This window comes from Micromonospora sp. NPDC005299 (assembly GCF_042872345.1).
In the GTDB taxonomy this organism is placed as follows: Bacteria; Actinomycetota; Actinomycetes; order Mycobacteriales; family Micromonosporaceae; genus Micromonospora.
This window is the reverse complement of the sequence record NZ_JBIAKG010000008.1, coordinates 222,753-333,483: the sequence shown is the minus strand read 5'-3', so window position 1 is coordinate 333,483 and position 110,731 is coordinate 222,753. Positions and strand designations below refer to the sequence as shown.

Genomic DNA, 110,731 nt, shown 5'->3' with positions numbered 1-110,731 from the left:
GTCAAGCAGGTCCCCGGCTCGCTGCCCGCCGTCCTCGACGCCCTCGAAGCCGACCACGACTACCTGCTCGACGGCGGCGTGTTCACCCCCGACCTGATCTCGACCTGGGTGTCCTGGAAACGGGCCAACGAGGTCGACCCGGTCCGCCTGCGCCCCACCCCGCACGAGTTCGCCATGTACTTCGACTGCTGAGCTGACAACCCTCTGACCAGGGATTGTGCGCCCTGCGCGCCCCCTGGGTACAACCTGGGTACATTCGACGGGCCGTCGATCGCCGCCGCGTAGGAGCGATCGATGGCCCGTCGTGCTCGGTCCGCCGCCGAGGGCATCAGGTGCGTGTACGTCCGCAGCGTGAATCCGGGCCTTCAGCCAGTGGTTTTGGCGATGATGCCATCCATCTCCTCTCGACCGAAGGCCCGCAGGGTCGTGGTACGGACGTTGCCCGCCCCGCCGAGCTGCAGGAGCGCCGCCGCGGCGGTTTCCTCGTCGGGCGCCTCGACGACGGCCACGAGGTCGTACGGACCGACGGTCCAGTAAATGTTCAGGAGATTCGCCCCGACATTCTGGGTCGCTGCGGCGAAGGCCTCGGCGCGCTTCGCGGTTTCCTTGTAGCCTCGGATCCCCTGATCGGTCCAGTTCAGCAACGCGACATACGTCGGCATGGCCCTTCACCTCCATAAAGAGACCTCATCGTAAGGTTAATTCGGGCATAGTGGCCGGAATTGGCATCAACTGTGCACCGGCCGACGCAGAGCTTTCCTTCGGGGAATTCAGCGGGCGCGGCGGGCCCGCACGGCAGCCACCACGACCGCCACCACCAGCGCGGTCATCACGATCGCGCCCGGCGCCTTGGTGAACCGGGCCAGGTTGGTGCCGTCGGGCAGGGCGAGCAGCGAGGCCACCGCGCAGGGCGCCACGAACCACACCGTCCGGGCCACGGCGGCCGTCGCCACCGCGAGCAGCGCCAACGGCCAGGTCGCGTACCAGGGGTGGAAGACCGGGGCGAGCAGCACGGTGGCGGCCAGCGCCAGGCCGGCTCCGGCCAGGGCCACCCGGGGCCGAGCGGCGGCCAGCCGGGCCTCCGGCTGCCGGACGTCGCCCAGCCGGCGCAGCGCCGTCCAGGCCCGCCACCAGAGCACCACCAGCAGCACGGCGAGCACGGCGAGCGCGACCGTCCGCACCACCGGCACGGCCCGCGGGTCCCGGCCGGCCAGGGCGCCCGCGTAGTCGACCACCAGGCCGACCGCGGTCGGTGGGGACGTCCACTGCTCGGAGTCGCCGCTGTGGGCCAGGCCGCGTACCCAGCCCAGGCCCAGGCCGGCGGCCAGGCTGGTGATCACCAGCGTGGTCAGCACTCCCCCGGCCAGCCAACCGCCGTCGCGCAGCAGCACGCGCCACGTGTAGCGGCCCAGCACGGCGGCCAGCGCCGCGAACGGCAGCACCACCACGGCGACCGCCTTCACCGCCACCGCCAGCCCGAGTAGCACCCCGGCGACGACCAGCGCCCGCGGCCGGCCGGGCCGGCGGACCAGTACCAGCAGGCCGAACAGCAGCAGCCCGAGGCCCACCGCGTCGTTGTGCGCGCCGGCCACCAGGTGCACCCCGACCAGCGGGCAGGCCAGCGCCAGCCAGGCCGCCCGCCGGGTCGGCACCCCGACGGCCCGGGCCAGCCCGGGCAGGCAGAGCGCCGCCAGCAGCACCCCGGCCAGGGCCACCACGCGCAGCACCACGATCGCGCCGACCAGGCCGCCCCCGAGCAGCACGGCCAGGCCGGCGAGCAGCACGAAGAACGGCCCGTACGGGGCCGGGGTGTCCCGCCAGATCGGCGACACGCTCTCCGCCCACGGGCAGCCGGCGGCCACCACTCCCACCCGGTACGGATCGACGCCGTGCGTCCAGGACCAGCCCTGGCAGGCGTACGAGTAGACGTCCCGGCTGCCCAGCGGCGGCGCGGCCAGCAGCGGGAGCAGCCAGAGCCCGGCGGTCAGGTACGCCCACCGGCCCGACGGTGCGCCCCAGCGCAGCGACCACCAGCCCCCGACCAGCAGCACCGTGCCGACCAGCCAGCAGCCGAGCACCGCCGGCCCGTGCGGGGCGCGCCAGACGTCGCCGAGGCTGCTCACGGCGGGGGCGTCGGGCAGCGCGCCGCCGAGCCAGCCGGCGAGGGTCAGCAGCACCGCACCGGCGAGTCCGGCGTACCGGGCGATCGCCGCGGCCACCGGCCGGACCGGTCCGTCGGGCAGCGGGCCGGGCTCGCTCACCGGCACCTCTCTCAGTCGGCTCCTCGGTCGGCGGGGACCGGCCGGCGGGCCGCCCGAGCCGAACGTACCAACCGCACCACCACCACGATCACCAACAGCGTCATCAGGGGCGCGCCCGGCATCTTGGTCCACCGGGGCAGGCCGGTGCCGTCGGCCAGGACCAGGAACGCCGACACCAGCGCCACCAGCGAGAACCAGCCGGTCCGGCGGGCGGTGGCGGCGAGCACGGCGAGCGGCCACATCCAGTACCAGGGGTGGAACAGCGGCGAGAGCGCGACCGTCGCGGTCAGCGCCAGGCCGGCGTGCCAGAACGGATCCCCGCGGCGCAGCGCCCGGAACCAGAGCCACACGAGCACCGCCACCAGGGCCACCACGGCGATCCCCCGGGTGACCGGGAGGGCGTCGATGTGCGCGCCGAAGATCGCCGCGACGTACCCGGCGGTCTGCCCGACCGCGGTGGGCGGCGAGGTCCAGGCCACCACCAGCCCGCCCTGTTCCAGCCCGCTGATGAAGCCGAAGTCGAGGCCCGCGGCGAGGGTCACGGCCACCACGGTGGCCACGGCCGCGCCGACCACCCACGCGCCGTCGCGGACCAGCGCCCGGATCCGGTACGGCCCGACGATCGCGGCCAGCGCGGCGAACGGCACCACGACCAGCGCGGTGACCTTGACGGCGGCGGCCAGGCCGAGCAGCAGCCCACCGGCGAGCAGCGGCAGCGGCCGGCCCGGCCGGGCCGCCACCACGGCCAGCCCGGCGATGAGCAGGCCCACCATGAGCGCGTCGTTGTGCGCCCCGGAGACCAGGTGCACGGGGACCAGGGGGCAGGCCAGCGCCAGCCAGAGCGCCCGCTGCGGCGGCACCCCGCAGCGGCGGGCCAGCACCGGCAGGGCCCAGGCGGTCAGTCCCACCCCGGCGACCGCGAGCAGCCGGAACAGCGCCACGCTGCCGGCCAGCGACCCGGCCACCGACACCACGGCCCCGGAGAGCACCACGAAGAGCGGCCCGTACGGGGCCGGGGTGTCCCGCCAGATGTAGGAGATGGTGTCCAGCCAGGGGCAGGGCAGCGCCGAAACGCCCTGCTCGTACGGGTTGATCCCGGCCGAGTAGCTGGCACCCTGGCAGGCGTAGGCGTACGCGTCCCGGCTGCCCAGCGGTGGGGTGAACAGCATCGGCAGCAGCCAGAGGGCGACCGTGACGAGCACCCAGCGGGTCGACGGCGCCCGGTCGCGCAGCGACCACCAGGCCCCGGCCAGCAGGGCGGTGCCGACCAGCCAGAGACCGATGATCAGTGGCCCGTTCGGGCCCTGCCAGATGCTGACCGGGGTGGGGCGCAGATCTCCGTGCGGCAGCGCGCCGCCGAGGTAGGCGGCCACGGCGAGCAGCACCGAGCCCGCCAGGCCGATCCAGCGCGAGAGGTGGTGAGGCACGCCGGACATGCTGCCAGTACGGTGGGTCGCGATCAGGAGGTGGGCATGCGGGGCGGTCGTGTGGTGGCGGTGTCCGCCGCGTCCGCGCTGGTCCTCGCCGTGCTGTATCTCACCCTGCCGGCCACCGGCTCGGACCTGTCCGCCCAGGTGGCCCGGGCCGGCTTCTTCGCCGCACACGGGCCCGCCCTGGTCGACCTGCGCTGGTACGCCGGGGTCCACCCGTGGGGCTACAGCCTGATCTCGCCGCCGCTGATGGCCCTGCTCGGGGTCCGTTTCACCGGCGCGCTCACCCTGCTCGCCTCGGCCACGGCGTTCGCCGCCCTGCTGGTCCGGACCCGGGTGCCCCGGCCGCTCCTGGGCAGCCTCGTCGGGGTGCTCACCATCGCCGGCAACCTGGTCTCCGGCCGGGTCACGTACGCCCTCGGGGTCGCCTTCGGCCTGGCCGCGCTGCTCGCCCTGACCCTGCCCGCCGGGGGCGCCGGCCGCGCCCGGTGGTGGCGCGCCGTGCTGGCCGGCCTGGCCGCCCTGCTCGCCTCGGCGGCCAGCCCGGTGGCCGGGCTCTTCGTGGGCCTGGCCGGGGTCGCGCTGCTGCTCACCCGCCGGTACGCCGACGGCCTGCTGCTCGCCGTGCCCGCCGGCGTGCCTCTCGCCGTGACCGGGCTGCTCTTCGGCGAGGGCGGCTGGATGAACATCAGCCACACGGACACCCGGCACGCCGTGGTGACCAGCCTGCTGGTGGCGGCGCTGGTGTCTTACCGGCCGGTGCGGATCGGGGCGCTGCTGTCGGCGGCCGGGGTGCTGGCTGCGGCGCTGCTGCACACCCCGGTCGGGCTGAACGCCACTCGCCTGGTGGTGATGTTCGCGCTGCCCGTGCTCGCCGCCGCCGCAACGCTCCCCCGCCGCCTGACCGACCGGCGGACCGGACGCGAGCCCGCCGGCCCGGCGGGCGAGCCGAGGCCGCACGACCCGGCGAGGACGGCTGGACGCGCGGCTCCGGCGGCCCCGGCACGGCGACGGCGGACGGCAGCGGCGGTGGCGCTGGCCGCGCTGCTGGCGGCGGTCTGCGCGTGGCAGCCGCCGGTGGTCGTCGCCGACCTGGCCAGCAAGGACGACCCCACGGCCGACCCGGCGTACTTCGCGCCGCTGCGGGCGGAGCTGGACCGGCGCGGACTCACCGGGCGGGTGGAGGTGCCGCCGACCCGCAACTACTGGGAGGCCGCCCACCTCGGCGAGGTGCCGCTGGCGCGGGGCTGGCTGCGCCAGGCCGACATCGCCCGCAACCCGCTCTTCTTCACCACCGTTCCCGGCGCGCCCGGCACCGGGGTCCCGCTGACCACGGACACCTACCGCGCCTGGCTGGCCGAGAACGCGGTGCAGTACGTCGCCGTGCCCGACGTCGAGCTGTCCTGGGTGGGGCGGCCCGAGGCCGACCTGGTCCGGGCCGGCCTGCCGTACCTCACCGAGGTGTGGTCGGACCCGCACTGGCGGCTCTACGCGGTGGCCGACCCGACCCCGCTGGTCGGCGCGCCCGGCGAGCTGGTCCGCCAGGACGCCGCCACGGTGACCTTCCGCGCCCCCGGCCCCGGCCCGGTGCCCCTGCGGGTACGCCACGACCGCTGGCTGTCCGTCTCCGGCGGGGCCACTCTCGCCCCCTCCGGCGAGTGGACGACCGTGACGGTCCCGCACGCCGGCACGTACACCCTCGGCGGCTGACCGGGCGGGGGCCCTGAGCGCTACGACGGTGATGACGTGGACGACCGGGACCGTGCCCCGCGCCGGCACGCACACCCTCGGCGGAACCGGGCTGGGGGGTGTGAGCCGCTACGAACTTGATGACGTGGACGACTCAGTGCCGCCCGGCACCCGGCGGAGCGAGTGATCCACCTGCGTCATCAAGTTTGTAGGCGTCGGCGAGGAAGCGGGCGACCCGGCCGGGCACCGGAGAGCGCCTTTCGAGCTGATGTCGCCGCCGACTCACGGCTGCCGGAGCCTCAGAGCCTGCGGGCGATCCCGGGTGACGGCCGGTTGAGTCGTTCGCGGCATCAGCTCGGTAGGCCCGCGGGACCACCCAACTCACCCCTCCCGGCCCGGCCGCGCCGGCCGACGCGCAGCGGCCGAGAAGCGGCGGCAGCACCCCTCGCGGGCCGGGGCCGGTGGGTCAGGCCGGGGCGTCGAGCACGCGTTCCATGGCGGTCCGGGCGCGGCGGCCGGTGCGCAGGTATTCGTCGAGGAACTCGCCCGGGTCGTCCCCGCCGAGCAGCCGCACCACGCCCGCCAGCTCCACCCCGTGCCGGGGCAGCTGGTCACCGGCCCGGCCGCGGACCAGCATCAGCGCGTTGCGGACCTGGGCGGCGAGCGTCCAGCCGGCCGCCATCTCGGCCGCGTCCTCGGGATCGACCAGGCCGGCGTCCCGGGCCGCGGTGAGCGCGGCGAGGGTGCTCGTGCCGCGCAGCGCGGGCAGGCGGCCGGCGTGCCGGAGCTGGAGCAGCTGCACCGCCCACTCCACATCGGCGAGCCCGCCCCGCCCCAGCTTGGTGTGGGTGGCCGGGTCGGCACCCCGGGGCAGGCGCTCGGCCTCCACCCTGGCCTTGATCCGGCGGATCTCCACCACCTGCTCGCGGGTCAGGCCCTCGGCCGGGTAGCGCACCGGGTCGACCATCGCCTCGAACTGGGCGCCCAGGTCGGCGTCGCCGCAGACGAACCGGGCCCGCAGCAGCGCCTGGGCCTCCCACACCTTGGACCAGCGGGCGTAGTACTGGGCGTACGCGGCGAGGCTGCGCACCAGCGGGCCCTGCCGGCCCTCCGGGCGCAGGTCGGCGTCGACCCCGAGGGGCGGGTCGGGGGCGGGCGCGGAGAGCAGCCGGCGCAGCTCCTCGGCGACGGCGTGGGCGGCGGCAGCCGCGGCGCGCTCGTCCCCGCCCGGCGGCGGGTCGTACACGAAGAGCACGTCGGCGTCGGAGAGGTAGTTCGACTCGCGCCCGCCGAGCCGGCCCATGCCGATCACGGCGAAGCGCAGGCCGGGCGGCCCCGGCTGGGCGGCCCGGGCGGTGCGCAGCGCGGCGGCCAGGGTGGCGTCGGCGACGTCGGAGAGGGCGGCCCCGACCGCGCTGACGTCCGCCAGGGTGGGCACCCGCCCGCCGCCGTCGGCCGACCGCGGGGTGAGCGGGGCGAGCGCACCGGCCCGGCTGAGCACGTCGGCGCAGGCAAGCCGGACCAGCTCGCGGCGGCGCAGCGCGCGGACGGCGCGGGTGGCCTCGACCGGGTCGTCGTGCCGCGCCGCGGCGGCGGTGAAGCCCTCGCCGAGCACCTCACGCGGGCGTGGGGTCAGCTCGGTGTCCTCGGCCAGCAGCCGCAGCGCCTCGGGCTCGCGGGCCAGCAGGTCGGCGGCGTACCGGGAGGAGGAGAGCACCCGGGCCAGCCGGCGGGCCACCGGGCCGGAGTCGCGCAGCAGCCGCAGGTACCAGGGGGTGCTGCCGAGCTTGTCGGAGACCTGCCGATAGTTGAGCAGCCCACGGTCCGGTTCGGGCGCGTCGGCGAACTCGCTGAGCAGCACCGGCAGCAGGGTGCGCTGGATGGCGGCGGTGCGGCTCACCCCGCCGGTGAGCGCCTGAAGGTGCCGCAGCGCTCCGGCCGGGTCGGCGAAGCCGAGGATCTCCAGCCGGTGCCGGGCCGCCTCCGGGGTGAGCCGCAGCCCCTCGGCCGGCACCCGGGCGACCGACTCCAGCAGCGGCCGGTAGAGCAGTTTGGCGTGCAGCCGGCGTACCTCGGTGGCGTGGGTGACCCACTCGGCGCGGAACTCCTCGACGGCGCTGCGGCCCGGGGTGGCGGCGTAGCCGAGCGCGGCGGCCAGCCAGCGCAGCGCGGCCGGCTCGGCCGGCACGGTGTGGGTGCGGCGCAGGTTCTGGAGCTGGAGGCGGTGCTCGACGCCGCGCAGGAAGCGGTAGCCGCGCAGCAGCGCCTCCCCGTCGGCGCGGCCCACGTAGCCGCCGGCGACCAGGGCGCGCAGCGCGGGGATGGTGCCCGGCGCCCGCAGCGACTCGTCGACCCGGCCGTGCACGAGCTGGAGCAGCTGGACGGCGAACTCGATGTCGCGCAGCCCGCCCGGGCCGCGCTTGATCTCGCGTTCCAGCTCCTTCGGCGGGATGTGGTCGATGATCTTCCGGCGCATCGCCCGGACGTCCTCGACGGCCTCCGGCCGCTCGGCGGCGGTCCAGACCAGCGGGGCGAGCGCGTCGATCCACTCGCGGGCCAGCGCCAGGTCGCCGGCCGCCGGCCGGGCCTTGAGCAGCGCCTGGAACTCCCAGGTGCGGGCCCAGCGGCGGTAGTAGGCCAGGTGGCTGGCGAGGGTGCGGACCAGCGGCCCCCGGTTGCCCTCGGGGCGCAGCGCGGCGTCGACCGGCCAGGCGACCAGCCCGCAGATGTGGATCAGCCGGGTGGCGACCAGGGTCGCGGCCCCCAGGTCGTCGTCGGTGGCGGCGACGAAGATGACGTCCACGTCGGAGACGTAGTTGAGCTCGTCGCCCCCGCACTTGCCCATCGCCACCACGGCCAGCCGGGGCCGGGACGTCCCCTCCGGCAGCTCGTCGACGGCGATGTCGTAGGCGGCGGCCAGGGTGGCGTCGGCGAGCCCGGAGAGCGCCGCCATGGTCTGTTCCAGGCCACGCCCGCCGGTCAGGTCGGCCGCCGCGATCCGCAGCAGCGCCAACCGGTACGCCTGCCGCAGCGCGGGGACCGGGCCGGTGGCGGCGGTCAGCCGGGCGGCGGCGGCCAGGTCGAGCCGGCCGTCGGCGGAAGGTGCCAGCCCGTCCGCCTCGGTGGCCAGCACGGGCCACTGGTCGGGGTTGGCCACCAGATGGTCGCCGAGCGCCGAGGAGGCGCCGAGGACCGCGACCAGGCGGCGGCGCAGCCCGGGGTCGGCGGCGAGCGCGTCCAGCACCGCCGGCTTCTCCCCGGTGCGCCGTTCCGCCTCGACGACGCGGTGCAGCTGGCGCAGCGCCAGGTCGGGGTCGGCGGCCTGGGACAGCGCGGCGAGCAGCTCGCCCGCCGCCTCGTCGGCCGGTTCCTGCTCCTCGACGCGCCACAACCCGAGGCCGTCCGGACCGAGCAGGTCGGCGGCGCGCGCCCCGCCGTCGCCCTCGGCGAAGCCGTAGCGGGCCAGGCGCCCCCGGGCCGGTCGGGTCATCTCAATGCCCGAGCAGCGGCAGGGTGGGACGGATGGTGACGTCGTCCAGCTCGCCCAGCGCGAGGGCGGCGAACCGGATGGCGAACGGCTGCCAGACCTCCTCCACGTCGGCCATCATCCGGTCGCAGGCGGCCACCACCAGCTCCGGGTCGTAGCCCAGCTCGGTCAGCAGCTCCGAGTCCCGCGCCCAGTCGGCGATCATCGCCGTGTCGCACTCGATGTGGAACTGGAGCCCCCAGGCCCGGTCGCCGAGGCGGAACGCCTGGTGCGGGTAGCGGGTCGAGGCGGCCAGCAGGGTGGCCCCGTGCGGCAGCTCGGTGATCTCGTCGGTGTGCCACTGGAGCACGTCCGGCATCAGCGGCACGTACCGGAAGAGCGGGTCGGTCTCGGCGGCGTCCCGCTTGCCCACCACCGCGGGCCCGACCTCGGGCCCGGACGGGCTGCGCTCGACCTGCCCCGCGTGGGCGGTGGCCAGCAGCTGCCCGCCGAGGCAGACCCCGAGGGTGGGGATCCGCTGCCGGACCGCCTTGCGCAGCAGCCCCTCCAGCGCCGGGAACCAGGGCGCGCCGGGACTCCCGTCGGCTGACGGATATGCCTGCTGCTCGCCGCCGAGCACCACCAGCGCGACGTAGCCGTCGAGGTCGGCGGGTAGCTCGTCACCGGCGTGCGGGCGCAGGACCCACAGGTCCAGGCCCCCCTCGGTGAGCCACTCCCCCAGGCGGCGGAGGTCGTCGGTCGGGTCGTTCTCGATCACCAGCGCGGTCGCCACGACGTCGAGGCTATCCGGTACGCCCGACGACGGCCGGTCCGGCTCGGCCGCACTAGGCTCCCGTCGTGCCCACCGACGACTGCGTGCGCCCTCCGGTCCTGCGCCCCGGCGACCACGTGATGCTGGTCTCGCCCTCCGGCCCGACCCGCCCGGAGCGGGTGGCCCGCGGCATCGAGCTGCTCACCGGCTGGGGGCTGCGCCCCGTGCCCGCGCCGCACGCGTACGCCCGCCAGGGCTACCTGGCCGGCGCCGACGAGCTGCGGGCCGCCGACCTGAACGCCGCCTTCGCCGACCCGGAGATCCGCGGGGTGATCTGCACCCGGGGCGGCTACGGCGCACAGCGGGTCGCGGACCTGATCGACATGGCGGCGGTCCGCCGCGACCCGAAGGTGGTGGCAGGCTTCTCCGACATCACGGCGCTGCAGTTCGCGCTCTGGCGGGGCGCCCGGCTGGCCGGGGTGCACGGCCCCGGCGCGGCGTGGCGGGACGACCGCACCCCGCTCCGCTCGGCCGAGTCGCTGCACGCCGCGCTGATGACCACCGAACCGGTGACGATCGAGGCGGTCAAGGAGGAGGAGACGTACGCGGTCCGGGTGCCCGGGCGGGCGGAGGGGCGGCTGCTCGGCGGCAACCTGTGCCTGATCACCGCGTCGATCGGCACCCCCGACATGCCCGACCTGACCGGGGCGGTGCTGCTGGTCGAGGAGGTGCAGGAGCCGCCGTACAAGGTCGACCGGATGCTCACCCACCTGCGCCGCTGCGGTGCCCTGGACGGGATCGCCGGGGTGGCGGTGGGCCAGTTCACCGAGTGCGCCGACGGCTGGGACACCACGATCACGGACGTGCTCACCGAGCGCCTCGGCGACCTCGGCGTCCCCGTCCTCGGCGGCCTCCCCATCGGCCACGGCCCCGACCAGTTGACGGTCCCGGTCGGCACCCCCACGGTCCTCGACGCCACCACCGGCACCCTGGCGGTCACCTCCGCCGTCCACTGACCGCCGGCAGCTTCCCGCGTCAGGGGGTCAGGAGGTGAGGTGGGCGACGGCGCCGGTTTCCAGGGCGATCCAGACCGTGCCGTCGGGGGTCACCGTCAGGCCGTGGGGTTCCGAGGACGGGGTGGGGAGGTCGTGCGCGGTGATGCGGCCGGCCTTGTCGATGTGGCCGATCCGGTTCGCGGCCCACTCGGTGAACCAGCAGCCGCCGGCCGGGTCGGCCACGATGGCGTGCGGGCGGGCGGCGCGGTCGGGCAGCGGGAACTCGTCGATCCGGCCGTCCGGGGTGATCCGGCCGAGCTGGCCGGCGGCGATCTCGACGAACCAGAGCGCGCCGTCGCCGCCCAGGGTGATGCCGACCGGTCCGGCGGCCTCCGTGGGCAGGGCGTGCAGGGTCACCTGACCGTCCAGGGCGACCCGGGCGATCGCGTTCGCCTGGTTGAGGGTGAGCCAGAGCGCGCCGTCCGGCCCGGCGGCCAGCATCGACGGGAAGCCCTTCGCGACCGGCAGCGGGAACGTGGTGACCGCCCCGTCGACGGTGACCCGGCCGACGGTGTCGTCGCCCATCCCGGCGTACCAGAGGGCGCCGTCCGGGCCGACGGCCAGGCCGCACGGCGCGGTCCCCGGCGGGAGCGCGACGGAGCTGGTCTTCCCGGCGACGGTGATCCGGCCCAGCCGGTGGTCGCCGGAGCGGGTGTACCAGAGCGCGCCGTCCGGGCCGGTGGTGATGATCAGCGGGCGGCTCTCCGCCGGGTCCGCGAGGTACGTCCGCACCTCACCGTCGGGCCCTACCCGGGCGACGCCGCCCGTCCCGGCCAGCGTCAGCCAGAGCGCGCCGTCCGGGCCGGCGGTGATCCCGTACGGTCCCGAGCCTGGTTCCGCGAGCGCGATCTCCCGGATGGAGGGGTTCGTCATGCGGCCTCGCCTTCCCTCGGTGACCGGCCCACCCTCCCGGCGGGCGCAGCCCGTCGCAACTGGTTTGTCCCCGTTCGCCGGGGCGATTGCCAGCGCGCTGACAGGTTCGCCACGGGTTGCACCCAGCTCCGCCGGTCACTGTCGGTGACGTCATCGCACCACCACCGAACAGGAGAATCGCATGATCCGCAGGATGTCGAGGAAACACCTGCTGGCCGGCCTGGCCGCCGCCGGCGTGCTCGGCGTCGGGATCGCCGCCCCGACGGTGGCGCTCGCCGACGACAAGAGCCCGAGCCCGAGCGCCAGCACGAGCACCGACCAGCAGCAGCAGCGGACCGATCGGCAGGCCGACTTCGCCGAGGCGCTCGCCAAGGAACTGGGCGTCCCGACCGACAAGGTCACCGCGGCGCTGGAGAAGCTGCGCGAGCAGCGCCAGGCCGACCGGCCCGAGCGGCCGTCGACCGAGGACCGGCAGGCCGCGCTGAAGGACCGGCTGGACCAGGCCGTCAAGGACGGCAAGCTCACCCAGGAGCAGGCCGACGCGATGCTGAAGGCCGCCGAGGCCGGCGTCTTCCCGGGCCCGGGCGGTCACGGCCACCGCGGCGGGGACGGCCGCTGGGGCAGGTGACCCGGGTGGCCCCGCCGTCTCCGCACCGGCCGCACCTCCCTCCGCAGCCGGAACCCGCTCCGCGGCGGGGCCACCGGGCCGACCGTCCTGGATTCGGGTGCGTCTGGTGTCGCTCCGGCGGCATCAGACGCACCCGGAGCGCTCACCCCTCGGCGGGCGGGGTGAAGACGCCGACGCGGTTGCCCGACGGGTCGAGCAGCTGGGCGAGGCTCAGGCCGCTCGGCGTGGTCCGCGGCGGCACCAGCACCTTGCCGCCGGCCGCCTCGGCCCGCCGGCAGGTCTCCGCCACGTCGGCGACCTCGGCATAGAAGATCGCGTAGTTCGGCGAGTCGCCGTCGACGGCCCGGATGGCGCCCCCGATCCCGTGCTCGCCGCCGGCGGTCGTCTGCCGGTACGACGCACCCGGGCCGCCCTGCTCCTCGAACGTCCAGCCGAACAGGTCGGCGTAGAAGCGCTCGGCCTCCTCCGGACGGTCGGAGCCGATCTCGAACCAGGTCACGGGCGTGCTGGACATGTTTCCTCCTGCTCCGCGCCGGCACGGTCGGCCGGCGTCACGAAGCAAGCCTCGCCCCCGTCCGCGACACCGTCCTGTCGGTGTTTCCGGATCACCCCACCCAGTCGGCGTCCGCGAGCGGTCGCAGACGTTCGACCAGGTCGGGTCGGCGGCGACCACACCGCTGCCGGAAGCTCTCCGCCTCCGCGGCCGAAATCGGTTCACGACGGAGCTCGAGCTCATGCAGGCGCACCAGCACCTCGGCGCTGGCCTCGTCCAGCCAGTCGGCGGGGCGGCCACGGCCCGCGGCGGCCCCACGGGCGGCCAGCACCAGGTCGGCGGCGAACGAGACGAACCGAAGGTCCGCCTGATCGTCCCGGCCGAGGAACCCGAGCAGGCAGCGGGAGGCGGGAGCGCGGGATTCCCCGGTCAGCGACAACCCCTCCAGGTGACGGAGCGCGTCGGCCACGAAGCCCGGCGCCAGGCCGCCGTCGACGGCCATGCGCTCCAGCACGAAGGCGGCCACCGCCCGTTCGGCAGGGTTCTCCTCGAGGCCGAACGTGGCGAGCAGCCGTTCGTAGATCCCCTCACGCTCGCTGGCGGTGACCGTCGACAGCGGCAGGAGGGCCACGTCGAGCAGCAGGCGGGCCTCCGAGCGGTCCCCGTCCGGGAAGGCGTAGAACCCGTCCACCATGTCGGGCCGGAGTGTGGTCCGGACGGGCGCCCGGTCGGAGGAGCGGAGGCCGAGCGGTTCCAGCGCGTGCAGCACCGCCTCGACGTTCGGATCGCACTCGAAGTAGGCGGTGCGTTGCAGCAGTTCCACATCCGTGTCGGTCGTCCCGTACCAGGAACCGGCATCGGCCACGGAGGGTTCGTCGATGCTTCCGCCGAACTGCCAGCGAGGGTCGCCGGGCACCTCGTCCGGCTCGTCGTCGCGCCGGATCGACAGCAGCAACTCCGGGCTTCCCTCGGCCCACGTCCGCATCGGCCGCACCACCGCCAGCAGGCTCAGGTACTCCCCCTCCGGGAGCTGCGCACGCCACTGCAGCGCCTGCCGTCGCCAGCGGTACGTCGCCGCCGCGCCGTCCACGTACAGGGCGGCACACCGCAGGTCGGTTACGCACAGAGCCAGCACCAGCAGGTTCGCCGAGTACACCGCGCATCGCGCCGGTACGGTCTTCGGCCGTGGCTGGTAGGACTGGTGGCGTCCCGTCGGGCGCGGGTCCGACGCGCTCCGGAACAGGCGCAACAGAATGCTCACGACGGCGGAGCGGCGGTCCGGCGTCCACGCTGCCAGCCGTTCGGCCACGAAGGTGACGACCGGCGCCCGACTGGTCAGCACCGCGAAGGACAGCAAGGCGTGCAGTCGGTCGTCATCGACGGACGCCTCGCCCAGCAGGCTCGCTGCCTCGCGTTCCACCAGTTCCTGAAGCACCAGCGTGACTGTCCGGGCGATCAGGAACTCTCCGAAGGTCGCGTGGAGGAACTCGTAGCTTCGTGCCAGCCCTCTGCCAAGCACCGCCTCCGACCGGTGCACGAAGAAGAAGCGGCCCAGCACGATCTCGGAAGGACGCAGCGCCCCCCGCATGCCCCCGCCCTCCGGTGCCGCCGGTGGTGGCCGGTGCCCCAGGAACGGCAGGGCGTGCAGATCGGCCTCAAGATCGTCCTCGGTCAACCACTGGGCACCACGGTTGAACATGCCGAAGGCGACCACCGACAGCCGGCGGAGTTCGTCCTCCGTCGCCCTGGCAACCTCGCCCTCCGGCAGCCACGAGTCCTGTTTGGCGACCTCCCGCCGGGCAAAGCTCGTCAGCAGTTTCTCGTACAGGTCGCCTCGTCCCAGCCCACCGACATTCCGTAGGTCGTGCCCGTCTGCGGCGTAGAGCGCGAGCATCAGCAGCAACAGTGGTTGTTCCGCGAGATCCCGGTGTGCCCGGACGGCGTGGGAGTTCAACGGGCTCACGCCGAGCGTGTCGAAAGAGAAGCTGTTGGTCCGGTTCCAGGTGTCGACCCAGGTGTCAATGCGCGTCTCGTCGAACGGTTCCAGCCGTAGGACGACCGTGCCGGGTGGCGGCAGGGCACGGTCGGCAACGCTGGACCGGGTGGTGACCAGCACCGCGACGGAGCGCCCCTGATCCGCCTCGCGGCGCTGGAAAGCGGCCACCCGTCGCAGGTAGTCGCTCTGGCTGGTGCCGGTGGCCTGAAGCAGTTCGTCGAAGCCGTCGAGCAGCACGACCGGCATCGCATCGCCGGCCGAGCGCACCAATTCGGGCCAGGTGAGCCCTTCTCCGGTGGCGTTACGCACGGCCTGTTCGATTTGATCCTGAAGGTCACTCGCGGCGTGCACGGCGCGCAGCTCGACTCGGATCACCAGGAAGTCGGCGGCCGGCAACTGGGCGGCGAGGACGCGGGTCAGCACGGACTTGCCCGATCCTGGTTGGCCGAACACGAGAAGCGGCGCCGTCAACGCTTCCGCCGACGTCAGGTGCACCACCAGCGATTGCCACAGGTCGTCCCGGAGCGGGTACCGACTCCACCAGGTCTCGTCGGTCGGCCGTGCGGAGGGCGACAGCTTCACGATCCGGCACAGCGGTGGCACGTACGCCTCACCCAGGGTCGGAACCTGCAACCCCGCCGGCACCTCCCCGGACGGGAGGATCGGTCGCCGCAGCTCGGCGGCGTGCGCGGCGGCGAGTCCCGCCCGCCGCTGGTCGGGCGAGTGACCCGTGGAGATGCCGCTCAGCACCTGGCGCATCTCCGCCAACCCGACCGAGAGCGACCGGACCTCCTGCCGGGTCGCCTCGTGCTCCTGCAGCCCCAGCCAGAAGCCGACCTCCGGAAAGTCCTGAGCCAGCTGCGTGAGCAGCTCCCGGTGCCGGACGACAGCCACCGGGGAGACGACCAGCAGCGCCGACTCGGCCGTGTCCCGTCGGTGCTGGTCCGCCTTCTCCCAGACCGCGAGCCCCTCGAAGAACCGGAGCAGCCGGTTGGCCAGGTCGTCGTAGTACGTGCTGAGGGCAGCGGACAGGTCCGAGTAGGGCAGGTGCGCGCCCGGCAACGGCGCGGCGGTGCGGAAAAACGCCTCGGTCAACGTCGTCCCGGTCACCGGCCCGGCTCCGGCGAGTGCGAGCTGCTCCCCCTTGTCGACGGCGATTTCCGCGACCGTGAACGGTAGGTCGACCTGAGCGAGCGCCTCGAAGAACGCGGTGACGGCAATGACGGCATGCGCCGCCTGGAGGCGCTGTGTCCGCCCGTACCGGGACAGCCCGGACCTCTGCTCGGACACCGTGCGCACCAGTTCGTGCCCCAGCCGGACGAATCCCTTGGCGTCGAAGATGCCGAGCAGAGGAGGCACCGGCACTGCCGACGTCAGTTGGTCGAACCAGTCGACGAACCTGCTCTTCTCCCCGCCGAGCAGGCGTACGGCGTCGGCGTAGCTGAGCGTATCCGGCACGCGGTCCTCCCCCCGGAGACAGCTGACCCGCCAGCATGCCCCGGCGGCACGCCGCGCACTGTCGTCTATCAGACAAGACTGAGCGGGCGAACGACCCGCTCCGGAATGTCCAGGTCGTCGGGGCGCAGCTCCCGGGTCACCGGCTCGGCCAGCGGGCGCACCGCGACGATCCGGTCGGTGCGGAAGCAGCGCAGCCCGTCGCGCAGCCGGCACCAGGCCACCAGGTACCAGTGCGTCGGGTTGCCCAGGTAGGCCAGCGGCTCCACGTCCCGTGCCGAGGTCGCGCCGGCGCGGTCCGCGTACGTCAGGCGGAGCACGCGGCGGGCGGTGACCGCGTCGGCGACGGCGGCCGGGACGGGCGCGGCCGGCCCGCCGCCGATCAGGTGCACCCGGCCGGCGAGGCGGTGCGCCTCGGCGGCGTCGGCGGGTGGCATCACCGCGACCAGCTTGCGCAGCGCGGCGCCGGCGGCCGGGGCGAACGGCGTGCCGCCCAGCCGGTGCAGCGCGACGGCCATCGCCACGGCCTCGCCCGGGGTCAGGTTGACCGGGGGCAGGGTGCGCGCGCGGTCGACCACGTAGCCCCCGGTGCGGCCCGGCTCGGCCCAGATCGGCACCCCGGCGCCCTGCAACGCGGTGATGTCCCGCTCGATGGTGCGGGTGCTGACCTCGAAGCGCCCGGCCAGCCACCGGGCGCTTCGCGGCCGCGGTGACACCGCCCGCAGCTCCTCCACCAGGGCGTAGAGACGGTCGGTGCGGTTCACGCCCCGAGGCTATGCCCCCGGTACGACACGCTCAGGCGATGCAGGCGCAGACGATCAGCGCGGCGCCGAAGTGGGTGGCGGCGCTGACCCGGGCCGCCGGGTGCGGCTCGTCGGCGCAGATGATCTCGCCGAGCCGGCCGGGGGTGAGCAGGTCGAGCACGAAGAACGCCAGCGCCATCACGAGCAGGCCGACCAGGCCGAAGACCACCGTGGAGGCCAGCCCCTTGCCGAAGGAGCTGTAGCTCGTGAGGACCGCGGTGAAGACGATGCCGGCGATGCCGAGCTGGTTGGCGGCGAGCAGCAGCGCCGCGTTGCCGTTGCGGCGCACCCAGATCAGCTCCCGCAGCTTCCCCGGGGTGAGCAGGTCGACCAGCAGGAAGCCGGCGGCCATCAGCGCCACCCCGACGACCCCGAACACGATGCTCTGCCAGGCCCCGCTGAGCAGCTCCTCCAGCACCGAACGCCTCCCCGGGCTCCGCGCCGCCCGGCGCCGTGCCGGGGGCGGTGCCGCAGACGATAGCGGCACCGCACCACCGTGATCTAGAGCGACAGGTAACGCTGCCGCTCGTAGGGGGTGACCTCGCGGCGGTACTGCTCCCACTCGGCCCGCTTGTTGCGCAGGAAGAAGTCGAAGACGTGCTCGCCGAGCACCTCGGCGACCAGCTCGGAGCCGGCCATCACGTCGATCGCCTCGGCCAGGTTCTCCGGCAGCGCCTGGTAGCCCATGGCGCGACGCTCGGCGGTGCTCAGCGACCAGACGTCGTCCTCGGCGCCCGGCGGCAGCTCGTAGCCCTCCTCGATGCCCTTGAGGCCGGCGCCGAGCATGACCGCGAAGGCCAGGTAGGGGTTGGTCGCCGAGTCCAGCGAGCGGACCTCGACCCGGGCCGAGTTCGGCTTGCCGTAGGCGGGCACCCGGACCAGCGCGGACCGGTTCAGGTGACCCCAGCAGACGTACGCCGGGCTCTCGGTGATCCGGTCCGGCAGCGCCTGCGGGAAGAGCCGCTTGTAGGAGTTGACCCACTGGTTGGTGACGGCGGTGTATTCCCGGGCGTGGGTGAGCAGCCCGGCGATGAACGACTTGGCCACCTTGGAGAGCTTCATCGGGTCGCCGGCGTCGTGGAACGCGTTGCGCTCCCCCTCGAACAGCGACAGGTGGGTGTGCATGCCGCTGCCCGGCTGGTCGGTGAAGGGCTTCGGCATGAAGCTGGCCTGCACCCCGGTGGAGAGGGCGACCTCCTTCACCACGTGCCGGAAGGTCATGATGTTGTCGGCGGTGGTGAGCGCGTCGGCGTAGCGCAGGTCGATCTCCTGCTGGCCGGGGGCCACCTCGTGGTGGCTGAACTCCACCGAGATGCCGATCCGCTCCAGCGCCAGCACCGCCTGGCGGCGGAAGTCGCGGGCCACCGCGTGGGTGGTGTGCTCGAAGTAGCCGCCGGTGTCCACCGGGATCGGCAGCGAGCCGTCCTGCGGGCCGTTCTCCAGCAGGAAGAACTCGATCTCCGGGTGGGTGTAGAAGGTGAAGCCCTTCTCGGCCGCCCGGGAGAGCGCCCGGCGCAGCACGTGCCGCGGGTCGGCCCAGGACGGGCTGCCGTCGGGGAGCAGGATGTCGCAGAACATCCGGGCGCTCTCGCCGCTGACGCCACCCTCGAAGGGGAAGACCTGGAAGGTGGTCGGATCGGGCATCGCCACCATGTCCGACTCGAAGACGCGGGCGAAGCCCTCGATGGCCGAGCCGTCGAAGCCGATGCCCTCCTCGAAGGCCGCCTCCAGCTCCGCGGGGGCCACCGACACGCTCTTGAGCGTGCCGAGCACGTCGGTGAACCACAGCCGGACGAACCGGATGTCCCGCTCTTCCAGCGTACGGAGGACGAACTCCTGCTGACGGTCCACTTCCACCCCTCGTGACACGTACGTCCGCACCGGTCGGGCCGGCCGGGCCTGACCGCCCAGTCTCCACCGGGCTCGTTACGCCGACGTTACGCCCCCGCCGTCTCCCGCGTCCGGTCGGATTCGGGCCCTCCGGCTGGGGCAAGATGAGGTCATGCCCACCCTGCGTCTCGCCCTGTGCCAGGTCGACCCGACGGTCGGCGACATCGCCGGCAACGCCGACATGGTCCGTGCCTGGGCCCGCAAGGCCGCCGACGCCGGTGCCCAGCTCGCCCTCTTCCCGGAGCTGATGCTGACCGGCTACCCGGTCGAGGACCTGGTCTTCCGCCGGTCCTTCGTCGCCGCCTCGCGGGCCGCGCTGCACCGGCTCGCCGCCGACCTGGCCGCCGACGGCCTCGGTGACCTGCCGGTCCTGGTCGGCTACCTGGACGCGGACGGCCCGCCGCAGGTCAGCGCCGACGCCGAGCCCGGCAAGGGAGCCCGCAACGCGGCCGCGCTGCTGCACGGCGGGGCGGTGGCGGCCACCTACTTCAAGCACCACCTGCCCAACTACGGCGTGTTCGACGAGGACCGCTACTTCGTCTCCGGCGACGCGCTGACCGTGGTCCGGATCGGCGGCGTGGACGTCGCGCTGACCATCTGCGAGGACCTCTGGCAGGCCGGCGGCCCGTTCGCGGTGGCCCGGCACGCGGGCGTCGGGCTGGTGCTCAACATCAACGGCTCGCCCTACGAGCTGAACAAGGACGACATCCGGCTGCCGCTGGTCCGCCGCCGGGCGGCCGAGGCGGGCGCCACCATCGCGTACGTGAACATGGTCGGCGGCCAGGACGAGCTGGTCTACGACGGTGACTCGATGATCGTCGACGCGAACGGCACGCTGCTCGCCCGGGCGCCCCAGTTCGTCGAGCACCTGCTGGTGCACGACGTGGAGCTGCCTACGGCCAGGGAGCCGGTCAACGGCGAGGAGCTCGCCGACGGCATGCGGATCGTCCGCGCCAAGGTCAGCGACACGCTCCCGCCGCCGCCCCTGGGCGAGGTCGCGGTCGGCGGGATCTTCGCGCCGGTCGCCGACGAGGCGGAGGTCTGGCAGGCGCTGGTGCTGGGCCTGCGCGACTACGTCAACAAGAACCGGTTCCCCTCGGTGGTGCTCGGCCTGTCCGGCGGCATCGACTCGGCGCTGGCGGCGGCGCTGGCCGTCGACGCGCTCGGCGCGAAGCGGGTGGTCGGGGTGTCGCTGCCCAGCCAGCACTCCTCCGAGCACTCGCGGGCCGACGCAGAGGAGCTGGCCAAGCGCACCGGCCTCGACTTCCGGATCGAGCCGATCCAGCCCATGGTGGACACCTTCCTGGCCAACATGTCGCTCTCCGGCGTGGCCGTGGAGAACCTCCAGGCCCGGGTCCGCGGCGTGATCCTCATGGCGCTGTCGAACCAGGAGGGCCATCTGGTCCTCACCACCGGCAACAAGAGCGAGCTGGCGGTGGGCTACTCCACCCTGTACGGCGACTCGGTGGGCGGCTACAACCCGATCAAGGACGTCTGGAAGACGCTGATCTGGCGGCTGGCCAAGTGGCGCAACGCCGATGCCGAGCGGCGCGGCGAGACGCCGCCGATCCCGGAGAACTCGATCGGCAAGCCGCCGTCGGCCGAGCTGAGCCCCGGCCAGCTCGACAGCGACAGCCTGCCGGAATACGACGTGCTCGACCCGATCCTGATCGGCTACGTCGACGGCGACCTGGGTCGGGAGGGCCTGGTCGCATCCGGCCACGACCCGGCGGTCGTCGACCGGGTGCTGCGGATGGTGGATACCGCCGAGTACAAGCGCCGGCAGTCCGCCCCCGGCACCAAGATCTCCATGAAGGCGTTCGGCCGGGACCGGCGGCTGCCGGTCACCAACCGCTGGCGCGAGGACGGCTGACCCCGCGGGCGGCGCCGCGGCCGCCGGGAGTGAAATCCTCCACTCCGCCCTGCCCCCGGCCGGTGCCCCGGTGCGACGATCGCGGCGGAACCCGGGGACCGCGAACGCGGCCTCGAGGAAGGAGAGAGTCATGGTGGAGTCCACCCCGACCGAGGTGACCGCCCTCTACGGCGGGCCGGCCACCCGACGGGTCCGCACCCGCGACCTGATCGCCGCCAAGGAGCGCGGCGAGCGCTGGGCGATGCTCACCTCGTACGACCAGTACACCGCCTCGATCTTCGACCAGGCGGGGATCCCGGTGCTGCTGGTCGGCGACTCGGCGGCGAACAACGTCTTCGGTTACGAGACCACCCTGCCGGTGACCGCCGAGGAGCTGCTTCCCCTGGTCCGCGCGGTGGTGCGGGCGACCCGGCAGTCGCTGATCGTCGGTGACCTGCCCTTCGGCTCCTACGAGGAGGGGCCGACGCAGGCGCTGCGGACCGCGGTGCGGTTCATGAAGGAGGGCGGCTGCCACGCGGTGAAGCTGGAGGGCGGCCGGCGCTGCGCCGCCCAGATCGAGGCGATCGTCGGGGCCGGCATCCCGGTGATGGCGCACATCGGCTTCACCCCGCAGAGCGAGCACACGCTGGGCGGCTACCGGGTGCAGGGCCGCGGCGACACCGCCGAGGAGGTGATCGCCGACGCCCGTGCGGTGGCCGAGGCGGGCGCCTTCGCCGTGGTGCTGGAGATGGTGCCGGGCGAGGTGGCGAAGCGGATCACCGCCGAGCTGCCCATCCCCACGGTGGGCATCGGCGCCGGCCCGGACACCGACGGGCAGGTGCTGGTCTGGCAGGACATGGCCGGGCTGCGCACCGGCAAGGCGCCGCGCTTCGTGAAGCGCTACGCCGACCTGGCCGGCGCGCTGACCGACGCCACCCGCCGCTACGCCGAGGAGGTGCGCGGCGGCCAGTTCCCCGCCGCCGAGCACACCTTCTGACCGCACGCCGGGCGGCGCGGCTCCCGGGCCGCGCCGCCCGCACGGGTCAGACCACGCAGAACTCGTTGCCCTCGGGGTCGGCCAGCTGCATCGAGTAGTAGCCGTCGTCGGGGTCGTTCATCCCCCCGAGCACGCGGGCGCCCAGGGCGGTCAGCCGGGCCACCTCGGCATCGACGCGGGAGCGCCGCTCGGCCAGCGGCACCGCACGCCCGCCACCGACCTTCAGGTCGATGTGCAGCCGGTTCTTGACCACCTTCGACTCGGGGACCGGCTGGAACCAGATCCGCGGGCCGGCGCCGGTCGGATCCTCCAGCCGGTCGAGGCAGTCGCCGTCGCCGAGTTCCTCGGCCGGGATGCCGACCGAGAGATACCAGTCCCGCCAGGTCGGCTGCCCGTCGGGCGGCGGCTGCGGGCGGTAGCGCAGCGCCTCCGCCCAGAACGCGACGAGCCGCGACGGCTCCCGACAGTCGATCACCAGTTGCCACTCCATGCGGCGATGGTGCCGCACGGGTACGACGTCACAGGTCGGTGACGCGGATGCCGGCGTGCGCCTTGTAGCGCTTGTTGATCGCGATCAGGTTGGCGGTGAACGCCTCGACCTGGTGCGCGTTGCGCAGCCGGCCGGCGTAGATGCCCCGCATCCCGGGGATCCGGGCGGCGAGCGCGGCGACCACGCCGACCAGGTCCCGGTCCTCGGTGCAGATCAGCACGTCCAGGTCGATCCGGTCGACCTCCGGGTCCGCCAGCAGCGGGGCGCTCACGTGGTTGAAGGCGGCGCAGACGCGGGAGTCGGGCAGCAGCCCGGCGGCCTGCTGCACGGCGCTGCCCTCGGCCACGGTCAACGCGTACGGGCCCTGCTTGTCGAAGCCGAGCGGGTTGACGCAGTCGATGACGATCTTGCCGGCGAGCGGGGCGGCCAGCGCACCGACCACGGCGGCGTGCCCGTCCCACGGCACCGCGATGATCACCACGTCGCTGCGGCGGGCGACCTCGTCGTTGTCCGCGCCGGAGACGGTGGCGCCGGCCGGCACGCCGGGCAGGGCGGCGATCTCGGCGGCGGCCTGGGCGGCCCGGTCGGCGGCACGGGAGCCGATCAGCACGGTCTGCCCGGCCCGGGCGAACCGGTAGGCGAGACCCCGCCCCTGGTCGCCGGTGCCACCGATGATGCCGACGGTCAGCCCGGAGACGTCGGGCAGCGTGGTCGCGTCGTAAGCCATACGGGTCATCCTCGCAAAGGTCACCGCACGGCGGCGCGGCCGGGCGCTGTGACAAACCCCGCGCTCCGCCGCCTCACGCCTTCTCGAAGACGACCTTGCGCTGCACCGGGTCGGCGACGGTCAGGCGGACCCGGACGCGCTCGCCGAGCGGCAGGTCGCCGGTGCAGCGGGCGCGCACCGGCGGCTCGTCCAGGGCGACGGTGCCGCCCGGCGGGCGCCCCGCACGGCCGTTGCCCGCCGACCGCGGCTCGTCGACGTCCAGCACCGCCGCCTCGAAGGTCTCCCCGACCCGGTGCGCCAGCAGCACCGCCTCGGCCAGCTCCACCGCGCCCCGGGTGGCCGCGGACGCGGTCCGGTCGGTGGTCGCCATCACCTCGGGCAGCTTCGGCAGCGCGGCGCGGACATGCTCGGGCACCTCCCGGCCCTCGTGCAGGGCCAGGCAGACCTCGGTGGCGTACCGGTCCGCGAGCCGGCGCAGCGGCGCGGTCACGTGGGCGTACGCGGCGGCCACCCCGCCGTGCTCCGGCTGCTCGGGCACCTGCCCGTCGAACGCCGTGTACGCCGCACCGCGCATCAGCTCGGCGGCCTGGTCGACGAAGGCCGCCGCCCGGGGCTGCGAGGCGTCCAGCCCGGCGAGCACCGCGCCGACCGTGGCGCCGGCCGGCCAGGGCACGCCGAGCGGCCCGGCGGCCAGCCGCAACCGGTCGACCGCCTCCGGACGGGGCGGCGGCATCGTGCGCAGCAGGCCGACCCGGCCGGCCAGCATGAGGTCGGCGGCGGCCATCCCGGTCAGCAGGGAGATCTGCGCGTTGTGCTCCTCCATGGGGCCGGGCCCGCGGAGCACCAGCCGCCAGCCGTCACCGTCCGGCTCGACGTCCTGCTCGGGCAGCGGCAGGTTGATCGCCCCCCGGCGCAGCCCGCGGGCGGTGAGCAGGGCGCCGATCTCCGGCAGCAGGGCGATCGGCTCGGGCAGCCGGCCGGCGTCGGCGTCGCGCTGCACCCCGGAGTAGTCGAGCTTGGCCCGGCTGCGCACCAGGGCCCGTTCCAGGGTGACGGCGACCGTGCCGCCGTCGGCGTCGAGGTCGATGGTCCACAGCACCGCCGCCCGGTCGGCGTCGGGCAGCAGGCTCGCCGCCCCCTCGCTGAGCGTATGCGGGTGCAGCGGCACGTTGCCGTCGGGCAGGTAGACGGTCTGCCCCCGGCGCCAGGTCTCCGCCTCGAGCGCCCCGCCGGGTCGGACGTGGGTGAACACGTCGGCGATCGCGTACCGGACGCGGAACCCGCCACCGGGACGGCGGGCGAGGTGCATGGCCTGGTCGAGGTCGCGCGAGGTCGCCGGGTCGACGGTGACGAACGGGACGTCGGTCCGGTCGGCGACGGCCGGCAGCGGCGCGGCGGCGGCCGCGTCGGCCTCGCGCTGCGCCGCGGCTGGAAAGTCTTCGGGAAGTCCCAGCTCGCGGCGCAGCGCGCCGAAGTCGATGCGGGGCGCCAGTACGCGTCGGATCACCACGGGGTCAATCCTGACAGCGCCCCGCGTGATCCGCTCACCCGGCGCCGGCTCCGGACCGCGGCGTGGCGTCGTACGCGCCGAACTGCCGGTCAGCGGCCGGCGCCCGCCGTCAGGCGGTGGCCTTGCGGGCCGGCGCCTTGCGCGCGGTGGTCTTCCTGGCGGCCGTCGTCTTCTTGGCCGGCGCCTTCTTCGCCGCGGTGGTCTTCTTCGCGGTGGTGGCCTTCTTGGCAGGCGCCTTCTTCGCCGCCGTCTTGCGTGCCGTGGGACGCGTCGAGGCGGTGGTCTTCTTGGCCGGCGCCTTCTTGGCGGCGGTGGTCTTCTTCGCGGCCGGGGCCTTCTTGGCCGGGGCCTTCGTCGCCACCGTGGTCCGCTTCGCCGCGGTCGTCGTCGTTCGCTTCGCCGCGGTCGTCGTCTTCCTCGCCGCGGTGGTCTTCTTCGCCGCCGTCGTCGTCTTCTTGGCCGGGGCCTTCTTCGCCGCGGTGGTCTTCGTCGCGGTGGTCTTCTTCGCGGTGGCCTTCTTGGCCGGCGCCTTCTTGGCGGTGGTCTTCGTGGCCGGCGCCTTCTTCGCGGGCGCCTTCCGTGCCGCCGACACGGCCTTCCGGGCGGTCGCCTTCTTCGCGGCGGCCTTCTTCGCCGGCACCCGGCCGGCGCCGGCGCCGGAGGCGTTCGGGGACGCCTTGGTGGCCGTCGTCGTCCTGCCCGCGGTGGTCCTCTTCGCGGTCGTCCGTTTCGCGGCCGGGCGGGTGGCCTGCTGTGCTTCGGCCATCTCGGTTCCCTTTCCTGGGGACGTGCTCTCGCCCTCGCGGAGCACGGATCACCTCGACGCGGGCCGTCCCGCGCCGTCTACCTGTCCTCCCCGGCCCAACGGGCGTCCTCGGCTTCCCACGCGTCGTTGCGCTCCCGCACCTGCTGCAGGGCGTTCTCCGCGTCGGCGGCTGAGGCGTACGGTCCGAGAACGTGCTTCGCGGGACACACGTCGGCATCGGTCTCGACCCGGTGGTGGCGGGTGCACCAGTAGTAGTGCCCGCCACCACGTCCGTCGTCGCTCATGCGATCACTGTGCACCGCGAACCGCCCGGACGCCACCGGAACGCCGTAAATAGTCGCCGATGTCCTCCACAATAGACCTGGTCAGGGCGGTCCCGGGCCGAGACGGCGAAAGACGGGGCAGCCGGCGGCCGGGTCGAGGGCGCACAATCCCGGGGTGCGGTTCGGGGGAGGACGGTCGGCACGCCGGCGACGCGGGCTGCTGGCCGGCACGGCGCTGGCGGGGCTCGTGGCGGTCGGGCTGACGCTGGGGGTCCCGCTGCTGCGCGACCGGTCCCAGCAACGGCTGGAACGCCGGGCCGACCGGGAGGTGACGGCCACCGCCCAACGCACCCGGACGGTCCTGCTGGCCGAGCCGGCGGCGCGGGAGGCCGACCTGCGGCTCGCCGCCGACACCGTGGACGGCGTCGAGGTCCTCACCGCGGCGGCGGGCGCCGCCGAGGTCCGGCTGGTCTTCCGGGTACGCGTGGCGAAGACCGCCGCGTCCGTGTTCGGCTGGCAGCGGGCCGAGGCCGCCGCCTGTTTCGCCCAGTCGGTGCGCCCCGGGGCCGCCCCCGCCCCGCTGGAACGGCTGCCCTGCCCCCGCTGACCGGCGCTGGCCGCGGGGGCCGACCGGCTGCCGCTGGTGCGCCAGCTCTCCGTCCGGGAGGAGATGTCGCTGTTCGCCACCCATCCCCCGGCCGGCCTGCGCCACCGGGTGCTCACCGCGCGGTCCTGGCAGGACCCCGCCGTGGTGCTCACCGAGGCCCGGGCCGAGCGGATCGACGCGGAGCTGGCCCGGCACTACGAGCGGGCCGGCCGGATCGTGGCCTGGGCGGGCTGACCCCGCCCCGCGCCGGCCCGTCGCACGGCGGGCCGGCCGGCGGCGTCAGGTGGGTGTCGACACGGGCTCCGGCACGGGTTCGGCGGCCGGCGCCGGCCGGGCGGCGGCGACGGTGTAGGCCACCGCGTACGGGGTGCAGGCCAGGTAGAAGACGGGCTCGACGAGCACCAGGTCGGTGATGAGGAACCGTTCCCAGGCGGTGGGGCGGGGCAGCCCGAACGACGAGTCGGTCCAGCAGGTGAGCAGCCACAGCGGGGCGGAGATCCGGTCCACCGTGTCCGGGGGCAGGCCCTCGGCGACCGGCGCGACGGGGGTCGCCGGGATGGTGGAGACCACCGCCAGGACGACCGCGGCGTCGGCCGCGACCAGCGCGCCGAGCAGCCCGACGACCCAGGCCAGCCGGGTCCGCCCCCGGCGGGCGAGGATCCCCGCACCCCAGAGGACCGGCACCAGCACGGCGAGCCAGAGCAGGAACCCCGGTACGGTCACCGGCAGGCCCTGCTCGCTCCGGCCGGCGAACGCGGCGAGCAGCACCGTCACGGTCAGCGCGATCGGCAGCACGACGCCGAGCGCGGTGGCCAGCGGCCCGGTGCGTACGGTCCGCCGCGCGGCCCGGGTGACGGCGAGGGCGAGCAGCGCGCCCGTCCCGGCGGTGAGGCCGGACCAGAGCGGCAACTGCACCGCGGTCGCCCAGGCGACGCGGAAGTCGAGCGCCGCGTACGCCAGGTTCATCACCACGGCCGCGACCACGACGACCGCGACGCACGCCGGCGGGGCGAGCAGCAGCACCCCGGCGGTGCGCCGCAGCCGCCGGTGCAGCACGGTGCGGTCGACCACCGGCGCGCCGGCCCGGCTGGCGGCGAGGCTGGCCGCGAAGCGCAGCATCCGCCACCGCTCCCCGCGCCCGGCCAGGACGTGCAGCTCGGCGTCCCACTCCCGGATCAGCTCGGCGCGCAGCTCCGTCGGCCAGCGCCGCGCCGCCGCGCGCAGCAGCACGCCGGCCAGTCGCCGGTTCACCACGCCGGGGCTCCGGTCGGCTCGGCGCCGCCGCGGGACGTCCCGCCCTCCGGGGCGAGGGCGCGCAGTTCGGCCAGCGCCAGCCGGGCGGCACGCACCCCCTCGCCGGTGAGCCGGTAGTAGCGGCGGGCGGGCCGGCCGGCGGCGGCCGCGTCGACCGCCTCCCAGTCGGCGGCGAGCCAGCCGGCCGCCCGGAGCCGGTGCAGGACGGGATAGAGGGTGCCGCTGGGCAGGCCGGTGAGCTTCATCAGGTCGAGCCCGTAGCGCGGGGCCTCGGGATCGGCGAGGAGCGCGGACAGCACCTTCGCCACCGGGATCGTCAACCGCATGACAGCACTATATCGCTACTCTACATAGGGTGCGGCATCGAGCCGGCTCGACCGCGCAGTCGCCTCTCCAGCCGCCGGCCCCCCAGGGCCTATGCGAGGACCTGCTGGAGGAAGGCGGCCAGGTTGGCGGTGGTCCGGTCGATCTTCTCGGCCAGCGTGATGGACTCGTCGAGGCGCCGGCCGGCGTTCTTCTTCCCTCGCAGGTAGAGGGAGCAGGCCAGGTCGGCGCAGAGGTAGCTGCCGACCGAGTTTCCGGCCCGGCCGGCCGGGCCGGCCTTCCGGGCGGTCATCAGCGAGACACCGTCCCCGATGTGCGTGGTCAGGCAGAGCGAGCACATGCTGCGCCGCGCCCGCCCGGCCTGGGACGCCACCCGCAGGGCCACCCCGAGCAGCCCGGCGCCGGACTCGGCCACCAGGTAGGCACGCTCCGCCCCGGCGGGGTCGCGCCAGCCCAGGAAGTCGAGGTCCGCCCAGGAGCGCTCGGCAAGGTCCCGGGGCAGGGCGAGGCGCGTCGCCTCGCCCTTGGTGCAATTGACGAAGGAGGCCCGGATGGCGGGCTCGGACAGGGGTGTCATAGGCGCTAGTCTAGACCTCCTAGGTAATAGGCTAGAGAATCTAGACGTGGGGTGGGACACATGGCCCGTACGGGGTTGACGGTCGAACGCCTGACCCTCGCGGCGGCGGAGATGGCCGACGAGGTCGGCTTCGAGAACGTCACCGTCTCGGCGCTCGCCCGCCGGTTCGGGGTGAAGGACGCGAGCCTCTACTTCCACCTCAGGAACGCCCAGGAGCTGCGGGTCCGGGTGGCGATGCTGGCTCTGGCGGAGATGGCCGACCGGGCCGCCGACGCGCTCGCCGGCCGGGCGGGCAAGGACGCGCTGGTCGCCTTCGCCGACGCCTACCGCGACTACGCCCTCCAGCATCCCGGCCGGTACGCCGCGGCGCAGCTGCAACTCGACCGGGAGACGGCCGAGGCGAGCGCGGCACGGCGGCACGCCGAGATGACCCGGGCGATCCTGCGCGGTTACCGGCTCGCCGAGCCCGACCAGACCGACGCGGTACGCCTGCTGCACAGCACCTTCCACGGCTACGTGTCGCTGGAGCGGGCCGGCGGCTTCCGCCACACGCCGCGTACGACCGATGCCACCTGGTCCCGGACGCTTGATGCGCTCGACGCCCTGCTGCGGAACTGGCCGGCGGGCTGACGCGGGGCTACCGGGGCAGGCGGCGGACGGCCAGCAGGGCGATGTCGTCGGCGGGATGCTCGGTGTCCAGGGTGGCCATGACGGTGGCGGTCACGATGTCGACGGGAGCCAGCGGGACGGCCGCGGTCAGCCGGGCCACGCCCGCGTCGAACAGCTCCCCCCGACGCTCGACGAGCCCGTCGGTGTAGGCGACCAGGACCGAGCCGGGCGGGAAATCGACGGTCGTCGTGCGCCGCGCCCGATTCCCGCGGCCGGCGCCGAGCGGCGGATCGATGTGCGCGTCGAGCAGGGTGTTCGGATGGCCGGGCCCGGCCAGCACCGGAAGCGGATGGCCGGCCACGGAGACGCGCAGGGTCGCCCGGTCGGGGGAGATCATCACGTACAGCGCGGTGGTCAGGCTGCCGGCCTCGAAGTGGACCACCTTCCGGTCGAGCAGGGTGAGCGCCTCCGCCGGGTCGTCGGTGACCAGCGCGTAGGCGCGCAGCGCACTGCGGACCCGGCCCATCACCACGGCGGACTGGAGCCCGTGCCCGGCGACGTCGCCGACGACCACGCCCAGCCAGCCGGACGGCAGGGTGAAGACGTCGTACCAGTCGCCGCCGACGCCGGAGGCGTGGCCCGGGACGTACCGGCCGGCCAGTTCCAGGTGGGGCAGGCGGGGCAGTTCGGCGGGGATCAGGCTCCGTTGCAGGGCCAGGGCGGCGGCCTGGTCGAGGGTGTTCGCCCGGGCGTTGCCGGCCAGGCTGACCCGGTCGGCGACCAGTTCGAGCAGGTGGACGTCGTCGAGAGTGAACTGTCGGGGCGACAGCGTGCCCACGTGCAGCACGCCGACGAGGTCGCCCCGGGACATGATCGGCACGCCCAGGAGGGACCGCACCCCGGTTTTTAGCAGCACCGGGTTGACGACGTTGTCGGAGGTGACGGTCGGGATGATCACCGGCTGCCGGGTGAGCGCGATCTGCCCGGCGAAGCCGCGGCCGACGGAGACCCGGAAGCCCTGCCGGACCTCCTCCTCCAGCCCCCGCGCGGCGGTGGCCACCAGTTGCTGGGCGCGGACGTCGAGCAGGAGGATCGCGGCCGTGTCGACCCGCAGCAGCTCACGCACCCGGTCGAGCAGCTCGTCGAAGAGGTCGGCGACGTCGAGTCGGGACAGCGTCGCGTCGGTCACCGCCTCGATGCGGCGCAACCACTGCTCGTCGTCCCGCATGACCTCCGCCCGAACCACCCCACGATCCTAGTTGCGCCCCGGCAAGTTCCGCTTCCGGCGGCGCATGAGACGACCGTCCCACGTGCTGCTTGGAACCGGACATCCGGCGCCGTAGGGCGACGGACGAGTCGACCTGTACGCCGGATTCTGTCACCGACACGCCCCGAAGGGCGGCCGGCGGCGGCCATCCATCTCGGCCTACCGTCGCCGGCAGGCTCCAGCGGCCTACCCGCAGACATCGGGCGGGCCGCCCTCAAGCGTCTGCGCGGACCGTCATCTTGCGGTGACGACCCTTTCTTGGCCTTGCTCCGGGTGGGGTTTACCGAGCCATCCCGGTCACCCGGGATGCTGGTGGGCTCTTACCCCACCGTTTCACCCTTACCGTCCCGTGTCGGGCCGGCGGTCTGTTTTCTGTGGCACTGTCCCGCGGGTCACCCCGGGTTGCCGTTAGCAACCACCCTGCCCTGTGGAGTCCGGACGTTCCTCGGCGACGGGCCGCAGCCCGCCGACGCGACCGCCCGGTCGACTCGTCCGTCGCGCCCTCATCCTAACGACGGCGCCGCCCCACCCATTTCCACCCCACCACCCCGGCGCCGCGGGTCGGGGCCGCGGTGAGGCCGGTCCTGCGCGGGCGTGTCGGGCGGGCTAGCCTGCGGGATCATGGACCTCTCCGACGTCGCGCTGCTGGTCGCCGCCGGCCTCGCCGCGGGCACGGTGAACGCGGTGGCCGGGGGCGGCTCCCTGATCACCTTCCCGGCCCTGATCGCGATCGGCCTGCCCCCGGTGCCCGCCAACGTCACCAATTCGGTGTCGGTCTTCCCCGGCTACGTGGCCAGCGTGGCGGGCAGCCGGGCGGACCTGCCCGGCAGGCGGGCAATCTGGCCGCTGCTGCCCACGGCCGCGGCGGGCACGGTCGTCGGTTGCGTGCTGCTGCTGGCCACCCCGGCGCGCGCGTTCGAACTGGTGGTGCCGTTCCTGGTGCTGGGCGCCACCGCCGTGCTGGCCTTCCAGGACCCGCTGCGCCGGCTGGTCGGCCATCCGGCCGACCTCAGCCCGCGCCGACGCACCGTCACCGTGCAGGCCATGGTCGCGCTGGGCACGGTGTACGGCGGCTACTTCGGCGCGGCGCTCGGGGTGATGCTGGTGGCGGGCCTGGCCCTGGTGCTGGACGCCACGCTGGCCCGGGTGTCGGCCATCAAGAACCTGCTCTCGGCTGTGGTGGGGCTGACCACGCTGGTGGTGTTCGCGCTCTTCGGCCCGGTCGACTGGGCCGCGGTCGCGGTGGTCGCGCCGGCCACACTGGTCGGCGGGTACGTGGGCGCCCGGCTGGTCCGCCGGCTCCCGCCGGTGGTCCTGCGGACCCTCATCGTGGTCTTCGGCACGGTGATCGGCCTCTACCTGCTCTACCGCGCCCTGGGCTGACCGACCGAGGGGGAGGGGCCCCTTTCCCGTACCCCAGGAGTCAGCAAGGGGCCCCACCTCACGTCAGTACGCCTCGCCGACCGGCTCCTCCGGGGCGTGCTCGTTGCGCCGGGCGGCGGAGTTCCACCGGGACCAGAGCACCCGCTCGCCGTAGCCGGCGGCCATCACGTGCGCGAAGGCGAGGTAGACCAGCACGCCGACGGCGAGGACGCCGAACCCGACCCAGAACGGCAGGGCGAGCCCGTGCTCGGCGAGCTTGCCGGAGATGATCGGGGCCGGTGCGGCGGCGCCCCAGCGGACCAGGTTGAACGCGCCGGTGGCGACCCGCCGGTCGCTGGAGCCGAGGCCCAGGGCGAGGTCGGTGAGGTTGGCGTTGGCCAGGCCCATGAACAGGCCGGCGAGGACCAGGACCACCAGCGACATGGCGGTGCCGGTGGAGATGGCGAAGAGGACCATGCAGACCAGCAGGCCGGCGATGGCGACGCCGACGGTCTGCACCGCGCCGATCCGGTGCGCCAGCCGGTGGCCGACGAGCAGGATGCCGGCGGCCAGGCCGAGACCCCAGCCGGTGAAGGCCAGGCCCAGCGGGATGACGTCGAGGTGCAGGTAGAGCGGCGTGTAGCCGAGCACCACGAAGAAGACGAAGTTGTAGGCGGCGGTGACCACGCAGAGGGTGACGAACGCCGGCTTGCGGTAGGTGGAGAAGATCGCGCCGAGGCGTACCGGGGCCTGCTTGTTGGCCGGTTCGCGGAGCTTCCGCGAGGCGACGGCCAGCGCCAGCACCATGAACACGCCGCAGACGAAGAAGGGCAGCCGCCAGGACACCTCGCCGAGCAGGCCGCCGATCAGCGGGCCGACGGCGAAGCCGAGACCGAGCGCGGTCTCGAAGAGACCGACCACCCACTCCCGGTCGTTGGCGAGGTTGACCAGCACCACCATGGCGGTGGCGAAGAACATCGCGTTGCCCAGGCCCCAGACGCCGCGCAGCACGGAGAGCTGCACGATGTCGTTGCTGAACGACGCGAGGATGGCGGCCAGGCCGACCACCGAGACGCCGGTGATCAGCACCGGCTTGAAGCCGAACTTCCCGCTGGCCAGGGTCGCCGGGATCATGCCGACCGCCATCACCGCGATGTACGCGGTGAAGAGCAGCTCGACCTGCCAGGCGGTGACCCCGATCGCCTCGCCGATGGCGGGCAGGATCGGGTCCACCACGGCGATGCCGGCGATGGCGAGGAAGGCCACCAGCGTGGTGGCGTAGATGGCACTGCGGTTGGGTTCGGATCGCCGATCCACTCCGCGCCTCCAGACAGATAGCTGTATCTTACAGGTAAATCGGTTGTATCATACAGCTATGAGGGACGACGCCCACGCGGAAGATGTCACACTCGGCCGGATCGAGACCGAGGTCGCGCTGCTCATGCGACTCGGGGAGGCGACCCGCCGGGCCAGCGGCACGGCCGAGCACCGGGTGCTGGACCGGGCGGCCTACGTGATCCTGCGGCACCTGGCCGGCGCCGGCCCGCAGAACGTCTCCGCGCTGGCCAGCAAGCTGAACCTGGACGGCTCCACGGTCACCCGCCAGGTCTCGGCGATGCAGCGGGACGGGCTGATCGCACGTACCCCGGATCCGGCCGACGGGCGCGGCACGGTGATCTCCCCCACCCCGGCCGGCCTCCAGCGGATGGCCGCGGTGCGGGCGGCCCGCACCCGGCTCTACGGCGACATCCTGGCCGCCTGGTCCCCCGACGACCGGGAGAGCCTCGCGGACCTGCTGCACCGACTCAACGAGGCCCTCGAAACGCGCACCCGCCGCCGCTGAGCGCACGGCGAGGCCCCGGCCGCCGTCGTGGCGACCGGGGCCTCCGGACGGCTCAGGCCACGGGCTCCCGGGCGGCGTCCGCGTCGCGCTCCGGGCCGGGGGTGACCCGCGGGTCGCCCTCGTCGGCGAAGTAGTCGTCCGGGGTGGTGCCGTCCACCCCGTCGGCCACCTTCGCGGCCCGCAGCACCAGGGTGACCAGCGCGGCCACCGCCAGGTTGACCAGCACCGCCACGATGCCCACGTAGATCGTCTTCGTGGTGTCGAAGCCGAACTCGGAGAGCGGGAAGGCCGAGCCGGCGAAGTGCTTCTTCCCGGTCGCCGGGTTCCCGATCTGGTAGAGCATCCACATGCCGAGCCCCATGCCGGCCACCCAGCCGGCGATCAGCGCGCCGCGGTGGAACCAGCGGGTGTAGAGGCCCAGCGCCACCGCCGGCAGCGTCTGGAGGATGATCACGCCGCCGATGAGCTGGAGGTCGATGGAGAACTGCGGGTCGAGGAAGATGATGAACGCCAGCGCGCCCACCTTGACCAGCAGCGAGGTCACCTTCGAGACCTGCGCCTCCTGCGCCGGGCTGGCGTCCCGCTTCAGGTACTCCTTGTAGATGTTGCGGGTGAACAGGTTCGCCGCCGCGATCGACATGATCGCCGCCGGCACCAGCGCGCCGATGCCGATCGCCGCGTACGCGACGCCCGCGAACCAGTTCGGGAACTGCTGGTCGAACAGCAGCGGCACCACGGTGTTGCTGTCCACGCTGCCCGCCTTGGCGCCCGGCAGCGGCTTCACCCCGGCCGCAATGGCCATGTAGCCGAGCAGCGCGATCAGCCCGAGCAGCAGGCTGTACGCCGGCAGCGCGGACATGTTCCGCTTGATCACGTCCCGGTTCCGGCTGGCCAGCACGCCGGTGATGTTGTGCGGGTAGAGGAAGAGCGCCAGCGCCGAGCCGAACGCCAGGGTGACGTACTGGAGCTGGTTGTTGGCGTTGAGCAGGATCCCGTCCCCGGGAGCGGGTGACGCCTTGAACTTGGCGTCGGCCGCGTTGAAGATCTCGCCCCAACCGCCCAGCTTGTACGGCAGGTAGATGACCGCCACCAGGATCACGATGTAGATCAGCGAGTCCTTGACGAAGGCGATCAGCGCCGGCGCGCGCAACCCGGACTGGTAGGTGTAGGCCGCCAGGATCGCGAACGCGATGATGATCGGCAGGTGCCGCGCGAGGGCGTTGTCACCGGTCACCCCCATCGTCTTGAGTACCGACTCGATGCCGACCAGCTGCAGCGCGATGTACGGCATGGTGGCGACGATGCCGGTGATGGCGACCAGCAGCGCCAGGATCGGCGAGTCGAACCGGTTGCGGACGAAGTCGGCCGGGGTGACGTAGCCGTGCCGGTGCGACACCGACCACAGCCGGCAGAGCACCAGGAAGACCATCGGGTAGATGACGATCGTGTACGGCACGGCGAAGAAGCCCATCGCCCCCGCGCCGAACACCAGCGCCGGCACCGCCACGAAGGTGTACGCGGTGTAGAGGTCACCGCCGAGCAGGAACCAGGTGATCCAGCCGCCAAAGTTGCGGCCGCCCAGCCCCCACTCGTCAAGGTGGGCCATGTCTCGCGGCGCCCGCCAGCGGGACGCCACGAAGCCCATCGCGCTGACCAGCAGGAAGAGGAACGTGAAGACGATGATCTCGGTCAGGTGGTCGCGCATCACCGGTCACCCCGCTTCTTGGTCATCTGGTAGACCAGCGTGGTGGTGGCCACGCCGAGGATGATCCAGGCCAGTTGCAGCCAGTAGAAACGCGGAAAGCCGAACAGCCGGGGCGAGTCGGCGTTGAAGAAGGCCGGGATCAGCGGCACCACGATCGGTATGAAGAGCAACCAGTTCCAGGGGCTGTGGTCCTTCGCCCTGGATCGCGCCGTTGTCGGCGCCTCCGGCTCTGGTGCTGCCATGGGACACACCTCCGGGAAGTCGTAACTTGCCATGTGACGGCCGGAGGCTACGACCCTGTGAGCGCGGTCACGTTCTACCGGAGGACGGCGATGCGCCGAGCGGCCGCCCGCGTGCGCCGAACGGCCGGCGGCTCCAGGTCGCGGCGCGGCGTTAGACGCGCCGAGCGGGAGCTGCCGTTCGACTCAGAGGTCGGCCAGGTGGGCGGTGTCGTTGACCGAGCGGACCGCGACGCCGCCGTCCGGGTAGAGGTCGAGCACCGAGACGCCCGCGGTGTCCAGGTAGAGCCGGTGCAGGAACGCGTCACCGGCCGCGAGGGCGTCGCGCAGCACCAGCTTGATCGGCGAGACGTGGGAGACCACCACGACCCTCTCCCCCGGGTACGCCTTCCGCAGCCGGTCGACCGCCCGGCCGGTCCGCTCGGCGACCGCGGCGAACGACTCGCCCTCCGGCGGGGCGACCCTCGTGGAGGCGAGCCAGGCGTCCAGTTCTCCGGCCCAGCCGTCGCGCACCTCGGCGAAGGTGCACCCCTCCCAGACCCCGAAGTCGCACTCGATCAGGTCGTCGTCGGGGCGTACCGGCGGGTTGCCGACCAGCGCGGCGACCGCCTCGGCGGTGGCCATGCACCGGGACAGCGGGGAGCTGACCACGGCCGCGACCGACGGCGCGAGGGCGGCCACCCGGGCGGCCGTGGCCCGGGCCTGGGCCCGCCCCCGGTCGGTCAGCGGCACGTCACCGCGCCCCGAGTAGCGCTTCTGCACGGTCCGCTCGGTCTCGCCGTGCCGGACCAGGATCAGCCGGGTGGCCTCCTCGGTCGGGCGCGGCTCCCAGGAGGCCGGTGTGGTGGCCGGGTCGGTGCCGGTGGCCCGGGCGGTCGCGGTCCCGGTCGGGGCCAGGCCGGCCGCCGCGTCCATCGCCGCGTTCGCCAGCGCGTCGGCGTGCTTGTTGCGTTCCCGGGGCACCCAGCTGAACCGCACGCTGGCGAACCGGCCGACCAGCCCGGCGGCCTGCGCGGCGAGCGGCCGCAGCCCGGGGTTCTTGATCTGCCAGCGGCCGCACATCTGCTCGACCACCAGCTTGGAGTCCATCCGGGCCTCGACCTCGGCCGCGCCCAGCTCGGCGGCGGCCTCCAGCCCGGCGATCAGGCCCCGGTACTCGGCCACGTTGTTGGTGGCCGTGCCGATCGCCTCGGCGCGCTCGGCCAGCACCTCGCCGGTCGCCGGGTCCCGGACCACCGCGCCGTAGCCGGCCGGCCCGGGGTTGCCCCGGGAACCGCCGTCGGCCTCCACCACGACCGCGCGCACCGCCACGACGGCTACAGCCCCGACTCGTTGGTCCGGACCATGATCCGCCGGCACTCCTCGCAGCGGACCACGTCGTCCGGGTCGGCCTTGCGGATCCGGGCCAGGTCGGCGCCGGACAGCTCCAGGCGGCAGCCCCCGCAGCGGGCGCCGGTGAGCAGCGCCGCGCCGAGGCCGGTGTCCGTGCGGATCCGCTCGTAGAGGGCGACCAGATCGGCTGGCAGGTCGCCGGCCAGCGGCTGGCGGGCGCCGCGCTTGAACTCCTCCTCCTTGGCGATCCCGGCGAGGCTGTCGTCGCGGCGCTGCTCGGCCGCGACGCGCCGGTCCCGGGCCTCGGCGATCCGCCGCTCGATGCCGTCCAGCACGCCCTGCGCGGTCTCCCGCTGCTCCATCAGCTCCAGCTCGGCGTCCTCCAGGTCGCTCTGCCGGCGGTTCAACGAGGTCAGCTCGTGCTGGAGCGCCTCCAGCTCACGGGCCGGGCCGCTGCCCGCGGCCAGCCGGTCCTCGTCCTTGCTCTTGCGGGCCCGGACCTGGTCGACGTCCTTCTCCAGCCGGGCGATGTCCCGGTCCAGGTCGTCCACGGCCACCTGGGCGCGGACCCGCTCGTCCTCCAGCGCGGAGAGTTCGCGCGCCAGGGCCTCCAGCTCGGCCCGCTCCGGCAGCGTCCGGCGGCGGTGAGCGAGCTGGGCGAGCGCGGTGTCGATCGCCTGCAGGTCGAGCAGGCGGCGCTGCACCTTCGGGTCAGCCTTCACGGTCGGGGCTCCTTGTCGTCCGGTCGGGGCGCGGCGGCGTGCACGGTCCACGGGTCGGTGTCCAGGTCGGACACCACGGTCTCGACGCCCAACTCGTCCCGCAGGTGGGCGGCCAGGTCGTCCAGCCAGGGTCGCTCGGTCGCCCAGTGGGCGGCGTCCAGCAGGGCCGGCCCGCCGGCGGCGAGGTGCTCTCCGGCGGGGTGGTGGCGCAGGTCGGCGGTGAGGAACGCGTCCACCCCGGCCGCGGTCGCCTCGACGAGGAAGCTGTCCCCCGAGCCGCCGCTGACGGCGAGGGTACGAACCATACGCCCGGGATCCCCGGCGGCGCGAACTCCCCAGGCGGTGACGGGGAGCACGGCGGCGGCGTGCCGGGTCAGCTCGGCCAGGGTGAGCGGGGTGGGCAGCTCGCCGATCCGGCCGATGCCCCGGCCGGGGCCGGCGGCGGGCGAGCCGGGGCGGGGCGCGTGCAGCGGGCGCAGCCCGGTCAGCCCGAACCGGGCGGCCAGGGCGTCGGACACCCCGGGGTCGGCCACGTCGGCGTTGGTGTGGGCCACGTACAGCGCCACGTCGGCCTTGATCAATCGGTGCACGATCCGCCCCTTGTACGTGGTGGCGGCCACCGAGGAGACCCCGCGCAGCAGCAGCGGGTGGTGCGCGACGATCATGTCGGCCCCGGCGGCGAGCGCCTCGGCCACCGTCTCCGGGACCACGTCGACCACGCAGGCGACCCGCCGAACCGGGGCGCCGGGCTCGCCGAGCACCAGGCCGACCCGGTCCCACTCCTCGGCCCAGGCGGGCGGGTAGCGGCGGTCCAGCGCGGCCACCACGTCGGCGACCGTGGGCGGCGATCCGGTTGTGCTCACGGCCGGCCAGCTTACCGGCGTCGGGCGACCCACAGGCCCGATGGCGGTGAGGAGGGGCCCCTTGTTACCACGGAATGCGTCAACAAGGGGCCCCTGCTCGCACCTCAGCCGACCGGGGCGACCGGGCGTGGCGTGGCGCGCAGGGCGGCCAGGCCGGCTGCCCACGGGAAGGCGTCCAGGTGCCGCTCACCGGTGCCCGGCGGGTGCAGCGGCACCTCCTGGTCGCCGAAGACCACCCGGACCCCCCACTCGCGCAGCCGGGCCAGGCTGGCCCGGAACGCCGGGTGCGCGGCCATCGCCACGTTGGTGTACGGCACGGCCGCGATCGGCACCCCCATCCCCTGCCCCTCGATCAGCAGGCCGAGGGCGAGGGTGTCGGCGATGCCGACCGCCCACTTGTTGACGGTGTTGACCGTGGCCGGGCAGACCAGCATGGCGTCCGCCGGGGGCAGCACGTCCGGATCGCCCGGGTTCTTGTAGTGGGTGCGGACCGGGTGACCGGTCTGCCGGGCCAACGCCGTCCGGTCGACGAACTTCGCGCCGTCCGGCGTGGTCACCACGCAGACCTGCCAGCCGTCCTGCTGGGCGAGGTCGACCAGCCGGCCGACGTGACGGGCCAGCGGCGAACCGCAGGCGATGACGTAGAGCACCCGACGGTGCCCGTTGCTGGTGTGCGGACCGCTCATCCGACCAGGCCCGCGCTCAAGCCGCCGCCTCCCCTGCGGTCGGCGCCGGCATGAGGCGGGACCGCACTGTGCCCGATGATTCGCTCGCTGCGCTCACTCATACTCCGACTCCCATGTGCTCAGCCAACTCCGCGATCGGCGGAGGCGGCGCACCCCGTGTGCGACGGAGCACGTCCGACATCACCTCGTGGGCGATGGGCCGGCAGCGGATCTCGGAGGGCGCGAGCCGGTCGCCGCGAAGCAGCATCTCCCCGGCGTTCGCGACGTCGCCGATCTGGGCGAAGCCGCGGGCGATGTCCAGCAGGTGGTGCGCGCGCCGCTCGGGCAGCAGCGCGTTGAACGCGGGTTCGGCCAGGCGGTGGTGGGTCTCCACCGCCCGGCCGCCGTCACCCAGCTCGACGGCGGCGGCCGCCCGGTGCAGTTCCAGGTTGGTCGGGCCGAACGAGGTCCAGTAGTGGTTGTGGTCCCCGCCGAGCAGGGTGGCCGCCTCGGCCGCCCCGGTCAGCAGGTCGTCCACGGTCGCCGAGTCGCCGATCCGGGCGGCGGCCATCGCGCCCTGGAGGAGCAGCATGCCGTAGACGGAGAGGCGTTCCGGCCGGACGTCGTTCTCGCCGCCGGGGGCCAGCCGGTTGGCGATCCGCACGTTGAGTTCGAGCGCCGGGCGGGGGCGGCCCATCGCGACGAGGGCATTGCAGACCCGGGTGGTGGCGATGCCGGCGAGCAGGGGGTCGTCGGCCCGCTGGGCGACCGCCATCGAGCGGTCGGCGGCCAGCCAGGACAGGTCGCACTCGCCGAGCTTGCGCAGCACCGAGGAGGCGATCTGGTAGACCTGCCCGAGCAGGTGGGCGGCCTCCCGGGCCTGGTCGCCGCGGTAGCCGGCGTCGGCGGCCTGGGCGTCGCGCAGCAGCTTGGGCAGGGCCCGGGTGAGCATCCCGTAGCGGCCGTACTGGTAGGTGAGCCAGGCGTGGTTGACCGCCTTGCGCATGTCGGTCAGCGGCGGGGGGTAGGGCGCCGCGTCGAAGTACGCGCTCATCGAGTCGTAGCGCTCCAGCGCGGCCCGGATCTCCTCGACCTCGACCTGGTCGATGCAGTTGAGGGCGTCGGTACGCCGCTCCGGGTCCTTGCCGAGGAGCAGTTGCACGTCGACCTGGAGGATGTCGGCGATCTCGTAGAGCACGGAGAACTTGTCCAGCCGCCGGACGCCGCGCTCCACCTTGTCCACCCAGCTCTTGGACTTTCCGAGCCGGTCGGCGAAGACCTGTTGGGACATCTTGCGCCGGCTCCGCCAGTACGCCACCCGCCGGCCTATGGGTAGCTCGTCCATCTCCCCATCCCTCCCCCTGCCCGCGTCCGGCTGATCTCCCCCGGTCGACCTGCGCAACGGCCGTCGGTTCTCAGGTTTTCGCTGGTCGCACAGTCTGTACGTCGGCCGTACAGCCAGTTCTCGTAGTTTTCGTGCAAGTTGCATCAGCCGTTCGTCAGCTCAACGAGCGTGGGTTACGGCAGTGACGGCGTTCGACGTGTGGTGTGTGGACAGTTCGGGGGCGGGCGAGAGGGGATGGGACACATGTGGGGGAATGTCGGACCGCGCGTGGCTCACCTGTCGCCGCTGGAACGGGTCCGGCTGCGCCGGGTCGCCGTCCGGTACGCCGCGCACGGCTGGGCGGTGACCCCCGGCGCCTGCCTGGCCAACAGCCGCTTCGTCTGCGGCCGGGCGGGCTGCCCCACGGTCGGCTGCCATCCCGCCCTGGAGAACTGGGAGCACGCGGCGAGCGCCGACCCGGCCCGGGTGGCCACCTGGTGGCGCAGCCGCCCGCACGGGGTGCTGCTGCCCACCGGGCGCGCGTTCGACGTGCTGGAGGTCGCGGCCCACCTGGGCCGGCGGGTCCTCGACACGGTCGCCACCCATCCGGCCGGCTTCGGCGTACGCGGGCCGGTGCTGGTCACCCCCACCGGCCGCTGGATGTTCCTGGTGCGCCCCGGCGACCCGCTGCGCCCGGAGCTGGAGCACTGCTTCCACGTGGTCCGGCACGGTCCCGGCTCGTGGATCCCGGCGCCGCCGACCCGGCTCCCCGAGGGGACGGTCCGCTGGGCGGTCGCCCCCGAGCAGGCCCGCTGGCGGCTGCCCGACTCCTACCTGGTGCAGAACGCGCTCATCGCGGCGTTACGGGCGGCCGGGATCACGCTCGCCCCCGAACTGCTCCCCGGCCAGCTCCCCCTCCCCCGGCGCGGCTGCTGACCGGCCGCCCCCGGGCAGCGACCTCACCGGCGTCGCACTCGTTGTGCCTGCTGAGGGGCGCAGGAGCGCCGGAGCGGGGGTGGAGGATGTCCGAGGACGACGCGGCCCGCCACAGCGGCGGCACCGAGCCACCGCGGCACCGGCGCCGCCCGTACCGCTGGGCCTTCACCCGCCCGTGGGGCACCCGGCCCCGCGGCTCGCGCCCCCGCGGCTCCCGCCCCGCCACCACCCACCGCCCGCTCCGCTGACCCCCCGTCGCGCCCCGTCAGGTGCTCATCGGGAGGGTGCGGGAGTGCAGGAGGCGGGCGTCGTCCGTCACCACGGCGTGTCGCCAGGGGGCGGGCAGGCGGTCCAGCCAGCCGATGCCGGGCTCGCCCATGGCGACGGCGGCGGTGGCGTAGGCGTCGGCGACGCCGAGGTCGGGGCCGACCACGGTGACCGAGCGCAGGCCGACGGCCGGGGCGCCCCGGCGCGGGTCGACGACGTGGTGGCCGCGCTCGTAGACCCCGGAGGTGGCGACCGCCAGGTCGGTGCCGGTCAGCACGAGGCAGGTGGCGGCCGGGTCCCAGGGGTGCCGGACACCGATCCGCCACGGGCCGCCGGTGGCCGCGTGGCCGCGTACCCGGACGTCGCCGCCGGCGTTCAGGCAGTGGTTCGGGGCGCCGGCCTCGACCAGCCGGTCCGAGGCCACCTGCGCCGCCCAGCCCTTGACGTAGCCCGACGGGTCCAGCCGCCCGGTGGCGTACGCGTCGAAGAAGCCGTCGGTGCCGGTCCACAGGTCGGCGCAGCGCTCCAGCACCGTCCGCAGGTCGGCCGACGCCTCGGCCAGCGGCAGCTCGCCCCGGTCCAGGCGGCACACCTCGCTGTCCGCCCGGTAGGTGCTGAACCGCGCGTCCACCTCGCGCAGCCAGGCGAAGGTGCGCTCGACCAGCTCGTGCAGGGTGGCGGCGGGCAGGTCGTCGGCCAGGTCGAGGCTGATCGCCGTACCCATGATCTGCTCGACCCGGCGCAGGCCGGGCCGGGCCGCGGCGGCCACGCTCACGCCTTGTCCAGCGCGGCCTGGAGCGACTGCTTGTAGGCGGTGCTGGTGTAGGTGGCCCCCGAGACGGTGTTCAGGTTGGCGCTCTGCTTGGCGACCACCTCGCCCGAGCTGCCGCTGTAGCGGGCCTGCACGTCGTCGGCGCGCAGGCCCTCCTGCCCGCCGACCGGCATGTCGAGGCCGGTGGCGTCGACGATCCGGCTGCCGCTCAGGGTGATCTGCACCCGCAGGGAGCCGTAGCGGTAGGCGACCGTCGGGCCGGTGACGGTGCGGGTGGTGACCTTCGGCGCCCTCGTGGTGGTCCGCGGCGCGGCGGTGGTGGCCCGGGCGGTGGTGCCGCCGCGGCTGCCGGGGGTGCGGCTGGCGGTCGCCCTGGCAGTCGGCTTCGCCGACGCGCTCGGCCGGGTCGAGGGGGTGCCGCCGCCCGGGGTCGGCTCGGGTGCCGCCGAGCCGCCGGGGGCGACCGGGGCCTCGGCGACCGGCCGGTCCTGGGCGGCCTGGCCGGTTCCGGGGGCGCCCTTGAGCACCACCAGCGCGGTGGTGCCGGCGGCCAGGCCGGTGATCGCGAGGAGCGCGCGACGCATGGGCGGGGCCTCTCTACAGCTCGAAGGTGGCGAGGTGGATCTGCCGGCGCGGCACCCCGGCCCGGCGCAGCACCCGCACGGCCTCCTCGACCAGGCCGCCCGGGCCGCACAGGTAGACGTCGCGTCGGGTCAGATCGGGCACCAGCCGGCGCAGCCCCTCCGGGCTCATCACCTGACGGGGGCCGGGGTCGTCGCGGGAGCCGACCACGTACCAGACCGAGGTGTGCCGGGCCTGGGCGAGCCAGTCCAGCTCGTTGTGCAGCAGCACGTCGGCCGGGGTGCGGGCGCGGTAGATCAGGGCCGCCCCGGGCGGCAGCTCCTCCAGCATGGCCCGCAGCGGGCCGATGCCGCTGCCGCCGGCGATCAACAGGGCCCGTTCCCGGGTCCGGTGCGCCGCCGTGAAGGTGCCGGACGGCCCCTCCGCCCAGACCCGGGTGCCCGGGGTGAGATCCCGCAGGTCGGCGGTGTGCCGGCCGACGACCTTCACGGTGAGCCGCAGCCAGCGGCCGTTGCCGGCCGCGGAGAGCGAGAACGGGTGCGACTGCCACCAGCAGCCGGGGCTGAGGAAGCGCCAGCGGAAGTACTGGCCGCCGAGCAGGTCGATCTGGTTGAGCCGGTGCCCGGTCAGGTAGATCGAGACGGTGTCCGGGCTCTCCGCCACCACGTCGGCGACGCGCAGCCGGTGCCGCAGGTTGAAGCGCAGCGGCGCGATCAGCCGCCCCCACACCAGCGCGGCCACCACCAGCAGGTACGCGGCGATCCAGCCGGTGCGCACCGGGCCCGGCTCGTAGAGCTGGGCGCCGTTGCTGAACTGGTGCCCGTAGCCGAGCAGCAGGGCGAGGTAGCTGGTCAGGTGCAGGTGGTACCAGAGTTCGTAGGGCAGCCGCCGGCGGACGCCCCGGATCGCGGTGCAGCCGACCGCCACCATGATGCCGGTCGCCACGAAGGCGGAGACCATGTCCTCGTAGTGGGTCAGCAGGGCGCCGACCTGGCCGAGGATCGAGTTGCGCTCCAGCCGGGCGTAGCCGACCACCAGCAGCGCCAGGTGGGCGAGGACCGCCACCAGCAGGGTGGCGCCGAGGTCCCGGTGCACCCGGGACAGCCGCTCGCCGCCCAGCCAGCGCTCCAGCACGCCGAGCCGGCTCATCATCAGCACCTGGACCAGCAGCAGGTAGCCGGCGACCAGGCCGGTGATCCGGCCGGCCGCGGTGAGCACGTGGGTGGTGTCCGCCAGCGAGCCGGGCGGGGTGGCGAGCCACCAGGGCAGGACCGCGGCGACCAGGCCGAGCCAGAAGGCGGCGGCCAGGGCCCGCCGCCCACCGGGCCCGCGACGCGGCCGACCCGGGGGTACGGGGGCAGCCGGACGACCGCCGTACGGGGCGGATGCCCCGCTGCGGCGGCCGACGGCCCAGGTGTCCTGATACGTCACGCGTACAGCTTCACGGGGGTGTACTTCTGCCGGGGGAAGACCTTGTCCACCTGCGCGGTCGTGAGTCCGAACCGTCCCTGCGCGACCGACCCGTAGACGTTGAACATGTTGTTGTACTCGGGTACGTCTCCGCTGTCCAGATCGTTCAACCCGTTCCAGGTGCCGAGGAGCGAGCCGGCGAGCTTGCGCCCGGACAGGATGGTGACCACCCCGCCGTGCCCGTGGTCGGTGCCGCCCTGGTTCGAGGCGACCCGCCGGCCGAACTCGCTGGACACCATGACCGTCACGTCGGCGGCCCGGTCGCCGAGGTCGGTGAAGAACGCCGCCATCGCGTTGGCCAGCTCGTTGAGCCGGCGCCAGAGCTGGCCGCCCTCGCGGGTGCCCTGGTTCTCGTGGGTGTCGTAGCCGCCCATGCCGACCGTCGCCACCCGGACGTTCGCCCCGCCCTTGATGAGCTGGGCGAGCTGCTGGAAGGCGTACCCGACGCCCTCGTACTTCACCCCGGCGGCGGCCGCGTACGGCTTCGCGGCGAGCTTCTGCGCGGTGGTCAGCGCACCCATGCCCTCGATCACCGCCTCCTCCACCGGGTGGTTGATCCCGGTGAAGAGGCCACGGATCGCCTTCTCGGTCGCGGCGCGGTACCGGTCGTCGCCGTTGAGCCGCAGCTCCCCGACGTTGTTGAGGGAGATCGCGCCGTTCACGCCGACCAGCGAGCGCGGCAGCGTGCTGCCGATGCCGACGCTGCGGAAGGCGGTGCCCTTGCCGAGGGTGTCGACCAGGCTGTCCAGCCAGCCCCGGCCGCCGGTCTCACCGGGCAGGCCGCCCAGGTTGCAGGCGTCGGCGGCCTGGAAGTGGCTGCGGGACAGCCGCGGGTCGGAGACCGCCGGCACGAAGCCGAGCTGGCCGGCCTTGAGCCACTGCTCCAGTGGGGCGAACGCGCTGGTCAGCTTGAAGCCACGGCCGAGGGCCAGCGAGTCGTTGCCGAGCAGCAGGTCGGGGCGGGTCTTGCTGAGCACCGGGTCGTCGGCCGGGGCGACCAGGCTCAGCCCGTCCAGCCCGCCGTAGAGGAAGACGTGGATCAGGGTGCCGGTCTTCGTCGCCGCGAAGGACGCCGAGGTGGTGACGAACTGAGCGGTGGCCAGGGCGGTCGCGGTGGCCGCGGCGCCGGCCACGAAGGTACGCCGGGTGACGCCCCGGCCGTCCTGCTGGGCCTCCTCCAGCTCCTCCAGCCGGCGGTACCGGTCCGCCTCGGCGGCGTTCTCGGCCGCGACGATGTCCGCCTCCGCGCGCAGCAGCGCCTCGGCCGGGTTGTCGGCCAGCCGCCGCAGGTCGGGGCATTCGGGGTGCAGGGGGTACGGGTTCACGGTCATCTCCATCGAATGCCTCACCGGAGGTGGTGCTGGGGGGACGCGAGGATCGTCCGCGCGACCGCGGCGATGGCCCCGTTGAAGGTGGCGTCGACCTTGGTGCCGGCCGACACCCCGGCGACGCCGAGCACGAGGGCCTTCTCCTTGGCGCTCAGCTTCTGGTGCACGAGCCGCTGGGCCAGCGCGTCCACGTACGCCCCGGCGGCCGCCGGCGGCTTCGCCACCAGCTTCTCCGGCCGGACATAGGTGAACTGCTTGCGGTAGGCGGCGATCAGGTCGCCGGCCTCGTTCCAGCCGTCGACCATGGTGCCGGCGGAGGTCCAGGCCACGTAGACGTCGGCGTAGCCGTCCGGGGTGGGCTTGCCCATCGGGTACTGGCCCAGCTCGCGCAGCTTGTCCTGGATCTGCCGCAGCCCCTGGGCGAACGGGGTGCGCCGCTTGTCGCCGTCGAAGCCCGCGGACGCCTCCGGCCCGACGCCCAGCGACCGGTAGGTGGCGACCAGGTACTCCATCGGGCGGCGGACCTTCTGCCCGACCGAGGCCCAGAACTCCGAGGAGCTGAACAGCGTGGCCAGCACCGGCCGGATCTGCCCCTTGTTGGTCGTGTACGCCTTGGCCAGCCGGTCGACCAGGGACTTCGGCGGGGTGTCCGAGACGAACCGGGTGGCGAGGCTGCTTGCCACGTACCGCGCGGTCGACGCGTGCAGCGCGATGTAGGTGATGTACTGGTCGATCACCTTGTCGGCGACCTTCGGGTCGGCCGAGTTGTTCGCGTGGCTGAACCCGAGGATCTTCACCTTGCCGAGGTAGTGCCGCTCCGGGAAGAACCGGTACCTGCCGTCGGCGACACCCCGCCCGGTCTGCAGCATGGCGGCCTGGCGGACGTCCTTCTCGGTGTAGCCGCCGTCGACGCCGACCGAGTAGAGCTCCAGGTTCTCCCGAGCCAGGTTCTCGTTGACCGCGTCCTTGCGCGAGTCGGTCTGGTTCAGGTAGATGAGCAGCGCCGGATGCTTGTTGGCGGCCACCAGCATCTCGGGGTAGCTGCCCAGCGCGTGCTTGCGGATGACGTCCTGGTCGAAGGAGTTGCGGTAGATCTCGCCGCCGTCGAAGTCGGCGGCCACGTGCAGGAAGTCGTTCCAGAAGTCGACCATCACTTCGAAGAGCTGGCGGTCCGACCAGATCTGCCGGGCGATGGTGGCGTCCACCGTCTCCCGCTCCGGCTGGGCGCCCCGCTCGTTGAGCTGGTCCCGCTGGTCGCGCAGCTGGGTCGGGGTCAGTTTGAGGGTGGGCAGCTCGGCCAGCTTCAACTCGGCCTTCGTCGGCACGATCTTCTCCGGCTGGAGCTGCTGGCGCAGCCAGTCGTCGATGCCGAGCCGCTTGATGTCGGCGAGCACCTTCGGCGTCGCGCCGAACGTGGTCCGGCTGGCCAGGTGGCGGATCGGGTCCTTGGCGAGCACCGTCTTGACGGTCACCTGCGTGGCCGCCGCGGCGGCCGCCGGGCTGGCGAAGACGCGGCCACCGGACGGGGCGTTGCGCTTGAGCGCCGCGCCGGCCCGGGAGCCCATGTAGCTCTCGTTCTGCTCCGTGTAGGTGCGCACCGTGCTGGGCTGCTGGCCGCTCGGGCGGGCGGCGGTGCCGTCGGTGACCACCGTGCCGGTCGCGTCGCCGGCCACCGGGGCGTCGGAGAACAGACCCCGGATCTGCGGCGACAGGAGGGCGGCGCCACCGGCGACCACCGCGGCGCCGCCGAGCGCGGCGAGGGCCCGCCGCCGGCCGCGGCGCGGCTCGCCGTCGTCGTCCAGGTTGGGCAGTCCCGGACCGGGCGGCGGGGCGTACCCGCCGGGCTGCTGGGGGTAGCCACCGGCGAAGCCGTCGGGCCCGACCCACTGCGGGCCGGCCGCCGGAGGCGCCTGCGTGGCGTAGCCGCCGGGACCGGCGTACGGCATGGCGTTGTCGCGGTACCCGTCCGGATGGGGGTGCTGGTATCCGTCCCAGCCGCGGTCGTCCCGGGGTCGACGCGGTGGCACGTTCAGGTCGGCCATGTAGCTTCCCGTTTTCTTCGAGCGCCGGCACGCCTGCCACCCAGGGGGTGGGCGGAGGGGCGGCGACGGTTGCCGGAGGAGTTGCTACGGGAAAGTAGCCACGCGCCTCCGGGTGCTCAAGGCACGCCGACGGCGACCGTGAGGGCACTTAAGACGGTGCTCAGGCCGCCTGCCCGGCGGCTGGTGCGAACGTCCCGGCCCCGCGGCGTCCGGAGCAGGGCCGACCCGGGCGGTCCCCGCCCGGACGTGACGTTTCCGCCCGTCGCGACGCTGCAGGAGGCGTTCAACCGCTGAGGGAAACTTAAGGCACGGATAAGCCTGTGCTGAGGTCGCCGACCGGTGCGTCCGAGCCTGTCCGACCCCGCCGAAAGTAGCGGTGGGAGCAGCGCGTGACCCGCCTCCGTTTCGGGTATGCCGCCGAACCGCTGAAGCCGTGAGGGGAAGGCACCGCCATGCTCAGCAAAGAGGATCAGCGCAGGTTCGAACAGATCACCCGCCAGCTGCGGGAAAGTGACCCGCAGTTCTTCGCCCGGCTCGACCACCGGGCCCGGGGCCGCCGAGGCCGGTACCTGATGCTGTTGACGATCGTGCTGTGGGCCTCGCTGCCGGCGATGACCGTACTGGCCGGGCGGCTGGCCGGCGCGATCTGCGCCGTGGTGCTGGTCGCCAACGCCGGCCTCATGTGGCGGTTCCGCCGACGCTGGCTATGACCGCGGCGCCGCCGGCGACGGTCAGCCCGGGTCGCCCGACCCGGCCTCACCGCGACCGAACTCCCGGTACGCCCGGCGGAGCCGCTCGACGAGGCCCGGGCCGCCGATCGCGGCCCCCGGCGGGCCGAGCTGGCGCAGCAGCAGCTCCGGTCCGGTGGCCAGGGTGGGCGGCCGGTCCGGCAACGCCACCGGGGACACCCAGAACCGGTCGACCTCGTCGTCCGGCGGGATCGCCGGCAGCCCCACCAGCACCCGTCCCGCGCCGGCCACGGGCGGCGCCGGCACGGAGTCCGCGTCCGCCGGCGCGACCGGCCCGTCCGGGGCCGTCGCCGGGCCGGCCGGTGCGCCGCCGGGGGTGGCGGCGCCGCGCAGCGTACGCAGCCGGTCGAGCAGCTCGCCCCGGGACCGCCCACGCCAGTGCAGGAGCTGGAACGGATCGGCGTCGAACGCCTCCGCGAGCAGGTAGAAGGTCGCCGCGAGGTGCTTGCACGGCACCGCGAAGTCGGGGCAGCCGCAGTGCTGGCCCAGCTCGCCGACGGTGGCCGGGAAGAGCGGCGCGCCCGCCGCGGCGAACAGTTCCTCCAGCTCCGCCGGCAGGTCACCGGCGAGCAGCCGGGCGCTGAAGAACGCCTGCCCGGCCAGCTCCGCCTCGATCCGCTCCCACACCCCGTCCGGGTACGTGGCCAGCCCGATCCGCACCGGGTAGGGATCCGGCCGGGACCCCTGCACGGTGGCGGTGACCAGCCCGGGGGCGACGTCCAGCCGGAGCACCTGCCCCCGGCGCGCGTACGCCCGGCCCCGGGTGAGCCGGGTGCCGAGCGCGAAGGACTCCAGCACCTCCAGGAAGCGGCGGGACCACCAGGAGCGCCCGATCGCGCCCTTCGTGCTGCGCGCCTTCAGCCCGCCCTCCACCCGCCGGGGCGGCCCGAACTCGGCGAAGCGCGATCCTCCGTCCGGTGTGGTCACTCGACCACCGCCCCGGACTCCAGCGCGAACAGCTCGCGCAGGGTGTCGGTGGACAGCTCGGTGACCCACTGCTCGCCGCTGCCCACCACCCGCTGGGCCAGGCTCCGCTTGTCGGCGATCATGGCGGCGACCTTCTCCTCCACCGTGCCGGCGCAGACGAACTTGCGGACCTGCACCCGGCGGCGCTGGCCGATCCGGAACGCCCGGTCGGTGGCCTGGTCCTCGACGGCCGGGTTCCACCAGCGGTCCACGTGCACCACGTGGTTCGCCGCGGTCAGGGTGAGCCCGGTGCCGCCGGCCTTGAGGGAGAGCACGAAGAGCGGCGGGCCCGCGGCGGACTGGAAGCGGGTCACCATGGCGTCCCTCTCCGCCTTGCCCACCCCGCCGTGCAGGAGCAGCACCTCCCGACCAGTACGCGCCGACAGGTGGCCGCGCAGCATCCCGCCGAACTCGGCGTACTGGGTGAAGAGCAGGGCCTTCTCCCCCGCCGCCAGCACCTCGTCGACGATCTCCTCCAGCCGTTCCAGCTTGCCGGAGCGCCCGGGCAGGGCGGAGCCGTCGTGCAGCAGCTGGGCGGGGTGGTTGCAGACCTGCTTGAGCCGGGTCATGGTGGCCAGCACCAGCCCGCGGCGTTCGATGCCGTCGCTGGACTCGATCTTCGCCATCATGTCGTCGACCACCGCCCGGTAGAGCGCCGCCTGCTCGGCGGTGAGGTTGCAGACCACCTCCATCTCCAGCTTCTCGGGCAGGTCGGTGATGATCGACGGGTCGGTCTTGAGCCGGCGGAGCACGAACGGGCCGGTGATCCGGCGCAACCGCTCGGCCACCTCGGCGTCGCCGTGCCGCTCGATCGGCTCGGCGAACGTCTTCTTGAAGGTGGCGGCCGGTCCGAGCAGGCCCGGGTTGGCGAACTGCATGATGGACCAGAGGTCGGCGAGCCGGTTCTCCACCGGCGTGCCGGTGACCGCGACCCGGTGCCGCGCGGGCAGCGACCGCACCGCCTCGGCCTGCCGGGTGGAGGCGTTCTTGATCGCCTGCGCCTCGTCCACCACCACCCGGTGCCAGTCGATCCCGGCCAGCTCGTACGCGTCCCGCGCGGCCACCGAGTAGGTGGTCAGCACCAGGTCGGCGGCGTGCACGGCGGCGGCGAACGCCTCGCCGCGGGCCCGTTCGGCGCCGTGGTGCACGTGGATCCGCAGCTCCGGGGCGAACGTCGCCGCCTCCCGCTGCCAGTTGCCGACCAGCGACATCGGACAGACCAGCAGCGTGGGCCCGGCCGCCGGCGGGTCCCCGGCGAGCAGCGCGAGCAGCTGCACGGTCTTGCCCAGCCCCATGTCGTCGGCGAGGATCCCGCCCAGCCCGAGGGACTGGAGGAAGGCCAGCCAGGCCAGCCCCCGCCGCTGGTACGGCCGCAGCGTCCCGACGAACCCGGGCGGCGGGTCGGCCGGGGTGAGCCGCCGCTCCGCCTCCCCGGCCAGCAGCTCGCCCAGCGCGCCGTCGGCGGCCACCTCCAGCACCGGCAGCTCGCCGGGCCGGTCGGCCCCGGCCAGCCCCATCCGCAGCAGGTCGGCCACGGTCAGCTCGCCCGAGGAGCGGAGCAGCCGCAGCCCGGCTTCGAGCCGCTGCGGGTCCAGCTCGACCCAGCGGCCGCGCAGCCGGACCAGCGGCGACTTCAGCTCGGCCAGGGAGGCCAGCTCCTCGGCGGTCAGCGGCTGGTCGCCGAGGGCCACCTCCCAGCGGTAGTCGACCAGGGCGTCCATCCCGAGCCCCCCGGCGGCGACGGCCACCGTGCCGGGCGCGGTCCGACTGCGCGCCCGCAGCCGCGCGCCGAGACGGGAGGAGGAGCGCCGCCACCAGGAGGGCAGCAGCACCCCGAAGCCCGCCCCGTGCAGCACCGGCGCCCCCTCCCGGAGGAACCGGTGCGCGCCGTCGGCGTCCAGCTCCATCCCCTCCGGGGCGGCGGTGCGCAGTGCGGCGTCCAGCTCGGGCCAGAGCCGGCTGGCCCGGCCCAGCTCGGCCAGCAGGGTCTCCTGCGGGTCGACGCCACGGGCGGCGAGCGCAGGCGCCGGCCGCTGCCAGATGTGCGCCGCGTCGACCACGAGCCCCGGCTCGTCGGTCGGGTGCAGGCCGAACTCGACCCGCCAGACGTCGCCCTCGACCAGTTCGGCCACCGGGTCGGCGGCCGGCTCGACCAGGCGGAACGCGGCCCGCACCGGGCCGCCGGCGGCGTCGCGCTGCCAGGCGTCCAGCTCGGCCCGCAGGGTGTCCAGGGCGGCCGGCTCGGCGGCGAAGGCACGCTCCGGGCCGGTGAGCGCGGCCAGCCAGGGCGGCACGGGCCCGCCCGGGCGCATGCCCCGGGGCAGCCGGGTGTCGGCGAGAGCGGCCCGGGCGGCGGCGTCGACCAGCGCATCCAGCACCTCGGCCACCAGCTCCCCCGGCTCGGCCCCGCCCACCGCGATCACGGCTCCCCCCGCGACCGGGCGCCACTCGCGGGCGGCGCGGGCGGCCGGGGGCAGGGCGAGGGCCAGCGAGCGGGCCCAGGCCGCGTCCGTGCCGGTGAGCAGCGGACGCCAGAGGGCCCACGCGGTCACCACGTCCGAGTCGTCGACCGCGCGCAGGCCCCGCCGGCCGTCCTCGGCACGGATCGCGTCCTCGGCCGGGGCCGTGCCTGGCCCGGATCGCCGCTCGTCCGGGCCGGAGGCGGTGGTGTCGGGGGCTGCGTCCGAGACCCCGGGCAGCACCCGGCCGCGGGTCACCAGGTCGGCGGCGAAGTCGGCCAGCTCGGCCAGGTGGCGCAGGCTCGCCCCGGCCACCGCCTCCCCCGGTTCGAGCGCCCGGAGCAGGGCGAACGCGGCGTCCGGGGCGTACACCAGGGCGGGGGCGCGCCAGCCGGCGCGGGTGACCGGGCCGCGGACCGGTTCCCCGACGGTGGTCCGGACCAGCTCGGGTGAGTCCAGCGGCGAGCTGGCCCGGGTGGGCAGGTCGAGCAGCACGGAGGCCGGCACGCCCGGCGGGCCGCCGAGCGCCGCGGCCAGGGCGGCGTGGTCGGCGGCGAAGGGGTGCGGCCGCTCGCGCGGGGCGCGGCCCGACCGGCGGGGCGCGCGGGCCGGCAGGGTGCTGTCCTCGGCCCAGACGGCCAGCCCACGGCCGGACAGCCACAACCCGTGGATGACCCGCACGCACTCCCCCTCGACGACGCCCGGGGCCAGGATAGGCGGCCGGTGCGGACTACTGTCGGCGCCATGGTCGATCTGCTCGTGATCGGCGGGTTGGGCGTGGACATCCGCGCCCAGGTGCCCGCCCTGCCGCTGCCGGCCGCCGACTCGCTGGCGGTGCCCCCGATCGAGCTGCGGGTCGGCAACACGGGGGCCGGGGTGGCGCTGGCCGCGCACGCCCTCGGCCTGCGGGTGGCGCTGGTCGACGTGCTCGGCGCCGACCCGGCCGGTGACGTGGTCCGGGCGGCGCTGGCCCGCACCTCGGTACGTGCCGTGCTGGCCGACGCGCCGGCCGGCACCCGCCGCTCGGTGAACATGGTCGACCCGGCCGGCCGCCGGATGTCCCTCTACGACCCGCGCCCGTGGTCCGGCCCGGCGCCGTTCGCCGAGGCGCAGCTGGCCGGGCTGGTACGCGGGGCGGCACACGTGCACGTGTCGATCATGGACTGGGCCCGGGCCGTCCTGCCCACCCTGCGGGCCGCCCTCGGCGCCGGTGTGTCTCTCTCCACCGACCTGCACGACTGGGACGGCGAGAACGACTACCACCGGCCCTTCGCCGACGCGGCCGACCTGGTCTTCGTCAGCGACGTCCGGCTGGGCGACCGGGTCGGGAAGGTGGCGGCCGGGCTGGCGCGGCGGACGGTGCTGGTGACCGGTGGCGCGGCCGGCGCGACCCTGCACGGCCCGGACACGCCGCCGGTCCACGTGCCGGCCACCACCCCGCCGGCGGCCGTGGTCGACACCAACGGCGCGGGCGACGCGTTCGCCGCCGGCCTGATCGCCGCCCGGCTGCGCGGCGCCACCCCGCTCGACGCGGCCCGCTACGCCGCCCGGGTGGCCGCGGCCGCCTGCACCCACGACGGCATGGAGTATCCGGCCGGCCTGCTGCCCCGGGACTGAGCCCGGTCAGATCGCCCCCGTCTCGCCGTCGGTCAGCTCCCGCAGGATGTCGGCGTGCCCGGCGTGCCGGGCGGTCTCCTCGACGAGGTGCACCAGCACCCAGCGCAGCGACACCTCGCCGAGCTGCGGGTGCGGCACCACGTGGTCGAGGTCGAACCGGGCGGCGACGGCCCGGGAGCGGGCGCAGGCGGCCCGGTAGGCGGCGGCCAGCCCGTCGACGGTCTCGCCCGGGTCGAGCGTGAAGCTGGCCTCGGCCTCCGCCTCGCTGGTGAGGTAGACGTCGCCGGGCTCGGGGGCGAACAGACAGGGCAGCCAGTTCCGCTCCACCAGGGCGAGGTGTTTGAGCAGCCCGGCGAGGGTGGTGCGGGAGGGCACCAGGCGGCGGGCGGCCTCGGCGTCGGAGAGGCCGCGTGCCTTGCGCAGCACCGTGTCCCGGTGGAAGTCGAGAAACGATTCGAGGATGGCCCGTTCGTCGCCCGTGCGGGCGAGGACCGGACCGAGGGTGGGGTCGATCGTTGGTTCCGCCATCCCCGGACCCTAATCGCCGGGACCGGCGGCCCGCTGCCCCCGCATCCCGCTGCGCAGCGGCGATCCCCGGGGCAGGATGGGCGCATGGCATCCACGGTGCAGATCCCCCTGATGGGCGGCACGGCCGACGGCGAGACCGTCACCGTCGAGCTGGACAGCAACGGACGCCCGCCGCTGACCCACCACCACGTCGGGCCGGAGGGACTGGCGCACGCCCAGATCTACGAGCTGCAGTCGGACGACCAGCACGACCGCGGGTGGGTCTACACGTTTCGGGGGCCGGCGGCCTGACGTCGCTCAGGCCGTGACCCTGGTCTGCGTCCGCGACCGGATGCTCTCCAGCACACCACGGGTGACCTGGGAGGTGCCCCGCGCCTGCTCGCACACGGCGGCCACCCGCCGGGCGGTCTCGTCGGCCCGCGCGTCGCGCTCGTCCCACAACCGGTCCACCTCGGCCAGCAGCGGGCCCTCCACCTCACGCTCCACGCCGCGCAGCGCCGGCACCCCGAGCCGCTGGGCCAGGTCGAAGACCTTTCCGGCGTACGGCAGGGGCAGGAACGGGGTGCCCATCATGGCCGCGAAGATCAGGAAATGCAGGCGCATGCCGACCGCGAGGTCGAAGTGCTTCATGAGGCCGAGCACCTGCCGGGGCGAGTAGTCGTTGTGCAGGATCCGGCCCCGCTCGGCGGCGATCATGTGCGACATCACGCCGTGCGAGTGCCGGATGTCGTCGCGTTCCATCGGCACGAAGAGCACGTACGCGTCGATCCGGTGCACCAGGAAGTCACTGATCTGGGCGAGCAGGCGGTGGTAGCCGTCGACGTCGAGGCGTTCCGCCGCCCGGCCCGGTTCGCGGACGCTCAGCCCGACCAGCTGCTTGCCGGCCGGCACGCCCTCCTCGCGAAGCCAGCTCTCCGGGAACTCCTCCGGCGTGAGCAGGAACGCCGGGTCGGCGGTGACGGTGATGGGGTTCAGCAGCCCGGCCTCCTCCAGCACCATCCGGGACTCCTGGTCGCGCACGGTCACCTCGGTGGCCTGGCCCAGGGTCTCCCGCACCATCACGCTGTCCACCGCGTCGCCGAGGGGGCCCACCCCGACCGCGTAGGTGAGCAGCGGCAGGCCGCGCTCCTGGGCCACCCGGACCACCCGCAGGTAGCGCCGGGCCTCCTTGTCGTAAAGGATCCCGCCGCCGCCGAGCACGAGCAGGTCGAGTTGGGCCAGGACCGCCGCCGAGTCGACCCGGCTGACGCCCTCCCAGGGCACCGCCTCCACGTCCGGGTGCTCCAGTGCGGTGTGCGCCGGGTTCCGGGAGAAGACGATGATCCGGGCGTTCGGCTCCTGCTGCCGCAGGTCGGCCAGGAGGCCGGTGAGGATTGCTTCGTCGCCGAGGTTGCGACCGCCGTACGAGCCGAGCACACCGATGGTCAGTCCGGCGCCATCCGTCATCGTCGCTCCTCCCCAGGTGCGTCCCGGCCCGCGTTCCCCGCGGGCTGGGGTACATGCCTGCGGCGGCCCCTGCCGAAACCGGACAGCCGGTCGGGAAGTTCTCCGCTAGCGTTTGCGCCCGCGGTGGAGGGTTCGCGGCGGGACAGGAGGGCGAGATGGCAAGGCTGTCAGCCCCCAAGCTGCGTAACGCGCGACTCTGGTTGCTGCTGGTGGGTGTCCGCAGTCGGTGGCAGTTGCGGCTCGCGCTGGCCCGGAACCGGTGGACCTGGTACGCGGCCCTGGTCAGTTTCCTGCTCGGCCTGCTGGGGCTGGTGTCGACTCCGCTCGGATCGGTGCCGGCGTTGCTGGCCGGGTTGGCCGGGGTGCTGCTGTCCGTGATCCTGCTGGCACCGGAATGGGCGGCCCTGCGCCGGGGCAGCGTGGCGCTCGTGCGGAGCCGAACGACACCCACACCGCCCGTGGTGGCCCCGGCCGGCCTGGTCCGGCTTCCCACCGACCGGAGCGAGGTGGCGTGGTGCCGGCCCGACGTGGACGAGGCCCTGCACGACGCCCCCGCGGGCTATTTCTGGACGGCCGACCGCCACGTGTTGCCGAAGCGGGTGGCCGCCCACACCGGAGCGATCCTGGCCGCCCGGGTCCGCCGCGGCACGATGTTCAACGGGCGGCTGATCCGCCAGAACGACGAATTGACGCCGCAACTGCTTCGGACCGGCAAGGTCCGGTTGAGCGGCACCGACTACTACTCCCTGATCTGCTCCAACTACCTCTTCGGGTGGCGGGTGGTGGACCGCCGGACCGGCACGGTCCACCTGGACGGCAGCCGGCTGCCCTACGCGGAGGACGGGCGGCTGTTGACACTCTCCGAGAGCAGGCTGGCGAACGTCATCGGGGTGTCCACGCTCGCGGTGACCACTGACCGGAAGCTCGTGCTGTGCTGGCAGCAGCCCAAGGCCACGGTGAGCGGCGGTGGGCTCGCCGCGCCGGCGGGCTCGGGCTCGGTGGATCTGACCGATGTGCACGACCGACCCCCGGAGGAATCCTTCGTCGAGTTCCTGGCCGCCGCCATGCGCCGGGAGCTGATGGAGGAGAGCCATCTCGCCCCGCACCAGCTCGGCCGGACCTCGGTGCTGGGTTACTTCCGGTGGCTCAACCGGGGCGCCAAGCCGGAGTACGTGGGCCTGACCATGCTCGCCGTCTCCTCGGACGATCTCCACGACACCGACGTGCGGCTGGTGGAGACGCCGTACGTCCAGCGCCTGACCGTCGACTGCCAGATAGACCTGGAACGGCTCCGCCGTGACCCGGACTCCCTGGACTGCCTGCCGGAGGACGTGGCGGCCGGCGCTTCGATGCCCCTCTACATGGGTCTACGGGCCCTCGGTGCGGCGCTGCGCCGGGACGACGAGCGGGTCCGGCACCTGCGCGGGCCCTCGGCCGGGTCCCAGACCGCCGGGTCCTCCCGCGACGCCGGGTAGCTCGGACTCCTCGCCGGTCGGCCGTCGGCCCGGGACCCTGCGGCAGCCTGCCCGGACTCGGCTCAGCTCCGGCGCCCGGCCTCGCCGACCAGACGGGAGACCAGGGCGGAGACCACCTGGTCGACGTCGAACCCGGCGTCGATCGAGGTGGTGAGCAGGTCGAGCAGGAGCCCGTCGACCGCATAGTGCAGCAGGGCGATCTCGAAGGCGCCGCCGGGCAGCCCGGCCGCGACGTGGAAGGCGACGTCGTCGGCGTACCCCCGGCGCAGCACGTCGCCGAGCGCGGCCCGCAGCTCGGGCCGGCGGGAGGCCTCCAGCCGCAGTTCGAACAGGGCCCGGATGAGGTCGGGCTCGCGGGTGGTGCGCTCGACGATGTAGCGCAGGTAGTCGGTGACCAGCGCGAGCGAGGGCTCGCGCCCGCCGAGGTCGGCCAGCACCGCCGGGTCGGGCGCCATCCGGTCGAAGATCCGTTCGGCCAGCGCGGCGAGCAGCGCCGCCCGGGACGGGAAGTAGTTGGAGGCGGTGCCGGTGGGCACGCCCGCCTCGGCGTCCACCGCCCGGTGGGTCAGCCCCCGCGCCCCGGCGGCGGCGAGGACCCGCAACCCGGCGTCGGCGAGCAGGGTACGGCGTTCCGGATTCCTGGCCATGGCAGCACCCTAGCAATAACCACGACAGGTGTTGTACATTCTCATCCGACCACGACAGCCGTCGTGGTTGATCCCGGACATCGGAGTCGGTTTGCGCAAGCTCGTGTACTACGTCGCCAGCACCCTCGACGGCTTCATCGCCGCCCCCGACGGGTCCTACGACTTCTTCCCGCTGGAGCCCGACGTGGCGGCCCACCTGACCGCCGAGTGGCCCCAGACCTTCCCCACGTTCGCCCACGCCCAGCTCGGCATCGCCTCGCCGCCGGCCGGCCGCTTCGACGCCGTGCTCATGGGCCGGGCCACCTACGACCCGGCGCTGAAGCTCGGCGTCGCCAGCCCCTACGCGCACCTCAAGCAGTACGTCTTCAGCCGCTCGCTGCCCCCGTCGGACGACCCGCAGGTCGAGATCGTCGCCGGCGACCCCGTGGCCTTCGTCCGCGAGCTGAAGGAGCAGCCCGGCAGCGACATCTGGCTCTGCGGCGGTGGGCAGCTCGCCGGGCAACTCCTCGACGAGGTCGACGAGCTGGTGGTCAAGCTCAACCCGGTCGTGGCCGGCAGCGGCATCCCGCTGGCCGACCGGGGATTCACGCCGACCCGGTTCACCCTGGCCGGGGCCCGGTCGTTCGACACCGGCGTGGTGGTGCTCCGCTACACCGCCGGGGCGCGGTAATCGGTTGCCGCGGCCGGGCGGCGTCGCGCACGGTGGGGCGGTGACCAGCCTGACGAAGAGCCGGATCCGCTGGGCCGACCTGCCCGGGCCGGTCCGCGCCGCGGTCGAGGAGATCCTCGGCGACCGGGTGGTGGCGGCGGAGTCGCAGCACGGCGGCTTCTCCCCCGGCACCGCCGACCGGGTGCGCACCGCCGGTGGCGGGCGGGCCTTCGTCAAGGCGGTCAGTCCGGCCCAGAACGACCGCAGCCCCACGCTGCACCGGGCGGAGGCGCGGATCGCCGCCGCGCTGCCGCCGGCCGCGCCGGCGCCCCGGCTGCTCGGCAGCCACGACGACGGCGACTGGATCGCGCTGGTCTTCACCGACGTCGAGGGCCGCCACCCGGTCACTCCGTGGGACGCCGGCGAGCTGGCCGCCGTGCTGTCCACCCTGGAGGCGATGGCCGCGGTGCTCACCCCGGCCCCCGCCGCGGTGGTCACCACCGCGACCGAGCAACTCGGGTACGACTTCGGCGGCTGGCGGCGGCTCGCCGACGACCCGACCGCCGACCTTGACCCGTGGGCCCGGGCCCGGCTGCCCGAGCTGTGCGCGGCCGCCGACCGGGGGCTGGCCGCGCTGACCGGCGACACCCTCTGCCATCTCGACATCCGGGCCGACAACCTGCTGATCGGCCCGGACGGCACGGTCACCGTGGTCGACTGGCCGTGGGCGTGCCGCGGGCCGGCCTGGCTGGACAGCCTGCTGGTCCTGGTCAACGTGCAGGTGTACGGCGCTCACGACCCGGGGCCGCTGCTGGCCGCCCTGCCGCTCGCCACCGAGGTGGACCCGGCCGACCTGACCGGGGTGCTGGCCGGGTTCACCGGCTTCTTCCTGGACGGCGCCCGCCAGCCGCCCCCGCCCGGCATCCCCACGGTCCGGGCGTTCCAGCGGTTGCAGGGCGACGCGCTGCTCCCCTGGCTCGCCCGCCGGCTGGGCTGAGAATCCGGGGCGGCGTCAGGCCCGCTTCGCGAAGGCCACGAAGGCGCGCCAGGTCCGCGGAGTGAAGGTGAGCACGGCACCGGCCGGGTCCTTGCTGTCCCGCACGCCGACCACGCCGGGCAGATTGTCGGCCACCTCGACGCAGGCGCCACCGTTCGATCCCGAGCGGGTCGACTTACGCCACCGGGCACCGGTCAGATCCATGATCGCGCCACCTCCTTGATGAGGTCGAGGGACTGTCGGCGGGACAGGGCTTCTCCCCGGACCGCCTCCCAGTGCCGATGCAAGCTGGCAATGTCCTCGGTCCGGTGCATCACCTGCGCGCGGATCTGCTGGTCGAGATACGCGACCACCGAGCCATCGCTCAGGCTGGCGAGGATGAAGCCGCCCTGCAACGCAGGGTAGAGCCCGGCTTCCTCCGGCACCACCAGGATCTGCACGTGTGGCAGCTCGGCCATCTTCACCAGATGGGCGAGTTGCTGACCCATGAGCGTCGCGTGCCCCCGGAGGGGGCGACGGAGCACCATGACGTCGAGGACGGCGACGAGCGGGCACGGGTCCTCCTCCCGGGTGAGGATCGCCTGCCGTCCGAGCCGGGAACCGACCCGCTGCTCGATCTTCTCGGCACTCAGCATGCTGTCCGCCAGCGTCATCCGTGCGTATGCCTCGGTTTGGAGGATGCCCGGAACGTAGGCCGGCTCGTACCAGCGAAACAGGTTGGCCGCCCGTTCGTCGTCGATCCATGGGCGCATCCATGGTGGGGCTCCCTGGACGAGCGAGGCGTGGCGGAGCAGTCGGCCGAACATTCCGCCCGTGCTCAGCGCCTGGTCCATCGCGGCCAGATAGTCAGCCTTCGGCGCGCGCTGCCCCGTCTCCGCGCCGGACACATGGGACGCCGAGTAATTGATCAGTTTTGGCCAGATCCTCCTGGCTCAGTCCGGCCTGGAGGCGGGCCTGGCGCAGCTCACCGGCAATGAAGTCCCACCATGACCCGCCCATGCTCTCCCCTGTCTCCACCCAGTTCCGCGCACGGCTTCCCACGCTCTCCCGCGCCCGGCTCCGGCCCTGCTCAGCGAGCACCCAGAGCGACCGAAACCCTTCCGAGGGTAGTGCCGTCCTCAACAGACTGTCACCGGTGGGCCGCCTCCCGTCCGGCCCGCCACCGGGGCCGCCCCCGAGTCCCCCGATGTCGGGGGCGGCCCCACCCCGGATCCCGTGACAAGGAAGGTCGTGATGAGCGGCGCGAAGCTTCCCGTACCCCGGCTCGGGCCGCATCCGGACCGGCCGCGCGCCTATCCGCCGGACCGGCCGCCGCACCTGCCGCTGCGCCCGCTCTGGCTCTGCCGGGCCTGCGGGTCGCCGTGGCCGTGCGCCCAGGCCCGGCTGCTGCTCAAGGTCGAGTACGCCGATCAGCCGGTCGACCTGGCCGTCTACCTGTCCGGGCTCTACCACGAGGCGACCCACGACCTGTTCCGGCTCAACCCGCACGACGGGCCCACGCCGCGCGAGCTGTTCGAGCGGTTCGTGGCGTGGGGGCCGTACCGGCGGGGCGTGGTCGAATGACCGCCTCAACCATCGGCCGGGTGGGCGGCGTTCGTAGAGGCGAGGGGGTGGGCATGTCGGAGACGTTCCACGAGTTCGTGGTGCAGCGGTCGCCCGCGCTGTCGCGGACCGCGTACCTGCTGACCGGCGACCACCAGCACGCCGAGGACCTGTTGCAGAGCGCGCTGGCCCGGACGTACCGGCACTGGCGGCGGATCCGCGACGGGGACCCGGAGGCGTACGTGCGCCGGGTCATGTACCACCAGCAGGTCTCGTGGTGGCGCCGGCGGCGGATCGCGGAACGGCTGGACGCGACGCCGGTCGAGCGGGGCGCCGGCGACCACAGCGAGGACACCGCGCTGCGGCTCAGCGTGGTGGCCGCGCTGCGCCGGCTCACCGCCCGGCAGCGGGCCGTGGTGGTGCTCCGCTACTACGAGGACCTGACCGAGGCGCAGGTGGCCGAGGTGCTCGGCTGCTCGGTGGGCACGGTGAAGCGGCACGGGCACGACGCCGTGCGCCGGCTCCGCGTCCTCGTCCCCGACCTGTGGGAGCCGACGCCGGAGAGGAGCGGGCGATGAGCGTACGGCTGCGGGAGGCCCTGCGGGAGGCGGCGGCCGAGGTGCCCGCGTACCCGGTGCACGACCGGGCGGTGCGGACCGCGCGGCGCACCCGCTGGCGGATGGCGGCGGCGGTCGCGGCGGTGCTGGTGCTGGCGGCGCTCGTGCCGCTGGCGGTACGCGGTGGCGAGCGGCCGGCGATCGCGCCGGCGGGCGTGGACGGTCCCGCGCTGCCCGACCGGATCGGGTTGCCGGGGTTCGGCACGCTGCGCGCGACCGACCGGCCCCGGCTCGGGCCGGCGTCGGTCGTGTTCAGCGGGCAGGCGCGCGGGCTCACCGGGCTGCTCGACGAGGACGGCACCGTCGGCATCGTCGGCGCCGACGCGGACCGCTACCGGACCTGGAAGGTCGGCCACGAGGCGCCGGCCGGTGAGCAGGTGCTGCTCTCCCCCGACGGGCGGCGGATCGCCGTGCCGGCCGGCTCGTCCGAGCACCCCGGGATCGACCTGGTCGATCTGGTGGACGGGACGGTCCGGCGGCTGCCCAGCCCCAGGCAGGGCAGCACGCTGACCGAGCCGGCCGGCTGGACGCCGGACGGGACCGCGCTGGTGGTCCGGGACACCACGCCGACCAACCCGGAGGGCAGCGCCTACGCCAACACGCTCAGCCTGGTGCGGCTCGACACCGGCCGCGCGGTACGCCTGCTCGAGACCGAGCAACTGCCGGTGTTCGGCGCCCCGGTCGCGTTCACGGCCGACGGGTCCCGGCTGGCCTACCAGGTCGGTGACAAGGTGCTCGTGGCCGGCGTGGAGGGGCAGAGCATCACCGCGTTCTCGCTGCCGCCGGAGAGCGGGCTGGCCGGCAAGGGGGCCTGGCTGCCGGACGGGACGCTGGCGCTGGTCAGCCACGATCCGGGCAGCGACCGGTGGCGGCTGCGGCGGGTCGACACGACCGGGAAGGACCTCGGCGTGCCGGCGCTGCCCGCCGTCGCGGGGGTCACCACGATCCGGCTGCTCGGCTGGCAGGCGGACGGGACCGCGGTGGTGGTGGCGTACCGGCCCGAACCGAACTCCCCGACCTCCGCCGAGGGTCCGCTGGAGATGGACCAGCGGACCGTGTACGGGAACGTGCGGACGGTCCGGGTGCTGGGCCTGGCGCCGGGGGCCGCCGCGCCGACCACGCTGCTCACCGCCCCGGACCAGGTGCTCGCCATCGACGTGGCGGACGCGGTGGTGCACGCCGGCCGGGTCCGGGCGGCGGATCCACCGGCGGGACCGGGTGGCCGGTTCTGGTGGGCGGCCGGGGCCGTGGCGCTGGTGGTCGGCGGCCTGCTGGCCCGGCGGCTGCTCCGGCGGAGGCGTGCGCGCCGGATCACTCGGGGGCGCGCACCGCGTGGGTGAGGAAGGGCAGCACCGCCGCGGGCAGGGCGGGTGAGCCGACGATGTCGTAGTGGGTCAGCCCGGGCAGCACGGCCAGCCGGGACGCCGGCCGGCCGGTGCCGTCTCCGCCGGCGTCCCGGTGGCCGCCGCCGAGCAGCCCGAAGAACTCGGCCACGTGGCGGACCGGGATCGAGTCGGCGTCGGCGAAGACCAGCAGCACCGGCATCGGCACGGCGGCCACCTCGGCCGACCAGTCGTACTCGCGGCGCAGCAGGTCACCGGTCTTCGCCCAGAGCGTCGGCCAGTCCTGGGGGCGGGGCGCGACGCGCTCGTAGAGCTGGTGCGGCGGAGCGCCGCGCATCTGCTCGGCGACCCGCTCGTCCTGGGCGGCCATCGCGGTCAACACCTCCGGGTACCAGCCCTGCCGCCGGAAGGGCGTGGAGACCAGCACCAGGCGGCGGACCAGGGCCGGGTGCTGGATCGCGGCGCGCAGGGCCACCCCGCCGCCGAGCGAGTAGCCCAGCACGTCGGCCGGCGGCAGGTCGAGGTGCCGCAGCAGGGCGGCGATGTCGTCGGCCATCGACTCGTAGCGCAGCGGCCGGTCCACGTCGGCGGTGCGGCCGTGGCCCTGGAGGTCGACCGCGACGACCTGCCGGCGCGCGGCGAGGTCGGGCAGGATCGGGGCGAACATCTCCGTCGACCCGTACCCGCCGTGCAGCAGGACCAGTGGCCGGCCGGTGCCGTGGATCTCGTACCAGAGCCGCACCCCGTTGACGTCCGCGTAGCTCACGCCCGTTCAACGACGACCGGGCCGGCGGCGGGTCGCCCCGCCGCCGGCCCGGTCGGTTCCGGGTTACTCGGCGACGTACCGGTGCAGCAGCCCCTCGTCACTGTCGACGGTGCCGTCCCGGCGCAGGCCGGCCTTCTCCAGCACCCGCACGGACGCCACGTTGGCCGGGTCGACGGTGGCGAACACCTGCGTCACCCCGGGCAGGGTGCGGGCATGGGCCACCAGGGCGCGGACCGCCTCGGTGACGTAGCCCCGGCAGCGCCGGGACTCGACGACGCCGTAGCCGAACTCGATCGCACCGTCGGTGGGCGGCCACTTCAGCCCGATGCCGCCCACGGTGAGGCCGGTCTCCCGCTCGATGATGAGCCGGTGGCCGTGCGGCCGGTCTGGGTGGCCGGCGATGATTCCGGCGATCACCCGTTCGCCGTCGGCCGGGAAGTCCGGCGCCCAGTGCGGGCGCCGCTCGCCGGCGACGACGGCGGCGGCCTCCTCGGCGGGCCAGGGGCGGAGCACGAGACGGTCGGTGGTCAGGTCAAGATTGGACAACGCGATTCTCCAAGGTCGTGGAGTGACCCGGGTCGCGGTCGATCAGCGCGCGCGACCCGGAAAAAGGCATGGCAGGGGAAGCTCATGGCGATCCATGGCCTCATCCCCCTGCGCCCACGACGGTCGCGTGTCCGCGCCCCGGCACTCTAACCCAAGATCCGGATACGCCACGCCCCCGTTGCCTCGGGCCAACGGGCAACGGGGGCGCGGCGCACGACCGGTCAGCTGACGCCGGTGACGGCCTTGACCAGGTTGATGCCGAAGTAGACCACGAACGCGGCGGCCACCGCCCACATCAGCGGATGGATCTGCCGGGCCTTGCCCTGGGCCACCCGGATCGCCACCCAGCTCACGAAGCCGGCGCCGATGCCGTTGGTGATCGAGTAGGTGAACGGCATGAGCGTCATGGTCAGGAACGCCGGGACGGCGACGCCCACGTCGGTGAAGTCGATGTCCTTGACCTGGCGGATCATCAGCGCGCCGACCACCACCAGCGCCGGACCGGCGGCCTCGCTCGGCACCAGCGACACCAGCGGGGTGAGCAGCAGCGCACCGAGGAAGAGCACGCCGGTGACCACGCTGGTCAGGCCGGTCCGCCCGCCGTCCGCGATGCCCGAGGACGACTCGACGTACGTGGTGGCCGACGACGCGCTGCCGGCGCCGCCGGCGACCGCGGCGACGCCGTCGACGAAGAGCACCTTGCCGAGGCGCGGCATGTCGGTGCCGTCCTCGGTGGTCAGGTTGGCCTGCTTGGCCAGGCCGACCGTGGTGCCCATGACGTCGAAGAAGTCGGCCAGCACCAGGGTGAAGACCAGCAGCAGCGCGGTCACCAGGCCGACGTGGGCGAACGCGCCGAACGACACGTTGCCGACCAGGTGCAGGTCGGGCGTCTGGAACAGCGGGTCCGGCAGGGTCGGCACGTTGAGCCGCCACCCGTCCGGGTTGGGCTTGCCGTCCACGAGAGCCGCGCCGGGCTTGGCGAACGCGTTGACGACGACCGCGACCGCCGTGGTGGCGACGATGCCGATCAGGACGCCGGCCTTCACCTTGCGGGCGACCAGGATGCCGGTGACCAGCAGGCCGACCAGGAAGACGACCGTCGGCCAGCCGTGCAGCGTGCCGTTGCTGCCCGAACCGAGCTGCAGCGGCACGCCGGTGCCGGCCCGGACCAGACCGCCGTCGACGAAGCCGATCAGCGCGATGAACAGGCCGATGCCGGCCGCGATGGCCGCCTTCAACTCGGCCGGGATGGCCCGGAAGACGGCCTTCCGGAAGCCGGTCAACACCAGCACAGTGATGATCAGACCCTCGACCACGACCAGGCCCATGGCCTCGGCCCAGCTCATCTGGGACGCGACGGCGTACGCCACGAAGGCGTTCAGCCCGAGGCCGGTGGCCACCGCGAACGGCACCCGGCCGACGACGCCCATCATGATCGTCATGACCGCCGCGACCAGGGCGGTGACCCCGGCGACCGGCGCGATGCCGAGCAGATTGCCGTCCTTGTCCGGCGCGGTGCCGATGATCAGCGGGTTGAGCACGACGATGTACGCCATCGTGGCGAAGGTGGTGAGCCCGGCGAGCACCTCGCGCCTGACGGTCGAGCCCCGCCGGGTGATCTCGAAGAAGCGGTCGAGGCGGCTCTGCCCGGCGGGTTCCGCCGGCTCGACTGGGGCAGCAGGATCCTGCGTAGACACGCTCATGGCGCGGCCTTACTCCGTTCCGGGTTGGCCCAGCCGGTCGCGCCGGCCGGGCGGTGGGGGTGCAGCCGTCCCGGTGCGGTTGGCCCGGAGAACGTCGGGACGGCTGGGCTCCACGGATCCCGTGAAGCACTACGAAGCCGCGCCCCGGGTCCGGGGAAGCGACTTCGCGAGGCCCACCTTAACCGCCGGGTAACGCCAGATGACCTGCCCCTACACGGGAGCCCGGCGCGGAGGTGGGCAAGGTCACGTCCGGGACCGGTGCCGGGCGATCCAGTCGGCGTTGAGCGCGTCGGCCTGCCGCACGTGCCGGGGCCGGACCGGCACGGCCGCCGACGGCAGCCCGAGAGCGTCGAGTACGCCCCGGGTCACCCCGGCCGGGTCCGCCGCCAGGTCCTCGTAACACACCCGGTGCGGGGTGATCCCGTGCCGGGCGAACCAGGCGTCCCAGGCCCCCTGGTGCTCCGTGATGGTGCGCAGCAGATCGTCGATGCCGTGCGGGTCGTAGCGCGGCTCACCGGTCGGCAGGCCGGACGCGTCGACCGCGTCCGGGTCGGTTTCGGTCCACCGGCCGGTCTGCTCGGCGCGCAGCCAGGAGACGGCCTGCGCGAGCACGTCGGCGCGGCGCAGGTGCACGAACGCCGTCCGGCCGAACGCCCGGCGCAGCAGGGCGTCGTCCTCACCGGCCAGCTCCGGGTGCTCGGCGGCCAGCCCCTCGACCAGCCGGTCCAGCGTGCCCCACATGACCTTCGCCCCGAACACGCCGTTGCCGGTCCGGCCGGCCGTCAGGGCCGCGCGGACGTAGTCGCCGTAGCGCCACGTCCCAGCCGGCAGGCCCCACCGGCGGGCCCAGAGCGGCTCGTCCGGCACCCGGAAGTACGCCTCCGGCCGGCCGGCCACGCCGGTCGAGGCCAGCAGGCCGCAGAGCAGCGAGCTGCCCGTCCGAGGCACCGCGCAGATGAAGTACGTGTCGACGCCGGTCACTCCCCCAGCCAATCCGGGCGGCCCGCTTCGGGGCAACCGATATCGGGCTGGCGGGGATCAGCGCTCCGCGGAGTCCTGGCCGCAGCGGTGGAGCACCATTCGGCGCGCCATGGCGTACAGCTCGTCGCGCGCGGCCCGCTCCCGACCGGTCGGGTCGGTCACCCGGAACCCGTGCAGCCGGACCGCGTCGGCGTCCACGTCGTCCGGCCGGTTATGGCCCTCCATGACGAAGCCGAAGAGCGCGCGCAGCGCCGCCTCACCCAGCTCCAACGGGTGGAACGGCAGCCGGTCCCAGCCCGGCACCGGGTGCTCCCCCGCCCAGTACGGCAGTTCGAACGGGAAGGGCTCGCCGATGTCCTCACCAACGCCTCCCTGCCCCACGTTCAGCGATCGGACCAGGACCCCGTCCTCCCACACCGCGAACCCCAGCCAGTCGCTGACCGAGTGCATGCCGTGCAGCACGATCCGCCGCCTCGCACCCGCCTCGACCAGGCGCGCGGGCAACGCGGACGGCGGGTCGAAGGCCAGCCGCCGGTCGCAGAGCAGGTCCACCCCGGGCAGCGCGACGACGTACGTCACGTCGTCCGGCGGGTAGACAGCGTCCCACAGGCACTCGTCGGCGACGCCGTCGACGAGGTGCCCCGGGTGCACCCGCCGGACCAGTGCCTCGGCCTCCTCCCGGTCACCGGCGGCGGCGCCACGCAACGCCGTGGCGATGTCCCCGTCCGCGTACGCCAGCAGTGCCGTCTTCGCTCCCACGTCCCCGTTCCCCTCCCCTGGCAGTGTCGCCGCACGCTACCGACCCGGGGAGATCTTGGTAGGGAACGGCCCCTATGGGGGCCACTTCGTACCAAGGTCTCCAGGCGGCGGGGCGATCAGGCGTTGCGCGGGCGGGCTCGGAGGTGGGCGCGTTCGCCCTGGGCGCCGAAGAGGCTGAGGAACTCGACCGCCTGGCCGTCGGCGGGGCCAAACCAGTGCGGCACCCGGGTGTCGAACTCGGCCGCCTCCCCGGGCGCCAGCACCAGGTCGTGCTCGCCGAGCACCAGCCGCAGCCGGCCGTTGAGCACGTAGACCCACTCGTACCCCTCGTGGGTCTGCGGGGTGGGCTCGGCGGGCCGCCCGGCGCCCGGGATGACCAGCTTGTACGCCTGGATGCCGCCGGCCCGCCGGGTGAGCGGCAGCATGGTCATGCCGTGCCGGGTGACCGGTCGCAGGTGGATGCGCGGGTCGCCGGTGGGCGGGGCGCCGACCAACTCGTCGAGCGTCACGCCGTGGGCCCGGGCCAGTGGCAGCAGCAGTTCCAGGGTGGGGCGGCGGCTGCCGGACTCCAGCCGGGACAGGGTGCTCACCGAGATGCCGGTGGCGGCCGACAGGTCGGCCAGGGTGGTTTCGCGCTCGCGGCGCAGCGCGCGCAGCCGGGGGCCCACCGCGTCGAGCGCCCGGTCGAGGTCGTCCTCCATCCCCCAAGTTTGCCAGATCAGCAACAAAGTTTGCGGGTCCGGCACCACCGCCGCATCGTTGCCGCAGGAGGTGGTCAGAATGACCGAAGGTTACGAGGTGGTGGTGATCGGTGGCGGCGCCGCCGGGTTGAGCGGGGCGCTGATGCTGGCCCGGGCGCGCCGGTCGGTCCTGGTGATCGACGGGGGCAGCCCGCGCAACGCCCCGGCCGAGGGGGTGCACGGGCTGCTGGCCCGCGACGGCATGCCCCCGGCCGAACTGCTGGCGCGCGGCCGGGACGAGGTACGCCGGTACGGCGGGCACCTGCTGGGCGGCGAGGTCGACACGGTGACCCGCGACGGGGAGGGGTTCACGGTGGCGCTGGCCGACGGCCACCGGGTCCGGGCCGACCGGCTGCTGGTGGCCACCGGCCTGGTCGACGAGCTGCCCGAGCTGCCCGGACTACGCGACCGGTGGGGCCGGGACGTGGTGCACTGCCCGTACTGCCACGGGTGGGAGGTGCGCGACCGGCCGATCGGGGTGCTGGCCACCGGGCCGCTGTCGGTGCACCAGGCGCTGCTGTTCCGCCAGTGGAGCGGGGACGTCGTCTTCCTCCAACACACCGCGCCGCCGCTCACCGACGAGCAGGCCGAACAGTTGGCCGCCCGGGGCGTCGCCGTGGTCGAGGGCGAGGTCGCGTCGGTGGAGGTCGTGGAGGACCGGCTGGTCGGGGTACGCCTGCGCGACGGCCGGCTGGTCGCGCGCGAGGTGCTGGCGGCCGGCCCCCGGATGGTGGCCCGGGCCGGGTTCCTGGCGGCGCTCGGGTTGCGGGCGGTGGCGCATCCCGCCGGGGTCGGCGAGCACGTTCCCGCCGACCCGACGGGGCGTACCGAGGTGCCCGGGGTGTGGGTCGCGGGCAACGTGACCGACCCGGCCGCGCAGGTCGGTGCGGCAGCGGCGGCGGGCGCCCTGGCGGCCGCCGCGATCAACGGCGACCTGGTCGGTGAGGAGACCCGACGGGCGGTCGAGGCGCGGCGCGCCCGGCAGCGCGGCTGAGCGCGGAGGGGTGGCGTTCACGAATACGACTTACATGCCCAAAATTGCCCTTTAGGTTACTGCGGGAGGGTGCAGTCGATACCGGGGGGCGACGTGGACGAGTATCCGCCGATCGAGGATCACGGGCTCATCGGTGATCTTCAGACCGCCGCCCTGGTGACCTGCGACGGGACGATCGACTGGTTCTGCGCGCCGCGCTTCGACTCGCCCAGCATCTTCGCCGGCCTGCTCGACAAGGAACGCGGCGGCTACTTCCGCATCGCCCCCCACGAGACCACCTACGTCACCAAGCAGCTCTACCTGCCCGGCACCCCGATCCTGATCACGCGGTTCATCAGCGCCGACGGGGTGGCCGAGGTCCAGGACTTCATGCCCGTGACCGGCGAGCGGGTCACCGACGTGCACCGCCTGGTGCGCATGGTCACCATGGTCCGGGGCAGCATGCGGTTCCGGCTGGAGTGCCGGCCCCGGTTCGACTACGGCCGCGAGCGCCCCCAACTGGAGCGACACCGCAACGGGTACACCTTCCGCGGCGCGTCCGCGTCGCTCAGCTTCAACCCGGTGCAACCGGTCCGCCAGCTCATCGCCAAGGAGGACATGCACCTGGAGGACGGCGACCTGATCGGGTTCGGCACCCTGAACCAGGGCGACACCGGCGGGGTGGTCCTGGAGACGAACTCCGACCTGGCACCCCGGGCCGTCCCGCTCGAAGAGGTGCAGGGGATGTTCGAGTGGACCCGGGACTACTGGCGACGGTGGGTCGAGCGCTCCCGGTACACCGGCCGGTGGCGGGAGATGGTCGAGCGGTCGGCCATCACGTTGAAGCTGATGACGTACGCGCCCACCGGGGCGATGATCGCCGCGCCGACGGCCGCCCTGCCCGAACTGGTCGGCGGCACGCGCAACTGGGACTACCGCTACACCTGGATCCGGGACACGTCCTTCTCCGTGCACGCGCTGCTCGGCCTCGGCTTCACGGAGGAGGTCAGCCGCTACATGGACTGGCTCGACGAGCGGATCCGCGAGGCCGGCGACCACCAGGCCCCACTGAAGATCATGTACCGGGTCGACGGCTCGTCCGACCTGCACGAGGAGGTGCTCGACCACCTGGAGGGATACCGCGGCTCCCGGCCCGTCCGGATCGGCAACGGCGCCGCCGACCAGCTCCAGCTCGACATCCACGGCGAGGCGCTCTACGCCATGCACGTCGCCGACGAACAGGGCATCCGGGTCTCCCACCAGGTGTGGAGGAGCACCGTCCGGCTCGTCGACTGGCTGTGCCACAACTGGGACCAGCCGGACGCCGGCATCTGGGAGAGCCGGCACCACCCCAGGGACTACACCTTCGGCCGGGTGATGTCCTGGGTGGCCCTGGACCGGGCCATCCGGCTCGCCAATCGGCACGGCCGCCCCGGGGACGTCGGCTGCTGGACCAGCCAGCGCAACCTGATCTACGACCAGGTGATGGCGCGCGGCTATCACCGGGGCCGTGGATCCTTCGTCCAGGCCTACGGCGAGAACGTCCTGGACGCCGCGCTGCTGTCCATGCCCGCCGTCGGCTTCGTGACGCCCTCGGATCCGATGTGGTGCCGCACCCTCGAGGCCATCGAGCGGGAGCTGGTTTCCGACAGCCTGGTCCACCGGTACGACCCGGTCAACTCCCCCGACGGGCTCCCGGGCCACGAGGGCACCTTCAACATGTGCACCTTCTGGTACGTCGAGGCGCTGGCCCGCTCCGGTCGCCTCGACGACGCCCGACTCACTTTCGAGAAGATGTTCACCTTCAGCAACCACCTCGGCCTCTACGCCGAGGAGATCGCCCTGACCGGTGAGCAGATCGGCAACTATCCGCAGGCCTTCAGCCACCTCGCGCTGATCAACACCGCGCTGGCGTTGAACGAGATGCTCGACGTCGAGGCCGAGGCCCGGCGGAGACGGTGACACCTCCGGACCGCGCGCGGGGTTAGCCGACGGCAGGCCGGGTAGCCACTCGCGCTGCGTGTGCAGCCCGTTGAACCGGCCTTCCTTGCCGACGACCCCAGCCGAGAGGAACGACGGTGTCGCACGAGTACCGGAAAAACCCGGAGGCAGTTTCCCGGTTGTCGCCCGAGCAGCACCGGGTCACCCAGGAGGGCGGAACCGAGCCGGCCTTCGACAACCCGTACTGGAACAGCAAGGAGCAGGGCATCTACGTCGATGTCGTGTCCGGCGAGCCACTGTTCGCGTCCGCCGACAAATACGACAGCGGCACCGGCTGGCCCTCCTTCACCAAACCGATCGAGCCGAAAAACGTGGTCGAGGTGCGGGACTCCACCCTCGGCATGGTCCGCACCGAGGTCCGGTCGGCGCACGGCGACAGTCACCTCGGGCACGTGTTCGACGACGGCCCGCTGGCGACCGGCGGGTTGCGTTACTGCATGAACTCCGCCGCGCTCCGGTTCATCCCGCGCGAGGACCTGGAACGGGAAGGGTACGGCGAGTACCGCGCACTGTTCGAGCACCCGGACGGGGGGCGAAGCGATGACCGACACGACTGAGAAGGCGATCCTGGCGGGCGGCTGCTTCTGGGGAATGCAGGACCTCATCCGGAAACGCCCCGGCGTGGTCTCCACCCGGGTCGGATACACCGGCGGGGACGTGCCGAACGCGACGTACTACAACCACGAGGGCCACGCCGAGGCGATCGAGATCTCCTACGACCCCGGCAAGCTCTCGTACCGGGATCTTCTCGAGTTCTTCTTCCAGGTCCACGACCCGACGACGAAGAACCGTCAGGGCGGCGACGTCGGCACCAGCTACCGGTCCGCCATCTTCTACTGCAACGACCAGCAGCGGCAGGTCGCTGAGGACACCATCGCCGACGTGGACGCCTCCGGCCTGTGGCCGGGCAAGGTGGTCACCGAGGTCACGCCGGCCGGCCCCTTCTGGGAGGCCGAGCCCGAGCATCAGGACTACCTGGAGAAGCACCCGGGCGGTTACACCTGCCACTTCCCCCGGCCCGACTGGAAGCTTCCCCGCCGGGGAGAGAACCAGAGTTGATCGCACGGCTGCCCACGACAGGTCCGAGGAGAAGGAGGCCCACGTGGCCGTCAAGACCCAGACGCTCGCCCGCGCCACCGACATCCGGCCGTTCACAGTGGAGATCCCCGAGGCGGATCTCCAGTCGCTGCGGCAGCGCATCGCGGCCACCCGATGGCCCGAGAAGCAACTTGTCAACGACCAGTCGCAGGGCGTGCCGCTCGAGACGAGCCAGGCGCTGGCCCGCTACTGGGAGAAGGAGTACGACTGGCGCAAGGTCGAGGCGAGACTGAACGACCTTCCGAACTTCATCACCGAGATCGACGGGTTGGACATCCACTTCATCCACGTGCGATCCAAGCACGAGGACGCGATGCCGCTCATCGTCACGCACGGCTGGCCCGGCTCGATCATCGAGCAGCTGAAGATCATCGGGCCGCTCACCGATCCCACAGCGCACGGCGCGTCCGCGTCGGACGCCTTCCACCTGGTGATCCCGTCGATGCCCGGCTACGGCTTCTCGGGCAAGCCGACGGAACCCGGCTGGGGGCCGGAACACATCGCGAGCGCCTGGACCGAGCTGATGAAGCGCCTCGGCTACAACCGGTTCGTCGCGCAGGGCGGCGACTGGGGCGCGTTGATCACCAACCTCATGGGTGTGCAGGCGCCGCCGGAACTGGCCGGCATCCACACCAACATGCCGAGCACGGTTCCGTTCGAGATCGACGCGCTGGTCCAGTGCGACATCACCGGAATCAACGGCGCGCTCTCCAAGCTCCCGGCCAATCTCTCCGAGGAGGAGAGGCGGGCCTGCGAGCAGCAGGACTTCTTCTGGAAGCATTCCGCCTACGCCCTGCTGATGGCGACGCGCCCCGAGACGCTGATCGGACTCGCGGACTCGCCCGTCGCGCTGGCGACCTTCATGTGCGACCACGACGCGGCCAGCCTGGAGCTGATCTGCCGGGCCTTTGCCGGGCAACCCGGCGGCCTCACGCGCGACGACATCCTCGACAACATCACGCTCACCTGGCTGACCAACACGGGCGTCTCCTCCGCGCGCCTCTACTGGGAGAACAAGTTCTCCTTCCTCGGCGCCAAGGACGTCTCCGTCCCGGCCGCCGTCAGCGTCTTCCCGGACGAGCTCTACCAGGCGCCGCGGAGCTGGGCCGAACAGGCGTACCCCAACCTCATCCACTACAACAAGCTCGACAAGGGTGGGCACTTCGCGGCCTGGGAGCAGCCGCAACTCCTGTGCGAAGAAATTCGCGCCAGCTTCCGGTCGCTGCGCTAGATGGCCGTGTCCGAACGGCTGCGCCTGCCCTCGCTCGACAGGGCGACCGAGTGGCTCAACTCTGGGCCACTCGATCCCGCCGAGCTGCGCGGCCGCCCCGTCCTCGTGAACTTCTGGACGCTCACGTGCATCAACTGGCTGCGCCAGGAGCCGTACGTCCGGGCGTGGTCACAGGCCTACCGGGACGACGGTCTCGTCGTCCTCGGCGTGCACGCGCCGGAGTTCGCGTTCGAGCACGACATCGACGGGGTGCGCCGGGCGGTGGAGGCGCGGGGAATCGACTACCCGGTGGCGGTCGACAACGACTACGGGGTCTGGACCGCGTTCGACAACCACTACTGGCCAGCGCTCTACTTCGTCGACGCGGACGGCGTGATCCGCGACCACCACTTCGGCGAGGGCCGCTACGAGCGGTCGGAACGCGTCATCCAGCGGCTGCTCGGCGTCGAACGCGACCCCGTCCCCGTGAAGGGGCTCGGGGTGGAGGCCGACGCCGACTGGGACCACCTGCGTACGCCCGAGACGTATCTCGGCTACGCGCGCGCCGAGCGGTTCGCGTCACCGGACGACGCCACGTACGACGCCACCCACGCGTACGAGCTCCCCGAGAGCCTGCCCGCCGACCACTGGGCGCTCGGCGGCGAGTGGACCATCGGCTCGGAGAACGTCGTGCTCGACCGGCCCGTCGGCACCCTCGGCTTCCGGTTCCACGCGCGCGACGCGCATCTCGTGCTGTCGCCCGGAACGCGGGACCCGATCCCCTTCCGCCTGCTCCTCGACGGCGCGGCTCCGGGCTCGGCACACGGCGACGACGTCGACGAGGACGGCAACGGCCTGCTCCGGGAGGGCCGGCTGTACCAGCTCGTCCGCCAGCGGGACGCGGTCCGGGACCGGACCCTGGAGATCACGTTCCTCGAGCCCGGCGCCGAGGCGTACGTGTACACCTTCGGCTAGAGCGCCGTGCAGGCCACCCGATGAGGACGGCGAGCGGCGTCAAGCTGTTGCGCATGCCCGAGTGACCGCACCGGGCCAACTTCCTGGAGCTGTTCTTCGACCTGGTGTTCGTCGTCGTGCTCGTCCAGCTCTCGCACGAGCTGTCGCAGAACCTCACCTGGACGGGCGCCTTCCGCACGCTGGTGCTGCTGTTGGCCACCCCGTGGGTCTGGAGCATCACCGCGTGGACCACCAACCTGTACGACCCGCAACAGATGTCGATACAGCTGGTGGTCACCGGCACCATGCTCGGCAGCCTGGTGATGGTGGTCGCGCTGCCGGACGCGCTCGGCGAGCGGGGCCCACCGGCCGGATTCCCTCGCCCGGCTGGCGGCGATCGCCCATCTCGTCATGCTCGCCGGCATCGTCGCCACCGCGGTGGGCGACGAACTCGTGATCGCCCATCCACTCGGGCACACCCGACCCGCCTGGGTCGCCGTCATCCTCGGCGGACCCACGCTGTTTCTGGCCGGTCGCGCCGCCTTCGAGTACGCCGTCTTCGCCCGGGTGTCCCGGGATCGACCCATCGGAATCCTCGTGCTGCTCGCACTGGCGCCCCCGATGCTCCTGGCGCCGCCGCTGGCGGCTGCCGTGGGCGCCGCCGCGGTCCTCTTCGGGGTCGCCCTCACCGACACGGTCCGCACCCGCCGAGGCCCACCCGAGCCGCCGTCACCCCCCGACTAGCGACGCCCGACCGGATGCGACATGCACGGACGGAACCTCACCCGCACGGGCGGCCCCACCCCGGCCCGCGCACGGGACTTGCATCCGGTACCCCGGTACGGGCTTCCCGTCGACCGGCCGCCCCATGACGGTTGCCCGCTCGATCCGGCCGTCCGGTCCCGGCTAGGGTCAGGAGAATCCCGGCCGGACGCCGACACGAGCTGCACCGAGGAAGCGAGATGACCCTCGACCTGGCGGCGACCATCGGCGTGGCATCAGCGGCCGCGTTCCTGCTGGCGTGGCTGTCCGCCGTGGCGGGCTTCGGGGGCGGGGTGCTGCTGCTGCCGGTGTTCACCGCCCTGTTCGGCCTCCGCGCCGCCGTGCCCGTGCTCACCCTCGCCCAACTGTCCAGCAACGGCAGCCGGGTCTGGCTGAACCGGCATGACCTCAGATGGCCGATCATCGGCCGATTCGCACTCGGCGCGGCCCCGTTCGCCCTCGCCGGCGGCCTGCTGCTCGCCACCGCACCGCTGGCCCCGCTCAAGCGCCTCCTGGGCGTCTTCCTCCTCGTCGTGGTCGCGTGGCGACGGCTCAACCCTCAGCCGCGCAAACCGTCAGCCCGCGCGTTCGTCGGGGTCGGAGCCGCCTCCGGGCTCGGCTCCGCCCTGCTCGGCTCCGTCGGCCCGCTCACCGCACCGTTCTTCCTCGCCTACGGGCTGGTCCGCGACGCGTACATCGGCACCGAAGCGGCCTGCGCCCTGACCATGCACCTCACCAAGCTCATCGCGTACGGAGCCGGCTCCCTGCTCAACCCCCACGTCCTCCTGCTCGGCACAGCACTCACCCCCGCCACCCTCGCGGGAGCATGGGCAGGCAGACGAACCGTCAACCGGATCAGTGACCGCCTCTTCGTCCGACTCGTCGAGGCCGGCCTGGTCGGGGCCGGTTTGCTCTTCCTCGCCGGCCGGTGAGCCGGGGTAATTCCGGTGACGGCCTCTGCGTGGGCAGCAAGGATGGTGCGTCAGCGAGCTGCGACCACGGATGGCCCTCATGGATGGCAAGGATCGACAGCACCGGCCCGTCGCCCTGGTGACCGGTGCCGGCCGCAGCGCCGGCATCGCTGCGTCCGTGGTGCTGAAGCTGGCTGAGACCGGCTGGGATGTCGGGTTCACCTACTGGACCCCGTACGACGAGCGGATGCCCTGGGGAGCCGATCCCGAGGCCGTGACGCAACTCGGCAACCAAGCCGGCGAGCATGGGGCAGAGACCGCCGCGATCGAGGTGGACCTCAGTGATCCTCACGCCACGGCTGGCATCTTCGAGACCGTGGAGCGAGAGCTGGGCCCGGTCCGCGCGCTGGTCCTCGCCCACTGCGAGAGCGTCAAGTCGGGCCTGCTCGACACCACCGTCGAGAGCTTCGACCGTCACTTCGCGGTCAACACCCGGGCGAGCTGGCTCCTGATCCGCGAGTACGCCCAACGGTTCCAAGGGGCTCATGGCACCGGACGCATCGTCAGCCTGACCAGTGACGCCACCGTCGGGAACCTTCCCTACGGAGCCAGCAAAGGCGCTCTCGACCGGATCACCCTGGCCGCTGCCCGAGAACTGGCCCACCTCGGCGTGACCGCCAACGCCATCGATCCGGGTCCCACCGATACCGGCTGGATGACCGCTGAGATCAGGGCCGCCGTCCTACGGTCCACACCGCTCGGACGCCTCGGGCGCCCGCAGGACTGCGCGAACCTCGTCGCGTTCCTGTGCTCACCCGACGGAGGCTGGATCAACGGTCAACTCCTGCACAGCGACGGCGGCATCGCCTGACCATTCTCGGAGGCGTCACCGCCGGACGCGTAGCACGCCGGTCAGCATCGGGAGGGTGAACTCGCCGTGGGCGGTTTCGGGCCTCCTCGCGAGGAACGCGCGGATCCGGCCGAGCGCGGCCTCTCGGTCCGGTTCCGGCATGACCAGCATCCCCGCCCGAGTGGCGAGTGTCGCGACGAGGGAATCGGCGATGCGGCCCTGCCCGTGCGGGAACTCGGCCTGCTCCGGTGAGCCGAACCGGGCGACCAGGCCACTGCTCGGAAAGCACATGTCTGCCGTCGCGGCGCGCCAACTGCTCAGCGTGTCACGCGGGCCGATGGCCGCCCTCCCGCTGACCCGCTCGAGCCCGGCAACCCAGTCGACCCGGTTGTCCATGACGTTCCACAGGCCGGCCAGGATGCCCCCGGGCGCGAGGACTCTGGCTATCTCCGGTCCCGCGACGGCCATGTCAAACCAGTGCAGGGCATTGCCGGCCAGCACGGCATCGACGGACGCGTCCGGCAGCGGGATCGCCTCGGCGCTACCCGGCAAAGCACGGACGGCCGGCAGCGCGCGGCGCAGCTCGGCCAGCATCGCCGGGTCTGGTTCGACCGCGACAACCTCGGCACCCAGCGCGACCAGCGTGGCGGTCAGCTTGCCGGTTCCGGCGCCGAGGTCGAGCACCCGTAGGCCGGGCGCAGGCTCAAGCGCCCAGCGCACCGCGGCCTGCGCGTAGTCCGGGCGGTGCTCGGCGTATGCGGCCGCCGCCGCGCCGAACGACGAGCTGAGAAGCAGGCGTTCCTCCACGCGGTCACCCTAGCCGCCGCGCCACGACCGCTGAAGCCACGAAGGCCCACCGTCCGGCGCTGGTGGGCATGGGGTGGGCGCGGCAGGTTCCGACATCTGCGTGGTTCCGCCGGCTCGATGAGGTGGTCCGCGCAGGCGGGGTCTTCCGCGTACCTCAGATCTGGAATAGTCCCCAGCCGTACGGCGACGGGCCGCGTCGCCCGAGAGGTTGACCATGGCTCCCACCAGCACGATGACCGCGGAAGCTGTTGCTCTGCAGCATTTCCTCGACGCCCAGCGGACCAGTGCGCTGGCGATCCTCGACGGGCTCACCGACGAGCAGTTGCGGACCTCGGTCCTGCCCTCGGGGTGGACGCCGCTCGGGCTGATCAAGCATCTGGGTTACGCCGAGCGCCACTGGTTCCAGAGGGTGTTCCGGGGAACCGCGGCCGATGTGCCCTGGCCCGATGACGACGAGGAGCTGATGACCTCGGCGCATCCCGTTGCGGAGGTGTTCGCCTTCTATCGGGAGCAGTGCGAACGAGGCAATGCCCTGCTGGCCACCACGCCGCTGGACGCGAAGCCGGTCGGGCGGCACGGCAGTGACCCGGACGACGAGGTCGCCGATCTGCGCGGGATCGTTCTCCACATGATCGAAGAGACCGCCCGGCATCTCGGCCATCTCGACGCCGCGCGCGAGCTCCTGGACGGTCGCACCGGCCTCGCCCCGCGCTAGCGCAGGCCAGGTCGGCCGCCGGCCGGTAGCGGTCAACGCTTCAGGCAGGGCGGTGCGCGGTGATGGTCAGCCGGTTGCCGGGGACGGCTTCACCACCTGGTACATGGCGTGGTCCTGCCACCGGCCGGCGATGTTGAGGTACTCCGGCGCCATGCCGAACCGCACGAACCCGTTGCGTTCCAGCACCCGCTGCGATCTGACGTTGTGCAGCAGGGTCTCTGCCTGCACCCGATGCAGCCCCAACTCCTCGAAGGCCACCCGCACGATCTCGGACACCGCCTTGGTCGCGAACCCGCGGCCGTTGTCGCTGGCGCTTACCCAGTAGCCCATGGCGCACGACTGAAACGGGCCGCGCACAATGCCGCTGAGCGTGATGCGGCCGATCACGCGACCGGAGTCGTCGAGGATGACGTGGGGCAGCTTCGATCCCTGCTCGTACTGTTGGAGATCGGCTTCGATGACGGCGTGCTGGCCGTCTGCCGTGAAGTAGTCCTCGCTCCGGATCGGGTCCCACGGCGCCAGAAACTCACGGTTGGCACGGAGCAACTCGGCCAAGGCCGGCGCATCCTCCGAGGTAACGAGTCGGGTGATGTTCACCCATCCATCGTCCCAGGCGGGCATGTCCCTTCCTCGCCAAGCTGGACCGGAGCGGGCTGGTCTCCGACGGGTCGGCTCTGGCGGGTCCGTGGTTCCGGCAGGCGTCCAAACGGCGGCGCACCGACTGGCTAGCATCGGGGCCTCATGAGCATCGACACCATGCGTTTCGACGCGGTCCTGTTCGACCTGGGCAACGTGGTTTGACGGTGTCTTGTGCCCCGTCTGCGCCCCGAGCGGATCTGCCGCGTCTCCAGTCGCCCCCCGAGGCGGCGTCGGCGCACACGCTCGCCGCACGCTTCGTCTCACCGGCATATCCTTTGTGCGCGGCTCGGAGTGCGAGTCATGGACGCCTGCAAGGCAAAGGCGGAACATAGGTTTCCGCCGGTCAGACGAGGCATCGTCTGAGTACCGGGGTTACATCCCTCCGGGCCGCGCTCACGCCGCACCAGCTCCCGCTTTTACGGCCTAGACCTGTCCTGATCCGCCTGGCCGCCCTTGATCACGCCAAACTCGGTTGGAATACGCTTCGCCTAACCGCCCAAGCGACCATTCTGCAGCAAGACGAACCTGCTCATGAGGATCGCCAAGCGCAGCCCGAAGCAGTGGTTGAACCGAGGTGTCACCCGCGACACCAAGCGCGGTGGCGAGAACACTGCGCACTTGAGGCGTGGGCTCCCTCTCCCAGGAGGTCAAGAGCGCCGGGAGGATGCGTCGAATGAGACGACCTGGAGGGGGCTGCATCCCGCCACATCCCAGGGCCTTGGTAATTGCGTCACCAGCGGAGCAGCGGACGGCCCGGTTGTCATCCTCAAGGGCCTCCAGCAACTCGGGCAGAGCCGACCTCGCGGCACGGAAACCAAGCAGGTCGCACAGCAACTGGCGCGTCAAAGGACGTTCAGCAACTCTGAGCGCCTTAGCAAGGGCACGAACGGGAGCCTGACGTCGAAGTCTGTCAACAACAGGACGCCGATCGGCGGTTTCCCACTCCAACATGTGGATCACATCCGCCGATGTCAGGTCAAAGTCCACCACGCCTCGGTCACCTGACTCTTAAGTGATGGGTACGTCCTGATGCTGCACGTCCCAAGGGTCCCTGTGTAGCTTGTCCCAACCCCGCAAGCCCCTCAGGACCACGTCAACGACTAGCGGCCCAAGGTATGGCTCCGCCACAGCCGCGGAAGCCTTCACGGTCCGCGACACGGGCGCGCGTCGCGGCATGGCCGATCCGCCGGCGACGGGCCGCCACGCCCCGTAGCGATCAGATCACGGCAGATCCGGACGTCTGGGCGTCCCCTTTGGCTGGAGCGAGCTTGTCCTATCCCTCTGCTCTAATCCCGTCATGCATGTCGTCGTCACAGGCGCACTCGTTGAAAACGGCGCGGTCCTGCTAGTACACCGCAGGCCGACCAAACGGGCATACCCAGATGTCTGGGATCTGCCCGGGGGGCAAGTCGAAGCGGGTGAGTCGGAACTACAAGCCCTCGCGCGTGAGATGCACGAGGAGCTCGGTGTTCACATTGTGGCGGAGTCCGCTTCACGGTTGGGCGTCTTGCATGCCGGCAGTGGTGAGGACGCCCTTCACGTGGGCGTCTGGCAAATTGGAGACTGGGTTGGCTCTCCCACCAACCGTGCACCTGACGAGCATGACGACATCGCATGGGTCGGGATCAGCGAGCTGGGCGGCCTTCCCCTCGTGCATGGCGTCTTGGCGGCAATGGTTCGTTCTCTGCCAGAGTTTGAGTGCGCCCGCAGGCACTCAGATGTCACCGACAGTAACCAGGACGACCGAGGAACCAAGGCCGACTGTCGTGCATGTACTGGGACGGATTCGTCAAGCATCAGGTGGGACTAGACATTCTGGTGAGGTGTGCCGCCGGCCGGGCCTGACCCGAGTTTGAACCGGCTCCGTGCCCTGAAGTTGACCCGGCGACCCGGCAGGCGGGGACACCGTTCTCGGCGCGTGCACGGGCCGGCGTGGTGACCTGAGCAGGAGCTTGGGTTCGTCCCTCATCCCCGTTTTGTCCAGCGTTCTCCTCGTGCTCAGCGGTCGAGCTGTGACGTAGCAGATAGGAGGCGCAGTGAACGAGGACCTGGCCGTGACGGTAGGGGTCGACAGCCACAAGGACGTGCACGTAGCGGCGGTGCTGGATCAGGCCGGCAGGCTGTTGGGGACGAGAAGCTTTCCGACGACGATCCGCGGCTACGCGCAGCTGGCGACCTCGGCGGAGTCCTTTGGCACGGTCCTGGCGGTCGGCATGGAAGGCACCGGCAGTCACGGCCCCGGGTTGCTGCGGTTCTTGGGCGAGTACGGCCTACCTGTTGTCGAGGTCGACCGCCCGGACCGCTCCACCGCCGTATCGGCAAGACCGACACCATCGACGCTGAGGCTGCCGCCCGAGCCGTGCTCTCCGGCCGCGCCAGCGGCACCCCGAAGACCCGCGACGCTCAGGTCGAGATGATTCGGGCCTTGCGCGTGGCCCGACGCGGCGCGATGAAGGCCCGCATTCAAGCCGGAGGCCAGATCGAGGCCGGGGTGCCCGTGGTGTACCTGCATGGCACGCCAGGTTCTCGGCTCAGCCGTCCCGACGACGCGGCGTTGGTGGGCGTTCGCCTGATGAGGCGTTCAACCCCAGCGACTGATGTCAGGCTTGGATGTCAGGCACTCCGCCCGCCCCGGCAAGTTGCGCAGGCGCGGGCGGATTTTGCCTGTTCAGGTGGTGGTGGGCGCGGCAGGTTTCGAACCTGCGACCCCTCGCTTGTAAGGCGAGTGCTCTCCCACTGAGCTACGCGCCCGGAACGCCCCGTACGGCGGGCCGGAGCGGCAAGCTTACCTGCTCCGACCCGGTCGAACGACGGGCCCGGGTGGGATCAGGCGGCGACGGCCTCGGCGAGGGCCTTGCGCCAGCCCTGCTGGTCCCGCGCCTCGCCGGGCATGTTCATCTCGGCGAACCGGACCACACCGGCCTTGTCGATGACGAAGGTGCCCCGGTTGGCGATGCCCGCGACGTCGTTGAAGACGCCGTACGCCTGGGCGACCGCGCCGTGCGGCCAGAAGTCGGCCAGCAGCGGGAACTGATAGCCCTCCCGGTCGGCCCAGATCTTGTGGGCGTAGACCGAGTCGACGCTGACCGTCAGCACCTGGACGTCGTCGTTGACGTACTCGTTGAGGTTGTCCCGCACCTCGCACAGCTCGCCCTGGCAGATGCCGGTGAAGGCGAGCGGGTAGAAGACCAGCAGCACGGTGCGCCGGCCGCGGAAGTCGGCGAGCCGGACCTCCTGGTTGTTCTGGTCCTTGAGTACGAAGTCCGGCGCCTCGGCGCCAACCTCGATGGGCATGGGAACTCCCTCGGATCGGGTCTGGAGATGATCAGCCTGCCACACCCGGCGACACCGGCCGCCGGGAGCGGAGCCCGGCCTACTTCTTGCCCTTCGACCCTCGCCGGAGCACGAGGCGGGCGCCACTCCAGTCGCGGCCCGCGTTGATGGTGGAGGTCTGCTGGAGGCCGGCGGTCTGCGCGCTCTCCGCGACCTCGCTCGGCTCGACGTGGCCGTCCCGGCCGGCCTTGGGCGTCAGGAGCCAGACCACGCCGTTGTCGGCCAGCGGGCCGAGGGCGTCGACGAGGAGCTCGAAGAGGTCGCCGTCGCCGTCGCGGTACCAGACGAGAACCGAGTCGACCACCTCGTCGGTGTCCTCGTCGACCAGATCTCCACAGCGGTCGGTCAGGGCGTCCCGGAGATCCTGGTCGACGTCGTCGTCGTAGCCCATCTCCATGACGACCATCCCCGGCTCGATCCCGAACCGGTCCGCCAGGCTGCGTACCCCGTCGGCGGCCTGACCAGCGGTCGCGCTCACTGTCGCGTGCCTCCTCATCTCATCCCTGCTCGTGGCGTCGTCCGACGCCGTCGCGCCCAGTCCACACAGTTGTGGCTCCCTGCGCAAGTGGCGCACCGGGTGGAACGGAATTTACCGTGCCAGCAGCGTACGGGCACCCTCGGTAATGGCTTCCTCGGAGACCAGAACCTGACGCGCCGCCGGACCTAATGGTACAAACGAGTCAAGTCCGGCCACCCGGCGCGCCGTGCCGACGTAGCCGGCGTCGACCAGCGCCGCGATCACGCCCTCGCCCACACCGCCCGACCGGCGAGTCTCGTCCACCACCAGCACCCGGCCGGTGGCCGAGGCCTCCCGGATGATGTCCGCCACCGGCAGCGGGGCCAGCCAGCGCAGGTCCACCACCCGGCTGCCGACCCCCTCGTCGGCCAGGGTGGCCGCCGCCCGCAGCGACATCCGGACGCCGTTACCGAAGGTGATGATGGTGAGGTCCTCGGCGGAGCCGACCCCGTACACGCGGGCGCGGCCGATCGGCACGTGGCGGGCGGCCCAGGCGCCCGGCTCGGCGTACTCGGCCAGCCACTCGCCGTCGCCCTCGGTGTAGAGGTCGCGGGTGTGGTACAGCGCGATCGGCTCCAGGAAGACGCTGACGGCGCCGTCCACGGCGGCGGCGGCCAGGCAGGTACGCAACATCGGCGCGGCGTCGTCCGGGCGGGCCGGCACCGCGATGACCAGCCCCGGCACGTCGCGGAGCACGGCCACCGAGTTGTCGTTGTGGAAGTGCCCGCCGAACCCCTCCTGGTACGCCAGCCCGGCGACCCGCACCACCATCGGGTTGCGGAACGCCCCGCGGGAGAAGAACCGCATGGTCGCCGCCTCGCCCCGCAGCTGGTCCTCGGCGTTGTGCAGGTACGCCAGGTACTGGATCTCCGGCACCGGCAGCATCCCGGCCACCCCGGCGCCCAGCGCGAGCCCGAGGATCGAGGTCTCGTCGAGCAGGGTGTCGAACACCCGCGCCGCCCCGAACTTGTCCCGCAGCCCCTTGGTCACCCCGTACACCCCGCCCTTGGCGGCCACGTCCTCGCCGAAGACGGCCACCCCGGGGTGGTCGAGCATCCCGTCGGCCAGGGCCGCGTTGATGCTCTGCGCCAGCGTGAGCGGCCCGGCCAGCTCCGGCGGCCGCCCGCCGAACGCCTCGGCCCGGGCGCCGGCGGCCGGGCCGGCCGCCCGGGTCGCCGCGTCGGCGACCGCCCGGGAGATGCGGACCGGCCGGCGCGGGGCCAGCTCGGCCACCACGTCGACCGGGGAGGTGAGCTTCGGCTCGTCCAGCACCTCCTCGGCGAGCCGGCGGATCTGCCAGCCGCGCTCGTCGTACCGGGCCAGCAGCTCCTCGACGGTCGCGTAGCCGGCCTCGACCAGCCGCCGGGCGGTCGCCAGCAGCGGGTCCCGCGCCAGGTCCGCCGCGATCTCGGCCGGGCTCCGGTACGCGGTCTCCGCGTCCGCGCCGGCGTGCCCCATCAGCCGCACGGTGCTCAGGTGCAGCACGGCCGGCCGCCGGTGCCGGCGCACCCAGGCCGCCGCCTCCCCCGCCACCCGGTACGCCTCGGCCACGTCGGTGCCGTCGGCGGCGAAGTAGCGGATCCCCGGCCTGGCCCGCAGGGTCGCGGCCACCCAGCCCTGCGGTGAGCGCACGCTGATGCCGAGCCCGTTGTCCTCGCAGACGAAGAGGACCGGGATGCGCAGCCCGGTGTGGTCGTACCAGCCGGCGGTGTTGAACGCCGCCGTCGCGGTGGCGTGGTTGACCGAGGCGTCGCCGAACGAGCAGACCACGATGGCGTCCGACGGCCAGGGCGCCGCGTCGGAATCCCCGTCGTCCCGCCGGCCGCCGCGGCGCAGCCGCTCCAGGGCCAGGCCCAGGCCGACCGCCCGCGGCAGGTGCGAGGCGATGGTGGAGGTGGTCGGGACGACCGCGAGGTCGGCCCGGCCGAAGACCTTGTGCCGGCCCCCGGCGATCGGCTCCGCGGCGGAGGCGACCATCCCGCGCAGCACGTCGCGGGCCGCTTCCGCGTAGGCGTCGTCGGGGTCGGGCAGGGGCAGTTCGGGTACGCCGGCCGTCGCGGCGCCGTCGGTGTGCACGGCCACCCCGGCCCCGGCCGGCAGCTCCGCCGCCTCGGCCCCGCCGTCGGCCGCCGAGGACCCGCCCGGCGGGCTCGCCGCCTCGGCCCCGTCACCGGCCGCCGCGGACGTACGGGGAGTCACCGGGCCGTCCGGTGGCGCCGCCTCCGCCTCCGGCGACCCGTCCGGCACCGCGGGGTCCGCGTCCACACCGCGGTCGGCCGGGGTACGCGGGTCCGGGATCCGCGCCGTCGGGGTGGCCCCCGTCGGCTCCGGCCCGTCGGCGTCCGGCACCGACTCGCCGGTCGGGAAGCCGCCCGCCGCCTGGGCGGCACGCAGGCAGTAGAAGGCCCCGGAGCGGTAGTGGAGCAGGGCGGGATCGGTCGGCCGCAGCGCGGCCGCCACGGCGGCGTTGCCCTCGTGGCCGGCGGAGCCGATCGTGTAGTACCCCTCGCCGAAGCTACGCAGCCAGCGCCCGGCGAGGTCGAGCAGCCGGCTGGTCAGCTGGGCGTCGAACAGCGCCAGCGCCTGCGCTCCGGTCAGCGGCGCGTCACCGGGCAGCGGTTCACCCAGGTCACGTCGCCCGGCGGGGGCGCCGAGCGCGGTCAGGGCCGCCCGGAACCGGTCGTCGAGATCTTGCGGGGTGGTCACGTCGGACAGCATTACCGACCGAAGGGCACCTCGCCCAGTCGGACACGTTCCGCCGGGCCGGGGTCAGGCCTCGCCGCACTGCTCCGGGCAGCCGCCGTCGGAGACCTTCCAGACCAGCTCACGCAGGGTGGCCAGCTCTGCCGTGGTGAGCCCGCCGAGGAGTCGGGAGTCGGACATCACCAACCGGACCCGGTCCCGGACCCGCCGGCCCTCCGCGGTCACCACCAGCGTCTTCTGCCGCCGGTCGGTCGGGTCGACCCGCCGCTCCACCAGCCCCGCCTGCTCCAGCTTGTCGACCAGCCCGGTGACGTTGGAGCGGTCGCAGCGCAACTGCTCGGCGAGGTCCCGGGCGGGCAGCGGGCGGTCGGGGTCCAACTCGTGCAGGGCGCGGGCGGCGGCCGGGGTGAGCCCCAGAGCGGCGATCTCCTCGTCCTGGTAGTGCCGCATGGCCGAGGCGATGTGCATGATCCGGCGCACGGCGTCCCCGGCCAGGCCGGAGCGGTCGGGGACGGTGGATTGCGCCATGTCGCACATCGTACTGACCGGGGCCGGGTGGTTCCGGGTCACGGCCGTGAGCCGACGACCTCGGGACCTCCCGCGACGGGCCGGGTGTCCGGCGCCGGCCGGCTGGCCCGCCGGGCGGCGACGGCGCCGGCCAGCAGCAGCACGGCGGTCAGGAGCGCCGGGGGCAGGGTGAGCGCCGGGCCGTGCCGGCCGGTCGCGGTCAGGGTGAGATGCAGGCCGCCGACCAGGGTCACCCCGAGCACGGCCGCGAGCAGCGTGCCGGTGGAGACGACCGCGGAGAGCGCCGCGGCCGCGCCGGCCGGCACGACGCCGGTGAGCCGGGTGACCAGCGGGCTGAACGCGGCCGCGTGCGCCGCCCCGCCGGCCACCAGCAGCGCGCTCCCCGCCGGCCACGGCCAGCCCGCGGCGGCGAGCCCGGCCACCGCCACCACCACCGCCGCCAGCACCGGCGGGCCGGCGACCGGCAGCACCGCCCGGGCCCGCTCCGGCAGCCGCGCCACCGCCAGGCCGCACAGGGCGAAACCCGCGGCGTACGGGAGGAAGGCCAGTCCCGCCGCCAGGGCGGTGAAGCCCAGCCCGTCCGGGAGCCGCAAGGTGAGCACGAACAGGAAACCGGCGTAGCAGCCCATCACCACGCAGCAGGCGAGCAGCCCGGCCGCCACCCCCGGGTGACGCAGCACCGTCACGTCCAGCAGCGGGGCCGCGTCGCGACGGGCGCGCCGGACCTCGTACCCGAGGAAGAGCCGCAGCCCGGCGGCGCCGGCGGCGACCGCGGCGACCCGGACCCATCCGGGCCAGCCCAGGTCCCCGCCGAGCACCAGCGGCAGCACCAGGGTGAGCATCGCGGCGGCGAGGAGCAGCACGCCCGGCAGGTCCAGCGGCTCGCGCCGGGGCGGGTCGGCCGGCAGGCCGGCGAACACCCGCCGCCCGACGAGCTGGAGCACCACGCCGACCGGCACGTTCACCAGGAACGCGGCCCGCCAGGTCAGGCCGCCCAGGTCGAGGGTCACCAGCAGCCCGCCGACGACCTGGCCGGCGGCCACACCGAGGGCCAGCACCATCGCGTACGCCCCGATCGCCCGCGCCCGGGCCGCCGCCGGGACCGCCGCCTGGATCAGCGACAGCACCTGCGGCACCATCAGCGCGCCGGCCGCGCCCTGGGTCACCCGGGCCAACACGAGCGCGGCCGGCCCCGGGGCGAGGCCGCAGGCCAGCGAGGCGAGGGTGAACCCGGCCAGGCCGAGCAGGAAGACCCGCGGGTAGCCGTGCCGGGCGCCGAGCCGGGCCCCGCCCACCACCAGCACGGCGAAGGTGAGGGTGTAGCCGGCCAGCACGAGCTGCTGCACGGCCGGCGGTCCGGCCAGGTCGGCGCGGATCGCGGGCGCGGCCACCGCGGCGATCGAGGTGTCCATGGAGGCCATCGCCTGCCCGGTGAGCAGGACGGTGAGCAGGGCGGCGGTCCGGCGGGTCGACTCGGTCACGGCCGCCACCCTGCCCGCCCGGCCGGCCGGCGGTCTTGTCGATCCTTGCGGGACGGTCGTGTCAGCCGGTCGGCCTACCCTGACCGGCATGCGTACCGCCACACCGCTGCTGGCGCACCCCGACTTCCGGATCAGCGTGGTGCGGTGCCGGGACGACCACACCGGCTGGTCCGCGCCCGAGCCGGCCACCGCCTACGGCCTCGTGCTGACGCGGCGGGGCGGCTTCCGCCGGGCCGGGCGCGGCGGCGCCGAGTTCGTCGAGCCGACCGTGGCCTACCTGACCGTGCCGGGTGAGGAGGAGCGCTTCGCCCACCCGGCGGGCGGGGACGACTGCACCTCCGTGCACCTGTCCGAGCGGCTGTGGCGGGAGCTGTTCGCGGACCGGCCGGTGCCGGCCGTGGCGCACGTCGACGCCCGGGTGGACCTGGCCCACCGGCTGCTGCTGCGGTCCGTGGCCGACCCCGACCACGCGGCGGCCGAGCGGCTGGTCCGGCTGGTCGGCGCGGCGACCGGGCCGGCGGCGGGCGGGAGCGGGCGGGACCGGCGGCTGGTCGAGCGGGCCCGGGCCGCCCTGCACGACGGCGCGCCCGAGTCCGCCGGGCTGCTGCCGCTGGCGCGGGCGCTCGGGGTCTCGCCCTACCGGCTCAGCCGGGAGTTCCAGGCCCGCGTCGGGGTGCCGCTGACCCGCTACCGCAACCGGCTGCGGGTCGGGCGCCTCCTCGACCGGCTGGAGGAGGGCGCGGACAGCCTCGCCGGGCTCGCCGCCGAGCTGGGCTTCGCCGACCAGGCCCACCTGACCCGCACGGTCCGCGCCCAGTTGGGCCACACCCCCGGCCGGCTACGCCGGCTGCTGGGCTGACGCCGGCGCGCGGGGTTCAGCCGGGCAGGAAGGAGAAGCGGACCTTCCGGTCGGGGTTGTCGCCGTTGGTGTCGACCAGGCAGAGCGACTGCCAGGTGCCGAGCTGGAGCCGCCCACCGAGCACCGGCAGGGTGGCGTACGGGGGGACGAAGGCGGGCAGCACGTGGTCCCGGCCATGCCCGGGCGAGCCGTGCCGGTGCCGCCAGCGGTCGTCGGTGGGGAGCAGGTCGTCGAGCGCGCCCAGCAGGTCGTCGTCCGAGCCCGAGCCGGTCTCGATGATCGCCAGGCCGGCGGTGGCGTGCGGCACGAAGACGTGCAGCAGGCCGTCCCCCTGGCCGGCGACGAACCGCTCGGCCTCGCTGGTGATGTCGCGGACGGTCGGCCGGGACCCGGTCCGGACGGTGATCACCTCACTGCGCATAGGGCGCATTCTGCCGCAGTCGGTCGGCGACCGCCGCCGGTGTCGCCGGCCGGCCCCAGCGCAGCCGACGATCGCACAAAGTTACCGACGAGTACCTGTGTTCAGCGTCGCGTCTGGGGGAGGGAGACGTGACGACGAGCGCCACCAGGGGGCAGGATGGCGCTAGAGACCTATCCCACACAGAACCGAGGGAACGCCTGTGGCTACGGAACGCAAGCGCCCGGTGATCACCGCTGGTCTGCCGAGCCAGCTTCCGGACATCGACCCTGACGAAACCAGCGAATGGGTCGAGTCGCTTGACGGTGTCATCGACGAGCGCGGAACCAAGCGCGCCCGCTACGTCATGCTGAGCCTGCTGGAGCGGGCCCGCGAGCGCCAGGTCGGGGTGCCGTCCCTGACCACCACCGACTACATCAACACCATCCCGCCGGAGCGCGAGCCGTGGTTCCCGGGTGACGAGCACATCGAGCGGCGGCTGCGGGCCTACATCCGGTGGAACGCCGCCATGCTGGTGCACCGGGCGCAGCGGCCGGAGATCGGCGTGGGTGGCCACATCTCCACCTTCGCCAGCTCCGCGTCCCTCTACGAGGTGGGCTTCAACCACTTCTTCCGGGGCAAGGACCACCCGGGCGGCGGCGACCACATCTTCTACCAGGGCCACGCCTCCCCCGGCATGTACGCCCGGGCGTTCATGGAGGGCCGGCTCAGCGCCGACCAGCTCGACGGCTTCCGGCAGGAGCTGTCGCACCCGGGTGGCGCGCTGCCGTCGTACCCGCACCCGCGGCTGATGCCGGACTTCTGGGAGTTCCCCACGGTGTCGATGGGCCTCGGCCCGCTCAACGCCATCTACCAGGCCCGGTTCAACCGCTACCTGCACCACCGGGGCATCAAGGACACCTCCCAGCAGCACGTCTGGGCGTTCCTGGGCGACGGCGAGATGGACGAGGTGGAGTCGCTCGGCGCGATCGGCGTGGCCGCCCGCGAGGAGCTGGACAACCTCACCTTCGTGATCAACTGCAACCTGCAGCGGCTGGACGGCCCGGTCCGCGGCAACGGCAAGGTCATGCAGGAGCTGGAGGCGTTCTTCCGGGGCGCCGGCTGGAACGTCATCAAGGTGGTCTGGGGCCGGGAGTGGGACCCACTGCTCGCGGCGGACACCGACGGCGCGCTGGTCAACCTCATGAACACCACGCCCGACGGTGACTACCAGACCTACAAGGCGGAGTCCGGGGCGTACGTCCGGGAGCACTTCTTCGGGCGCGACCCGCGCACCCGCAAGATGGTCGAGCACCTGAGCGACGACGAGATCTGGAACCTCAAGCGGGGCGGCCACGACTACCGGAAGCTCTACGCGGCCTACAAGGCGGCGATGGAGCACACCGGCCAGCCGACGGTGATCCTGGCCAAGACCATCAAGGGCTGGACGCTGGGCTCGCACTTCGAGGCCCGCAACGCCACCCACCAGATGAAGAAGCTGACGCTGGAGGACCTGAAGCTCTTCCGCGACCGGCTCTACCTGGACATCCCGGACAAGCAGCTGGAGGAGAACCCCTACCTCCCGCCGTACTTCCACCCGGGCGAGAAGTCCGACGAGATGGAGTACCTGCACGAGCGGCGCAAGCAGCTCGGCGGGTACCTGCCCTCCCGGCGGACCAGTCACAAGACGCTGCAGATCCCGGGCCCCGAGCGGTTCGCCGACGTCAAGCGGGGCTCGGGCAAGCAGAAGGTGGCCACCACCATGGCCTTCGTCCGCCTGCTCAAGGACGTGATGAAGGACAAGGAGTTCGGCAAGCGCTGGGTGCCGATCATCCCGGACGAGGCCCGCACCTTCGGCATGGACTCCCTCTTCCCGACGGCGAAGATCTACTCGCCGCACGGCCAGCGGTACACCTCGGTGGACCGGGAGCTGTTCCTGTCGTACAAGGAGGCCACCACCGGCCAGATCCTGCACGAGGGGATCAACGAGGCCGGCTCGGTCGCCTCGTTCACCGCGGCGGGCACGTCCTACGCCACCCACGGCGAGCCGATGATCCCGATGTACATCTTCTACTCGATGTTCGGGTTCCAGCGGACCGGCGACGGGCTCTGGGCGGCGGCCGACCAGATGGCGCGGGGCTTCCTGCTCGGCGCGACGGCGGGCCGGACCACGCTCAACGGTGAGGGCCTCCAGCACGAGGACGGCCACTCGCACCTGATCGCCGCCACCAACCCGGCCGTGGTCGCCTACGACCCGGCGTTCGCCTTCGAGATGGCGCACATCCTGGAGAGCGGCCTGCACCGGATGTACGGCGAGGCGCAGGAGAACGTCTTCTACTACCTCACCGTCTACAACGAGCCGATCTTCCAGCCGGCCGAGCCGCAGGGCGTGGACGTCGAGGGCATCGTCAAGGGCATCTACCGCTACTCGCCGGCCCCGCAGGTCGACGGGGACGCGCCGAAGGCGAACGTCCTGGCCTCCGGCACCGGCATGCAGTGGGCGCTCAAGGCCCAGCAGTTGCTCGCCGAGGACTGGGGTGTGGCCGCCGACGTCTGGTCGGTGACCTCCTGGACGGAGCTGCGCCGGGACGCGGTGGAGTGCGAGGAGCACAACCTGCTCAACCCGGGCGGCGAGCAGCGGGTGCCGTACATCCAGCGGAAGCTGGCCGACGCCGACGGGCCGAAGGTCGCGGTGAGCGACTGGATGCGGGCGGTGCCGGACCTGATCGCCCGCTGGGTGCCCGGCGACTACACCTCGCTCGGCACCGACGGCTTCGGCATGTCGGACACCCGGCACGCGCTGCGGCGCCACTTCCACGTGGACGCCGAGTCGGTGGCCGTCGCGACGCTGCGCCAGCTCGCCCTGCGCGGCGCGGTGCCGGCCCACGTGCCGGCCGAGGCCGCCAAGAAGTACGCGCTGGACGACGTCAACGCCGCCCCGGTCGGAGAGACCGGCGGCGACAGCTGACCTGTCCCGCACGAAGGGCCCGGCGCACCCGCGCCGGGCCCTTCGTCATGTGCGGGGCACCACGGCGGAGGCGACGATGGTCCGGCGTCCCTGGCGGGGACGCCGGACCATCACCATCGCGGGCGACGCCGGGACAGGCTCGGTCAGCCGACGGCGGCCAGGTCGGTCAGCCGGGCCAGCGAGTCCTCCAGATCGGCGCCGACCCGGCGCAGGCCGAGCCGGAGCAGGGCGGCCTTGACCGGCCCGGCGGGCCACCGTACGACGATGAGCCGCACGACCGTCCCGCCCTCCTCCTCGTCCGGGGTGAGCTGTACGTAGATCTCGGTGCGCGCCTCGGCCCGGGCCCCGGCGCCCCTGGCCCGTTCGCGCCAACCGATCAGGGTCGGCTCCTGGTAGGCGATCACCTCGGCCTCGTGCGCCGCGCCCCGCCCGGCCTGGACCCGTTGTCGCCGGCCGAACCCCTCCCCCGAGAGGACCTCGGCCGCGCGGACCCCCGCCAGCCAGGCCGGCAACTGCTCGGCCCGCTGCACGACGTCCCAGACCGCTTCCACCGGCGCCACCACGTGCGCACTGCGCTCCACGAGGATCATGTCTATCTTTCCCCCACTTAAAACACATCCGCGATATTCGGCACTCTATGTGTAAATCGGACTTAAGTGGACGGGTTCGGAAAAGACACGCCGAAAGCCCTTGCCCTGCCTGCCTTTGCGGGCCTATGGCGCGGCGACCGCCCGGGCCCTAGAGTCGCGAGCACGCTTCGCGTTTCTGGGAGGGCGAATGACGAGCGCGCCGATGCCCGAGTTCCCCGCCGGCTTCCGGTGGGGGGTGTCCACGTCCGCGTACCAGATCGAGGGGGCGGTCACCGCCGACGGCCGGGGGCCGTCCATCTGGGACACCTTCGCCCACTCCCCCGGCCGGATCGTCGACGGCAGCACCGGCGACGAGGCGTGCGACCACTACCACCGGTACGCCGAGGACGTCGGGCTGCTGGCCGGGCTGGGGGTGTCGGCGTACCGGTTCTCCATCGCCTGGCCCCGGGTGCAGCCCACCGGCACGGGCCCGGCCAACACGGCCGGGCTGGATTTCTACGACCGGCTGGTCGACGCGCTGCTCGCCGCCGGCGTGGACCCGGTCGCCACGCTCTTCCACTGGGACCTGCCGCAGGCGCTGGAGGACGCCGGCGGCTGGCTGAACCGGGACACCGCCCACCGCTTCGCCGAGTACGCCGACCTGGTCGCCGCCCGCCTCGGCGACCGGGTGAAGCTCTGGATCACCCTCAACGAGCCGTTCGTCCACATGAGCCTCGGGCACGGCACGGGCGCGCACGCCCCCGGCCGGCTGCTGCTCTTCGACGCCTTCCCGGTGGCCCACCACCAGCTCCTCGGCCACGGCCTCGCGGTCTCCGCGCTGCGCGCCCGCAGCACCAGCCCGGTGGCCATCGCGAACAACTACTCCCCGGTGCGGCTGGCCGGGGAGACCGACGCCGACCGGGCCGCCGGGGCGGCGTACGACGCGCTGCACAACCGGCTCTTCACCGACCCGCTGCTCGGCCGCGGCTACCCCGAGGAGCCGGGCTTCGACCCGGCCGTCGTCCGCGCCGGGGACCTCGACGTGATCGCCGCCCCGATCGACGTGCTCGGGGTCAACTACTACAACCCGACCGGCATCCGCGCCCCCGCCGACGAGGACTCGCCGCTGCCGTTCGAGATGGTGCCGCTGGAGGGTTACCCGCGTACCGCCTTCGACTGGCCCGTGGCTCCGGACGGGCTGCGCGAGCTGCTCCTCGAACTCCACCACCGGTACGGCGACGCGCTGCCGCCGATCCAGATCACCGAGAGCGGCTGCGCGTACGACGACGTGCGGGACGCCGACGGCCGGGTGGCCGACCCGGACCGGATCGCGTACCTGGACGGGCACCTGCGGGCGCTGCGCGAAGCGATGGCCGCCGGCGTGCCGGTGACCGGGTACTTCGTCTGGTCGCTGCTGGACAACTGGGAGTGGGCCGAGGGCTTCACCAAGCGGTTCGGCCTGGTGCACGTCGACTACACCACCCAGCGGCGCACCCCGAAGTCGTCGTACGCCTGGTTCCGGGACCTGGTCCGGCGATGACCACCGTCAACCCGACGCCGGCCTCGCTGCCGGCGGCGCTCGCCGAGCCCACCGTGCCGGTGCGGCGGAGCTGGATCGCGCTGATCTTCGCGGCCAACCTGGGTGTCTGGATGGCCTTCTTCACCCCGATCCAGGTGCTGCTGCCGCAGCAGGTCGAGCGGATCGCGCCGGGCGACAAGGAGGCCATGCTGGCGGTGGTCACCGGCCTCGGCGCGCTCGCCGCCGTGCTGGCGAACCCGCTCGCCGGGGCGCTGTCCGACCGGACCTCGCTGCGCCTGGCGAACCGGCACCTCGGCCGCCGGCACGTCTGGACCGCGACCGGCGCGGTGATCGGCGCGCTCGCCCTGGTGCTGCTGGCCCGGCAGGACAGCATCGCCGGGGTGGCAGTCGCCTGGGTCGCCGCCCAGGTCTGCTTCAACGCCATGCTGGCCAGCCTCACCGCCGCCATCCCGGACCGGGTGCCGGTGGCGCAGCGCGGCGGCGTCTCCGGCTGGGTGGGCATCCCGCAGGCGCTCGGCCTGGTGGTCGGCGCGGTGCTGGTCACCGCCGTGGTCACCGGCAACGCCGCCGGGTACGCCGCCATCGCGCTCGCGGTGCTGCTGCTGTCCCTGCCGTTCGCGCTGCTCACCCAGGACGACCCGCTGCCCCGCGAGCACCGGTCGCCGCTGCGGCCGCGGTCGCTGCTCGCCTCGATGTGGATCAGCCCGCGCCGGCACCCCGACTTCGCCTGGGCCTGGTTCACCCGGTTCCTGGTGCAGACCGGCAACGCGCTGGGCACGCTCTACCTGCTCTACTTCCTCACCGACGGCGTGCGGGTTGCCGACCCCGAGGGCTCCCTGCTGGTGCTGATCCTGCTCTACACGCTCGGCATGATGCTCACCGCCGTGGTGGCCGGGCGGCTCTCGGACCGCTCGGGCCGGCGCAAGGTCTTCGTGATCGTCTCCGGGCTGATCATGGCGGTGGCGGCCGTGCTGCTCGCGATGGCTCCGACCTGGCCCATGGCGATCGTCGCCGCGCTGCTGCTCGGCGCCGGCTACGGGGTCTACCTGGCGGTGGACGCCGCGCTGATCACCCAGGTGCTGCCGACCGCCACCGACCGGGCCAAGGACCTCGGCGTGATCAACATCGCCAACTCGGCGCCGCAGGTGCTCGGCCCGGCGCTCAGCGCCCCGATCGTGGTCCACCTGGGCGGTTACCCCACCCTGTACGCGGTCACCGCGGCGGTCACCCTGGTCGGCAGCGTCCTCGTGCTCAAGATCAAGGCGGTGCCCTGAACCGGCCCCCTGCCGGAATGCGGTCGCGGCCCGCCGTAGGCTGGGGGACGTGACGGTACGTGTACGCTTCGCCCCCTCCCCGACCGGAATGTTCCACGTCGGCGGCGCCCGCTCGGCCCTGCAGAACTGGATCTACGCCAAGCAGCAGGGCGGGGTGTTCGTGCTCCGCATCGAGGACACCGACGCAGCCCGCAACAAGCCCGAGTGGACCGAGGGCATCCTCTCCGCGCTCGACTGGATCGGCATCGCGCGGGGCAGCTACGAGGGCCCGTACTTCCAGTCCTCGTACGCGGGTGAGCACCGGGCCGCCGCGCAGCGGCTGCACGAGGGCGGCCGGGCGTACTACTGCGACTGCACCCGTGAGGACGTGCAGGCACGCACCGGTTCGCAGTACCAGGGCTACGACGGCTTCTGCCGCGACCGCGGCCTGCCGCCGGGCGAGGGCCGGGCGCTGCGCTTCCGCACCCCCGACGAGGGCGAGACCGTGGTGGTCGACCTGATCCGCGGCGAGCCGACCTTCGAGAACAAGCTGATCGAGGACTTCGTCATCGCCCGCGGCGACGGCTCGCCGGTCTTCCTGCTCGCCAACGTCGTCGACGACATGACCATGGGGATCACCCACGTGATCCGGGCCGAGGAGCACCTGCCCAACACGCCGAAGCAGCAGTTGCTCTGGGACGCGCTCGGGGTCAAGCCGCCGATCTGGGCGCACGTGCCCGTGGTGGTCAACGAGAAGCGGCAGAAGCTGTCCAAGCGGCGGGACAAGGTCGCCCTGGAGGCGTTCCGGGACGAGGGCTACCTCGCCGAGGCGATGCGCAACTACCTGATGCTGCTCGGCTGGGCCCCCTCCGGCGACCGGGAGATCGTGCCCTGGTCGGTGATCGAGGAGGAGTACCGCCTCGAGGAGGTGAACCCCTCCCCGGCGTTCTTCGACGAGAAGAAGCTGCGCGCGTTCAACGGCGACTACATCCGGGCGCTGCCGGTCGAGGAGTTCGTGGCCGCCTGCCAGCCCTGGCTGACCGGCACCGACACGATCGCCCCGCCGCCCTGGCAGCCGGCGGAGTTCGACCCCGCCGCGTTCGCCGCGGTGGCGCCGCTGGCGCAGACCCGCATCGCGGTGCTCAGCGAGATCGTGCCGAACGTCGACTTCCTCTTCCTGGCCGACCCGCTCATCGACGAGGCGGCCTGGGCCAAGGCCATGAAGGAGGGCGCGGCCGACCTGCTGGACGCGGCGATCGCCGCGTTCGAGGGGCTGGCGACCTGGGATGCCGAGTCGCTGAAGTCCACCCTGGAGGCGGTCGGCGCGGAGCGCGGCCTGAAGCTGGGCAAGGCGCAGGCCCCGGTCCGCGTCGCGGTCACCGGCCGGACCGTCGGCCTGCCGCTGTTCGAGTCGCTGGAGGTGCTCGGCCGCGACCGCACCCTGACCCGGCTGCGGGCCGCCCGGGTGCGCCTGTTCTGACCCCGGAATCGCCAGGGGCCCGCCGGTCGTCCGGCGGGCCCCTTTCGCGTACGCGGGTCAGCCCCGGGTGGACCGGCGGCGCAGCAGCAGGCCGCCGCCCAGCGCGACCAGCACCACGGCGGCGCCGACCGCCCACAGCCAGCCCGTACCCCCGTCGTCGTCCGCCTCGTCGGCGGCGGCCGTGGGGCTCGCCGCGGCGGTCGTCGGTGGGGTGCTGGGGGCGGCGGTGGTCGGGGCGGCGCTGGTCGGGGTGGCGGTGGCCGACGGCGGCGCGGCGGCCGTCCCGGTGGTGAGGGTGAAGCGGATCTCCCCGCTGATCGGATGGCCGTCGGCCGAGCCGACCCGGTAGGCCACGATGTAGAGGCCGGCCGCGCCCGGGCTGAACGGCACGCTCACCCGCTTGCCGGCGAAGGTCGGCGCGCCACCGGCGGCCGGCACGTTGTCCGGCCCGGTGATGGTGATCGTCGTCGTGGCGGGCGCCGGCGAGGCGAGGAACGTCAGCCCGACCCGCTTTGGCGCGGTGGCCACCCGCGCCCCGTTCTTCGGATCGCTGCCGGTCAGCGAGTTGTGCGCGGCCGCCGGCGTGGCCGGCAGCAGCACCGACACCCCGGCCACCACCCCGAGCACCAGCAACCAGCCCCGCGCCCCGCGAGCGACCCTGCCCCCCATGAACTCCTCCATCCGGGTACGATCCGGCCGCTGATCATCGGCCGCTCTGTTTGGTCGGTCCCAGATCGCACATAGTTCCAAATACTCTTCCAGCGAGTGCAACCCAGCGCCGTTCTGCGGAGTCTTTGAGGTGGACGCCGGTACGCGCCCGGCGGCCACCCCTCGGCCGATCCAGCGCGACCTGTAGCGGAAGCCACCCATCGAACGGGGCGAGGAGGCGGCGATGGTCCGAAAGGTGAGGCGGCTGCTGGCAGCCGTGGCCGGGATGGTGGTGGCAACGGCGTGCTCGCTGGCCCTCGTCGGCGCGGCCCCGGCACAGGCGGCGCCCAAGCCCAAGCTCGCACCGGCCGGAGTGGACATCACCGGCCACCGGCTCGACCAGCCGCTGCAACTGCGCGCCGACACCCGGCCCGCCGAGGTGAACATGGTCGTCGACCAGGTCAAGTGGCTGGGCGCCAGCGGCCAGCAGCGCGGCCCGGCGGCCAAGGACCTCGGTCCGAAGTACACGATCGTGCTGCTCGTCGCGGGCACGCCCATGAAGACCTACGACCTCTACCCGCTCGCCAAGGGCGGACCGCGGGTCTACCGGCCGGCCAAGCAGCCCGACCTGAGCAAGACCCGGGCCGGCTGGTTCTTCGGCCGGCTCAACATGTCCGAGACGCTGCGCACCGCGGGGGTGCCGCTGGAGCGGCAGTTCGACACGCTCAGCGGCGGCATCGGTGGCGGCGAGCGGGTCATCCCGGAGGAGGCGCTCGACCCGGTGCAGGACATCGACGCCGCGCTGGGCGAACTCCAGCGGCTGCTGCTGCTCAACGTCGGGGTGATGGTGGTCATCACGGCCGGGCTGGCCGGCATCGCGCTGCTGGTGCGCCGCCGCACCCGCTGAGCCCAGGGCTCAGACCTCCAGCACTACCTTGCCCCGGACGTGTCCCGCCGCCACCAGGCGCTGCGCCTCGGCCGCCTCGGCCAGCGGGAACGTCCGGGCCACGTGCACGGCGAGCCGGCCGGCGTCGACCAGCCCCGCCAGCACGCTCAGGTCGGCCGTGGACGGCTTCACGAAGACGTAGCTGCCGCCGAGCCGGGTGACGTGCTCCGGGTCGGCCGTGGAGATCAGCCGCGCCGGCCGGGCGAGCAGCTCGGCGGAGACGTCCAGCGCGTCACCGCCGAACAGGTCCAGCGCCACGTCCACCCCGTCGGGCGCGACCGCGCGGACCCGGTCCAGCAGGCCGTCGCCGTAGCTGACCGGCTCGGCGCCCAGTGACCGGACGAAGTCGTGGTTGGCCTCGCCCGCCGTGCCGATCACCCGGCCCGCGCCGAGCGCCCGGGCCAGCTGCACCGCCAGGTGCCCCACCCCGCCGGACGCGCCGTGCACCAGCACCGTGTCACCCGCGCCGGTGCGCGCCAGCTGCAACGCCTGGTAGGCGGTGAGCCCGGCCAGCGGCAGCCCACCAGCCTCGGCCCAGGACGCCTGCACCGGCTTGTCGGCCAGGCACCGCTCCGGGGCCGGAACCAGCTCCGCGTACGTGCCGTGCTGCACGTCGTCGCGCCGGACGTAGCCGATCACCTCGTCACCGACGGCGAACCCGGCCACCGCCGGCCCGACCGCCTCGACCACCCCGGCGGCGTCCCAGCCGGGCACCAGCGGGAAGTGGCTCGGCATCGCGGCGGCCAGGTGTCCCTCCCGGATCTTCCCGTCGACCGGGTTCACGCCGGCGGTCCGCACCCGGACCAGGACCGTGTCCGGACCCACCGGCGGGGTGGGCAACTCGCGCAGGGTGAGTCGGTCGACCGGGCCGTACGCGTCGATCGCGATCGCCTTCACCCAGCCCACGCTAGCCGCCGGACGGCGGCCGCGGGGTCAGCACCAGCGGCGCGGGGGTCTCTCCCGGCGGACCGTGCGGCTGCGCGGCCGGACCGGGCCGTGCCGGTGGGCGCCCGCCCACCCGGGCAGGTCGCTGCGGCAGGCCTGAGCCGGCTCCGCGTCGGGCCCGGCCGGGGGCACCGGCTCGGCGGCCCGCTGGCGGGGCACCGGCGGCTCGTCGTCGGCGCGCTCCGGCACCCAGCCGGCGGCCGGCTCCGGATGGGTCAGGCCCGTCCGGCGCGGGTGCTTGGCGGGCGCCGGCTGGTCGTGGTGGCCCGGCCGGCAGGGCTCGCCCTGGGCGCAGCCGTGCTCGGCCTCCCCATGCGCCATCCCGGTCTCCTCACGTTCGCCTTCGCCCGTCGGGCGGTCGTCACCCCGACGTGCCCTGACACCGTACTGGCCGGACCCGACGAGGTGTTCGGCGCGTACCCGTGGAGATCGTCCGGGGACCGGGTCAGGGCCGGCGGGCGGCGTCCAGGTCGGCGCGGGTGAGCAGAGCGCGCAGCGCGATGCCGTGCCCGGCGAGCGCCTCCGCGCCGCCCTCGCCCCGGTCGATCACGCAGACCGCGTGCGCGACGGTGGCGCCCAACTCGCGGAGCTGGCCGGTGGAGATCACCACCTGGCCGCCCGAGGTCACCACGTCCTCGACCACCAGCACCCGCCGCCCGGCGACGTCCGCGCCCTCCGCCAGCCGGGCGGTCCCGTACGCCTTGGCGGTCTTGCGGACGAACGCGCAGGGCAGCCCGACGTGCCGGGCCAGCGCGGTGACGACCGGGATGCCGCCCAGCTCCAGGCCGGCCAGCACCTCGGTGCCGGGCGGGACCAGCCCGGCCAGGCCGGCGGCGACCCGGTCCAGCAGCACCGGGTCGGCCTCGAAGCGGTACTTGTCGAAGTACTCGTCGGCGATCCGGCCGGAGCGGAGCACGAAGCGTCCGGTGAGCCGGCAGGTGGCGTCGATGTCGCGGGCGAGGGCGCGCGGGGTGTCGGTCACGGGAGATCATTGTCACCGGCCGCCGTCGGCGCCCGGCCGCCGGGCGGGCCTCGGAGTGGAGCCGCTGGTCAGGGCGTGTCAGGCTGGTGCGGTGAGCGAACCGGGCGGGACCGAACTGTCGGCGACGCTGCGCCGCATCGAGCGGGCGGCGGGCGCGCTGTCGACCGCCAGCGTGGCGCGGATGGACGAGACGCTGCCCTGGTTCCGGGAGCTGCCGGCCGACCAGCGCTCCTGGGTCATGCTGGTCGCCCAGGCCGGTGTCCGGTCGCTGGTGCAGTGGCTGCACCAGGGCGGTGGCGCGACCGACAGCACGCAGGAGGTGTCGGACGAGGTCTTCGCCGCGGCGCCGCAGGCCCTCGCGCGCTCGATCACCCTCCAGCAGACCGTGGCGCTGATCAAGGTGACCATCGAGGTGGTCGAGGAGCAGGTGTCGCACCTCGCCGTGAAGGGCGAGGAGCAGCTGCTGCGGGAGGCGGTGCTGCGCTTCTCCCGGGAGATCGCCTTCGCCGCCGCCCGGGTCTACGCCCGCGCCGCCGAAACCCGCGGCTCCTGGGACGCCCGGTTGCAGGCGTTGCTGGTGGACGCGCTGCTGCGCGGCGACTCCCCGGACGTGCTGGCCAGCCGGGCGGCGGCGCTGGGCTGGTCGGATGCGCCGCCGGTGGCGGTGGCGGTGGGCCGCTCCCCGGGCGGTGAGGTGGCCGCCGTGCTGCACACCGTCTACCGGCAGGCCCGCCGGATCGGGGTCGAGGTGATCGGCGGCGTGCACGGCGACCGGCTGGTCATCGTGCTGGGCGGGGCGGCCGACCCGGTGGCGGCCACCGAGAAGCTGCTCACCGCGTTCGGGGAGGGCCCGGTGGTGGTCGGCCCGGCCGTGCCCAGCCTGGACGAGGCGACCGACTCGGCGCGCGCCGCGCTGGCCGGCTTCCGGGCCGCGCCGGCCTGGCCGACCGCGCCCCGCCCGGTCTCCGCCGCCGACCTGCTGCCCGAGCGGGCCCTGGCCGGGGACGCCGAGGCCCGCCGCCGGCTGCGCCACGACGTGTACGCCCCACTCGCCCGCGCCGGCGGCGAGTTGCTGGAGACGCTGGACGCCTTCTTCGCCGCCGGCGGCACGCTGGAGAGCGCGGCGCGGGCGCTCTTCGTGCACCCGAACACGGTGCGGTACCGGCTCAAGCGGGTCGCCGAGGTGGCCGGCTTCTCGCCGCTCACGCCGCGCGACGCGTTCACCCTGCAGGTGGCGCTCACGGTGGGTCGGCTGGACCCGGTGGTACCGGGCGTCGCACCGGTCCCGAGCCAGACATTGCCCCCAGCGGCCGGCAAAACGCCGCAGACGGGTGATGATCGGCGCCGATCTTTGTAGGTATCCTCCAAAGCTTCTAGTGCGGTTTGGTGCCGTGCGTTACAGCGCGACCCGCGAGTATCCGTCAGAGTCGTAGACGTGCTCGCCGTACTCTCACCCGGACAGGGTTCGCAGAAGCCCGGTTTCCTGACCCCCTGGCTCGACCTGCCCGGCGCGGCGGCGCGCCTGAGCTCCTGGTCGGCGCTGGCCGGGGTCGACCTGCTCCACCTGGGCACCCGGGCGGACGCGGACGAGATCAAGGACACCGCCCGCACCCAGCCGCTGCTCGTCGCCGCCGCGCTGCTCGCCGCCGAGCACCTGCCGATGCAGGACGTCGGGCTGGTCGCCGGCCACAGCGTCGGCGAGCTGGGCGCCGCGGCCCTGGCCGGGGTGCTGCCCGCCGAGGCGGCCGTGAGCCTGGCCGGCGTACGCGGCCGGGAGATGGCCGCCGCCTGCGCGCTGGAACCGACCGGGATGGCCGCCGTGCTCGGCGGCGACCCGGACGAGGTGCTCGCCGCCCTGGCGGCACACGGGCTGCACCCGGCCAACCGCAACGGCGCCGGCCAGATCGTCGCCGCCGGCGCGGTGGCCGGGCTGGAGAAGCTCGCCGCCGAACCGCCCGCCCGGGCCCGGGTCATCATGCTCAAGGTGGCCGGCGCCTTCCACACGCCGTACATGGCCCCGGCCGAGGCCGCGCTGGCCGAGGTGGCCGCCGGCATCACCCCCGCCGACCCGGCCCGGATCCTGCTCTCCAACCTGGACGGCGCCCCGGTCGAGCACGGCGGGGAGCTGGTGCAGCGGCTGGTCCGCCAGGTGACCGCCCCGGTCCGCTGGGACCTGTGCATGCGCACGCTGGCCGACCTCGGCGTCACCGGCGTCATCGAGCTGCCGCCGGCGGGCACCCTGGCGGGCCTCGTCAAGCGGGAGCTCAAGGGTGAAGGGGCGCCCGAGATCGTCACCCTCAACACCCCCGACGACCTGCCCGCCGCGCGGGACCTGGTCGCCCGGCACCACGGCGGGCAGCAGGCGTGAGCGCGAGAAACGAGCCGATCCTGCGGGTCCCGCAGTCGCGAACGGAAGGTAATCACTGATGGCCGGCAGCAGGATCGTCGCGATGGGGCACTACCAGCCCTCCCGCGTGGTCACCAACGACGACCTCGCCCAGATGGTCGACACCAACGACGAGTGGATCCGGGACCGGGTCGGCATCGTCACCCGCCGGATCGCCGGGGACGAGACGGTGGCCGACATGGCCACCGCCGCCGCCGGCAAGGCGCTGGCCAACTCGGGCCTCACCGCCGCCGACATCGACCTCGTCGTGGTCGCCACCTGCACCTCCGTGGACCGCAGCCCGAACGTGGCCTGCCGCGTCGCGGCCAAGCTGGGCATCAGCGCCCCGGGCGCGTACGACATCAACACCGCCTGCTCCGGCTTCGCGTACGCGCTGGGCACGGTGGACCACGCCATCCGGGCCGGTGCGGCGCGCAACGCGATCGTCATCGGCGCCGAGAAGCTCTCCGACTTCACCGACTGGACCGACCGCTCGACCTGCATCATCTTCGGCGACGGCGCCGGCGCGGCCGTGGTCACCGCGACCGCCGAGGGCGAGCCGGCCGGGGTGGGCCCGGTGGTGTGGGGTTCGGTGCCGGAGAAGAGCGACGCGGTCCGGATCGAGGGCTGGCGGCCGTACATCGCGCAGGAGGGGCAGGCGGTCTTCCGCTGGGCCACCACCGCGCTGGCCCCGCTCGCGCTCCAGGCCTGCGCGAAGGCCGGGGTGGACCCGTCGGAGTTGGCCGCGTTCGTGCCGCACCAGGCCAACGCCCGGATCATCGACGGCATCGTCAAGCGGCTCGACATCCCGAACGCGATCATCGCGAAGGACATCGTCGAGTCGGGCAACACCTCGGCGGCGAGCGTGCCGCTGGCCCTGTCGAAGATGGTCGAGCGGCGCGAGGTGCCCTCCGGCGCCCCGGTGCTGCTGTTCGGCTTCGGCGGCGGCCTGACCTACGCCGGCCAGGTCGTCCGCTGCCCCTGAAGACCCCCTCGCGCGCGAGCGCCGAGGTATGACGACCGGCGTCGCCGGCCGTCGAGTGAACCCCCGATGAGAGGAACCAACCGCAATGACCCGTGACGAGATCACCGCCGGCCTCGCCGAGATCCTCGAAGAGGTTGCCGGGGTGAACCCGGACGACGTGGCCGAGGGGAAGTCCTTCACCGACGACCTCGACGTCGACTCGCTCTCCATGGTGGAGGTCGTGGTGGCGGCCGAGGAGAAGTTCGGCGTCAAGATCCCGGACAACGAGGTGCAGAACCTCAAGACCGTGGGTGACGCCGTCAGCTACATCGCGGCGCAGTCCTGATCATGAGTCGTCCCGACGTCGTCGTCACCGGGCTCGGCGCGACGACCCCGCTCGGCGGGGACGTCGCGTCGACCTGGGACGCCATGCTCGCCGGCCGCTCCGGGGTGAGTGCGCTCACCCAGGAGTGGGCCGCGCAGCTGCCCGTCCGGATCGCCGCGCAGCTCGCCGTCGAACCGTCGACGGTGCTGGACCGGGTCAAGCTGCGTCGGCTGGACCGGTCCGAGGCGATCGCCATCGTGGCGGCGCAGCAGGCCTGGGCGGACGCCGGCCTGGCCGACTCCGGGCTCGACCCGGAGCGGCTGGCGGTCAGCGTCGGCTCCGGCATCGGCGGCGCCACCACCCTGCTCGCCCAGGACGACATCCTGGAGGCGTCCGGTCCGCGGCGGGTCTCCCCGCACACGGTGCCGATGCTGATGCCGAACGGTCCGGCCGCCTGGGTCGGGCTGGAACTCGGCGCCAAGGCCGGCGTGCACTCGGTGGCCAGCGCCTGCGCGACCGGCGCGGAGGCGATCGCGCTGGGGCTGGACATCATCCGCTCCGGCCGGGCCGACGTGGTGGTGGCCGGCGGCACCGAGGCGGTCATCCACCCGCTGCCGATCGCCGGCTTCGCCTCGATGCGGGCCATGTCGACCCGCAACGACGAGCCGGAGAAGGCGTCCCGCCCCTGGGACAAGGGCCGCGACGGCTTCGTCCTCGGTGAGGGCGCGGGCGTGGTGGTCCTGGAGCGCGCCGACCACGCCGCCGCCCGCGGCGCCCGGGTCTACGCGCGCCTGGCCGGCGCCGGGATCACCTCGGACGCGTACGACATCGTGCAGCCGCACGCCGAGGGCGAGGGCGCCATCCGGGCCATCGCCAAGGCGGTCGCGGACGCGGACGTCGCGAAGACGGACATCCGGCACGTGAACGCGCACGCCACCTCGACCCCGGTCGGCGACATGCTGGAGATCGGCGCGCTGCACAAGGCGGTGGGCGACCACGTGCTGCTGTCGGCCACCAAGTCGATGACCGGGCACCTGCTCGGCGCGGCCGGTGCGCTGGAGTCGATCGCCACCATCCTGGCCATCCGGGACGGTGTCGTGCCGCCGACGATCAACCTGGACGACCCGGACGAGGGCCTCACGCTGGAGGTGGCCGCGCACAAGGCGCGCCACCTGGAGATCCCCGCGGCGCTGAACAACGCGTTCGGCTTCGGCGGGCACAACGTGGCCCTGGTCTTCACCCGGGTCTGAGCACGGCCTACCCGCTCGGGGCCCGCGTCCGCACCGGACGCGGGCCCCGAGCGCGTCTCAGCCCCGGTTGCGGGGATGCTGCCGGGCGGTCCGCTCGTTGCCCCGCCGGTAGTTGCCGGTCCACCGGGCCATCACCAGTTGCGGGTCGTCGCCGACCTCGGCGAGGAACTGCGCGGCGCGCCCGCCACGCAGCGTGCCGGCGGGCCGACCGTGGTGGGTGATCACCACCGAGCCGTCGGCCCGTTCGACATAGCGGAAACCCTGCGGGCGCTCTCCCATCGGCGCCACCCTGCCAGCACCCGCGCCCGGCCGCACCCGGATTTGCCGCCGGCCCGGTCCCGGCCCGCCGCGGCCGTTACGGTGAGGATCGCCGAGCCGTCGAGGAGCCCCACCCGTGGAAGCGACCGAGATCCGCAAGCTCGCCGCGCTGGAGGACACCCACTGGTGGTACCGGGAGCGGCGCGTCCTGCTGCGCCGGGCGCTGCGCCGGTTGGCGGCGGTGGGCACCCGCCCGGGGCGGGCGCTGGACATCGGCGCGGCCGGCGGCGGGAACACCCGGGTGCTGCGGGCGCACGGCTGGCGGCCGGTCGCCCTGGAATACAGCGCCGAGGGCGCCGGGGTGGCCCGGGAGCGGGGCCTGGACGTGATCCGGGCCGACGCCCGGCACCTGCCGGTCCCCTCGGCCGGCCTGGGCCTGGTGGTCGCCTTCGACATCCTGGAGCACGTCGACGAGGACCACCTCGCCGCGGCCGAGATCCGGCGCGTGCTGCGCCCCGGCGGGACGGCCCTGATCGCGGTGCCGGCCGACATGCGACTCTGGTCGGCGCACGACGTGGCGGTCGGGCACGTCCGCCGCTACGACCGCGCCGGGCTGCGGGCCGTGGTGGAGAAGGCCGGTCTGGTGATCGACGAGTTGTGGAGCTGGAACGTGCTGCTCCGCCCGGTCGCGGCCTGGCGGCGGCGCCGCTCCACCGGCAGCGACCTGGACGCGCCGCACCCGCTGGTCAACCTGGGGCTGCGCACGGTCGTCACGGCCGAACGCCACCTGCCGGTGCGGGCACTGCCCGGGGTCTCGCTGATGCTGCGCGCCCACCGTCCCGCCTGACGTTCCGACGGGCCGGCGGGCTGCACGCGTTCGGGGCGACCCGGACGCCCACCGCGGACACACCGGCGGGCGGTCAGCGGGGCGCGGGCACCGCCTCGCGGGCCAAGGTGAGCGCGCCGAGCAGCGCGGCGTCGTCGGCGAACCGGGACAGCACCACGTCGGGCCGGTGCGGCAGCACCTCGGTGAGCCGGTCGACCAACAGCCCGCGAATCAACGCGTTGCGGACCACGCCACCCACCAGCACCACCCGCTGCGGATCCAGCAGGAGGCAGCAGGTGACCAGGTGACGGGCCACCTCGTCGACGCGGGCGGCCAGCGCGTCGCGGGCCCGCCCGGGGCGCTCCGCCGCAGCGGCGAGCCCGGCCGCTCCGTCCGGCAACCCGAACTCCTCGGCGAGCCGGTCCAGGGCCCGGCCGGAGAAGTCCAGCTCCAGCATGGTGCCCGGCCAGGGGCCGCCGGCCACGGCGTACCCGATCTCGCCGGCCGCACCGCGGTGTCCGGCCACGACCGCGCCTCCGACCGTCACGGCCGCCGCCACGCCGGTGCCGATCCCCACGACGAGGCCGGGGTCGGCGTCGCGCAACGCGCCCAGCCGCAGCTCGGCCAGGGCGGCCGCGTTCAGGTCGTTGTCCACCGCCACGCGGGTGACGTCGAGCGCGTCCCGGACCGCGTCGGCCAGCCGCAGCCGCTCCCAGCCCGGCACGTTGGGGGCCAGGTCGATACCGTCCGGACGAACCACGCCGGGCGACGCCACGCCGGCGGCGGCCAGCGGCCCGCCGACCCCGGCGAGCAGCTCCCCAGCGAGGTCCAGCGCCCGTTCCAGGGCCTGCGGTGCGCCTCGGTCGGCATACGTGGGGACCCGCCGGTGTGCCAGGAGCCGCCCGTGCGCGTCCGCCACTCCGACGGCCATCTTGGTGCCGCCGAAGTCGATGCCGAGCAGCAGCCCGTCGACGCGGGTGCCGGACACGGGAGGCCCCGAGAGCCGCACGGTCACCGGGCCACCAGCTCGGCGGCGACGGCGTCGAGCGCCGTTTCGGCCCGGCCGAGGCGATCGCGTACCGCGGCCAGCCGGTCGGCGACACCGGCGAAGGCGACGCGGAGCGTGTCCACCTGGGAGCGGACCGCGGCCGCCCCGGGGCCGTCCGCCTGGGCCCGGTTCAGGACCAGGTCGGGACGGACCGCGGCGGCGATGAGGTCGTCAACCGCGGCGTCGTCGAGCGGGCCGGTGAGCCCGTCGGCGGCGGCCCGGACGCCATCGGCGGTCCAGGTGTCCGGCGCGCCGGCACGGACCAGCCGGCCGACCACCGAGTGGGCGGCCCGGAACGGCACGCCGTGCCGGGTCAGCGCGTCGGCCGCCGCCGTGGTGGTGGCGCCGGAGGCCACGATCTCCTCCCGGCTCGGCGGGGACAGCGGCGCGATCTCCGCGAGAAAGCCGCCGACCAGGGCGAAGAACCGCTCCGCCCGGTCGTTGCTCTCCCAGAGCCGGACCTGCACGTCGGTGGTGGCGTTGTTGGAGTCCTCCCACCAGGCGGCGCCCACGTTGTTGAGCACGGAGGCCGCGTCCGCGGCGGCCTGACCGGCGTAGGACACCAGGTGCTCCAGCACGACCGGGTTGCGCTTCTGCGGCATGATGCTGCTGCCCTGGGTGAAGTCGCCCGGGGTGGTGACCCAGTTCCAACTCAGCCAGTCCATCAGGGTGCGGGCAAGCCGCGCCCCGGTGGCCAGCGCCTGTGCGTTGAGGGCGCCGACGCGGACCAGGTGGTCGGCGCCGGCGACGGCCTCGTAGGAGTTGGTCACCAGGCCGGCGAAGCCGAGCAGCTCCGCCACCCGGGCCGGGGAGATCTCCAGGTCGGTGCCGGCGAACGCGCAGGAGCCCAGCGGCGATACGTTGAGCTGGTCGATCAGGTCGGCGTAGGCGGTCGCCTCGCCGGCGAGCGCCTCCGCGTACCCGGCGAGGGCGTGCCCGATGGTGGTGGGCTGAGCCGGTCGGCGGTGGGTGTAGCCGGTGATCACCACGTCCGCGTACCGGTCGGCGCTGTCCAGCGCGGTCCGCCCGGTGGCGAGCACCCGGTCCAGCACACCGAGGAGCTGGTCGCGCAACAGCATCCGGAACACCCCGGCGTCCAGATCGTTGCGGCTGCGGGCCATCTGCACGTCCAGCTCGGACGTCGGGATGCCGCACGCCGCGGCCAGCCGCTTCTCCAGCAGGTAGTAGGTGTCCTCGAAGGTGCCGTCGTACGCCGGCGCCGCGGTGCTGTCGGCGCGCAGCTCGGCCAGCCCGCGCAGCAGGCGCGCGCCCCGCTCGGCGGGGATCAACCCCTGCTCGGTCAGCATCACGACGTGCGCCTGGCTGGCCCGCACCATCGCCGGGTAGAGGTGACCCACATGGTGGTCGTACGTGGGCGCCAGGTGGTGCCGCTGGTAGGTGGTCAGCGCGGGTGTGCTCATCGGGGTTCCTTCCAGTCCGCGGGCGCCCCGTTGGGCGGCCCTGCGGGTTCGGCCGGTCAGTCGGTCAGGCCGAGCAGTCGTTCGGCGTTGCCGGCGAAGATCGCGCGCAGGTGGTCGTCGGGCATCCCCAGCTCGCGGCAGACCCGGAGCTGGTCGTCGAGGTAGCGGGTGACGTAGCCGCGCGGGAACCAGGACGAGTCGCTGCCGAAGACGAGCCGGTGCGGGCCGATCGTCTCGTAGCAGCGGCGGAAGAGGTCCTCCAGCGTCAGCTTGTAGGGCATCCAGCGCACCCACTGGTTCGAGCCGGACGTGTCGACGTGGATGTTGGGGCAGCCCCAGGCGGCGAAGAAGAGTTCCTGCACGTGCTGCACGCCGAAGTGCGGCACCACCACGGCCAGCTCCGGGAAGCGGCGAGCCATCCGGGCCAGCTCGTCCGGGCCGCCGTACCGGCCGGTGCTGAGGCCACCGGCGCTGCCGTAGTGCCCGATGTGGATCAGGACGGGCACGCCGAGGCGCTGGGCCGCGCCCCAGAGGGGGTCGAGGTCCTCGTGGTCCAGCGGCCCGCGCAGCAGCGGGGCGAACAGCTTCAGCCCGCGCAGGCCGCGCTCGGTCACCGCGCGGTCCAGCTCGCCCGCGGCGTCCGGGCCGTACGGGTCGTGGTGGGCGAAGCCGAGCAGCAGGTCCGGGTGGCGGTCGACCACGTCGGCGAGGGTGTCGTTGCCGCCGCCGGTGACGAAGACGGCCTTGCGGACGCCCGTCGCGCGCAGCTCGTCGGCCCAGCGGTCGGCCTCGTCCTGCCAGCGCTCGGCGGGCGGCTCCGGGTCGGCGAAGCCCCACGCCCGGCGCCACTGCCGGGCGTACGGGGCCGAACCGGCGGCCCGTACCGCCCGCTCGTGCTCGCCGCCCGGATGCATGCCGGCGGCCTGCTCGCAGGCGTGGACCGTCTCGTCGGCACCGATCCGGAAGTGCAGGTGGAAGTCGACGACGTCCAGTCCTCGGTCGACGGTCATGACTCTCCCTCGGTCGACAGCGGGTCGGCGGTGGGCGGGGACGGCGGTGGGGCGGCCAGCCAGGCGGCAACTGTCTCCCGCAGTCGCTCGGCGGCGAGCGCCCGCACCGTCCGGCCGGCCTCCTCGCTGGCCAGCGAGATGTGTCCCGACCAGCCCTGCCAGGGATCGGGGCGGGACTCGACCAACACGTACGGATGGGCCACCGGCAGCTTGGGCTTCGGCGGCAGGTCGGTGGCGGCGTCGAGGCGTACCGCGCCCGGGTCGAAGCCCAAAACCCCGGAGGTCTCGTACGCCCCGCCGTGCCCGCGGGCCGGCGGCGCACCGTAGAGCTCCGCCGTCTCGGCAGGGGTGACCAGCTGGAACCAGTTGACCAGCAGCAGGCTGGCAGTGCACCGGCCGGAGACCCATTCCATCGCGGCCCGAACCGTGGACATGTTGGCGTCGTGGCCGTTGACGACCAGCAGCCGGGGGAAGCCCGCGGTGACGATGCCCTCGATCACGTCGGCGAGGTAGCCGACCGCGATCTCCGGCCGGATCGCGACCGTCCCCGGCCAGGGCCGGGTCTGCCCCGGGCAGGCGGCGTACGCGACGGCGGGGAAGAGCACGCCGCGTGGCCCCGGACCGGTCGCCGCGCTCTCCCCGGCGAAGCCCTCGGCGAGGATCAGGTCGGTGCCGAGCGGCAGGTGCGGGCCGTGCCACTCGACCGCGCCCACCGGGAGCACCGCGAAGTCCGCCGCCGCGGCCACCGCGGCGAGTTCTCCGCCGGGGATCCGGGCGGCGGGGAGCAGCCCGCCGCCCGCCGGCCAGCGGTCCGTCATGCCGTCCACTGCGCCGCCTCCCGGCTGGCCTTCCGGCCGCCCTCCAGCCGCCCGGAGACCACCATCACCACGAAGATCAGGGCGATCTGGAGCATGCCGTACGCGGCGGCGGTGCCTACCTCGAACGAGTACATCCGGTTGTTGATCTCGACGGAGATCGGCGCGGTCTCCGAGGTGTAGATGAGCACCGAGGCGACGAACTCACCGACGCCGTGCACGAAGGCGAGCAGCGCGCCGGCCAGCACGCCCGGCAGCATCAGTCGCAGGGTGACCGTGCCGAACGCTCGCCACCAGGACGCGCCGAGATTGCGGGCGGCCTC

At 73.7% G+C, this 110,731-nt stretch carries 110 protein-coding genes, 1 tRNA gene, 1 other RNA gene and 3 pseudogenes (1 of these 115 running past the window's edge); 47 read left to right on the top strand and 68 right to left on the bottom strand.

The window, feature by feature from the left end; all coding sequences use genetic code 11:
* Positions 1–192: pseudogene (locus tag ACFYPD_RS23785) on the top strand (type I glutamate--ammonia ligase); the annotation flags it as partial.
* A gap of 173 nt (positions 193–365) precedes the next feature.
* Here the strand turns inward: ACFYPD_RS23785 and ACFYPD_RS23780 are convergent.
* The 3 genes from ACFYPD_RS23780 to mptB (ACFYPD_RS23770) all read right to left on the bottom strand — a co-directional run bounded on the left by ACFYPD_RS23780 (position 366) and on the right by mptB (ACFYPD_RS23770) (position 3,688).
* On the bottom strand, positions 366–662 hold the full coding sequence (locus ACFYPD_RS23780) for a GYD domain-containing protein (RefSeq protein ID WP_387117330.1): 297 nt from the start codon (positions 660–662) through the stop codon (positions 366–368).
* 108 nt (positions 663–770) lie between these two features.
* Positions 771–2,261: a polyprenol phosphomannose-dependent alpha 1,6 mannosyltransferase MptB gene (mptB, locus tag ACFYPD_RS23775; RefSeq protein WP_387117327.1), complete on the bottom strand. Its 1,491-nt coding sequence runs from the start codon at positions 2,259–2,261 to the stop codon at positions 771–773.
* An 11-nt stretch (positions 2,262–2,272) separates the two neighbouring features.
* On the bottom strand, positions 2,273–3,688 hold the full coding sequence (mptB, locus tag ACFYPD_RS23770; protein WP_387117324.1) for a polyprenol phosphomannose-dependent alpha 1,6 mannosyltransferase MptB: 1,416 nt from the start codon (positions 3,686–3,688) through the stop codon (positions 2,273–2,275).
* 45 nt (positions 3,689–3,733) lie between these two features.
* Here mptB (ACFYPD_RS23770) and ACFYPD_RS23765 point away from each other — a divergent pair, with 45 nt between their 5' ends.
* Positions 3,734–5,401 carry a hypothetical protein gene (locus tag ACFYPD_RS23765; RefSeq protein ID WP_387117321.1) on the top strand — a complete coding sequence of 556 codons (1,668 nt, stop codon included), beginning with the start codon at positions 3,734–3,736 and terminating at the stop codon, positions 5,399–5,401.
* A 445-nt stretch (positions 5,402–5,846) separates the two neighbouring features.
* Here ACFYPD_RS23765 and ACFYPD_RS23760 read toward each other — a convergent pair whose 3' ends face one another.
* Entirely contained in the window at positions 5,847–8,870 is a 3,024-nt protein-coding gene (locus tag ACFYPD_RS23760) for a bifunctional [glutamine synthetase] adenylyltransferase/[glutamine synthetase]-adenylyl-L-tyrosine phosphorylase (RefSeq protein ID WP_387117319.1), read from the bottom strand.
* Between the two features lies 1 nt (position 8,871).
* Complete coding sequence (locus tag ACFYPD_RS23755; RefSeq protein ID WP_387117316.1) at positions 8,872–9,639, bottom strand: type 1 glutamine amidotransferase; 768 nt, start codon at positions 9,637–9,639, stop codon at positions 8,872–8,874.
* A gap of 119 nt (positions 9,640–9,758) precedes the next feature.
* Here ACFYPD_RS23755 and ACFYPD_RS23750 point away from each other — a divergent pair, with 119 nt between their 5' ends.
* A complete protein-coding gene (locus tag ACFYPD_RS23750) occupies positions 9,759–10,634 on the top strand; it encodes an LD-carboxypeptidase (protein WP_387117390.1) in 876 nt (291 codons plus the stop codon).
* Between the two features lie 27 nt (positions 10,635–10,661).
* Here ACFYPD_RS23750 and ACFYPD_RS23745 read toward each other — a convergent pair whose 3' ends face one another.
* Positions 10,662–11,546 carry a virginiamycin B lyase gene (locus ACFYPD_RS23745; protein ID WP_387117313.1) on the bottom strand — a complete coding sequence of 295 codons (885 nt, stop codon included), beginning with the start codon at positions 11,544–11,546 and terminating at the stop codon, positions 10,662–10,664.
* 181 nt (positions 11,547–11,727) lie between these two features.
* Between ACFYPD_RS23745 and ACFYPD_RS23740 the strand changes: the two genes are divergently transcribed.
* Positions 11,728–12,174, top strand: coding sequence for a hypothetical protein (locus ACFYPD_RS23740; protein WP_387117310.1), 447 nt, complete (start codon positions 11,728–11,730; stop codon positions 12,172–12,174).
* Positions 12,175–12,316: 142 nt separating this feature from the next.
* Here the strand turns inward: ACFYPD_RS23740 and ACFYPD_RS23735 are convergent, their stop codons facing one another.
* The 5 genes from ACFYPD_RS23735 to glnA all read right to left on the bottom strand — a co-directional run bounded on the left by ACFYPD_RS23735 (position 12,317) and on the right by glnA (position 18,772).
* A complete protein-coding gene (locus ACFYPD_RS23735; RefSeq protein ID WP_387117307.1) occupies positions 12,317–12,688 on the bottom strand; it encodes a VOC family protein in 372 nt (123 codons plus the stop codon).
* A 91-nt stretch (positions 12,689–12,779) separates the two neighbouring features.
* The gene (locus tag ACFYPD_RS23730; protein WP_387117387.1) at positions 12,780–16,121 is read right to left on the bottom strand and encodes an NACHT domain-containing protein; all 3,342 of its coding nucleotides are present in this window, start codon (positions 16,119–16,121) and stop codon (positions 12,780–12,782) included.
* 68 nt (positions 16,122–16,189) lie between these two features.
* Positions 16,190–16,882, bottom strand: coding sequence for a helix-turn-helix transcriptional regulator (locus ACFYPD_RS23725; protein ID WP_387117304.1), 693 nt, complete (start codon positions 16,880–16,882; stop codon positions 16,190–16,192).
* Positions 16,883–16,913: 31 nt separating this feature from the next.
* Positions 16,914–17,339 carry a DUF350 domain-containing protein gene (locus ACFYPD_RS23720; RefSeq protein ID WP_387117301.1) on the bottom strand — a complete coding sequence of 142 codons (426 nt, stop codon included), beginning with the start codon at positions 17,337–17,339 and terminating at the stop codon, positions 16,914–16,916.
* A gap of 83 nt (positions 17,340–17,422) precedes the next feature.
* On the bottom strand, positions 17,423–18,772 hold the full coding sequence (gene glnA / locus ACFYPD_RS23715; RefSeq protein WP_387117298.1) for a type I glutamate--ammonia ligase: 1,350 nt from the start codon (positions 18,770–18,772) through the stop codon (positions 17,423–17,425).
* A gap of 151 nt (positions 18,773–18,923) precedes the next feature.
* Between glnA and ACFYPD_RS23710 the strand changes: the two genes are divergently transcribed.
* Complete coding sequence (locus ACFYPD_RS23710) at positions 18,924–20,684, top strand: NAD+ synthase (RefSeq protein WP_387117295.1); 1,761 nt, start codon at positions 18,924–18,926, stop codon at positions 20,682–20,684.
* 130 nt (positions 20,685–20,814) lie between these two features.
* Positions 20,815–21,660, top strand: a complete 846-nt coding sequence (panB, locus tag ACFYPD_RS23705; protein WP_387117293.1) for a 3-methyl-2-oxobutanoate hydroxymethyltransferase — start codon at positions 20,815–20,817, stop codon at positions 21,658–21,660.
* Between the two features lie 46 nt (positions 21,661–21,706).
* On the opposite strand, the gene ACFYPD_RS23700 is transcribed toward panB, so the two are convergent.
* The 5 genes from ACFYPD_RS23700 to ACFYPD_RS23680 all read right to left on the bottom strand — a co-directional run bounded on the left by ACFYPD_RS23700 (position 21,707) and on the right by ACFYPD_RS23680 (position 25,437).
* On the bottom strand, positions 21,707–22,150 hold the full coding sequence (locus tag ACFYPD_RS23700; RefSeq protein WP_387117290.1) for a VOC family protein: 444 nt from the start codon (positions 22,148–22,150) through the stop codon (positions 21,707–21,709).
* Positions 22,151–22,178: 28 nt separating this feature from the next.
* Positions 22,179–22,877, bottom strand: a complete 699-nt coding sequence (gene npdG, locus ACFYPD_RS23695) for an NADPH-dependent F420 reductase (protein WP_387117287.1) — start codon at positions 22,875–22,877, stop codon at positions 22,179–22,181.
* 73 nt (positions 22,878–22,950) lie between these two features.
* The gene (locus ACFYPD_RS23690; protein WP_387117284.1) at positions 22,951–24,387 is read right to left on the bottom strand and encodes an RNB domain-containing ribonuclease; all 1,437 of its coding nucleotides are present in this window, start codon (positions 24,385–24,387) and stop codon (positions 22,951–22,953) included.
* Positions 24,388–24,496: 109 nt separating this feature from the next.
* Positions 24,497–25,153: a histone gene (locus ACFYPD_RS23685; RefSeq protein WP_387117282.1), complete on the bottom strand. Its 657-nt coding sequence runs from the start codon at positions 25,151–25,153 to the stop codon at positions 24,497–24,499.
* 77 nt (positions 25,154–25,230) lie between these two features.
* Positions 25,231–25,437, bottom strand: a complete 207-nt coding sequence (locus tag ACFYPD_RS23680; RefSeq protein WP_313718991.1) for a hypothetical protein — start codon at positions 25,435–25,437, stop codon at positions 25,231–25,233.
* 154 nt (positions 25,438–25,591) lie between these two features.
* Between ACFYPD_RS23680 and ACFYPD_RS23675 the strand changes: the two genes are divergently transcribed.
* Positions 25,592–26,023: a hypothetical protein gene (locus tag ACFYPD_RS23675; protein ID WP_387117279.1), complete on the top strand. Its 432-nt coding sequence runs from the start codon at positions 25,592–25,594 to the stop codon at positions 26,021–26,023.
* Between the two features lie 36 nt (positions 26,024–26,059).
* Positions 26,060–26,257, top strand: a complete 198-nt coding sequence (locus tag ACFYPD_RS23670) for a hypothetical protein (RefSeq protein ID WP_387117276.1) — start codon at positions 26,060–26,062, stop codon at positions 26,255–26,257.
* Between the two features lie 45 nt (positions 26,258–26,302).
* Here ACFYPD_RS23670 and ACFYPD_RS23665 read toward each other — a convergent pair whose 3' ends face one another.
* The 3 genes from ACFYPD_RS23665 to ACFYPD_RS23655 all read right to left on the bottom strand — a co-directional run bounded on the left by ACFYPD_RS23665 (position 26,303) and on the right by ACFYPD_RS23655 (position 28,178).
* Positions 26,303–27,277: a hypothetical protein gene (locus tag ACFYPD_RS23665; RefSeq protein ID WP_387117273.1), complete on the bottom strand. Its 975-nt coding sequence runs from the start codon at positions 27,275–27,277 to the stop codon at positions 26,303–26,305.
* A complete protein-coding gene (locus tag ACFYPD_RS23660; protein WP_387117270.1) occupies positions 27,271–27,603 on the bottom strand; it encodes a PadR family transcriptional regulator in 333 nt (110 codons plus the stop codon). The genes ACFYPD_RS23665 and ACFYPD_RS23660 overlap by 7 nt, the downstream gene beginning before the upstream one ends.
* An 89-nt stretch (positions 27,604–27,692) precedes the next feature.
* Positions 27,693–28,178, bottom strand: coding sequence for an FBP domain-containing protein (locus ACFYPD_RS23655; protein WP_387117267.1), 486 nt, complete (start codon positions 28,176–28,178; stop codon positions 27,693–27,695).
* A gap of 60 nt (positions 28,179–28,238) precedes the next feature.
* Between ACFYPD_RS23655 and ACFYPD_RS23650 the strand changes: the two genes are divergently transcribed.
* A complete protein-coding gene (locus ACFYPD_RS23650) occupies positions 28,239–28,808 on the top strand; it encodes a TetR/AcrR family transcriptional regulator (RefSeq protein WP_387117264.1) in 570 nt (189 codons plus the stop codon).
* A gap of 7 nt (positions 28,809–28,815) precedes the next feature.
* On the opposite strand, the gene ACFYPD_RS23645 is transcribed toward ACFYPD_RS23650, so the two are convergent.
* Both ACFYPD_RS23645 and rnpB read right to left on the bottom strand, forming a co-directional pair.
* Positions 28,816–30,033, bottom strand: coding sequence for a PP2C family protein-serine/threonine phosphatase (locus tag ACFYPD_RS23645; protein WP_387117261.1), 1,218 nt, complete (start codon positions 30,031–30,033; stop codon positions 28,816–28,818).
* Positions 30,034–30,135: 102 nt separating this feature from the next.
* Positions 30,136–30,545: RNase P RNA component class A (gene rnpB / locus ACFYPD_RS23640), an RNA gene on the bottom strand.
* Between the two features lie 130 nt (positions 30,546–30,675).
* Between rnpB and ACFYPD_RS23635 the strand changes: the two genes are divergently transcribed.
* A complete protein-coding gene (locus tag ACFYPD_RS23635) occupies positions 30,676–31,437 on the top strand; it encodes a sulfite exporter TauE/SafE family protein (protein WP_387117259.1) in 762 nt (253 codons plus the stop codon).
* 63 nt (positions 31,438–31,500) lie between these two features.
* On the opposite strand, the gene ACFYPD_RS23630 is transcribed toward ACFYPD_RS23635, so the two are convergent.
* Positions 31,501–32,733: an MFS transporter gene (locus ACFYPD_RS23630; protein ID WP_387117256.1), complete on the bottom strand. Its 1,233-nt coding sequence runs from the start codon at positions 32,731–32,733 to the stop codon at positions 31,501–31,503.
* A gap of 58 nt (positions 32,734–32,791) precedes the next feature.
* Between ACFYPD_RS23630 and ACFYPD_RS23625 the strand changes: the two genes are divergently transcribed.
* On the top strand, positions 32,792–33,259 hold the full coding sequence (locus ACFYPD_RS23625) for a MarR family winged helix-turn-helix transcriptional regulator (protein WP_387117253.1): 468 nt from the start codon (positions 32,792–32,794) through the stop codon (positions 33,257–33,259).
* Between the two features lie 52 nt (positions 33,260–33,311).
* Here ACFYPD_RS23625 and mctP read toward each other — a convergent pair whose 3' ends face one another.
* The 7 genes from mctP to ACFYPD_RS23590 form a co-directional block, all read right to left on the bottom strand.
* A complete protein-coding gene (gene mctP / locus ACFYPD_RS23620) occupies positions 33,312–34,967 on the bottom strand; it encodes a monocarboxylate uptake permease MctP (protein WP_387117250.1) in 1,656 nt (551 codons plus the stop codon).
* Entirely contained in the window at positions 34,964–35,206 is a 243-nt protein-coding gene (locus ACFYPD_RS23615) for a DUF3311 domain-containing protein (protein ID WP_262282281.1), read from the bottom strand. The genes mctP and ACFYPD_RS23615 overlap by 4 nt, the downstream gene beginning before the upstream one ends.
* Before the next feature lie 183 nt (positions 35,207–35,389).
* Entirely contained in the window at positions 35,390–36,493 is a 1,104-nt protein-coding gene (locus ACFYPD_RS23610) for a bifunctional RNase H/acid phosphatase (RefSeq protein WP_387117384.1), read from the bottom strand.
* Between the two features lie 26 nt (positions 36,494–36,519).
* Positions 36,520–37,257 carry a zinc ribbon domain-containing protein gene (locus tag ACFYPD_RS23605; protein WP_387117248.1) on the bottom strand — a complete coding sequence of 246 codons (738 nt, stop codon included), beginning with the start codon at positions 37,255–37,257 and terminating at the stop codon, positions 36,520–36,522.
* The gene (locus ACFYPD_RS23600) at positions 37,254–38,084 is read right to left on the bottom strand and encodes a Nif3-like dinuclear metal center hexameric protein (RefSeq protein ID WP_387117381.1); all 831 of its coding nucleotides are present in this window, start codon (positions 38,082–38,084) and stop codon (positions 37,254–37,256) included. The genes ACFYPD_RS23605 and ACFYPD_RS23600 overlap by 4 nt, the downstream gene beginning before the upstream one ends.
* 140 nt (positions 38,085–38,224) lie before the next feature.
* Positions 38,225–38,806, bottom strand: a complete 582-nt coding sequence (locus tag ACFYPD_RS23595) for a flavoprotein (protein WP_387117246.1) — start codon at positions 38,804–38,806, stop codon at positions 38,225–38,227.
* A gap of 97 nt (positions 38,807–38,903) precedes the next feature.
* Complete coding sequence (locus ACFYPD_RS23590; protein ID WP_387117243.1) at positions 38,904–40,130, bottom strand: helix-turn-helix domain-containing protein; 1,227 nt, start codon at positions 40,128–40,130, stop codon at positions 38,904–38,906.
* Positions 40,131–40,373: 243 nt separating this feature from the next.
* On the opposite strand from ACFYPD_RS23590, the gene ACFYPD_RS23585 reads away from it, so the two are divergent.
* Positions 40,374–41,045: a bifunctional DNA primase/polymerase gene (locus ACFYPD_RS23585; protein ID WP_355058250.1), complete on the top strand. Its 672-nt coding sequence runs from the start codon at positions 40,374–40,376 to the stop codon at positions 41,043–41,045.
* Positions 41,046–41,131: 86 nt separating this feature from the next.
* On the top strand, positions 41,132–41,293 hold the full coding sequence (locus tag ACFYPD_RS23580) for a hypothetical protein (RefSeq protein WP_387117241.1): 162 nt from the start codon (positions 41,132–41,134) through the stop codon (positions 41,291–41,293).
* Between the two features lie 17 nt (positions 41,294–41,310).
* Here the strand turns inward: ACFYPD_RS23580 and ACFYPD_RS23575 are convergent, their stop codons facing one another.
* The 5 genes from ACFYPD_RS23575 to ACFYPD_RS23555 are packed head-to-tail and all read right to left on the bottom strand — an operon-like array spanning position 41,311 to position 47,506.
* Positions 41,311–42,036 (bottom strand): FAD:protein FMN transferase, encoded by a 726-nt coding sequence (locus tag ACFYPD_RS23575; protein ID WP_387117378.1) that lies wholly within the window; start codon positions 42,034–42,036, stop codon positions 41,311–41,313.
* Positions 42,037–42,083: 47 nt separating this feature from the next.
* Entirely contained in the window at positions 42,084–42,668 is a 585-nt protein-coding gene (locus ACFYPD_RS23570) for an FMN-binding protein (protein ID WP_387117238.1), read from the bottom strand.
* 13 nt (positions 42,669–42,681) lie between these two features.
* Positions 42,682–44,097 (bottom strand): ferric reductase-like transmembrane domain-containing protein, encoded by a 1,416-nt coding sequence (locus ACFYPD_RS23565; protein ID WP_387117235.1) that lies wholly within the window; start codon positions 44,095–44,097, stop codon positions 42,682–42,684.
* Positions 44,094–45,473, bottom strand: coding sequence for a DUF1501 domain-containing protein (locus tag ACFYPD_RS23560; RefSeq protein ID WP_387117232.1), 1,380 nt, complete (start codon positions 45,471–45,473; stop codon positions 44,094–44,096). The genes ACFYPD_RS23565 and ACFYPD_RS23560 overlap by 4 nt, the downstream gene beginning before the upstream one ends.
* A gap of 8 nt (positions 45,474–45,481) precedes the next feature.
* The gene (locus ACFYPD_RS23555) at positions 45,482–47,506 is read right to left on the bottom strand and encodes a DUF1800 domain-containing protein (RefSeq protein ID WP_387117229.1); all 2,025 of its coding nucleotides are present in this window, start codon (positions 47,504–47,506) and stop codon (positions 45,482–45,484) included.
* A gap of 452 nt (positions 47,507–47,958) precedes the next feature.
* Between ACFYPD_RS23555 and ACFYPD_RS23550 the strand changes: the two genes are divergently transcribed.
* On the top strand, positions 47,959–48,216 hold the full coding sequence (locus ACFYPD_RS23550) for a DUF3040 domain-containing protein (protein WP_151461528.1): 258 nt from the start codon (positions 47,959–47,961) through the stop codon (positions 48,214–48,216).
* 21 nt (positions 48,217–48,237) lie between these two features.
* Here ACFYPD_RS23550 and ACFYPD_RS23545 read toward each other — a convergent pair whose 3' ends face one another.
* Both ACFYPD_RS23545 and ACFYPD_RS23540 read right to left on the bottom strand, forming a co-directional pair.
* Entirely contained in the window at positions 48,238–49,182 is a 945-nt protein-coding gene (locus ACFYPD_RS23545; RefSeq protein WP_387117226.1) for a hypothetical protein, read from the bottom strand.
* Entirely contained in the window at positions 49,179–52,361 is a 3,183-nt protein-coding gene (locus ACFYPD_RS23540) for a DEAD/DEAH box helicase (RefSeq protein ID WP_387117223.1), read from the bottom strand. The genes ACFYPD_RS23545 and ACFYPD_RS23540 overlap by 4 nt, the downstream gene beginning before the upstream one ends.
* Positions 52,362–52,424: 63 nt before the next feature.
* Here ACFYPD_RS23540 and ACFYPD_RS23535 point away from each other — a divergent pair, with 63 nt between their 5' ends.
* On the top strand, positions 52,425–53,297 hold the full coding sequence (locus ACFYPD_RS23535) for a carbohydrate kinase family protein (protein ID WP_387117220.1): 873 nt from the start codon (positions 52,425–52,427) through the stop codon (positions 53,295–53,297).
* 6 nt (positions 53,298–53,303) lie between these two features.
* Here the strand turns inward: ACFYPD_RS23535 and ACFYPD_RS23530 are convergent, their stop codons facing one another.
* The gene (locus ACFYPD_RS23530; protein ID WP_387117218.1) at positions 53,304–53,825 is read right to left on the bottom strand and encodes a DinB family protein; all 522 of its coding nucleotides are present in this window, start codon (positions 53,823–53,825) and stop codon (positions 53,304–53,306) included.
* A gap of 84 nt (positions 53,826–53,909) precedes the next feature.
* Here ACFYPD_RS23530 and ACFYPD_RS23525 point away from each other — a divergent pair, with 84 nt between their 5' ends.
* On the top strand, positions 53,910–54,116 hold the full coding sequence (locus tag ACFYPD_RS23525; protein WP_387117215.1) for a hypothetical protein: 207 nt from the start codon (positions 53,910–53,912) through the stop codon (positions 54,114–54,116).
* Positions 54,117–54,122: 6 nt separating this feature from the next.
* Here the strand turns inward: ACFYPD_RS23525 and ACFYPD_RS23520 are convergent, their stop codons facing one another.
* On the bottom strand, positions 54,123–55,271 hold the full coding sequence (locus ACFYPD_RS23520; RefSeq protein WP_387117212.1) for a polysaccharide pyruvyl transferase family protein: 1,149 nt from the start codon (positions 55,269–55,271) through the stop codon (positions 54,123–54,125).
* 155 nt (positions 55,272–55,426) lie between these two features.
* Here ACFYPD_RS23520 and ACFYPD_RS23515 point away from each other — a divergent pair, with 155 nt between their 5' ends.
* A complete protein-coding gene (locus tag ACFYPD_RS23515; RefSeq protein ID WP_387117209.1) occupies positions 55,427–56,746 on the top strand; it encodes a hypothetical protein in 1,320 nt (439 codons plus the stop codon).
* 62 nt (positions 56,747–56,808) lie between these two features.
* Here the strand turns inward: ACFYPD_RS23515 and ACFYPD_RS23510 are convergent, their stop codons facing one another.
* Complete coding sequence (locus ACFYPD_RS23510) at positions 56,809–57,393, bottom strand: TetR/AcrR family transcriptional regulator (RefSeq protein ID WP_387117207.1); 585 nt, start codon at positions 57,391–57,393, stop codon at positions 56,809–56,811.
* Positions 57,394–57,484: 91 nt separating this feature from the next.
* Here ACFYPD_RS23510 and ACFYPD_RS23505 point away from each other — a divergent pair, with 91 nt between their 5' ends.
* Both ACFYPD_RS23505 and ACFYPD_RS23500 read left to right on the top strand, forming a co-directional pair.
* Positions 57,485–58,063 carry a dihydrofolate reductase family protein gene (locus ACFYPD_RS23505; protein WP_387117204.1) on the top strand — a complete coding sequence of 193 codons (579 nt, stop codon included), beginning with the start codon at positions 57,485–57,487 and terminating at the stop codon, positions 58,061–58,063.
* 40 nt (positions 58,064–58,103) lie between these two features.
* A complete protein-coding gene (locus ACFYPD_RS23500; RefSeq protein ID WP_387117201.1) occupies positions 58,104–59,039 on the top strand; it encodes a phosphotransferase family protein in 936 nt (311 codons plus the stop codon).
* Between the two features lie 15 nt (positions 59,040–59,054).
* On the opposite strand, the gene ACFYPD_RS23495 is transcribed toward ACFYPD_RS23500, so the two are convergent.
* Together ACFYPD_RS23495 and ACFYPD_RS23490 are read right to left on the bottom strand one after the other, a co-directional pair.
* Positions 59,055–59,243, bottom strand: coding sequence for a DUF397 domain-containing protein (locus ACFYPD_RS23495; protein WP_387117198.1), 189 nt, complete (start codon positions 59,241–59,243; stop codon positions 59,055–59,057).
* Positions 59,234–60,038: pseudogene (locus ACFYPD_RS23490) on the bottom strand (helix-turn-helix transcriptional regulator). The gene ACFYPD_RS23495 and the pseudogene ACFYPD_RS23490 overlap by 10 nt, the downstream one beginning before the upstream one ends.
* 234 nt (positions 60,039–60,272) lie before the next feature.
* Here ACFYPD_RS23490 and ACFYPD_RS23485 point away from each other — a divergent pair.
* The 3 genes from ACFYPD_RS23485 to ACFYPD_RS23475 are packed head-to-tail and all read left to right on the top strand — an operon-like array spanning position 60,273 to position 62,538.
* Complete coding sequence (locus ACFYPD_RS23485; protein WP_387117195.1) at positions 60,273–60,602, top strand: hypothetical protein; 330 nt, start codon at positions 60,273–60,275, stop codon at positions 60,600–60,602.
* Between the two features lie 53 nt (positions 60,603–60,655).
* Complete coding sequence (locus ACFYPD_RS23480; protein ID WP_387117192.1) at positions 60,656–61,159, top strand: SigE family RNA polymerase sigma factor; 504 nt, start codon at positions 60,656–60,658, stop codon at positions 61,157–61,159.
* Complete coding sequence (locus ACFYPD_RS23475; RefSeq protein ID WP_387117189.1) at positions 61,156–62,538, top strand: hypothetical protein; 1,383 nt, start codon at positions 61,156–61,158, stop codon at positions 62,536–62,538. The genes ACFYPD_RS23480 and ACFYPD_RS23475 overlap by 4 nt, the downstream gene beginning before the upstream one ends.
* On the opposite strand, the gene ACFYPD_RS23470 is transcribed toward ACFYPD_RS23475, so the two are convergent.
* From ACFYPD_RS23470 to ACFYPD_RS23445, 6 genes are all read right to left on the bottom strand, one after another.
* Positions 62,510–63,307, bottom strand: a complete 798-nt coding sequence (locus ACFYPD_RS23470) for an alpha/beta fold hydrolase (protein WP_387117186.1) — start codon at positions 63,305–63,307, stop codon at positions 62,510–62,512. The two genes, ACFYPD_RS23475 and ACFYPD_RS23470, sit on opposite strands and share 29 nt — an antisense overlap.
* A 63-nt stretch (positions 63,308–63,370) precedes the next feature.
* Positions 63,371–63,853, bottom strand: a complete 483-nt coding sequence (locus tag ACFYPD_RS23465) for a GNAT family N-acetyltransferase (protein ID WP_387117183.1) — start codon at positions 63,851–63,853, stop codon at positions 63,371–63,373.
* 221 nt (positions 63,854–64,074) lie between these two features.
* On the bottom strand, positions 64,075–65,556 hold the full coding sequence (locus tag ACFYPD_RS23460) for an NCS2 family permease (RefSeq protein WP_387117180.1): 1,482 nt from the start codon (positions 65,554–65,556) through the stop codon (positions 64,075–64,077).
* A gap of 243 nt (positions 65,557–65,799) precedes the next feature.
* Positions 65,800–66,537 (bottom strand): Stf0 family sulfotransferase, encoded by a 738-nt coding sequence (locus tag ACFYPD_RS23455; protein ID WP_387117177.1) that lies wholly within the window; start codon positions 66,535–66,537, stop codon positions 65,800–65,802.
* Between the two features lie 57 nt (positions 66,538–66,594).
* On the bottom strand, positions 66,595–67,296 hold the full coding sequence (locus ACFYPD_RS23450) for a DUF6928 family protein (protein ID WP_387117174.1): 702 nt from the start codon (positions 67,294–67,296) through the stop codon (positions 66,595–66,597).
* A gap of 116 nt (positions 67,297–67,412) precedes the next feature.
* Positions 67,413–67,997 carry a helix-turn-helix domain-containing protein gene (locus ACFYPD_RS23445; RefSeq protein WP_387117171.1) on the bottom strand — a complete coding sequence of 195 codons (585 nt, stop codon included), beginning with the start codon at positions 67,995–67,997 and terminating at the stop codon, positions 67,413–67,415.
* A gap of 79 nt (positions 67,998–68,076) precedes the next feature.
* Here ACFYPD_RS23445 and ACFYPD_RS23440 point away from each other — a divergent pair, with 79 nt between their 5' ends.
* From ACFYPD_RS23440 to ACFYPD_RS23395, 10 genes and pseudogenes are all read left to right on the top strand, one after another.
* The gene (locus ACFYPD_RS23440; RefSeq protein WP_387117168.1) at positions 68,077–69,030 is read left to right on the top strand and encodes an NAD(P)/FAD-dependent oxidoreductase; all 954 of its coding nucleotides are present in this window, start codon (positions 68,077–68,079) and stop codon (positions 69,028–69,030) included.
* A 93-nt stretch (positions 69,031–69,123) separates the two neighbouring features.
* Positions 69,124–70,971, top strand: coding sequence for a glycoside hydrolase family 15 protein (locus tag ACFYPD_RS23435; RefSeq protein ID WP_387117375.1), 1,848 nt, complete (start codon positions 69,124–69,126; stop codon positions 70,969–70,971).
* Positions 70,972–71,087: 116 nt separating this feature from the next.
* Positions 71,088–71,567 carry a peptide-methionine (R)-S-oxide reductase MsrB gene (gene msrB, locus ACFYPD_RS23430; protein WP_387117165.1) on the top strand — a complete coding sequence of 160 codons (480 nt, stop codon included), beginning with the start codon at positions 71,088–71,090 and terminating at the stop codon, positions 71,565–71,567.
* Positions 71,551–72,069 carry a peptide-methionine (S)-S-oxide reductase MsrA gene (msrA, locus tag ACFYPD_RS23425; RefSeq protein WP_387117162.1) on the top strand — a complete coding sequence of 173 codons (519 nt, stop codon included), beginning with the start codon at positions 71,551–71,553 and terminating at the stop codon, positions 72,067–72,069. Before msrB ends, msrA begins: the two co-directional genes overlap by 17 nt.
* A gap of 43 nt (positions 72,070–72,112) precedes the next feature.
* A complete protein-coding gene (locus ACFYPD_RS23420; RefSeq protein ID WP_387117159.1) occupies positions 72,113–73,339 on the top strand; it encodes an epoxide hydrolase family protein in 1,227 nt (408 codons plus the stop codon).
* Positions 73,340–74,293 carry a redoxin domain-containing protein gene (locus ACFYPD_RS23415; RefSeq protein ID WP_387117156.1) on the top strand — a complete coding sequence of 318 codons (954 nt, stop codon included), beginning with the start codon at positions 73,340–73,342 and terminating at the stop codon, positions 74,291–74,293.
* A 104-nt stretch (positions 74,294–74,397) separates the two neighbouring features.
* Positions 74,398–74,574, top strand: a pseudogene (locus ACFYPD_RS23410) (low temperature requirement protein A); the annotation flags it as partial.
* A 109-nt stretch (positions 74,575–74,683) separates the two neighbouring features.
* On the top strand, positions 74,684–75,016 hold the full coding sequence (locus ACFYPD_RS23405) for a low temperature requirement protein A (protein ID WP_387117153.1): 333 nt from the start codon (positions 74,684–74,686) through the stop codon (positions 75,014–75,016).
* A 218-nt stretch (positions 75,017–75,234) separates the two neighbouring features.
* Positions 75,235–75,966, top strand: coding sequence for a sulfite exporter TauE/SafE family protein (locus ACFYPD_RS23400; RefSeq protein ID WP_387117151.1), 732 nt, complete (start codon positions 75,235–75,237; stop codon positions 75,964–75,966).
* Positions 75,967–76,045: 79 nt separating this feature from the next.
* The gene (locus ACFYPD_RS23395) at positions 76,046–76,816 is read left to right on the top strand and encodes an SDR family oxidoreductase (RefSeq protein ID WP_387117148.1); all 771 of its coding nucleotides are present in this window, start codon (positions 76,046–76,048) and stop codon (positions 76,814–76,816) included.
* Between the two features lie 15 nt (positions 76,817–76,831).
* On the opposite strand, the gene ACFYPD_RS23390 is transcribed toward ACFYPD_RS23395, so the two are convergent.
* Complete coding sequence (locus ACFYPD_RS23390; protein ID WP_387117145.1) at positions 76,832–77,602, bottom strand: class I SAM-dependent methyltransferase; 771 nt, start codon at positions 77,600–77,602, stop codon at positions 76,832–76,834.
* A gap of 214 nt (positions 77,603–77,816) precedes the next feature.
* Between ACFYPD_RS23390 and ACFYPD_RS23385 the strand changes: the two genes are divergently transcribed.
* Positions 77,817–78,317, top strand: a complete 501-nt coding sequence (locus ACFYPD_RS23385) for a DinB family protein (protein ID WP_387117142.1) — start codon at positions 77,817–77,819, stop codon at positions 78,315–78,317.
* Between the two features lie 66 nt (positions 78,318–78,383).
* Here ACFYPD_RS23385 and ACFYPD_RS23380 read toward each other — a convergent pair whose 3' ends face one another.
* Together ACFYPD_RS23380 and ACFYPD_RS23375 are read right to left on the bottom strand one after the other, a co-directional pair.
* The gene (locus ACFYPD_RS23380) at positions 78,384–78,914 is read right to left on the bottom strand and encodes a GNAT family N-acetyltransferase (protein WP_387117373.1); all 531 of its coding nucleotides are present in this window, start codon (positions 78,912–78,914) and stop codon (positions 78,384–78,386) included.
* Positions 78,915–79,379: 465 nt separating this feature from the next.
* A complete protein-coding gene (locus ACFYPD_RS23375; protein WP_387117370.1) occupies positions 79,380–79,655 on the bottom strand; it encodes a HEAT repeat domain-containing protein in 276 nt (91 codons plus the stop codon).
* A gap of 598 nt (positions 79,656–80,253) precedes the next feature.
* Here ACFYPD_RS23375 and ACFYPD_RS23370 point away from each other — a divergent pair.
* Both ACFYPD_RS23370 and ACFYPD_RS23365 read left to right on the top strand, forming a co-directional pair.
* A complete protein-coding gene (locus tag ACFYPD_RS23370) occupies positions 80,254–80,766 on the top strand; it encodes an NUDIX domain-containing protein (RefSeq protein ID WP_387117139.1) in 513 nt (170 codons plus the stop codon).
* Between the two features lie 226 nt (positions 80,767–80,992).
* The gene (locus tag ACFYPD_RS23365; protein WP_387117136.1) at positions 80,993–81,373 is read left to right on the top strand and encodes a transposase; all 381 of its coding nucleotides are present in this window, start codon (positions 80,993–80,995) and stop codon (positions 81,371–81,373) included.
* A 259-nt stretch (positions 81,374–81,632) separates the two neighbouring features.
* Here ACFYPD_RS23365 and ACFYPD_RS23360 read toward each other — a convergent pair.
* From ACFYPD_RS23360 to ACFYPD_RS23335, 6 genes are all read right to left on the bottom strand, one after another.
* Positions 81,633–81,707 (bottom strand) — tRNA-Val (locus ACFYPD_RS23360).
* Between the two features lie 75 nt (positions 81,708–81,782).
* Positions 81,783–82,250, bottom strand: a complete 468-nt coding sequence (locus ACFYPD_RS23355; RefSeq protein ID WP_091269137.1) for a peroxiredoxin — start codon at positions 82,248–82,250, stop codon at positions 81,783–81,785.
* A 79-nt stretch (positions 82,251–82,329) separates the two neighbouring features.
* Positions 82,330–82,767 (bottom strand): DUF3052 domain-containing protein, encoded by a 438-nt coding sequence (locus ACFYPD_RS23350; RefSeq protein ID WP_151461558.1) that lies wholly within the window; start codon positions 82,765–82,767, stop codon positions 82,330–82,332.
* Between the two features lie 111 nt (positions 82,768–82,878).
* Complete coding sequence (locus ACFYPD_RS23345) at positions 82,879–85,365, bottom strand: thiamine pyrophosphate-dependent enzyme (protein ID WP_387117367.1); 2,487 nt, start codon at positions 85,363–85,365, stop codon at positions 82,879–82,881.
* A 210-nt stretch (positions 85,366–85,575) separates the two neighbouring features.
* Positions 85,576–86,037, bottom strand: coding sequence for a MarR family winged helix-turn-helix transcriptional regulator (locus ACFYPD_RS23340; protein ID WP_387117132.1), 462 nt, complete (start codon positions 86,035–86,037; stop codon positions 85,576–85,578).
* A gap of 38 nt (positions 86,038–86,075) precedes the next feature.
* Entirely contained in the window at positions 86,076–87,518 is a 1,443-nt protein-coding gene (locus ACFYPD_RS23335) for an MFS transporter (protein WP_387117129.1), read from the bottom strand.
* 88 nt (positions 87,519–87,606) lie between these two features.
* On the opposite strand from ACFYPD_RS23335, the gene ACFYPD_RS23330 reads away from it, so the two are divergent.
* A complete protein-coding gene (locus ACFYPD_RS23330; RefSeq protein WP_387117126.1) occupies positions 87,607–88,377 on the top strand; it encodes a helix-turn-helix domain-containing protein in 771 nt (256 codons plus the stop codon).
* Between the two features lie 16 nt (positions 88,378–88,393).
* On the opposite strand, the gene ACFYPD_RS23325 is transcribed toward ACFYPD_RS23330, so the two are convergent.
* Complete coding sequence (locus tag ACFYPD_RS23325) at positions 88,394–88,798, bottom strand: YjbQ family protein (RefSeq protein ID WP_387117123.1); 405 nt, start codon at positions 88,796–88,798, stop codon at positions 88,394–88,396.
* 199 nt (positions 88,799–88,997) lie between these two features.
* On the opposite strand from ACFYPD_RS23325, the gene aceE reads away from it, so the two are divergent.
* Complete coding sequence (gene aceE / locus ACFYPD_RS23320) at positions 88,998–91,742, top strand: pyruvate dehydrogenase (acetyl-transferring), homodimeric type (RefSeq protein WP_387117120.1); 2,745 nt, start codon at positions 88,998–89,000, stop codon at positions 91,740–91,742.
* Positions 91,743–91,885: 143 nt separating this feature from the next.
* Here the strand turns inward: aceE and ACFYPD_RS23315 are convergent, their stop codons facing one another.
* On the bottom strand, positions 91,886–92,332 hold the full coding sequence (locus tag ACFYPD_RS23315) for an SRPBCC family protein (protein WP_387117117.1): 447 nt from the start codon (positions 92,330–92,332) through the stop codon (positions 91,886–91,888).
* Positions 92,333–92,519: 187 nt separating this feature from the next.
* Here ACFYPD_RS23315 and ACFYPD_RS23310 point away from each other — a divergent pair, with 187 nt between their 5' ends.
* Genes ACFYPD_RS23310 through gltX form a run of 3 tightly spaced genes read left to right on the top strand, consistent with a single transcriptional unit; the run spans position 92,520 to position 96,584 of the window.
* Positions 92,520–93,851 carry a GH1 family beta-glucosidase gene (locus ACFYPD_RS23310; RefSeq protein ID WP_387117114.1) on the top strand — a complete coding sequence of 444 codons (1,332 nt, stop codon included), beginning with the start codon at positions 92,520–92,522 and terminating at the stop codon, positions 93,849–93,851.
* A complete protein-coding gene (locus tag ACFYPD_RS23305) occupies positions 93,848–95,125 on the top strand; it encodes an MFS transporter (RefSeq protein ID WP_387117111.1) in 1,278 nt (425 codons plus the stop codon). The genes ACFYPD_RS23310 and ACFYPD_RS23305 overlap by 4 nt, the downstream gene beginning before the upstream one ends.
* A 49-nt stretch (positions 95,126–95,174) precedes the next feature.
* Positions 95,175–96,584 (top strand): glutamate--tRNA ligase, encoded by a 1,410-nt coding sequence (gltX, locus tag ACFYPD_RS23300; protein ID WP_387117108.1) that lies wholly within the window; start codon positions 95,175–95,177, stop codon positions 96,582–96,584.
* Between the two features lie 57 nt (positions 96,585–96,641).
* Here the strand turns inward: gltX and ACFYPD_RS23295 are convergent, their stop codons facing one another.
* The gene (locus tag ACFYPD_RS23295; protein WP_387117105.1) at positions 96,642–97,265 is read right to left on the bottom strand and encodes a copper resistance protein CopC; all 624 of its coding nucleotides are present in this window, start codon (positions 97,263–97,265) and stop codon (positions 96,642–96,644) included.
* Positions 97,266–97,476: 211 nt separating this feature from the next.
* On the opposite strand from ACFYPD_RS23295, the gene ACFYPD_RS23290 reads away from it, so the two are divergent.
* Positions 97,477–98,139: a hypothetical protein gene (locus ACFYPD_RS23290; protein ID WP_387117103.1), complete on the top strand. Its 663-nt coding sequence runs from the start codon at positions 97,477–97,479 to the stop codon at positions 98,137–98,139.
* Positions 98,140–98,148: 9 nt separating this feature from the next.
* Here ACFYPD_RS23290 and ACFYPD_RS23285 read toward each other — a convergent pair whose 3' ends face one another.
* The 3 genes from ACFYPD_RS23285 to ACFYPD_RS23275 all read right to left on the bottom strand — a co-directional run bounded on the left by ACFYPD_RS23285 (position 98,149) and on the right by ACFYPD_RS23275 (position 100,105).
* Positions 98,149–99,075, bottom strand: a complete 927-nt coding sequence (locus ACFYPD_RS23285; RefSeq protein ID WP_387117100.1) for an NADP-dependent oxidoreductase — start codon at positions 99,073–99,075, stop codon at positions 98,149–98,151.
* Positions 99,076–99,111: 36 nt separating this feature from the next.
* On the bottom strand, positions 99,112–99,444 hold the full coding sequence (locus tag ACFYPD_RS23280; protein ID WP_387117097.1) for a hypothetical protein: 333 nt from the start codon (positions 99,442–99,444) through the stop codon (positions 99,112–99,114).
* 124 nt (positions 99,445–99,568) lie between these two features.
* Positions 99,569–100,105, bottom strand: a complete 537-nt coding sequence (locus tag ACFYPD_RS23275; protein ID WP_387117094.1) for an orotate phosphoribosyltransferase — start codon at positions 100,103–100,105, stop codon at positions 99,569–99,571.
* Between ACFYPD_RS23275 and ACFYPD_RS23270 the strand changes: the two genes are divergently transcribed.
* From ACFYPD_RS23270 to fabF, 5 genes are all read left to right on the top strand, one after another.
* Complete coding sequence (locus tag ACFYPD_RS23270; protein ID WP_387117091.1) at positions 100,071–101,462, top strand: PucR family transcriptional regulator; 1,392 nt, start codon at positions 100,071–100,073, stop codon at positions 101,460–101,462. The genes ACFYPD_RS23275 and ACFYPD_RS23270 overlap by 35 nt on opposite strands.
* A gap of 78 nt (positions 101,463–101,540) precedes the next feature.
* On the top strand, positions 101,541–102,473 hold the full coding sequence (locus ACFYPD_RS23265) for an ACP S-malonyltransferase (protein ID WP_387117088.1): 933 nt from the start codon (positions 101,541–101,543) through the stop codon (positions 102,471–102,473).
* 58 nt (positions 102,474–102,531) lie between these two features.
* Entirely contained in the window at positions 102,532–103,476 is a 945-nt protein-coding gene (locus ACFYPD_RS23260; protein ID WP_387117085.1) for a beta-ketoacyl-ACP synthase III, read from the top strand.
* Positions 103,477–103,561: 85 nt separating this feature from the next.
* Positions 103,562–103,801 carry an acyl carrier protein gene (locus ACFYPD_RS23255; protein WP_088972559.1) on the top strand — a complete coding sequence of 80 codons (240 nt, stop codon included), beginning with the start codon at positions 103,562–103,564 and terminating at the stop codon, positions 103,799–103,801.
* Positions 103,802–103,803: 2 nt separating this feature from the next.
* On the top strand, positions 103,804–105,030 hold the full coding sequence (fabF, locus tag ACFYPD_RS23250; protein WP_387117082.1) for a beta-ketoacyl-ACP synthase II: 1,227 nt from the start codon (positions 103,804–103,806) through the stop codon (positions 105,028–105,030).
* Between the two features lie 57 nt (positions 105,031–105,087).
* Here the strand turns inward: fabF and ACFYPD_RS23245 are convergent, their stop codons facing one another.
* On the bottom strand, positions 105,088–105,309 hold the full coding sequence (locus ACFYPD_RS23245) for a hypothetical protein (RefSeq protein ID WP_387117079.1): 222 nt from the start codon (positions 105,307–105,309) through the stop codon (positions 105,088–105,090).
* A gap of 115 nt (positions 105,310–105,424) precedes the next feature.
* On the opposite strand from ACFYPD_RS23245, the gene ACFYPD_RS23240 reads away from it, so the two are divergent.
* Positions 105,425–106,135 carry a class I SAM-dependent methyltransferase gene (locus ACFYPD_RS23240; RefSeq protein ID WP_387117076.1) on the top strand — a complete coding sequence of 237 codons (711 nt, stop codon included), beginning with the start codon at positions 105,425–105,427 and terminating at the stop codon, positions 106,133–106,135.
* A 73-nt stretch (positions 106,136–106,208) separates the two neighbouring features.
* Here ACFYPD_RS23240 and ACFYPD_RS23235 read toward each other — a convergent pair whose 3' ends face one another.
* The 5 genes in view from ACFYPD_RS23235 to ACFYPD_RS23215 are tightly spaced (at most 56 nt apart) and all read right to left on the bottom strand, a layout consistent with a single transcriptional unit that may run on beyond the window.
* Positions 106,209–107,102 (bottom strand): ROK family protein, encoded by an 894-nt coding sequence (locus ACFYPD_RS23235; protein ID WP_387117073.1) that lies wholly within the window; start codon positions 107,100–107,102, stop codon positions 106,209–106,211.
* A 23-nt stretch (positions 107,103–107,125) separates the two neighbouring features.
* Positions 107,126–108,583: an argininosuccinate lyase gene (locus tag ACFYPD_RS23230; protein WP_387117069.1), complete on the bottom strand. Its 1,458-nt coding sequence runs from the start codon at positions 108,581–108,583 to the stop codon at positions 107,126–107,128.
* 56 nt (positions 108,584–108,639) lie between these two features.
* Positions 108,640–109,593 (bottom strand): amidohydrolase family protein, encoded by a 954-nt coding sequence (locus ACFYPD_RS23225; RefSeq protein WP_387117066.1) that lies wholly within the window; start codon positions 109,591–109,593, stop codon positions 108,640–108,642.
* Positions 109,590–110,411, bottom strand: coding sequence for a creatininase family protein (locus ACFYPD_RS23220; RefSeq protein ID WP_387117063.1), 822 nt, complete (start codon positions 110,409–110,411; stop codon positions 109,590–109,592). The genes ACFYPD_RS23225 and ACFYPD_RS23220 overlap by 4 nt, the downstream gene beginning before the upstream one ends.
* Positions 110,408–110,731: the 3' portion of an ABC transporter permease gene (locus tag ACFYPD_RS23215; protein WP_387117061.1), read on the bottom strand. 1,461 nt of this gene lie beyond the right edge of the window; 324 of the gene's 1,785 nt are visible here — the last part of the coding sequence; its start codon lies beyond the right edge, outside the window; it ends in the stop codon at positions 110,408–110,410. Before ACFYPD_RS23215 ends, ACFYPD_RS23220 begins: the two co-directional genes overlap by 4 nt.

Excerpts from the sequence above, each read along its gene's own strand:
- ACFYPD_RS23280 (WP_387117097.1), bottom strand. The coding sequence starts at position 99,444 with ATGGCGCATGGGGAGGCCGAGCACGGCTGCGCCCAGGGCGAGCCCTGC.
- ACFYPD_RS23370 (WP_387117139.1), top strand. The coding sequence starts at position 80,254 with ATGCATGTCGTCGTCACAGGCGCACTCGTTGAAAACGGCGCGGTCCTG.
- ACFYPD_RS23325 (WP_387117123.1), bottom strand. The coding sequence starts at position 88,798 with ATGCGCAGTGAGGTGATCACCGTCCGGACCGGGTCCCGGCCGACCGTC.
- ACFYPD_RS23750 (WP_387117390.1), top strand. The coding sequence starts at position 9,759 with ATGCTGGTCTCGCCCTCCGGCCCGACCCGCCCGGAGCGGGTGGCCCGC.
- ACFYPD_RS23525 (WP_387117215.1), top strand. The coding sequence starts at position 53,910 with ATGGCATCCACGGTGCAGATCCCCCTGATGGGCGGCACGGCCGACGGC.
- ACFYPD_RS23255 (WP_088972559.1), top strand. The coding sequence starts at position 103,562 with ATGACCCGTGACGAGATCACCGCCGGCCTCGCCGAGATCCTCGAAGAG.
- ACFYPD_RS23340 (WP_387117132.1), bottom strand. The coding sequence starts at position 86,037 with ATGGCGCAATCCACCGTCCCCGACCGCTCCGGCCTGGCCGGGGACGCC.
- ACFYPD_RS23710 (WP_387117295.1), top strand. The coding sequence starts at position 18,924 with ATGCCCACCCTGCGTCTCGCCCTGTGCCAGGTCGACCCGACGGTCGGC.
- ACFYPD_RS23310 (WP_387117114.1), top strand. The coding sequence starts at position 92,520 with ATGACGAGCGCGCCGATGCCCGAGTTCCCCGCCGGCTTCCGGTGGGGG.
- ACFYPD_RS23225 (WP_387117066.1), bottom strand. The coding sequence starts at position 109,593 with ATGACCGTCGACCGAGGACTGGACGTCGTCGACTTCCACCTGCACTTC.
- ACFYPD_RS23745 (WP_387117313.1), bottom strand. The coding sequence starts at position 11,546 with ATGACGAACCCCTCCATCCGGGAGATCGCGCTCGCGGAACCAGGCTCG.
- ACFYPD_RS23535 (WP_387117220.1), top strand. The coding sequence starts at position 52,425 with ATGGTCGATCTGCTCGTGATCGGCGGGTTGGGCGTGGACATCCGCGCC.
- ACFYPD_RS23330 (WP_387117126.1), top strand. The coding sequence starts at position 87,607 with ATGCGTACCGCCACACCGCTGCTGGCGCACCCCGACTTCCGGATCAGC.
- ACFYPD_RS23635 (WP_387117259.1), top strand. The coding sequence starts at position 30,676 with ATGGACCTCTCCGACGTCGCGCTGCTGGTCGCCGCCGGCCTCGCCGCG.
- ACFYPD_RS23530 (WP_387117218.1), bottom strand. The coding sequence starts at position 53,825 with ATGGCGGAACCAACGATCGACCCCACCCTCGGTCCGGTCCTCGCCCGC.
- ACFYPD_RS23780 (WP_387117330.1), bottom strand. The coding sequence starts at position 662 with ATGCCGACGTATGTCGCGTTGCTGAACTGGACCGATCAGGGGATCCGA.
- ACFYPD_RS23355 (WP_091269137.1), bottom strand. The coding sequence starts at position 82,250 with ATGCCCATCGAGGTTGGCGCCGAGGCGCCGGACTTCGTACTCAAGGAC.
- ACFYPD_RS23735 (WP_387117307.1), bottom strand. The coding sequence starts at position 12,688 with ATGTCCAGCACGCCCGTGACCTGGTTCGAGATCGGCTCCGACCGTCCG.
- ACFYPD_RS23570 (WP_387117238.1), bottom strand. The coding sequence starts at position 42,668 with ATGCGTCGCGCGCTCCTCGCGATCACCGGCCTGGCCGCCGGCACCACC.
- panB (WP_387117293.1), top strand. The coding sequence starts at position 20,815 with ATGGTGGAGTCCACCCCGACCGAGGTGACCGCCCTCTACGGCGGGCCG.
- ACFYPD_RS23220 (WP_387117063.1), bottom strand. The coding sequence starts at position 110,411 with ATGACGGACCGCTGGCCGGCGGGCGGCGGGCTGCTCCCCGCCGCCCGG.
- ACFYPD_RS23685 (WP_387117282.1), bottom strand. The coding sequence starts at position 25,153 with ATGGCCGAAGCACAGCAGGCCACCCGCCCGGCCGCGAAACGGACGACC.
- ACFYPD_RS23655 (WP_387117267.1), bottom strand. The coding sequence starts at position 28,178 with ATGACACCCCTGTCCGAGCCCGCCATCCGGGCCTCCTTCGTCAATTGC.
- ACFYPD_RS23555 (WP_387117229.1), bottom strand. The coding sequence starts at position 47,506 with ATGGCCGACCTGAACGTGCCACCGCGTCGACCCCGGGACGACCGCGGC.
- ACFYPD_RS23270 (WP_387117091.1), top strand. The coding sequence starts at position 100,071 with ATGTCGCGGGCGAGGGCGCGCGGGGTGTCGGTCACGGGAGATCATTGT.
- msrA (WP_387117162.1), top strand. The coding sequence starts at position 71,551 with ATGACCGACACGACTGAGAAGGCGATCCTGGCGGGCGGCTGCTTCTGG.
- ACFYPD_RS23415 (WP_387117156.1), top strand. The coding sequence starts at position 73,340 with ATGGCCGTGTCCGAACGGCTGCGCCTGCCCTCGCTCGACAGGGCGACC.
- ACFYPD_RS23260 (WP_387117085.1), top strand. The coding sequence starts at position 102,532 with ATGGCCGGCAGCAGGATCGTCGCGATGGGGCACTACCAGCCCTCCCGC.
- ACFYPD_RS23560 (WP_387117232.1), bottom strand. The coding sequence starts at position 45,473 with ATGGAGATGACCGTGAACCCGTACCCCCTGCACCCCGAATGCCCCGAC.
- ACFYPD_RS23595 (WP_387117246.1), bottom strand. The coding sequence starts at position 38,806 with ATGAGCGGTCCGCACACCAGCAACGGGCACCGTCGGGTGCTCTACGTC.
- ACFYPD_RS23305 (WP_387117111.1), top strand. The coding sequence starts at position 93,848 with ATGACCACCGTCAACCCGACGCCGGCCTCGCTGCCGGCGGCGCTCGCC.
- ACFYPD_RS23460 (WP_387117180.1), bottom strand. The coding sequence starts at position 65,556 with ATGAGCGTGTCTACGCAGGATCCTGCTGCCCCAGTCGAGCCGGCGGAA.
- ACFYPD_RS23510 (WP_387117207.1), bottom strand. The coding sequence starts at position 57,393 with ATGGCCAGGAATCCGGAACGCCGTACCCTGCTCGCCGACGCCGGGTTG.
- ACFYPD_RS23680 (WP_313718991.1), bottom strand. The coding sequence starts at position 25,437 with ATGAGCGACGACGGACGTGGTGGCGGGCACTACTACTGGTGCACCCGC.
- ACFYPD_RS23760 (WP_387117319.1), bottom strand. The coding sequence starts at position 8,870 with ATGACCCGACCGGCCCGGGGGCGCCTGGCCCGCTACGGCTTCGCCGAG.
- ACFYPD_RS23395 (WP_387117148.1), top strand. The coding sequence starts at position 76,046 with ATGGATGGCAAGGATCGACAGCACCGGCCCGTCGCCCTGGTGACCGGT.
- ACFYPD_RS23660 (WP_387117270.1), bottom strand. The coding sequence starts at position 27,603 with ATGCGGTTGACGATCCCGGTGGCGAAGGTGCTGTCCGCGCTCCTCGCC.
- ACFYPD_RS23740 (WP_387117310.1), top strand. The coding sequence starts at position 11,728 with ATGATCCGCAGGATGTCGAGGAAACACCTGCTGGCCGGCCTGGCCGCC.
- ACFYPD_RS23650 (WP_387117264.1), top strand. The coding sequence starts at position 28,239 with ATGGCCCGTACGGGGTTGACGGTCGAACGCCTGACCCTCGCGGCGGCG.
- ACFYPD_RS23575 (WP_387117378.1), bottom strand. The coding sequence starts at position 42,036 with ATGGGTACGGCGATCAGCCTCGACCTGGCCGACGACCTGCCCGCCGCC.
- ACFYPD_RS23400 (WP_387117151.1), top strand. The coding sequence starts at position 75,235 with ATGACCCTCGACCTGGCGGCGACCATCGGCGTGGCATCAGCGGCCGCG.
- ACFYPD_RS23615 (WP_262282281.1), bottom strand. The coding sequence starts at position 35,206 with ATGGCAGCACCAGAGCCGGAGGCGCCGACAACGGCGCGATCCAGGGCG.
- npdG (WP_387117287.1), bottom strand. The coding sequence starts at position 22,877 with ATGGCTTACGACGCGACCACGCTGCCCGACGTCTCCGGGCTGACCGTC.
- ACFYPD_RS23295 (WP_387117105.1), bottom strand. The coding sequence starts at position 97,265 with ATGGAGGAGTTCATGGGGGGCAGGGTCGCTCGCGGGGCGCGGGGCTGG.
- ACFYPD_RS23585 (WP_355058250.1), top strand. The coding sequence starts at position 40,374 with ATGTGGGGGAATGTCGGACCGCGCGTGGCTCACCTGTCGCCGCTGGAA.
- ACFYPD_RS23315 (WP_387117117.1), bottom strand. The coding sequence starts at position 92,332 with ATGATCCTCGTGGAGCGCAGTGCGCACGTGGTGGCGCCGGTGGAAGCG.
- ACFYPD_RS23520 (WP_387117212.1), bottom strand. The coding sequence starts at position 55,271 with ATGACGGATGGCGCCGGACTGACCATCGGTGTGCTCGGCTCGTACGGC.
- ACFYPD_RS23385 (WP_387117142.1), top strand. The coding sequence starts at position 77,817 with ATGGCTCCCACCAGCACGATGACCGCGGAAGCTGTTGCTCTGCAGCAT.
- ACFYPD_RS23445 (WP_387117171.1), bottom strand. The coding sequence starts at position 67,997 with ATGGAGGACGACCTCGACCGGGCGCTCGACGCGGTGGGCCCCCGGCTG.
- ACFYPD_RS23590 (WP_387117243.1), bottom strand. The coding sequence starts at position 40,130 with ATGGACGAGCTACCCATAGGCCGGCGGGTGGCGTACTGGCGGAGCCGG.
- ACFYPD_RS23475 (WP_387117189.1), top strand. The coding sequence starts at position 61,156 with ATGAGCGTACGGCTGCGGGAGGCCCTGCGGGAGGCGGCGGCCGAGGTG.
- ACFYPD_RS23765 (WP_387117321.1), top strand. The coding sequence starts at position 3,734 with ATGCGGGGCGGTCGTGTGGTGGCGGTGTCCGCCGCGTCCGCGCTGGTC.
- ACFYPD_RS23550 (WP_151461528.1), top strand. The coding sequence starts at position 47,959 with ATGCTCAGCAAAGAGGATCAGCGCAGGTTCGAACAGATCACCCGCCAG.
- ACFYPD_RS23495 (WP_387117198.1), bottom strand. The coding sequence starts at position 59,243 with ATGGATCTGACCGGTGCCCGGTGGCGTAAGTCGACCCGCTCGGGATCG.
- ACFYPD_RS23485 (WP_387117195.1), top strand. The coding sequence starts at position 60,273 with ATGAGCGGCGCGAAGCTTCCCGTACCCCGGCTCGGGCCGCATCCGGAC.
- ACFYPD_RS23405 (WP_387117153.1), top strand. The coding sequence starts at position 74,684 with ATGCTCGCCGGCATCGTCGCCACCGCGGTGGGCGACGAACTCGTGATC.
- ACFYPD_RS23700 (WP_387117290.1), bottom strand. The coding sequence starts at position 22,150 with ATGGAGTGGCAACTGGTGATCGACTGTCGGGAGCCGTCGCGGCTCGTC.
- ACFYPD_RS23480 (WP_387117192.1), top strand. The coding sequence starts at position 60,656 with ATGTCGGAGACGTTCCACGAGTTCGTGGTGCAGCGGTCGCCCGCGCTG.
- ACFYPD_RS23515 (WP_387117209.1), top strand. The coding sequence starts at position 55,427 with ATGGCAAGGCTGTCAGCCCCCAAGCTGCGTAACGCGCGACTCTGGTTG.
- ACFYPD_RS23230 (WP_387117069.1), bottom strand. The coding sequence starts at position 108,583 with ATGAGCACACCCGCGCTGACCACCTACCAGCGGCACCACCTGGCGCCC.
- ACFYPD_RS23580 (WP_387117241.1), top strand. The coding sequence starts at position 41,132 with ATGTCCGAGGACGACGCGGCCCGCCACAGCGGCGGCACCGAGCCACCG.
- ACFYPD_RS23375 (WP_387117370.1), bottom strand. The coding sequence starts at position 79,655 with ATGCAGCCCCCTCCAGGTCGTCTCATTCGACGCATCCTCCCGGCGCTC.
- ACFYPD_RS23440 (WP_387117168.1), top strand. The coding sequence starts at position 68,077 with ATGACCGAAGGTTACGAGGTGGTGGTGATCGGTGGCGGCGCCGCCGGG.
- ACFYPD_RS23245 (WP_387117079.1), bottom strand. The coding sequence starts at position 105,309 with ATGGGAGAGCGCCCGCAGGGTTTCCGCTATGTCGAACGGGCCGACGGC.
- fabF (WP_387117082.1), top strand. The coding sequence starts at position 103,804 with ATGAGTCGTCCCGACGTCGTCGTCACCGGGCTCGGCGCGACGACCCCG.
- ACFYPD_RS23290 (WP_387117103.1), top strand. The coding sequence starts at position 97,477 with ATGGTCCGAAAGGTGAGGCGGCTGCTGGCAGCCGTGGCCGGGATGGTG.
- ACFYPD_RS23625 (WP_387117253.1), top strand. The coding sequence starts at position 32,792 with ATGAGGGACGACGCCCACGCGGAAGATGTCACACTCGGCCGGATCGAG.